The sequence below is a fragment of the Chryseobacterium sp. BIGb0232 genome, from assembly GCF_024810195.1.
Classification (GTDB): Bacteria; Bacteroidota; Bacteroidia; order Flavobacteriales; family Weeksellaceae; genus Chryseobacterium; species Chryseobacterium pennae.
Genome location: NZ_JANUEH010000008.1, coordinates 1 through 115,343, shown reverse-complemented (window position 1 = coordinate 115,343; position 115,343 = coordinate 1). Strand labels below are relative to the sequence as shown.

The following is a 115,343-nucleotide window of genomic DNA, read 5'->3' as shown; positions in this document are numbered from 1 at the left end:
CCCGACTTTATGAAAAATACTATCAGAATTCTCTTTTACCCATCCGACTTCAATAGGGGTATTACTTCCACTATATTTGTAACCTTTTGTTTGTTTTCCTCCTTTGGCAGCATATTCCCATTCTGCTTCGGTTGGCAACCTCCCACCAGTCCACTTTGCAAAACTATTTGCTTCATCTCAGGCTACCAGTATAGGATTTTCGTCGATCCATTTATAATGCACTTTTTTCCATAAGCATTTTCAATTGGCGGGCTTGGCATTTCTCTACCGGTCTCTTTACAAAATTCCTTAAACTGCTTAACTGTTATTTCAAATTTACTAATGTAAAAACCATCAAGCTCAACGACACGATTTGGACTTGTAAAGTTTTTTATTGTGTCACCTTTGGGACTGATAATTATCTGATTTTTTCCTTCCTCAAAATTACCGCCTTCTACATAAACCCAATCAATTTTGTTTTTATGCTTTTCACAGGAAATGAGAATTAGAATCCCTAGAAGAATTACAAGCTTATATTCCTGTGACAGGAATAGTCGTTTTACAGAACTTTAATAAACATATTCTATGGCTGACCAAATAGGAAAACGACTTTAGCCGCATCATCAACGAAAGGTGTTCATCGCTAAAAATGGTTCTTAAATAATGATATTGGGTTTTTTACTATTTTAGAATATATGTTTCTAAATAATTCAGCCAGTTTTCCTTGTAGCTAATTCCAATGGGGATTTCAACAGAGTTTATTTCAATTTCGTTTTTAGTGTAAGCGGTTATTTTTTTTGTATGAATAATAAAAGAGCGATGAACTCGGATAAATTCAGAATTCAATACCTTTTCAAAAACCGAGATATTCTGTTTTACATGATGTGATTTTCCATTTTCCAAATGAATAGTGATGTAATCTTTCAGGCTTTCGATGTACAAAATTTCATCAAAGATAATTTTTATATTTTTGCTTCCACTTGTTATAAAAACATTACTTGTGCATGCTGTATAACTTTCTCTCTCGGAAGGTTGAAATTGTTTAAATTTTTCTATTGAAACAAAAAAACGGTCGAAAGTAATTGGCTTCAGAAGATAGTCAATCACATTAAGCTCATAACCTTCAATCGCATATTCTCTGTAAGCCGTTGTAAAAATTACTTTAGGTGGGTTTTTTAGCTTTTTCAAAAAATCATTTCCTTTCATTAGTGGCATTTCAATATCCAAAAAGATGAGGTCAACAGAAGTATGCTCTAAAAAAGAATATGCTTTTAATGCGTTTTCAAAAGAATTTACCACCTCAAAATTATCAAAATTGGCCAAATGAGAAGCAATTAATTCTCTTGCAAAAGGTTCGTCGTCAACAATAATACACCTATGTTTCATTTGAAATAAGTAGTTTGGAATTTTAAAAGCTAATTTAATGGTTTTGAATGGTCTATTTGTCGTCCTATAAAAGTTCTTTTCTGTTTTGATTGTTCAAATAAAGTTTAACTCTATAAAATAGCTGCGTTTCTTCAATTTCTAGCTGATGTTTTTTGGGATATAATAAATCCAATTGTTTCTGGACGTTTTCTAAGCCAATTTTAGATTTGTTGGTCATTTGAGTTAATTCATTCTGAGGCTTTGTGTTATCAATGCTAAAAATAATCTGTTCTTTTTTGCTTTCTAAACTCAATCTGATTGTTGCTTTTTCAGTCTCATTAATGACACCATGTTTGAAAGCGTTTTCAATAAAAGTCAATAAAATCAAAGGTGAAATTCTATTGTTTTCCTGGATATTTTTTGTAAATAAAATATCCAATCTGTTTTCGCTATATCGTAATTTTTCCAAAACAATATAATTTTCAATCAGCGTTATTTCTTTTTCAATAGAAACATAATCTTCATTGCAGCGGTATAAAACAAAGTCTAGGATCTCAGATAATTTAGCAATTATTTCAGGTGCTCTATCATCTTTTTTTAGGGCTAGAACATATAGATTATTTAAAGTGTTGAACAGGAAATGAGGATTCAGTTGATTTTTCAAGACCTTTAATTCAATTGATTTTTTTTCTTCTTCCAATTTAAAAAGCCTCTGTTGTTTGCGATTAAAACTGATAAATCCTAAAATAATAACAGGATATGTGATAAAAGAAATCTCTCTTATGATCAGACTGCCTGAAGTAAGACGTTCAGTAACTGTCATTTTGCGTCCAATCCAATCATGGAAGAATGTTGGAAATCTGGGTTCGAGATAACAAAATTTTAAAATCATTAAAAAAGCAAAAACAATATATATCCAGCTTAAGGCAAAAATTACAAACAGTAAATATCTTTTTTTGTTTAATGTTTCCGGGATAATCCAATAGATTAAGCCATAAGCTGCTGCTGCTTGTGCTAAAATTTTACAGGAATAAATAAAAATGAATTCATAAGAGTCTTCATGGTCAGATTTGTTTGAAAAAAAAAATAGCAAAAATAAAAACCAGTATAGGCAGTGGAGTGCTATTCTTTTTAAGCCAATTCTATTGATAAAACTCATATCCTATTTTAATTGACAACAAAGTAACAAATTATAGGAATAAAGTTCATCAATTAATATGAATAGTCTGTTTTGGCTTCTAAAAACCACGTTTCAGCATACGAATCCGATAAAATGTAAGAATCTATTATTTGAATGCGTAAATGGGTTCTTCATCTGTGCACAAAACAAGATCATAATGACTTGATTATATTCGTTTAAAATAACGAAATGATCATATTTATTATGCTATTGGCAGCTTTGTTAGGTAATATCTGAAAGTGAAAATCCAACTTTAAAATAAATAATTAACCCAAAAAAGAAATGAAAAAAGTACTTGGTATCCTGATGTTGATAAATACTTTAAACTTGTTTTCGCAAGTGAGCAAACAAGAAATAGTATACAGCGAATCTTCTAAACTCATAAAGCCAACTTTGTTTGCTGACCTGGGAGAAACCTGTCAAACACCGGACGGAATGGCTTTAGATAAAAAAGGAAATTTATTTTTATCGATCACAAACCCCATTTCATTTGATCAATATGGCAGCAAAATTCTAACTTTTGATAAAAATGATAAACCTGTAGTTTGGTTTGACAAACTCCCATTGCATCCTGTTACTAAAAAAGTACATCCAATGGGAATGGAGTTTGGTCCTGATGGAAATTTATATTTCATGGATAATCAGTTTTTTACTGGAAAAGAAAATTTTTCAAGATTGATCAGGATTATTGTAAAAGACGGGAAACCTTTACATGCTGAAGTTTTGGTTGAAGGATTTAATTTTGGAGAAGCTATAAGGTGGTATAAGGACAGGGTTTATATAACAGATGCTTTATTTGAAAACAGAAGAGAAAGCGGAATTTACAGTTTCTCATTGAAGCAATTAAATGCTAAAAAAATCATCTTAGATTCAGTGAGCAAGAAAAACTATCTTATTGCAACTTTTACCTTAAAACCAGAGGTTACGAAAAAAACGATAGGGATTGACGGGATTGCTTTTGATAAAAAGGGAAATTTGTACGCAGGAAATTTTGGAGATGGCGTTATTAATAAACTGGAATTTGATAGGGATGGAAAACTAAAATCGAATAAAATAGTTTTTGATTCAGACCAGTTAAAATGCTGTGACGGATTTTTTTATGATGAGAAAAGAAATTCAATTTTTATTGCCAATTATGATAATAACAGCGTACATCAACTCAACTTAGATACCAATACAATTTCATTGATTTGGGAAAATGATAATGCAGACGGTTCTGATGGAAAACTGGATAATCCTTGTGAAACTATTATTTATAAAGGAAAATTATTAGTGGTTAATTATGATACTTTTCCAGGCGAAAAAAATACAGAAATAGATGCCTTTCATACAATATCAAGCTTTGATCTTGAAAATTAAATAAATAAAGCCACTGGAATATAGTGGCTTTACTTAATTACTCACTTTCGTGTTGTATTTTAATGCTAAAATCAAAAATTTCAGAATGCAGCTTAGAGGGGTAAAGGATAGAACATTTTTTCTCTTTAGATTAACCAAACTTTTTGCTTAGTCCACAACTTTTGCGTTTGATCCGATATTGTAGTATAATCACCTAAAAATGAGGGATAAAGGACTTGTTATATACGAAAAAAAAGAGGATCTTTTATTAAAAGACCCTCTCAGCGGAGAGTGAGGGATTCGAACCCCCGGACCTGTTACAGTCAACAGTTTTCAAGACTGCCGCAATCGACCACTCTGCCAACTCTCCCTAAACTCCGATTGTATCGTTGTTTTCAGTGGTGCAAATATATAACGTTTTTAGTTACCAACAAAATATTTTTAAATAAAATTTTATATTTTTTGTATCCTGCAGCAGAAGGGGCTTTCGTCAGGATTTAGTTTAAAAATGGGAGTGGATTTAAAGCAATTGAATATCATTGTTTTGAGTGTAATGGATACAGAGGACAAAGGGAATTTGGATTTGGAGAAAAACAGAAACTAGGAAGATGATGATAGTGACTGAATGAAAAAATAGAATAGTATTTTGCTTTTATATGAAAGCAGTTATATAATTTGAAAAATATATTGATGACAATGGATTATAAAATTAGATTTACAGAATGCTGGTTATAAAAAACATATATTATGTAAAGTATCCATTGAGTCAATGTTGTTTGTAGTAAAATAATACATAAATTTGGATTTTACAGGTAATTAATGTGAAATATGAAAGAAATAATATCAACTTTAACCAAAGAGGAAGTAGAAAACAATTTTAATGTCTTAACTGATGAATTTGTGGAAGAATTAGTTGTTTTACTTTATAATTCTGATGTCATTCTGGGTGAGAAAATATATGCAGAAATGCAATCTAAATTAGATGAAGAAGAGCTGATTTCTGATCTAATTGCCTGTTTAAATAAAATTAAAAATATAGCCCCATTCAAAGAGTACTTAAAATCCTACACAGAGGACATTGTTGATATGGATGAAGTCGAAACATTATTTTGGCTATTTTGTGAAAGAGGAGACAAAGATGAAGCAACATATTGGTTGGACCAAATTGAAGAAGGCCAGGATTTTAACAAAGCAAAACAATATTATGAAGCTTTCTTTTCTATTGAAGAATTGTGCAAAAAAATAATAACTGGAGAAGAGAAACTTTATTTTTCGTATTCTCACGATGTTATTAATAAGGTCATAATGTATGACAATGAAGTAGTTGATATCATATTGAAACAATTAGAATCTTCAGATGTTGATTCAGAAAAACAGACCATTACATATAGTTTGTTACATTTTGCTGATAATAATACTGGTTCAGAAGCTGAAAAGATATTGAAAGAATTATCTACGCAAAAGCTCTCTATTTCCAATAAATTATTTTTAATAAATATCCTTCTAAAGAATGGTAAAACAGGCGAGGCGCTGGATTTATATCATAATGAATTTCAAACTTGTATTAATGAGATAATAGACCATAAAAAAGGGTTACATGAAATTGGAGAAACACACATGCTCTTAAATGAGAAAGATGCATTATTGGAAACTCATTCTCATGATTATATAAGGCTTATAAACTCTTATGAAGGAGCAGATTTCAGTAGTTTTGTATCTCCTTTATATAGTCTTACCGGTATTCAGGAATATCTTCAGAAACAAAATAGGAATGATAATATTTCAGCCAATAATTATGCTGTGATTTTGGCACGAAATGGGCATATTAAAGAAGCTTCAGCTGTTCTGGAAAAAGGAAAAGATGAATATTCTCATAAAATATGGCGTTTAATATGCCTCATGTGTATGGATAATAAACAGTTATTTCTTGAGTGTCTGGAAAATGATTTATGCAATATCACTACTAAAGCCGAATTACTTTTAAAAATGGCTGATTATTATCTAACGAAGGATATTGATCTATCTAAAGACTGTATCAAAAAAGCTGAAAAATTAATTCCTGAATTATATATATATCACCAAAATATTTATAAAAAGGAAATGGCATTACTGTATTATAAAATTGGAGATACAGCCAGCTTTAAAGAAACTTATAGAAGTATTGATTCATTACTTGCAAAAATTGAGCTTTTAAATGCAGTATAAAATACTATATAAAAATTCAGCAGTATAAATTTTTAACAGCATTTTTATGTATTGAAATACAGTATGTTACTTGTTTGAGGCAAAAGCTCCGAAGTCAGAAGGCTTCGGAGAGCAGGGCCGATGATATAGACCTTTTTTTTCATTTAAATATTCAAATTACTTTCCTTTTTTTCGCTGAAAGACAACATATACAATTATTACTCCTATCATCATTAAAACAGATGCCAGGAAAAATGGCGCTCCTGAAAAGCTGAATGGTGCATCATCATGCGTGAAATAATAAAATAAATTTGTCATAATCGGAGGACCTATGATTGAAGTTGCGCTCACTAAACTGGTTAATGCTCCCTGCAGTTCACCCTGCTCATTGGAAGTAATATTTTTAGTAATTACCGATTGTAGGGCAGGACCACAGATCCCGCCCAGGCTGTATGGAATAAGGAAAATAAACATCATCCATCCCTGAGTGGCAAAGGCGAATAAGAATAATCCTATCGCATAGCAAATCAACCCGTAATAGATACTTTTGTGCTCTCCCAATTTAGGTGTTGTCCAACGTATAAGAACGCCTTGTACCAAACCTAATAATAAACCGAGTACTCCAAGAGAAACCCCAACCATACGCTCGGTCCAGCCGAATTTATACATGGTAAAGAAATGCCAGTTGCTTTGTACAGCATGAATCCCGATGTAAATGAGGATCAGAGCGAAGACCAGGCCGGAAACTTCAGGATGTTTTCCTAAAAACTTCAGGGATCCGATTGGGTTGGCGCGCTTCCAGTCAAATGGTCTGCGTTTACTTTTATCCAGACTTTCCGGAAGAATAAAATATCCATAAAGAAAATTTAAAAGACACAGTCCGGCAGCGGCATAGAACGGAACTCTTGCTCCATAATGTCCCAGTAATCCGCCAATGACAGGTCCGATAATAAATCCAAGCCCTAAGGCAGCTCCTATCATTCCGAAATTTTTAGCCCTGTCTTCATCCGTTGATATATCAGCGATATAAGCACTTGCAGTCGATATGCTGGCTCCCGTTAGTCCGGCAATAATTCTTCCTAAAAACAGCCAGCCGATAGAAGGGGCAAGAGCCAGAAAAATATAATCTACAGCAAACCCAAAAAGAGAAATTAAAATAACAGGACGTCTTCCAAAACGGTCGCTAAGGTTTCCGATCAAAGGTGAAAATATAAATTGGGTAAAAGCATAGGCAAAACCCAGCCATCCTCCATATTTTGCTGCTTCACTGATATCGCTGTGAATAAGTGCTTTAATCAGTTTGGGGACTACCGGGAGAATGATTCCCCAGCCTGTAATGTCGATCAGCAGGGTTATAAATATGAACCCGATCGCTGCTTTTTTTTTAGAACTTTTCATGGTGTAAAAGTAAAACGGGGCAGGGTGTATTTCCTTTACACTTTTATGGGTTTTATATACACTTTGTAAGCTTTTTGTAGGCTTATTAATATTTCCGGCAATTTAAATATGTCTTTTTCTAAGATATTGCTTGAGATTTTAACAGAGTGTAATTAATGAATAGTGTGACTTATCCGTTTCTGAAAGCCTTTGGTGAAACTCCGGTAATCCTTTTGAAAGATCTGCAGAATACGCTTGAATCTTCAAAATTTAATTCATGGCTGATCTGTTTGATAGATAAGTGGGTGGATTTGAGTAATGTTTTAGCATGTAAGATCATAGTATGGTCAATCCATTGTAATACAGACTTTCCTGTTTTCTGCTTTAGAAATGTAGACAGGTATTGCGGAGTTAAATGTAGCTTTTCTGCATAAAACTTTACACTCCGTTGTTGAGGTGCATATTTTGAGATCAATAGATAAAAATTGTCAATAATTTCATGGGTACGGCTCTTGGTAAAGCTGTCTTGATCTTTCAGTTCCGAATAAGCTTCAGAAATCATGCACATGAGTGCAATGACAAGATAACGAAGCATTTCAGTTTTCCTTGGGCTCGGATTTTTATGATAGAAATTTTGGATCAGGGTTACCAATTCTTTCTGCAATCCAATTTCTTCAGGCTGAAGTTTTACAACGGGCTGCCATCGTACTTTGTCGTTGATCACAAACTCACGCAGGATCGGAAAGGCTGCTATAAAATCTAAAGAAAGCCCGATTGTAACTATTTCTGCATTTTCACTCAGTGATTTTGTATCAATCATTAATTGCGGCTGGAGAACAGCAATGTCACCTGCATTCAGTTCATATTCAAGAAAATGAATCTGAGCCTTCATAGTTCCCTGTATCATGAAACCCAGCAGTAATCCGTCAAATATACGGGTATGTGCTGTATATTCTTTTCCGGGATGGTTTTGCTGATGGAGAATAACAATACCTTCCATCTTTTTTGAAGGATCAATATTGTACAACTTATAGACATTGTCATGAGTTAAGAATAAAGCCATGTTCAAATTTCGGAAAAAATGCACAGTAATGATGGTATTTGAAAGACAATGTTGGATGAAATCTTACAAATTGTTTGTGCTGTCCATTGAAATGTAAATATTTAACGGAAGGACAGCAGTCTTTTAATATGATCCCATTTTTTCACCACAAAAAAACTAAAGAATTCTAATTTTACGTTTTCATAAAGACCTTCTACAGGGAGATCCAAGATTTCAAAATAAGTAAGACTAACTGAAGAACCTTCTTTAATTCTTTTATAATCCTCTTTGGGTATGTATATGCCTTTTAGTTGCTGGTTTTCCCCTAATAAGTAAAGCCTGAAATAATGACTGTTTGGTCTTTAGCTTTAAAATTAATCTTTTTATGACAAACACAGCCATGATTTTAAGATGATCGCTGATATTTAATTATTTTTGTAAAAAGCATCAATAAAGATAATTATGAGAGCAAAGGAGTTGATCGCCAAAGAAATTGATACCCTGAATGACTTGATCCATAAAGGAATCGATAAGGAATCTAATATTCAGTTGAAGAAAGACTTATCAGACAGTATTCATTTACTGGATATGTTTGACCGTTATGAGATCAATAAAAGAACAGTTGGTGATATCTGGAGTCTGCCGGATTTCAATACCGGATATTCTGATTACCGGATAATAAACGACTGTGAATCAGATGATCCTGCTCAATGGATTGAGTTGAGTATCAATAATGAAAAGATCAGATTATCGGAAGGAGATATTATCATCAGAAAAAAATAATGACCGGAAGCAGGAAGTATAAGACGAGTGGTTCTCTTCAGGAACTACATCACTTCCGGCCTATATTATTAATCTACTAAGTTTTTACGGTTGTTATCAAAAATATCAGGCAGGTTGCCTTCTATTAACAAGTCAAAAAATTTACCGTAACCGTTTTCTATTTTGTATTCCAGTTCATTTTTATAGAGAGGGAACAGGCTGTACAGGTTGATGATCCTGTCGTCGCAGCTGATCTGCATAAAATCGTCCTCAAAAGTTGCGGAAGGTAATAAAATACAGCTTGTAAACTGGGTATTTTCATCATAAGGCTCTGCAATATCGCTCCATGCCTGTAAACTATGGCCCTCAGTGAGGAAAGTGTTCATATGATGCGGGAATCTGGCCATTTCTTTTATCATACTTATGATCCAGTCATTTTTTCCTTCACTTGGAAAGACTTTTTCAAACTTCAGATCTTTAGGAAGTAGAATTAAAAGCTCTGCAAAAGCATAATCTTCCTTATTTTCGATGCTGTCAGGAACATTCATTTCCAGCAGGCTCATTCCGGAAGTAATCAGCATATTGAAATCCTCGTCTTCGGGCTGAATAAAATAAACATCAAGGTGAAAATCCAGTGACAGCATTTCATGAAAAACAGTCATTTCTTCACTTTTAAAATGTTGATCAAGGTGTTTTTCCAAAGCTTCAATATTCTCGTAATAATGTTTTTTATCCTGTATTTTTTTGATCAGTTCCTTATCCATATTTTTTATTAAAATGTAAATGAGTGCTTTATATTTGTTTATCTTTTCTTAGTGATGCGTTTAAAAATTCTTTGGTCAGAACTCCCTTTATTGCCGGTTGTATTCCCTTGTTTATCCCACAGTACCTGCCTTGTTCTGAGATAGAGTTTTCCTTTGATAACCTCGGCCTCTACATAGTCGTTCTGGTGTTGTTGGGCTGGAATAATTAACAGGTTCCCTTTTACAGTGGCCTTAAGTGTTTTTGGCGGAGCTTCACCGGTTCCAATATCTGTAAAAGTCGCAAAATTTTTCCCTTTTTCAAATCGGATATCTATAGAATTGGTAAAGTACTCAGTTTTATACATCCAGACTCCCTCAAAGTCAGATTGAATGTTTTGAGGGATTTCATGATCCTGCGCATTACATATTCCTGATACTAGAAATAGTAAAATAAAAGTCAGTAGCTTCATTGATTTTCTTTTGGATTGAATAGCCTAGGCTATATCTTTTAAATATACTATTAATTTTTGGATTTTTATACAGATCATTATCATGAAGATGATGGTAGAATCACATAGTCTGGGGGCAAAGAATAAAACTTTGAAGATAAAGAATCTGAAAATTTTTTCAAGCTTAATCTCATTTCAGTTGGGTTTAAATTTTTCTGCTTGTTAAAACGAAATAAAATGAATCCGATGACTGTATTCAATTTTTTGATAATGTTTAAAAAATTAAAAAAATCAGAATCAACAACAGCGAAGGTAGCCATTGGTGGGAGTAGCAGTACAAATATGACTCCAGGAATTTTGGTACTGGCTGATATCATAAAGCGATGATTCTTCCCAAAATGAAAAGTCCTCATTTAAACATTATAAATCCTGCTGCAGGAATATTAGCTTATGACATACTCAATCATCAGCTTGCCGTTTTTAATGGAACGGTCTGATCTTTCTGGAAACCTTAAGAAAAGAAGATAAGGCTGAAAATAGCCTTTTGAATATTCTGATGTTAATTTGATGAAGATATTTTGAATTAAATTAAAAAAAATAAGATCAGTTATTAGGATGTAGCAGGTTTATATTAAATTTATGGGCATCATATAATTTGAGATGAATACCGGATCATGAAACAATTTACATTCAAATACCAGAACAATAAAGGAGGTTTATATTTTTTGCTGGCTTTTTTCGGTATTCCTCTGATTGTAATTTTACTGAGTACGGTTCTTTTGGATACCATTCCGTGGGGGTTATGGATCGTCATTCCCCTCGGAATCGGAGCTGTAATTTATTGTATGGCCCGGTTTATCAAAATATCTGCAGAAACGGATACGCTTGTAGTAGATCATGAAGGTTTTACTTCAGAAAGACATGGCCGTATTCGTTATGAAGATATCCACAGTATTCCGCCTTATAATTTTTTGCAGGCTCCACCACCTTCTATGCGGATAAAACTGAATAATGGTAAAAAGCTGGTGTGGCAATTTAATCCCCGGAATCAAAAATCAGTGGATGATATTGCAGCATTCATTGCATTCAGGGATGAACTTTTTCGGAATCTGGAAGAGAGGGCACTACAGCCTTTGCAAACTCATGACGAAAATATTGAGAAAAATAAATTACAGGAAAAAGCAGCCCGTCTTGTAGAACAATTACAGGTTTCTAAGAAACGAAACTATAAATATATTGTCATTCCTTTGTCAATTCTCTCTGCTGTGTTGATATTGGCACGTACCTGTGGTACAGAGATCATCCAAAACAAAAGAAAAGAAGAAGCAAGATCGCTCACCAGATCAATGTTTCAGATAGAATCTGATTATGAGAAGAACTTCCAGCAGGCGCAGAAAGTTGCAGCAGATTATTCTCTGAAGTTTGGTCCTATAACTCTTTTTACCAATGATCGGGGAGCTTCTGTAGAATTTGTTCCGGAGATAGGTGGAGATCCCTATATACCGAGAATAGAGATTATGGGCTTACGGCGTATAGAAGACAATGAAATTCTTGAAAAGTACATCAAACATCCTGACAGTGTTGCCTATCATCTGGCAGTGATCAATAAACCTGGAAAATTTTTTGCTATAATGAATAAGAGTATATTCAATCAGGATGATGGGAATGGTGCTTCTGTTTATCTCACTGTTTATAATCCGCATGAGTCATTTCCTCCTTCCAATGTTCAAACATCAAAAGATGCCACATTCAAACCGATTGAGTTCAGTTCTTCCATTAATTTGCCTCTAAAAGGTGATTTTACAGATAAAATCCTTGAAAATATGGACTATGCAGCCGTTCGTTCGGTTCTACAGAAATATAAGGGTACATTTTTTTATATGGTGGCAAAAGAACTGGATGGAGTCTCTGCCGAGAGATTTCAGAAACTGAAAGAAATGATTATTTCTGACTTTGAAAAACACGGGATTTCAACCGAGACTTTTCTTGAACAAAGTTTCAATACCAATGCTGCGCATTAGGAATTCAAAATATTGAACCCAATACGATTGACGTATTTGTGTAAATTTATGGAAAAGGAATTAGAACTCTTATTGTCAGAAATTTCAAAAATCTGAAACAAAATATTTATACTATGGAATTTTCACCATTCAATACTGTTGTTAAGCTCTGTATTCAGGGAATGAGTATGGAAGAACAAAATAAACCTGCAGAAGCAGAAAAATTATTTATGCAAGGCTGGAATGAAGCAACAAACGATGTTGAGAAATTTCTTTCTGCATATTATATAGCACGACAGCAAAAAACACCATCTGATCAGTTGAAATGGCTCGAAACAGCGCTACAGTATGCTTTAAAAGCAAATGATGACACTGCCGGGAGCTCTTTTTACACCCTTTATGTAAAGATGGCTAAATGCTATGAAGAACTTTCAGATCCGGAAAAATCAAAAGAGTATAATGAGTTGGCGATATCAGTAAAAGATAAAATTTTTGATAAAGGTCCTTTTTATCATGGAACCAGAGCTGACCTGCAAATAGGAGATCTGCTAACGGCAGGTGGGCATTCTAATTATAAGTCAGAATTCATAATGAATCATATTTATTTTACAGCATTGGTAAATGGTGCAGGACTTGCGGCTGCATTAGCAAAGGGAATTGGATCTGAGCGGGTATATATTGTGGAACCAACAGGGCATTTTGAAAATGACCCGAATCTGACTGATAAAAAATTTCCAGGGAATCCAACCCGTTCTTACCGTTCAGAAGCCCCATTGAAAATTATTGGGGAAGTGACTGACTGGACTAAGCCCAATCCTGAAGATCTTCATAAATTCCGTGAAAAACTGGAAAACAATAAAGAAGATATAATCAATTAATCGAAGGGGAAATCCATCCGTATCAATAAAAAAGCGATGAAACATAAGTTTCATCGCTTTCTGTTACTAAGGTAAATTAATTCTTTTACCTTGTTCAGGGAAAATATATTTTACCTTTAAAGGATTGTTTTTCAATAACTCTTTTTTTATGATCTCAGGATTATCACCGGTAGGCTTTCTATGGGTCACTACAATTGTAAGACCTTCCAGATCTTTCTGTCCTGTTTTTTCTTTTAGCTTTTTGAGTTCTTCCACCAATAGATTAGGGGTAAGATGGCCAAACAGTAAATTTTCAGGCTGGCTGTTCGGGAAAGAAACTTCAATCAATATAGTGTTCAGTTGTTTCTTCTTTATCAATGGAGCTACATTTTTCCAAAGGTTGTCCATGCGGTCAGACTTTTCGATTCTGTCGGCACCGGTATCACCAAGATAAAGCAGATAATGATCATTGTTTCTTACAAGTGCAGCACTGCTTTTATACGGATTTACGTGGCTTAGCTCATATCCTGTTAAGAAAAAAGATGTCTTTTGTGTCGGGATTTCCACTCCCTCCTGAAGCTCATTATAATGGTACTTTCCAAGGATGGGTTTCTGTCCCTGATCTGCAAAATTGATCCAGGTATCTGTGATAAAATAATGATTCTGCAGGATTTGAACCACTGATGGGATAGCAAAAATATCTTTTTTGGCATCAGCTGGAGAATTGATAATAAGCCCTGCCAGATGATCCAGATGGCCGTGGGAAATGAAGTATCCTTTGATCTGATCTTTAAGAACCGTTTCTTCCGGACCGGTAAGACTTTTCTCTTCAACTGCTTTTCGGATTCCGGTATTTACAGTTCCGGCATCAAGGCAAAGAAATGTATTGTCTTGGGTGGCTCCGACTAAATAAGCGGATAAATTGTCCTCCTGTTCTCCCCCATAAATGCCCAATGGAATAACGTCAAAATTTTGTGCCTGGCAGGCCAGATGTAAAACAAGTGCCAGTAAAGAAAATGCTGCTTTTTTCATTCTATTAAAAACTAAAAACCTGACCTTTGCGCCAGGGTAGTGCAAATTTACATTATTTTTCTCCGGTTCTGCTGATCAAAAGACTGTCATTGTTGAAGAAAAAAGGGATCAGGCGCAAAAGTCTGAAGCTAAAGACTTATCAGGACTAAGGAAAAATATATTAAAATAGGATAAACAATAGCATTGATTTCTTTAAAAGATAATAGTTTAAATTCATTGTCTGTCAGTAATTGTCTGCCAAATGGCAACTTCCATCATCCATCCTCCAGTTTCCTGACCATTTCCCCTAATTTTATTATCTTTAAAGCTGAAAAACCACCAAAAACAGTCAATATGAAGATACAACCGTCCACTTTAGCTCTGGCAATACTTTTTCAGTTCTTGAGTATAACTGCATTTTCTCAAAAAACGGCAGCTTTGAACTCCTTACTGGATAAAAATACTGAATTTATTTTTCCGCAGACACCGGATAAAATCTCGAAGGCATTACATACGGGAACTGTTTTTTATGAAGATGCCAACGAGGAAAAATATGCCAAATGGATTACAGAATCAGGATTGGAGCTATATTCTAGCCTTGGAAAAAATAATGCTATTAATGAAATGTTCTTTGAAATCCCTGATGATAAAATATTGATCGTAGATGGATTACCTTATAATCTTACTCTAAATAAAACAACACTGGAGGAAGCTAAAGTTAAATTCAAAAAATATGGTGCAAAAGCTAAGAAACTGAGCGCTGACAGTGAATTTCCAGAAGGGTCAGAGCTGATTTTTAAAAGTGGGAAACACTATTCAACATTGTTTTTTAATGATAAAAATCTTTTAAAATCTTTAAGAATTACAACAGAACTTATTGATCCTGCAGCCAATTAAACAGACTGAAAATTTTCTATTACTAAAAGGAGAAAATTTATAAGTTAATAGGGTATTCATATTAAAAAACTATAACCATGAACGAAAAAAAAATAAGTGAATTAACTGATCAGGAGCTTTTAGAGAAAAAGAAGAAATCTAAATCTGGGAAAATAATAAATGCTGCTCTTATAGGGGCTTTCATTGGTATTGCAGTATACAGCAGTGTAAAAAACGGATTTGGATTTTTTACACTTTTTCCGCTATTTTTTGCAGGTCTTCTGGGAGTTCAGTATACCAGACGAGATCAGGCATTGGAACAGGAGCTGGAATCCAGAAACCTGAAATAGAATCAATGTTCAGGTATTAATGTTTGCCATTATCTGGAATTGAAAGAAACGCTTCAGAATCTTGATGAAAAATATTCTTCCCAGGCTATATTGAACAAAGCCGGAAAGAAGATCAAAGTCATGAATTGAGGTATGATCTTACTTTGATCATAGAAGGAACTGATGTTTTTAATCCGATGGCCTTTGCTCAATAATACTTTTATAGGTGAAAATCCTGTCTCCTTCGTTGAACATATTCGATAATAATACCAGATCAGGAGTTCCGTATTGCAATGCTTTTGCTTTCAATTTTGAATGGATGGTTTCCGGAGTGCCTATGACGACTTTATCAAGCAGAGCGTTGAACAATTCTTCGTCTTCACTGTTGTTAATAAGTGTTTCTACCTCTTCAGAAGGTTTCAATGCCTTAGGGGCTAAAATTTTTCTGGATTCTACGAACTGATACACCATTCCATATGCATTCCGGCGTGCCTGTTCAAGACTTTCGGCAACAGAAACAGAGAGAGCTACCTGAAAAGAAGGGAGATTATTGTATCCTGTAGGATTAAATTCTTCCAGATACATTTTCTGGATTTCGGTATTTGATCCTTCTGCAATGAAATCAGCCATAGAGTAGGAGATACCAAATTTTGCAGCTTCTTTAGCGGAACTTTCTCCGGAACCTAGCCAAGTGACCTCTGGCAATGTTGAGATATGTGTCGGCTGAGCGAATAGCTCAGCACCCTTATAGCTTTGTTCTTTGAGGTAAGCAATGATTTCTTCCAGTTTTTCATTCACATTATTCAGAATAGGAAGTTTATGACCATTTAAAGAGAGCACTGCATCTTTCAGACCTCCCGGAGCTTTTCCCAAACCAAGTATAAAACGGTCGGGATAGAGTAGCGCGAGCATTTTTGCCCATTCTGCAATTTTAAAAGCGGAATAGTTACGAAGCATAATTCCTCCGGTGCCTACTTTGATTTTTTTTGTATTGGCAAGAACCGTTGCTGCCAGGATTTCCGGACTGGAACTTCCATAGGCTTCCACACCATGGTGCTCTGCGTACAAAATGCTGTGATAGCCCAGCTCATCAGCCATATTGGCTAGGTTCAAACTGTTTTTGAGCGCAGTAGCAGCATTACCGCCTTTAATAACTGGAGTCTGGTCCAGGATGCTTAATTTCAGTTTCATTGTATTGATTTATGGGGCTATTAATGTAAGACAAAAAAAGGGAGACCTTCAAAAGATCTCCTGCTTTTTATTATTAATTTTTATGCTTAATTTAGTTGATCTCAACAAACAATTCTTCCTTCGATCTTCTTACTCTGTCCAGTTTTCCCCACCAGTCGGTCTCTTCATCTTTATAACCAAGAGCCATTAAAACAGTACTTTTTAAGCCTTGTTCAGGTAAATTCAGTAATTCATCCACTGCTTCATTGTTGAATCCTTCTATAGGAGTCGCATCCACTCTAAGGTCCGCAGCTGCCAAGAGCCCAAATCCTAAAGCAATGTAGGCTTGTTTGGAAGCGTTGTTAAAATGCTGTTCTCTGGTTTGTTTTTCCAGCATGCCCAATAGGTTCAAACGATAATCATCTGTTGCACTGTTAGGAAGATTTCTTACCTGATTGCTGAATTCAAAAAATGAATCAACTCTTTCTGTGGTATATTCATCCCATGCAGCAAAGACCAAAATGTGAGAAGCCCTTACAATCTGATCCTGATTACAGGAAATGGGCTGTAGTTTTTCTCTTAGCTCTCTGTTTTTGATAACTAAAACTTTAAATGGCTGTAATCCTGAACTTGATGGAGCAAGACGAATAGCTTCAAGTATCTGCTCCAGCTTTTCATTCTCAATGGGTTTTCCGTTATAGCCTTTGGTTGCAGATCTCCAGTTTAGTGTTTGCTGTAGTGACATAATTGTATTATTTACTTGTTGATTGATGATGCAAAGTTACGCCATAAGCAGTTGCTATTATATACCTGTTACCCTTAGGTAACCGGTTACCTAAGGGTAACCAAGTTTCGTTGATGTGGGATAATTATCTAATTTTGTAGTCTAATTATTCAATATGAAAAAAGAAAGATTGGAACTGGGGCCGGAGTGTAAAAATCATATCAGAGGAGTAAAAGACACGGTCTATTTATTGGAAGGAAAATGGAAAACCATAATCATCAGTCACTTGTATTTTGGGGGTAAAATGCGTTTTATGGACCTGAAAAGACAGCTTGAAGGCATTGCAGCCAAAACACTTTCAAAGGAACTTAAAGATTTGGAAATGAATAATCTGGTGAGCAGGACCCAAAATAATACAATGCCCGTTACAGTAGATTATGAACTTACAGACTTTGGAAAAAGCCTGCATGATATTATTGATACAATGGCAAAATGGGGAATAGAATACAGAGAGCAGCTGCTTACAAACTAAAAAAACAATATACATTAAAATCTATGCTGCTTAAAACAGAAATTTTAGCGGTATAAAATTCTTTTTATTCAATTTTTTAATTCAGAAACTATCTGTTTTGTGAATCGGTTAAAAGTAGCCTCTTTTTTCTATATACATCATGTTTTCTCGATAAAAATCTATAAAAATTTACTTTTTTCATTGTTTTATTAATGATATTTTTGCGCTTGTCTTGTTTGGCGGTGTATATTGTTTCTTAATATTAAATATTTGATGAAAAATTTCCCTATTCTTATTCTGTTGTTTTATTGCCTGTTTATACAGGGGCAAACCCGCATGGAGAAACAAATAGACAGCCTTTTGGATAAGTCTTTTACGGAATTTTCTGAAGTTCAATTGATTCCTTCTCTTAGGACAGCTAATGAAGCTTTAAAAAAATCAGATACATATAATTATTCAAAAGGAAAAACCCTGTCAAATATATACATTGCCAAAGTATTGGCGGAAACAGGAGGATACAATGAGGCGTTGGGTTATCTTAAAAAAGCAGAGCGTGAACCTTATTTCACATCTGTTATTGATACACAGGTTGAAGTTTACAGATTGAGAGGAAGAACGTACGGACTTCTTAACATGAATAAACTTGCTATTCAGGAATTTAATAAACAATTGAAATTTTCTCAGAAGATAAAAGATCCTTACAGAAAAGATATGTCTGCCTATTGGGCCCATGAGAATCTTTCAGAAGTTTTCACCCAGCTGCGCCAATATGATTCAACCTGGGTGCATTTACAACAGCAGGAAGATATTTTAAAAAAGCTGAAAGAAGAACAGGTTTTTTTCGATCTCAGTGGAACTTATGCTAAAAAGGGGCAGATGTACACGATCCAAAAAGAATATGTAAAAGCTCAGGAATATCTGGATAAATCATTGTTTTTGCTTGAAAAATACAAGGTGCCTTATTTATACTTTGCTTTGAGAAAGTATGGAGATTTGGAAGCTGCCAGAGGAAATCAGGAACTGGCAATCAGCTATTACCGTAAAGCGCTTCAGAATGCTAAAGAATTAGATGCTACAGATGCTGTGCAGCAGCTATACAGCGTACTTGGAGATTACTTTATGAAAAATAATCTTGATCCCAGGGAAGCCAACAGCTATCTTTATCAATATCAGAAACTCACTGATTCCCTTGATGTAGCAAATAAACAGGTGGTAGAGCAGGCATTAAGTCAGATCCTGGATCAGAAAGAACATGAAAACAACATGAAAAGCAGGAAATATGTATATCTTATTGTGTTGGCAGTTCTTGTATTGCTTATTGTTGCTTTATTTTGGTACAGATGGCATATAAAAAATAAAAAGCTTATCTATAAAAATAAAAAAACTCTCACTGAAATGAGTCAGGCAACCGTAGTACTCGAAAGGAAGATTGAGGAGAATAAATTCAATGATCTTATTACTTTGGCAAAAAGTAATAATCCTGAATTTCTGACCCTTTTTTCAGAATTATACCCGGGTTTTATTCAGAAATTAAAAGCAATTGATCCGAAGGTCAGGAGTAGTGAGCTTACTTTTTGCGCAATGGCTTACCTTAATTTTTCCGCTAAAGATATTGCAACCTATACGTATGTAACCCTGGGAGCCGTTGAAATGCGACGAAGCAGACTCCGTAAGAAATATAGTATCCCTTCAGATATAGACTTCAACAACTGGATGAGAAGAGATTATTAACATCTTGAACCTCCTGTATTATTTAGATAACAGTAACCATTGGCAGATATGTCAATGGTTTTTTATTGTATACCGGAGATGATTAGGAAGCTTGATTTTGATAATAAGCAGGAGATACTATTCATAAGATATGAGGATGTGATTGGATTTCTATACCGAAATAACATTTAAGATCAACTTTGCTTTCCGGTGTACGAAAAAATCTCCATAATAATCAGAAGTTTTACTTTTGAATGAGATCCCGCAATCTTAGATCTGTATTTGAAGCAGAGGATAAGGAGAAGCATGAAATTGTAAATGTTCAGTTTTATTCTTAATCCATTAAAGGGATTTTCATTAAAATGAACAAGATTTTACTTCTGAATTGTTACAATAAATACTAATTTTTCGTGTAAAAACTGACGAAAAGTTATACTCGTTTTTCAGGATGAAATCTTTTCGTTTTTTTAATGGAATCTGTTTATTGCTAAATGTAGAATAATTAGATTTGGCTTGTTTTTATATTATTGAAAATCAATAACTTGTAACTGTGTATAGCTTTTGTAGGGGGTGTGTAATTTGCTATTAAACACTAAAATAATGAATATTTGCCCATTCAAATTGATGAAGAATACAGAACTGAAAAACACAAATAATTCACAAAATGAATGACAATAATAATTAAACTGTAAAAGACGATTGTTTATCTATTTATTTTCTGATCTAAACACTAAGACTATTTCGAACCATGACAATACAAATAATAACATTCAAAAAAGAAAATCTCCATTTTATAGGGAGATTGTTTTTGCTGGACTGTTTTGTGATCATCAGCTTTTTGTATGCTCAGGTATGCATTGGGAATAAAGAAACTGGTATGGCCGGATTTTCTTCCTTAGAGAATAAAGGCTGTACTCATTTATATTTTTTAAATAGAGATAAACCATTTGAAATTGTCACTGTAAAACATCCTCTGTTTTTATTAAGATCACCTTCTTCCGGATAAATTCATATCCGTTGAAATAACATTTAGTTTTTATCCTATAATAAAATGGGAGAGTGCCCAATTTCATTACATCAAAAGTGTAATGCAGGTATTGAACTGCATATGATGAAAAAAAACAAATAAAAAATATAACCTAACAACAATGAAGAAAAATTTAATTTTTGCAGCGACACTCTTAACCGGGGTCTCTGCTTTCGGACAGATAGGTATCAGTACACCCGATCCCAAGGCAACACTGGATATTGTAGCTTCCCCTGCAGATTATACCAAAACTGACGGACTTATTGCCCCAAGACTGAAAGGCGCAGAACTTAAAGCCAAAGATTCTAATTACACAAATGATCAGACGGGAGCCATTGTATATGTAACGGAAGGATTAGATGAAGCCGATACAACAGACAAAACAAAAAATATCACCAAGGTTGGCTATTATCACTTTGATGGTTCAGTCTGGCAAAAACTGGGACATAACATCTACAATACAGATGATGTTTTTACCAGTGACAGATCTGCATACCTCAAGAAAGATAAGTATTTGCTCTTTGATGGTCCCGGATATGTTGGGATAGGAGATGTAGATCCTCTTGCAAAGCTATATGTGGATGGTTTTATACAGTTTAGTTCAGATTCTGATTATGGAGTAGGAAGGGTTTTTAATGATAGTACTGGTGAAAAATATGGAATGACCCAAAGTTCATATTTCCCAAAAACCGGAGATGCAGACTCACCGGGAACCAGACTTTATACCTCTGGAGGTGTTAAAGGACATATTTCATTTGGTCAGTATACAAGTCCTACCGCCTATAGTGAATGGGCTCGTTTTGCACATAATACGGGAAATCTGGGGATCAATACAATCAATGAAACCCAGAATAACCCCACTGAAAAACTGGATGTTAACGGAAATGTAAGAATCCGTACTTTACCTCTTAATGGTTCCGCAGATGTACTGTTTACCAATCCTGATGGAACAAGAAATGAAAGTAAGAGCCAACCTTTTTTTGCAACAAAAACTGTAGTGGCTGACAATAACGGGATATTGGGAGCATTAAAGGGAGTGCCTGCTGTAACCACAATGTATGCCGGTGGAGATAATAATGATGCTCTTGGAGAGACTATTACCACTATAGGAGCCCATAATTATAAAGAAGCAAAGGCAGACTTAACCAAAAGGACATTTACTTTAACTAAGAAATCAATCGTAACATTTTCACATTCAACAAGTGCTTCCCATTTTGCAAAAGATGCCGGGCAGTATGCCGGATATGGTTTGGAAGACGTATATGCCAAGTTAATCCAGGTGAATGTGAGACTATATTCAGGATCCACAACTGATACTCCTTATTTTTCTAAGGCTATGATATTACGTTCCAGCATGTCTTATACCAATGGAAAACTGGGTGGAGTCTGGGGAACATTTTATATTGACGGTACCAGAAGCGTTGTATTAGAGCCTGGAATCTATACTGCTGTATTGGAAGGTTATGTATATGCCGCAGATGAAGATGGGATAAGAGTTGATTTCGGTGGCTTTAATGATTGTGCACCGAGTCCTTCCTCAGGATGTGAAAAAACCTACGGAGATAACCGCTTTGATATTGTAGGAACTACAATTAATTAGATTCTAACTACACAAATGATTCCGCAGATTTATATAAAATCTGTATTCTCAAAATAACACACAAGGATAAATAAATATACAACACATGAAAAAAAACATCATTCTTTCAGGAGTACTCCTGATCTCCGGCTTTGCATTTTCACAGGTAGGAGTGAATACAGCAACTCCCCAGGCAACCTTTGATATCGTGGGGATGTCAACAGATAGTACTAAAACAGATGGACTGATCGCACCGAGATTAAAAGGCTCAGAACTGAAAACCAAAGATGGATTATATTCCGCAGCCCAGACAGGAGCCATTGTCTACGTTACTGAGGCTTTAACCTCTACCGGAACGACTGCAAAAACGGCTAATGTAACAACAGCAGGATATTTCTATTTTGATGGAACATTATGGCAGAAGTTAGCATATGGAACTTTTACAGAAACAGACGGAGTTATTGGTAATGAGGTGCTTAATGCAACTACTAATGGCGGATTAGTCAGAGCCGGAGCCGGAACGGCAGCCAGTCCTTATACATTGGGACTTACCTCTGGAACTGCCAATGGACAGATCATGACATGGAACGGTACAACATGGAGTCCTGCTGCTGTTAATCTTACTGAAGTAGACGGAGTTATTGGTAATGAGGTACTTAACGGAACAACTAACGGTGGATTAACCAGAGCAGGAGCCGGAACAGCAGCAAGTCCTTATACATTGGGCCTTACCTCTGGAACAGCCAATGGACAGGTCATGACATGGAACGGTACAACATGGAGTCCTGCAGCTGTTAAGTTTACTGAGGTAGACGGAGTGGTTGGTAATGAGGTACTTAATGCAACTACTAATGGTGGGTTAACCAGAGCTGGATCCGGTACATCTGCAAGTCCTTATACATTGGGTCTTACTTCAGGATCTGCAAACGGGCAGGTCATGACATGGAACGGAACAGCATGGGGTTCTGCAAACGCTTTGAATATTTACAATGCTAATGGAACTCTTACAGAACCAAGAACTTTAACCCAAAATGGAAATAGTCTTACTTTTCAAAGGACTCAAAAAACTCAATTTGAAAATTCTGCAGGAGTAGGACTAGTGCAAGATTCTGGTAGTGGAACAAGATCTTCTATAGGACTTTCCAATGGAGGAAACTATCAGCTTTGGCTATATACTGATACAAATGATGCTGCGCAAATTAGTGCTACCGGTAAAAGTACTTCTCTATCTATAGGAACTGGCAGTACGATTAATCCTTCAGGAATTGATTTTCATACAAGTTTAGGAGGAGGAGACACAGGGACTCAAAGAGCACAAATTGATCCGAATGGAAAATTCAATATCAATAATACCTTAAGTGTGGGCTATACCAGCCAGCAAACCTTTGCCAGCAATCAGAAGCTGAAAGTAAACGGAAGTATTGTTACCGCAGGCAGCAGCTATCCTGATTATGTTTTTGAAGAGTATTATGATAAAAGTTCGGAGATAAAACCTGCTTATAAGTTCACTTCTTTATATGATACCGAAAAATTCATTAAAGAAAACAGACATCTTCCCGGTGTAACTTCTATTAAAGAGCTGGAGAAAACTGCGGAGGGATATTCTTTCAATATTTCAGACCTGTCTGTACAGTCATTAGAGAAAATTGAAGAGCTGTATCTACACACCATAGAACAGCAGAAGCAGATTGATGAACAAAAAAACAACATCGTTTCATTACTGAAAATTACAGAGAAGCTGCAGGCGGAGATAGACGTTTTGAAAAAGCAATAAAATAGTAAATAATGTGATTACAGTGTTTCGGTACAAAGGGGGCAGAAACTGTCCCCGGAGTACTGATTGAATGGACGTTGATGAATAAAATTTTATTTGAAGATGATAAAACACAATGTATTGATAGATTTTAAAGAAATTCATATGGGAAACCTGATTAAGATCCGGGTTCGGGAGAAAAAGATGGGCTTGCTCAGGATATGTGGTTTTCTTAAATGTACAGCAGAAGAAATTGAAAAAATGTACATCTCCAGCAGTATTGATTCTGACATGCTTTTAAAATGGAGTAAACTTTTAGAATACGACTTCTTCCGAATTTATTCTCAGCATATCATTCTGTATGCTCCCTGTAGTTCGGATCAGGAAAAAGAACAGTCTAAAGAAGATTCTGGATTGCCCAACTTCAGAAAAAGTCTTTATACAAGGGAAATTATTGATTTTATGCTGAATCAGTATAATTCCGGAAATATGTCCAGACAGGAAATTTATCAAAGATATAATATTCCGAAATCAACCTTTCACAAATGGCTGAATAAATATAATAGTGAACTTAAAGAATCTGAATAATAGCATTCTGTACTCTTTTCATACCGTAAATTAAACTGTGACATGAAAATGAACCGCCCCAATTATAAAATTATTTATCAGGATATGCTCCAAAGTGAGCACCCCAATAAAATAAATGAATGCAAAGAATTATTAAAAAAGAAAGATCTGGATACGGCAGATATTCTGGAGCTTAACCGGAGAATCTTTCCTCAGATTTATAAAAACAAAGAAAAATGTTCCCAAAGGCATCGTGCCTACAACGAATCTGATATTTTGAGGGTATTGGAGTTTCAGAAAAAGAACAGTCTGAACAATTCTCAGCTGGCCAGCCATTTTAAAATGAGCAGAAATACCATTACCAAATGGAGAAAGCTGGAAAAGCTTGTGAAATAAAATAGAAGTGAAATCCTGCAGCTCATAGAACTGCAGGGTTTTATATGAATATAATAGTTTATCAATTAATCAGATAAAGCTTTATTGATTACTTTTCTCAATCCTGATGGACTCACTTGGGTCAGTTGTAGTGATTCGCAGCCGTTAAAGGATGCAAAACGCTTTACAGCATCAGCAAATGATGGTATCCAAAGTTCCGGAGGAAGGTCTGTATTCTCAATATGTAGGGAAATCAGCTCAAGTTTTTTATCTTTCCTGTGTGCTTTACAATCCACTCTTCCGATAAATGTATTCCCAAATAAGATAGGTAGACAGAAATAACCATACTGCCTTTTTTCCTTAGGAACATAGCACTCAAGACGGAAATCAAAATCGAAAATTTGTTTCACACGGTCACGGTGAATAATAGAATTGTCAAATGGAGACAGCAATCTGATACCTGAAACCGCTATATTATCAGACCTTTCAAGCAAATCACTCTGAATAAAAACAGAAGAAAGCCCTTCAACGGAAACCTTCTGTATTTCCCCCTTTTCAAGCAAAGACTGTAAGACCAGATTCACATTTTTTTTCAGGGTATCACCTTTCCTGAGATGGGTGATTTGTTTTAAAGTAGTAAAACCATAGGCATGGAGAGTTGTTTTTACCAGATATTCTGCTAGTTCAAGTGGAGTAGGTGGTGTGGTATTAATGGATGAAGGCAATACCCTTTCTGTAAGGTCATAGGTTTTCTGCATACCACTTCGGCCACTTATCATAAGGTCGCCCTGCATAAAAAGCCGTTCAAGAGCCAGTTTAGCAGGTTTCCAGTTCCACCAGCTTCCTTCTTTATTCTTTTTACTCTCAAAATCCCTTGCCATTTTAGGACCTTCTGTCCGGATGGTGTCTATCACATATTTCATGACCTTTTTGTCCGCATTATAATAATGGGAGTCACTTTGCTTTACATGGAGCATTTGTGGCAATGCATACCGGAAATCCTGCATCGGAAGGTAAGAGGCGGCATGAAACCAGTATTCAAATATTTTACGTTCTTCCACCAGTTCGTCCAGATAATGGGGTTTAAAATCAGGAATTCTTGTCCATAAAGTATGATGATGAGCCCTCTCTATCACAGACAACGTATCAATCTGTAGATATGCAAGACGTTCCAGAGTAGTAAGCACAGCCTCTTTTCCGGTTCCGAACGGTGTGGTCTGTGTTAATCCCTGACGCTCTAATGTAATAAGCTGTAGTGTTTGTAATGCAGGTATCTTTGTCATAGCAATAGGATACAAATGTATTGAATTAAATCAGTCACAGATCGGATATATTGATAGAACAGGAAAAAAGGTCATTGATTTTAAGTTTTATGAAGCTTGGGATTTTTCTGAAGGATTGGCGGTAGCGACCATTGAAAAAGAATAAAACGGATCTCAGAGAAAACTGACCGGTTATATTGATAAAAAGGGAGATTGGATATTTAAGCCTACTTTTTCTGAAGTCAATAAATTTAGTGATGGTAAAGGCCTTGTTCTTGGAATGTATAATAACCATCTGCGCTGGAGTTTTATTTCCAGACCATAAGCACGATCTTATTTAATAATCTGATAAAAGCAATTATTTTGATAAATGATAATCCAATATAGTTGCTTATAAAGCATATGATTAGTATTTTTATGGAATCTAATAATCCTACAAAAACTAATTAATCTACCATGAATACAATGACGCTGAGTTTTAATGAGAAAATAATGCTTGACAGTTTACTTTATGAAGCCTCAAAATCAGATGAAGTAAAACAGTCGAAAAAGGTAAGTGGCTATGTTTTTGCCGGAATGATTGCGGTAATCGGCCTGTTGATGATGTTTTTTGAACCCATATTAGGCATAGCGATACTTATTGTGGGCGGTCTTTTTTATCTGATTTATCCCAAATTTGCCAGCCGATACTATAAACGGTACTATACAACTATTGCTTTAGGAGATCAGTATAAAAGCAGTGAAGCCAACACCTTCAACGTAGAATTCAATAAAGAATATATCCTGATAAAAAATACTCAGCTTGAAGCCAAACATTCAATAACCCATTTTGAATGGATCTCAGAAACTGGTGAAAACTTCTTTATTAAAATGAATGCCGGAAATTATCTGATTTTTCCAAAAGCACAGGTTTCCGATCCTGTCTGGTTAAAGAACTACTTTCATTCCATATGTGCAGAACAGAACATTCCTTATCATGAAGAATTAACCTGGAAATGGGAGTAGTAAAAAAATGATCATTTGATGTCTTAATGACTAAAACAAATCTTGATTACTTTGAAAGAATAGGATATTAAAACTAAAATTCTTCTACAGTTTTCAAATAAATATTTTCTCTATTTTAAAATAGTATAATACTTCTCTTAATCCTAAATAAGATTTTCCCTAGAAGATTTTCTTTTTATAAAATATATGGAATAAAATGCTCTATGAAATAAGTTTCATGGAGCATTTTATTTAATTCAAAATTTAAATACTCTGAATTTTTGAAAAATCCACGTGTTTTATTTTAGTTGTCTCATTATTAGTGTGTTGTTGTTTGTTTTGTGATGCCGAGCGTATCTGTGACGTACCTGATTATAAGTTTGTAGTGTATCTGTAGCGTATAGATTTTCTTGGGTTTTGGGCAGAATAACTCTAATCTTGCATTGAAATTTTAATCGATCAAAAGGTATTTAGAAAAAGCAGTTTAGAGTTATGAAAATAGAGCTCAGTATGTTCTAGGTAACAGAAAACTTCTTTAGCTAAAACCATTTTAACACTCAATTTAAATACAATAAACACAGAATGAAAAAGTATCTTCTACCATTAGTGATAATGGTTTCCTCGATGAGTTATTCACAGGTTGGCATCAATACTCCTAATCCTCAGGGAATTTTTAATATTGATGGAAAAAAAGACAATAATGCAACAGGAAGCCCTACGGCATTACAGCAGGCCAATGACTTTGTAGTAACAGCTGACGGAAGTGTAGGGGTGGGAACTACATCCCCTGACCTGTCTGCAATTTTAGAGCTCAATGTCAGTCAGTTAGTCTCAGGAAAGCAGAAAGGTTTTCTGGGACCAAGAGTAGCTCTGGCGGCTTACAACGACTCTTCTACAATTCCTAATCCAGCTACCGGACTGTTGGTTTATAATCTGGGGACACAATCCACATTTACTTATGCCGGATATGTATACTGGGATGGTGCTCAATGGAGACCTTTGGACGGACGTTTACTACAACAGGGTACCGTAGGAGCCTTGAGATGTACTGATGTTAATCTTGATCCGCTGACATATACTGCAGGAACTCCTTTTCAGGGAACAATGACTGTTCCTTATACCGGAGGAAACGGCGGAATATATGCAGCTCAGGCATTAGGGCCCGTAAACGGACTTACCGCAACCATTACACAAGGGAATTTTGTACAGGGAGCAGGAACTTTAATTTATACTGTTTCCGGAACTCCCACAGTATCCAGCCCTAATACAACGGTATTCCCTGTTTCTATTGGCGGGCAGACATGTAATGCAGAAGTAGGCGGAGGTAAAAAGCTCAGTCCGGGAGAATATCAGTTCTTCACATACGAAGTTCCTGCAACTACAACAGGTTTGTTAAGTACGATGATTCCGAATCCACCTATTTTAGGAGGAAAAGTTAGACTGGATCTTAGCTTTTGGTCCAGCTCCAATACAGGATCGGGTGGGGTGACTTACAATCCCCGATTAGTGAATGTATCTTCCAGTAATGTTAAAATGTGGTATGCTGCATTATCCAGTGTAGACCGCTTCCGCCGTGCTAATATTTTAGTTGCTCCGGGAGGATATGTAGAAACAGATAATGGAATTTACCTTAACTGGGGAGATAATATGAACAGCAGCTCCACACCTATAAATTCTACAAACAGTTCCGATGATTCTCAGGAAATAGAAACTATAGATCTGGCTGTTGATGGAGTTTGGTATCGCTTGACCATTTTTGTTTATGTAGATAACTTAAATGATACAATCCCTGCCAATAACATCAGACGTATTCATATTACAGCACAAAGAATGTCTTCTTAATATTGGATTCCGGCGGGGCGGAGCCCCGCCGGAACCTTTAAAATATTCAGCCTGATAAAATAAAAGAGCCTCAAGACATCCTTTGACGGAATTGATTGAACATTTGAAATAAAAAGCAGTATGAATTATAAAAACATTCATATAGGAAATCTGATCGAGAATGCTGTTTCCGAAAGCAATATAGAATTATCCCGTATCTGTAATTTTCTTCACTGTACAGAAAAAGAGGTCGGTAAAATGTATACCTGCAGCAGTCTGGATACCGAAATTGTATTGAAATGGAGCAAGCTTCTGGAATATGATTTTTTCAGAATCTATACTCAACATTTAATTCTTTATGCTCCGGCTTCACCTAAAATAAAGACTATACCATCGGAAGAGAGAAAAACAGTATTGCCCCGGTTTCGAAAAAATATTTATACCCGGGAAGTCATAGATTTTATTCTTGAACAGATAAAAAATGGTGAAATGACGAAGGAAGAAATTATTATACGATATAAAATTCCTAAAACAACTCTTCATAAATGGATTGGGAAATACAGCCGGTAAATTGTTATAAGATTTTGTTGGCAGGGAAATCATGGAACTCATTTTAATAACTTAAAAGAGACTTTGATGCTTTTACCGAAAGAGTAATCCGTCAATATATTGCAACACAATATGGAAAAATATAAACAACCTGACTTTAAACAGATCTACAAAGACATCATTACACGTAAATATCCGGACAAATATGATCTGTGTAAATATTTACTCTCGAAAAATGAACTTTTAGCTTTAGACATTCTGAAGATTAATACTATTATTTTTGGAACCTCTGAAAAATACAGTAGCCAATACCGTTCTTATAAAAAAACTGATATTCTGAAGATTCTGGATTATCAGAAAGAAAATATGCTCAACAATACTCAGTTGGCCCTTCATTTTAAACTAAGCCGCAATACCATTGCAAAATGGAGAAAAATCTTTTTGATGTAAATAGATATTTCTATAACACTCAGAAGTTTTTATATATAAATAAGGAAAGTTGGAGGAGCGTGATAGATATTACCAACAGAGAATATTTGAAAATGTATTTTTAATCAAAATTGATTATTTAAATAAAATATAAAAGCATTTTATTTATTTTTGTATTGAATTTTATGTTTTTGCTAAATATTTATAAATTATGTTTCGTAAAATCTGGGATTATATAGCGAATAGGCATATTGCTCCCAATACAGGTCCGCTTGAGCTTATTGAAGCACAGAGAATGAATTTATTTGCATTTTCCATTGGAGCAGTTCTGATATTTAACGGATGTAGAGACCTTTTGTTTGGTTTAAAGGTCAATTTTTTTGTCTTATCAGCATTGGGAATCTTTTATCTTTTCCTTTTTTTCTTTACAAAAGTACGTTACAATCATTTTGTGACATTGTTTAGTCTGGAGCTTTTTTTATTTCTGATCTTCTTTTTTTCATCTACCACAGGCTTTGAAAATGGCCTGTCATTATATTATTTTGTCATTATGCTGGCTTCACTGTTTATTTTTAATTCCCAAAAAACAGTCTGGTATAATTTGATCGTTTATCTTACGGCACTTATTCTTTTCAGCATCAGTCATTACTATGATTTCAGGATATTTACCATTGAAGGAGCAGATAATGTACTGTTTTCAGAAAATCAGAGACTGATTACTTTTCTGCAGGTGTTTTTAGGAGTGAGTATTTTGGGATATTTTATACTTTCAAAACAATTCAAAATTGTGAAATTATATCAGCAGGCTATGAGAAGTGAGAAGATTATTACTGATATGAGAGCTAAACTCAACAACAAAGATGAAATAGATTTGGAAAGTATTGTAAAGCTGGCCATGAATGATGATATTGCCTTTATTCCGAAAGTAAAGCAGATGTTTCCCAGTCTGTATGACAACCTGATGGAACTTAACCCTGATATGAGTACCGATGAATTTAAGCTTTGCGCCTTGATTAAACTTGGTTTCACAACAAAAGATATTGCAGAATACAATCACCTTGCGGTTCGAACCATTCAGACCAGAAAAAGCAGACTCAGAAAATCGTTTGGGATTTCTGCTGATATTGATCTCTATAAGTGGATTGATACGGTATAAATAGGATAATACTACTAATAAAATCTTAATTGCTTTTTTTACTGAACGAAATGATTTTGCTTGCAAAAATAAAAAATTTCAATCATTCTCCTGCAAACCTGGTGTTTAAGTCTCCATCAAATAAGAATCATTGTTCAAAGATCAAAACCACCGTTCCAATAATAATCAGTAAAGTTCCGATAGCTGTTTTTAAAGTAAGAGATTCCCCAAGAAATATAACAGAAAGAACAATTGTTAAAGCAACGCTTAATTTATCTAGAGGAGCCACCTGGGTAACTTTACCCACCTGCAAAGCCTTAAAATAAAAGATCCATGATAAACCCGTAGCAAGACCGGAAACGACAAGGTAAATGAGATTATGGCGGGAAAGGGCTGGGATACCTTTATATTCACTTCGTGCCAGAACAATACCCCATGCTACCAGTAAGATAATGACACTTCTGATAGCCGTAGCCAGGTTCGAATTCACTCCTGTGATACCAACTTTGGCAAAAATGGCTGTCAGCGAAGCAAAAAATGCTGAAAGAATTGCGTATACCCACCACATATGTATAGTTTTAAATGATTGGTTAAAATAACAGCACTCCCAAATATCTTAATCTAATCTACAAAATAATATTGAGTTTTTCCTTGATCTTAAAGTTTAATCTTAACCTAAAATATCTCATTTATTAATCTTCCTCTTCATACTCTCCGTCCATATCTTCATAGGAAATATACGACCAGTCAATACCGGAAATATCCAGTATTCTTTCAAACCTTTCTTCTATAGAGGTACCTACGAAGATAGCAGTACATTGATCCGCTTCATCAAATGAAAGACTGATGACCTCAAAATAGTCATCTGTATAAATCTTTTGCCTTTCCCAGGAAATTTCAGGAATTTCAGACCAGCTTTGCTGTATAAGTTTCACTGTTTCTATATCTACTGGTGAAAAAGAATTGGCATTATAAAAAAGTCCGCCAAGAGTTCCGTTGTATACAGACATAGATAGAAAAAAATCTTCCAGTGTTTTTGTTTCCTGCTGCCAGTCGGATTCGTACACCGTATCATAATTTCCCCATACCGAAGGATTTTCAAGAGAAAGATCTGCTTCTTTAATTCCCCATTGTACAACTCCTTGATTCTCTTCATAGAAAATAAGATGTCGGTCCTCTGTAAAATAAATGGCATTGGGACTCAGAAGCCTGTTGTGAGAATGATTAATTGCTTCGTTTTTACCTATGCTCAGATAATATTCACGAAGAACTGCCGGAAATTTAAAGTCCAGAGCTTGTTCTGCTTCTGTAATTTCTGTTTCAGAAAAACCAGAATGATCCTCGTTAGATAATTGATATAAACGTTTTATTTTTTCGAGATAATTCATGTCCATGGTAAATGTTTTTGTTGAATAGAAGCAAATTTGCAGTTTTTTATTTGATCAGAGATACCTTTCTCTGTTTTTATACTAAATAATCATCGTATTTTAAACTTTATAGAACTTATCATTATTAATAAATTAACGCAAAGATTTTATTTATAAAGTTTAATATTTTAAGTGAGCAAAGATTTCGACTAGATCTTGACTTAAGCTAATGGTAATATGCTTCATCAATCGATTGAAAATCGATTAATCTCTTAGCTCACTTAAATTTTAGCATAATTAAAAATCAACTTTGCGTCTATGAGAATAAGATGATAATGCAAGTTTTTGTCAAGAAAAAAAATATTAATAAAACGCTTAAATAGTTAAATATTTTCAATCTTTTAATGGGGTCAGAACGATAACAGAGTCATAAAATTTGTCTAAAGTTTATTTTTTATATATTTGGAGCATTACTGTATTTCTAATTTTCTGTGGAGCCATTATTTGAAAAAATATATGATGAATACAAGCATCAGGTCTTTTTTTTCGTGAAAAAATATATTCATGGAAGAGAAGATATTGAAGATGTTGTGCAGGATATTTTTGTCCATTTATGGAAGTACCGGGATGTTTTGGAGAAAAACAGGGAAGCCATCATCTTTAAAACAGCCAAGCAGGAAATTTCGAACTTCTACAGAAAAAATAAACTCGCTTTTTCGGATCTTCAGGAAGAAAATCATCTGAAAGTGGTAAAAGAGGAGGAAGACGAAGAAGACTACCAACAACATACGGAACAGATCGAAAAATTACTCCATCAAATGCCTGAAAAAAGCAAGGCATTCTTTCTCAAGCATAAAGTAGAAGGACAAAGCTATTCGCAGATAGCCAAGGAACACAGTATTTCTAAAAACGCCGTGGCTAAACATGTTAATAAGGTATTAAGTCTTCTGAAAACCCATCTCAATCTGTTTTTTTCACTCTTAATTTTTATAAAAAGCTTTTTTTAGGGTTGACGATTTCACTACTCTTGCGTAATAGTAAGTATGATTATGCAAAATCATATTTTCAGTTTCGTTTGCTGAAGCTGAATTTCAACCGACTAAAAAGAGTTTACTATGAAAAAGACAACATTACTGCTTGTATTGGTATCAGCATTTTTCTCAACCCAAGCCCAGACAACGAAAGAAGAAATTTTTTCGGATATCAAAACTACCGGCGGAGTATATTATGCTTATCCAACACCATCCCATAAACAAACACCGGCTCCGGCAGGATATGAATCATTCTACATCAGTCATTACGGAAGACATGGCTCAAGATGGCTGATCAATGATAAAGATTTTTCCGGAGTGATGGGAGTATTACAAAAAGCAGCCGATAATAATGCATTAACCGAACAGGGGAAATCTGCTTTGGATAGGTTGAAAAGAATATGGATTCAGGCGGAAGGCCACAACGGAGATCTTACAGAACTGGGAGCATTACAGCACAAACAGATCTCACAAAGAATGTTTAAGAACAATCCTAAAGCATTTGAAAAAAATGCTGTAGTTACTGCAAAATCAACAGTAGTCCCAAGATGTATTCTGAGTATGGCCAACTTTACGAATGAGCTGATAGCCAACAATCCTAAACTTCAGGTCAGTATGGAATCTTCGGATAAATATATGAAGTATCTGAATCATCATACCAAAGAATCTATTGATTTCCGTGCAGCAGATAACTTTTGGCAGGAGGAAAAAAGAAAGTTCAGAACAGAGAATATGAAGTCTGACAGATTTATCAAAAACCTTTTCAATAATGACGAATATATCTATAAAAACATCAATCCCGAAAGAGTTATAGAAGCCTTCTACTGGATTGCCAGCGATATGCAGAACCTTGAAACGGATATTTCCTTCTATGATTTATTTACAAAAGACGAATTATTCAATATTTATCAGGCCATCAATTATCAGACTTATGTGAATGATGGTCCGTCACCGTTGAGTAAAGGATTAGTGAAGAATAATTCTATTCCATTGGTGAAAAACATGTTGGATGAAGCAGAAGATTATATTAAAAATAATAAAAACGGAGCTTCTTTAAGGTTCGGACATGATGGGAATATTACGCCTTTACTGGCCCTTCTGAATATTGAAGGAATGAATAAAGAAGAAACCGATCCAAAAGAAGTCTATAAAGTCTGGAACACCTTCCAGGCAGCACCTATGGCAGCTAATTTACAATTGATCTTCTATAAAAACAAAAAGAATGATATTCTGGTTAAGTTTCTTCATAATGAAAATGAAGTTCATATTCCTTTACAAACCGACAGTTTCCCATACTATCGATGGACAGAGGTTAAACCGTATTTAGAGAATATTGTAGGAACTCATTAAAATGCTTAATCTTTTGTGGTTTCAAAAAAAGTCATTTATCATTCTGAATGAAACGGACTGAAGAATCTCTCAACGAAATGACGGTAAGAAGATCCTACTCCCGTTCAAAACATAAAAATGTATAAAATTTTAAAAATATTTTCTAAAAAAGGTTGACGATTTAATTTTTCTGCGTAATACTAAATATGAACAACATGGAAGACGAAGATTTCAAAAAAAGCTGGGAAGAAACCTACAGGGAAAACCAGCAAATGGATCAGCTTACTGATGCACGGATTAAGTCTGGAATTGAACGTAAGATCAAGACCGGAAGAAACCTGAAAAATATCTTTTGGGCTGCTTCTGCAGCAGCTGTAGTGGGGATTGGTCTGTTTTTCTACAATCCATCTGAGTCTTCTTCTGTGGCAGAACAGGGTACAGTTCAGACTTATGCCAGTTCAGATTTTACAAAGCGTATTGATCTCCCTGATGGAAGTCATATTGTTCTGGAACCGCACAGTACACTTGTATTGTCTTCCGATTTTGGGAAATCAGACAGAAAAATTACATTCACTGGTAAGGCAACCTTTGATATTGCAAAAGATAAGACCCGTCCATTCAGAATCAATGCAAAAGATTTTACAGTACAGGTACTGGGAACAAAATTTTTCCTGGATCAGACCAATGGAAAGGAAAAGGTAGAACTTTTTGAGGGAAAAGTAAAGGTAGATCATCAGGGGAAGATCACCTATTTATTACCTAACCAGTCCTGGAATAAAAATATTGAAAAGCCTGCCCGTTTTTATTATGCTGTTGATGCAAAAAGAGAATTTTCATTTGAGGATGAAACACTTAAAAATATTGTAACAGGGCTGGAACAGGTGTATAATATTAAAATAGAATACCCAAAAGAATATGGAGAAAAGAGAATCAAAGGATCTTTCTCAGGGAATCTGAACGAGGTTTTATCTGCCATCTGCTATCCGTTTAATCTTAAAACAGAAAAAAAATCCGATAAAGAGATACAACTAAAATAAAAAAGCACCAATAATGAGGGTTATTGATGCCGATTAACTATTTAACTCGCTAAAGTCTAATAAAGTTATTCCCAAATTTATGAAAAAAACAATAATTTCCGTGACATTTCTGGTTGCGATGGGACTTCCAGTGGCTTATGGCCAAACTACACAACAGCCTCCGGCTACACAGGCAAAACAAAAAAAGGTGTCCATTGCTAAGGTTTTTGATAAGCTCAGTAAATCTTCTAAAGTGCCTTTTTTCTACTCCAGCACAGATTTTAAAGATATTCTTGTGGATGAGAGTGGAGTAAATTATTCATCACTGGATGCTTCATTGAAATACCTTAAAACATATTATCCTGTAGAATATGAGATCAGGAACAATACTGTAATGTTGAGGAAAACCTCTATAAAAGCCGTTGTTCCGAGTAAAGCTATTTCCATGGCAAAAGATACCGTTACGGTGAAGGAAAATAAGATTGATGAAGTTGTTGTGATCGGCTATGGAAAAGTTAAGAAATCCGATGCTACAGGATCTCTTACTACGGTAAAAATGGATGCTGAAAATAACGGAAACCCGGTTTCCGCGCAGGATGCATTAACGGGAAAAGCCGCTGGTGTTAATATTATTTCTCCCGGAGGAGCACCAGGAGCCGGTTCTGCAATCAGGATCAGAGGGGGATCTTCATTGTCAGCAAGTAATGATCCACTTATCGTTATTGATGGGATTGCGATAGATAATTCTTCCACTTCAGGATCAGGCAATATCCTGGGAATGATTAATCCCAATGATATAGAAAGCTATACCGTTCTGAAAGATGCCTCTTCTACAGCGATTTATGGATCAAGGGCATCCAACGGGGTAATTATTATTACCACCAAGAAAGGCAGTAAGAAAACGCGTTATCAATACTCATCCAATACCAAGGTGAGCTACAATCCCAAAATGTTGGATGTATTGAATGGTGATGAATACAGGAGTTTTATAAAAAATCAATATGCAGGAAATGCTGCCGTGATTAATGGTCTGGGAATTAATGACACCAACTGGCAGAAAGAAATATACCGTACAGCTGTAAGCAACGATCAGAACTTCAGTATGACAGGTTCTGTAAAGGATATTCCATATCGTTTATCATTAGGATATACCAATCAGGAAGGGATCATCAGAAAAAATGCTTACGAAAGAATGAACCTGAGTTTAGCTTTGAATCCTTCGTTTTTTGATAAACACTTAAATGTAAACCTAAACTATAAACCAAGCATAGAAAATAACGACTTTATTTCCAACCCTGCCAGTGGAGCGGTATCGTTTGATCCTACACGTCCGGTTTTTGATCATTCAACGCCATATGGACTGGGGTATTTTATCTGGACGGATGCTTCCGGAAGACCTATTACTCAGGCCGGGGCAAATCCTGTATCAATGCTTGATCTGAGAACAGATCAGTCAAAAGTAATCAGACATATCGGAAACATACAGCTGGACTATAAAATTCATGGGTTTGAAGACCTGAAATTAAATCTTAATACAGGGTTTGATATTTTAAAAAGCGAAGGTAATATCTTCGTCCCGGACAATGCACCGCTTGCCTGGACTTCTATCGGAAATGACGGTCAGGGACTTATGGAGAATTATACCCAGAAGAAAAGCAATCTGCAGTTTGATGCTTATGCCAATTATTCCAAGACATTAGGCAGACATAAATTTGATGTGATGGGCGGATATTCCTGGCAAAGGTTCTGGAAAAGTTATAATGATTACCAGACCAATATTACAGGAAACAAAATCTATAAAAGTATTCTTCCGAAATCTGAATATATTCTTGTTTCATTTTATGGACGTTTAAACTACAGTTTCAATGACCGTTATCTTTTTACCGCTACTCTTAGAAATGACGGTTCATCCCGTTTTGCTAAGGATAATCATTGGGGACTATTTCCTTCTGCAGCTTTTGCCTGGAAGATCAAGGAAGAAGATTTTCTTAAAGACAGTAATTTTTTTTCCGATCTGAAATTAAGACTGAGTTATGGTAAAACAGGGCAGCAGGATATTGGTGGAGATTATGAATGGATGCAGACTTATACCTACAGTGATTCCCAGGCTTTATATCAGTTTGGAGATCAATTCTATCAAACGATTCGTCCCAATGGATATGATCCTAATCTGAAATGGGAAACCACTTCTACTTATAACCTGGGATTAGATTTCGGAATTCTAAAAAACAGAATTTCAGGGTCTGTGGAGGTTTATAAAAGAACTACTGATGATCTTTTGAATAAAATATCGGTTGCAGCAGGTTCTAATCTTACCAATATGATCTTCACCAATATCGGTTCCATGGAAAACAAAGGGCTGGAGCTTACATTGAATACCATTCCTGTTAAAAAAGGAAACTGGCAATGGAATCTGGATATGAACCTTACCTTCAATACATCGGAAATTACAAAGCTTACCCTTGTTGATAATCCGAATTACGGGGTGAACATCGGAAATGTTTCAGGCTCTACGGCCGGAACCATTCAGGTTCATTCTGTAGGCTTTTCTCCTTATACTTTTTATCTGTATGAACAGGAGTATGATGCTAACGGAAAACCTATTGAAGGAAAATATAAAGGCGGTCTCGTAAAAGATAAAAGCCCAATGCCGAAATCCTATTTAGGAATCTCTTCTAAACTAAGCTATAAAGACTGGTATTTCGGATTCAACGGGCATGCTAATTTTGGAAATTATGTGTATAACAATATCAAGTCCAAGGATTATAAAACTAAAACCTATTCCGGAAACGGAACCTATTCCAATATTTTAAGCTATACCGCAGAGCAGGGCTTTGAAAATCTACAGCTTTACTCTGATTTCTTCCTTGAAAATGCATCGTTCTTCAGAATGGATAATATGACATTAGGGCGTACATTTAAGAATATCAGTGATAAATTTGATCTGGGAGTCAGCTTTTCTGTTCAGAATGCTTTTGTGATTACAAAGTATAGCGGTCTGGATCCTGAAGTGTATTTGGGAATTGATAATAATATGTATTCCAGACCCCGTTCATTCCTTTTTGGGTTAAATGTTAATTTTAAATAATTTGAATATGAAACGTTTATATATAATACCTCTTATACTATTACTTTTTACGGTGAGTTCATGTGTTGGAGATCTGGATACAGAGCCCATTGATCCGAATATCGTGACCACAGAACAGGTATATTCCAATCCTGATAACTATAAAGGAGTTTTAGCCAAATGTTATGCTGCTTTATGTCTTAGTGGACAGCAGGGGCCTACAGGAGATCCGGATATGGGAAATTTTGATGAAGGCTACAGCTCATTTATCCGTTTGGCTTTCTATGTTCAGGTTCTGACAACGGATGAAGCTATTATGGGTTCACAAACCAATGGATTAAGACAAATGGCAACCAACAGCTGGGATTCTAATACTGCAATTCTGAATGGATACTATGCGAGATTGTACCAGATTATTGGATATACCAATGAGTTTTTAAGACAGACTACAGATGAAAAACTACAGGGAAGAGGACACACCGACCCCAAATTTAAACAGGAAGTCGCCTATTTCAGAGGAGAAGCCCGTTTTCTGAGAGCTTATTCCTATTGGGTATTATTAGACACATTTGGAAAAGTTCCGTTTGTAACAGATGCAGACAAGCAGGATCCTCAGTTTTTACCTAAACAGATCATGCCTGGTGACTTGTATGCTTATATAGAAAAAGAATTGAAAGAGATTGAAACAATTCTCCCGGTAACCAATGAATATGGAAGAGTAGATAAAACAGCTGCTGATTTTCTATTATCAAGACTATATCTGAATGCAGAAGTCTACATAAAATCGGCGCAATGGACTAAAGCTGCAGAATATGCTGAAAAAGTGATCCAAAGTCACTACAGTTTATCTCCCAAATACCTTTATAACTTCCTTGCAGACAACAATACCTCTCCGGAAATTATCTGGTCTTTGAATATGGATGGGGTAAAATCCAAAACCTATGGCGGAACTACCTTTTATGTATTGGCACAAACCGGGGGTACCATGCTGAATTACCTGAATATGGGAATTTCAGGAGGCTGGGGGAATATTCGTTTGCGTCCGGAGTTTGTGAATAAATTCCAGACTGCAGATCAAAATTTCAATACTTCAGATCCTAATGCATTTACAAAAGGGGATACCAGAGCATTGATCTTTAATGTGGGACATAAAAAAGAAATTGCAGCTCTTCCGGGAACTTTCCAGGACGGATATGCCTTTACCAAATGGAGAAATGTAGACAAAACCGGAAAAGCAGGATCAGACGCAGCCTATGTAGATACAGATTTTCCAATGTTCCGTCTTTCAGAAGCTTATTTAACAGCTGCTGAAGCGTATTTCAGAGTAGGGAATAATTCATCTGCGCTTAGTAATATTAATGTAGTCAGAAATAGGGCTTACAGCAACGGAGCCGGAGCGATTTCTTCTTCCGATCTGAATCTGAATTTTATTTTAGATGAAAGATCAAGAGAGCTTTCCTGGGAATTAACCAGAAGAACCGATCTGATCCGTTTCAACAAATTCACATCCGGAGATTATGTATGGAGCTGGAAAGGAAATACCAAAGACGGCAAAGCGGTGGATTCAAAATTCAATATTTTCCCAATTCCATCTGCAGATATTACAGCCAATCCTAATTTAACCCAGAATGCCGGTTATTAATTAATTTAAAAATAAAGCGGGAAAGTTTCAAAAACCTTTAAGCTCAGAAGTTTTTGAATTATCAAGCCTAAGTTTGAAGAGTGGTGGTTCTCTCTTTTTCCCGCTACGGGTCTTCATAATGAAGGCCCTTTTTTTGTTTCTAATACCTTCAGAATTGATAGAAAAAGTGAGATTTTATAAACATTAAAAATTGTTTTCTAACCATAGCCTATGTAATAAAAAAACAAACTAAATATTAGCCATTAAAATATTTAATTCGTGCATCTGTGGCCATCAAAACATTATTCAGAATCCACGTAATCAGCAAAATATGCGCGAGAATATCTCTCCACATTCAATTTTGTCGGAGATAAAACCCTTGCGCCTTAAAAACATACAGTATATAAAAAATTAGCGCCTTTGAGTTTCCAACAAAACAGCCCTTTTGAAATTGGAAATAATAAAATTATATTATTTATAGAAAAAATACGTTTAAAGCAAAAAAATAATTACTTTTATCCTAACCAAGTAAACAATTCGTTTTGAGAACTACTCTTAAACCTGTTATCGCTTAAAATTAGCCTTCAGAAACCGCAGGCTAATTATTCTTTCGTTTGGGTAACTCTACCCGAACAGGTTTTCATTTAATCCTATCATTTACTGTATTGCCAATGAAGGCAACTGTATCTCTGTTTCTATTCTTTACAGGCAACTGTTCAGAAGAAAATAGGAGAGGGTATTTTCTATTCAATAGCTGTACTGATTTTGTAATGCGTGAATAATAGGTAAAAAATTACTGAAGAATATTAAGCACAAATTATAATGAGTATAGAGTATACGTGGGTAATCAAAGCGAAAAATACACCCCTTTTTAAAAAGAAATGCAACCATTGTGACAGCGAAAGGTTTCATTGCAGTGATAAATTCAGGCTGAATGCCCAAAAAAAGAACATCGATATCTGGTTAATCTACAGATGTGTAAAATGCCACCACCGATACAATATGACAGTATTTTCCAGAATCAGAACGGAATCTATCAGTAAGGAAAAATTTAATCAACTTTCTGAGAATGATGTTAATTTAGTCTGGGAATATGCTTTTTCCCACGAAACAAGACGAAAAAATAATGCCGAAGCAGACCTGTACAGTGTGGAATACGAAATTCAGTTTGATGAGGTTTCGGTAGAAGAGATAACTTCTTGTGAGGATGAAATGCTGAGTTTTACCATCAAATATCCTTTTGAATTTAATCTCAGATTATCGACGGTGATCAGAACCTGTTTGAACCTTTCATCAGGTAAGCTAAATCAATTGATTGATGCAGAAGCTATTCTCGTTCATGAAAGACCTTTACAAAAAAAACATAAAGTTAAGAATGGAGATGTTATCAGGATTCATAAGGATAAACTGAAGACGATCTTATGGAAGGAAGAGCTATATGATGAAGTTGCTGTAAAATAGCCTTAATCAAAAGGATCGCTTCATCTGAGGCGATCCTTTTATTTTATTATTCAGAAGAAATGATTCTATGAAGAAAACTCATCCAGCATATCTGCTGAAGGAACAAAAAATAAAGTTCCTGTCTGGGCGGTACTGAAATCCAGGATTCTGTCGTAATTCCCTTCAGGATCACCAATGAACATATTCGTCAGCATTTTTTCTACTGTACTGAATGTGCTTGCATAACAGATAAAATAAGTACCCATTTCATTCGTAGAAACATTTCCAAAAGGCATATTATCTCTCACTACCTTAAAATCATCACCTACATTGGCCAATGCAATATGGGAGTTTTTAGGCTTTACTTCATCATCCATTTCAATATCCTGTTCCTTTGATCTTCCGATCACTTTTTCCTGATCTTCCACAGAAAGAGATTTCCAGGCATTCATATTATGGATATATTTCTGGACAAAAAGATAACTTCCGCCTTCGTATTCAGGATCTGCATCTCCAATAACAGCAAAATAATCACGGTCTTTACCATGCGGATTTTCTGTGCCATCTACAAAACCTAAAATAGATCTGCTGTCCCAATAACGGAACCCTTGAACCTCAACTACACAATCAGAAATTTCTGTCATAAAATCCGAAATCGTGGAAGCCATATCATACGCCAGACTTTTTTCATCAGAACGAATGTGAAAATGAATATCTCCTCTCGTACTTACTGCTGTATGTTTACTGCCTCTTATTTCTTCAAATTTTTTAAACTCTTTGGGTAACGGATTGGGTAAGTCAAGCTGTAACCAGGCTTCATAGCCAATTCCCAGAACACAGCTTGCTTTAGAATTGGGAAAACGGTCAAGTGCCGAATTATTAAGGTTAGTGACTAATGCACAGACTCTCTGGAATACCGATTTAACTTTTGAAGGATCTGCATCCTGTTTGAAATTCCATACCAGAAAATAAGTATTGTTGTTAGGATAGTCGGTGACATTTTGAGAATTCATGTTTTTTTGTGTTTCGTTTGCAGGCATTTTTACTGTTTCTAATGAATCAAATTTAATAAATGATAATGGTACCTCATCACTTTATTCTTGAGATAAACAATTTATGACAATTTTTTCACAAATTACCGTAGAGACTTTTATATTTTCTGACAGTATACAAGCCGTAAAATGAGTATTATTGTAATAAAATTAACCTTCAATACATAATATGGGGCATTGGGAGATTTTTCTGTTATTTTTGATAATTGCTTTTGTCTATTCCTCGGTAGGATTTGGTGGTGGTTCCAGTTATTTGGCAGTATTGGCAATGTATAGCCTGCCATATCAGGAAATCCGTTTAACAGCGTTGATCTGTAATGTGATTGTTGTAGTGGGAGGCGTATATATTTACATTAAGAACAAGCAGATCGATTGGAAAAAAGTATTGCCCATAACGTTGGTGAGTGTTCCTATGGCCTATTTGGGAGCCATACTGAAAATAAGTCAGGAAACTTTCTTCCTGATCTTAGGAATCACACTCATCATAGCTGCCGTCTTATTATGGATTAAAACGGAAACCAAAAACATAGAGAAATTGCAACAGGATTCAAAATCAGCAGTCTTTGGGAACAGTCTTTTGGGAGGCGGAATCGGGTTTTTATCAGGACTGGTAGGAATAGGAGGCGGAATTTTTCTTTCCCCTTTACTGAATCTGATGAAATGGGATACACCAAGGAAAATAGCAGCCACTTCCAGTGTGTTTATACTGGTGAACTCTGTATCAGGCATTTTCGGACAATTATCAAAACTTTCTATAGATATGGATTATTTCAGGATCTTAAGTTTATGTCTTGCCGTTTTTATAGGCGGACAGATCGGATCCAGAATGTCTCTGAAATGGAATCCCTTAGTTATAAAAAGAATGACTGCCATTCTTGTATTGGTGGCAGGAGTAAATATTCTCATGAAATATTGGTAAAAATTTAGTTTAAAAATAAAATGAAACTTAAAATATTGGCTTTTGGAATAACGAAAGATATTTTCGGAGCATCAGAAAAAGAACTGGAAGTTGAGGTTGGTCTGAATGTCAGGCAATTAAAAGAAAATTTAGAAAAAGATTTTCCTCAACTTATAAAACTGAAATCCTATTTCATTGCTGTGAATGAAGAATATGCTGAAGACGCTCAGATCCTTATAAACACAGACGAAATAGCCATCATTCCTCCTGTAAGTGGAGGTTAAAACTTAAGCATTCAGAAATAATTCATGCATTCGTGGCATTATTTACCACAAACACAGGAACAAAAATACTGTGTAGAATCAAAGTTAAAAATGTAAAGAAATGATTGATATCAGAATAACAGAAGACGCATTAAATATCACCGAATGTCTTGATCTGGCCCAGGATCTGAGCAGTGGTGGGATTGCAACTTTTATAGGAACTGTTCGTAACATTACTCAAAATAAGTCTGTTGTCCGTTTGGAATATGAATGTTATCAATCTATGGCCACAAAAGAAATTAAAAAGGTAGCAGATCAGGCCACGACCCTGTTTTCTGTACGAAATATTGTTGTTCATCATCGTACCGGAATTTTGTTTCCAGGTGATGCTGCTGTAATCATTGTGGTAAGTGATGGGCATCGGGATGCTGTTTTCGATGCATGCCGTTACGTTATAGATACCATAAAGAAAACGGTTCCTATATGGAAAAAAGAGATTTTTGAAGATGGGGAAGAATGGGTTTCGGCTCATCCGTAATTGAAGACCGGAAATTCGTATATTTACTATAACAGATTATTCAGATATGAAAACCAATACATTAGAAAATAAATCTGTACAGAAAATAGAGATTGTCAAAGTAAAAGAAGACAAAAGTTTTCCTTATACAGACGATATTTCTGTAGAAGAACCGCTGGAGATCCGGATTTCTTATGGCTCAAAAGGTCAGAGGGAGAGTAAAAATATATCTGTAACCATGAGAACTCCCGGTAATGATGCAGAATTGGCTGCAGGATTTCTATTTACAGAAGGAATTATTTCAGATGGAAATCAAATTCAAAATATAGATCATCTACAGGCAGAATGTTCCAGGAACCGGGAAAACATTATTGTAGTGGAGCTGGCTGAAGATTTTGTTCCTCATCTAAAAAATGTTGATAGAAATTTTTATACCACCTCCAGTTGTGGAGTATGTGGGAAAGGCTCTATAGAATCAATAAAAACCGTAAGCACTTTTCAACATATCGAAAGAGAACAACATATCTTATTATTTGAGGTGTTGTATAAGTTATCCGATAATTTACAGTCCTTTCAGAATAATTTTAGTGCTACAGGCGGAATCCATGCCTCAGGGATTTTTGATTTTGAAGGACAGCTGATGGCTCTAAGGGAAGATGTAGGAAGACATAATGCATTGGATAAACTGATCGGACATGCATTATTTACCGGGCAACTTCCATTGAAGGACAAAATCTTAGTGCTCAGTGGCAGGGCTAGTTTTGAGCTTATTCAAAAAGCAGCTATGGCAGGAATTTCTTTGGTGGCAGCAATAGGAGCTCCATCCAGCCTGGCGGTAGATGTAGCAAAAGAATTTGATATGACATTAGTGGGATTCCTTCGTGATAACCGTTTTAATATTTATAACGAGAGCAGTTTCCACAAAATTGTTGAAAAATAGATTATAAATGCCACGAATGCACGAATAAGATTAGTGGATAATAATAATGAAGTATCCTAAAAGATGTAAAATAAATATAGATAAGTAGCTATGAGCACAAAAACCATTCGTGCATTCGTGGCGAAAAAAATAAGAGATTTAATAATCCATGATCTATGAATCCGTGGTAAAAACAGAAATAAACAAATGAAAATAAGAATAAAAGACAACTCCATCAGATTCCGTTTAACCCAATCTGAAGTCTCAGAACTGGGAAGAAACGGAATGGTTTCAAGCTTTACAGAATTTGTAGACAGACCTTTCATTTACACTATAGAGAAAACAAATGATACTACATTATCAGCAGCATTTATTGAAAATAAAATCGTGATGAAAATGCCGGAAGCTATGGTTGAAGAATGGATATCTACAGATATTGTAGGATTTGATGGGCAGGCTGGCCTGGTAAAACTTTTGGTAGAAAAAGACTTTGTCTGCATAGACAATACGATGGAAGATCAAAGCGATAATTACCCGAATCCCAGTCTTAAATGTTAATCACTTTACAAAATAAAAGGGTATGGAAGAAAATAATAAAAAGAAAGTAGAAGAAGAAATTGGCAGAGAACCCAATGCCGAGAATCCATTCACTTTACTTGACCTTAAGTTGACCCATGTGGAAAAAGCAGCCGCAGGAGTTCCTGCTGTGATGGCTGCTTTTAGTGATTTATTTGAAGAAAAAGCACCTATCCGTGGAATGAGAGCGCTGTTCAAAATGAATCAGATGGGAGGTTTTGACTGTCCAAGCTGTGCCTGGCCGGACCCTGATGATGAGCGTTCCGTTCTGGGAGAATATTGCGAAAATGGAGCAAAAGCCCTGGCAGAAGAGGCTACTACTAAAAAAGTGACACCTGAGTTTTTCAAACAGAACTCTGTGTACGATCTGGCAAAATTAGATGATTATCAGATCGGGAAAATGGGCAGACTTACCGATCCTATGTATCTGGCTCCCGGAGCAACTCATTATGAACCTATCAGTTGGGATCATGCCTTTAAAAAAATAGCAGAACATTTCAATGCGCTGGAATCTCCGCATGAAGCTGCTTTTTATACTTCCGGCAGAACAAGTAATGAAGCATCCTTTGTTTATCAGTTATTTGCAAAGGAGTTTGGAACGAATAATATGCCCGACTGTTCCAATATGTGTCACGAAACTTCAGGTTCTGCACTCCGTCCAACCATTGGAATTGGGAAAGGAACCGTAACATTGGAAGATTTTTACGATGCTGAAGTCATTGTGATCATTGGACAAAATCCAGGAACCAATGCCCCAAGAATGATGAGTGCGCTGGCAAAAGGAAAGAAAAATGGAGCTAAAATTATAGCGGTCAATCCATTACCGGAAGCTGGATTAATGGGCTTTATTAACCCTCAGAGTGTCAGGGAAGTTCTTGTTGGCGGGGTGCAGTTGGCAGACCTTTATTTACCTGTAAAGATCAATGGAGATATGGCTTTATTGAAAGCATTGGAACTTCTTTTAATCGAATTTGAGAAACAAAACCCGGGTCAGGTTTTTGATGAAGACTTCATTAAAAATAAAACAGTAGGGTACGAGGACTTCATGAAGCAGTTTGATCAGTATAAACTGGATGAATTGGCTAAACTTTCAGGAGTACCGAAGGATGCTATCCGTCAGGCCGCAGAAATGATGGCTTTCAAAAAGAAAATTATCGTCAGTTGGGGAATGGGGCTCACTCAGCAACCTAACGGAGTAGATATGATCCGCGAAATACTGAATATTCTTTTGCTGAAAGGAAGTATCGGTAAACCGGGAGCTGGTGTTTGTCCGGTTCGTGGTCACAGTAATGTTCAGGGAAACAGAACGATGATGATTGATGAAAAACCTACGGAAGAACAGCTTGACCGTCTGGAGAATTTCTATGGTTTCAAAGTTCCCCGTAAACATGGATATGATGTAGTGCGGGCCATAAAAGCCATTCACGAAGAAAAAATAAAGATGATGTTCTGTATGGGTGGGAATTTTCTTTCTGCCACTCCGGATACCACATATACGGCCAATGCTTTGAGAAAACTTAATTTGTTGGTATGTGTTTCCACTAAGCTGAATAGAGGACACCTTGTTCATGGTAAAGAAGCTTTAATTCTTCCTACTTATGGGAGAAGTGATAAAGATATTGTCAATGGTGAAGTCCAGATTATTACAACAGAAAACTCTATGGGTGTTGTTCAGAGTTCAAAAGGAATGTTGGATGCTATATCAGATAACCTCATCAATGAAACTCAGATCGTATGCCGCATGGCAATGGCTACATTAGGAAACCGTTCCGTAGTAAATTGGCAGCGTTATCATGACAGTTACGATGCAGTAAGAGATGATATTGAACAATGTATTCCCGGTTTTACAGATTATAACGTCCGTGTCAGACAAAAAGGAGGATTTTATCTTCCCAATGCGGCAAGAGACGAACAAAGCTTTTCGAAGGAACTTGGCGGACGTGCTCCATTTACACTAACAGAAGTACCGGATAATAAGCTGGCTTCTGATGAATATATGATGGCTACAACCCGGACTCATGACCAATTTAATACGACTATTTATGGGCTAGATGACCGTTATCGGGGAATTAAAAATGAACGCCGTGTGATCTTCATGAACCAAAAAGATATTGATAAAGCAGGATTTAAAGCAGGAGATAAAGTAGATCTTTTCAACTATGATGACGGGATAGAAAGAGTAGCTCCTTTATTCATTATTGTATCCTATCAGATTCCTGAAAAGAATACGGTCACTTATTTCCCGGAAACCAATGTGTTGGTCTCTGTCAATAATGTGGTGAAGGAAAGTAATATGCCTGCATCCAAGTATGTGAAAATCAAGATTAAAAAACATGATCCTGAAGTGTATAAAAAAGTAGATGAAATGCTGTATCAGGGAGCCATCCAAAGACCATAATTATTCTTATATTGTTGTATGAAAAAATACTGCCTGTAGCGATGTTGTTACTCTCTGGCTGGGCATTCTGTCAATCCGGATTCAAACTTAAAGTGAGTGGGGAAATTCCTGCACCTTTAGAATTGAGTCTTGCGGATTTATCAAAGATGCCAAGAAAAGAAGCTTCACTTAAGGACAAAGATGGGAGCGTTCACATATATTCCGGAGTTGCTGTTCAGGATATTCTCGCAAAAGCGGGAGCTCCTTCAGGAAAGGAACTTCATGGCGAAAATATATCAAAATATGTATTGGCAAAATGTGCAGATGGCTATCAGGTTTTATTTTCATTAGCTGAGCTGGATGCTTCTATTGCAGATAAAAACGTGATTGTTGCAGACACCATTGACGGAAAACCTTTGGCAGAGTCAAAAGGTCCGCTTCGCATTGTTGCAGAAGGTGAAAAAAAACCTGCACGCAGCTCTTATCAGCTACAGTCTTTAGTGATAGGTCAGATTAAGAAATAAATTTTAAGATAAAAGCTTTACAAGAAACAGTATGATTATAAGGAAGAAGGAACATTGGTTTAAAATGCTTTTTGTATGGCATGGTTCAGTATTACCAGGACTGTTGCCACGGCTTTTTTTGCTTTTTATTTTATCGTTGGGTGTAGTGTATCTGCGTGGGGTTATCTTTTCCTTTAAAATACCGCTTAATCCGGCACCATTAACGTTATTTGGTTTTGTATTGGCTTTATTTTTAGGATTTAAGAATAATGCCAGCTATGACAGATTCTGGGAAGGGCGTAAATTATGGGGTGCTTTATTGAATACAGCCCGATCATTAACCAGACAGGCTTTAACTTTAAAAAATACAAAAGAAAGCAAAGTTTCTGCCTCGGAATTTATCAAGCTGTTAGGCGCTTTTATTTTTGCTTTGAAACATCAGTTGAGAGGAACCGATGCTCATGAAGATTTAAAAGACAGATTGAATGAAGATCAGTTAAAAATAGTTTCTTCGGCTAAGTATAAACCTGCTGTCATTATGAGATTATTGGCAGAATGGGTTCAGCAGGCAAAAGAAGAAGGAAGTATAGATACCATTCAGCAAGCCCGTTTTGATGAAAATTTTGATAAACTTTCTGATATTGTAGGCGGGTGCGAAAGAATTGTTTCCACTCCGCTTCCTTACAGTTACCGTGTTTTATTGCACCGTACCGTATATATTTACTGTTTTCTTTTACCCTTCGGACTGGTTGATTCATTGAGATGGTTTACACCGCTTATTGTGGTGTTTGTTGCTTATACATTTGTTGCATTTGAAGCCATTGCAGATGAAATTGAAGAACCATTTGGTACGGAAGCTAATGACTTGGCTCTGAACAGTATGTCTGTAATGATTGAGGAAACGATTCATGAAATGGCAGGAGAGGAGATTACCACTTCCAGGAAAGAGAAACAAACGATCATAGACTGATTTGGCAGATTGTAAACTTATGGAATCTTTGGAAAAACCGGTTATTTACACCATCGGGCACTCTACTCGCCCTTTGGAGGAATTTTTAAAAATGTTGAAATCATTCAATATTGAAGTTCTTGCTGATGTACGGAGATTTGCAGGTTCAAAGAGATATCCGTGGTTCAGCAAAGAAAATCTTGAGAAGGTATTGCCTGAAAATAATATTGAATATATTCATTTTGGAGCATTGGGAGGCAGGAGAAAAGTTCAGCCTGATTCAGTCAATAGCCGTTGGAGAAACGAATCTTTCCGTGGATATGCTGATTATATGGAGACTGAAGAGTTTACCAAAGCGATTGGAAAACTGGAAACCATAGCAAGGACAAAAACAACTGCTTTTATGTGCTCAGAAGCCGTATGGTGGAGCTGCCACAGATCTATGATCTCAGATTACCTCAAAGCAAAAGGTTGGGATGTGGAGCATATCATGAATATTGAAAAAACAGAAGAACATCCTTACACCGCCCCTGCAAGAATCAGCAATGGCAAAGTCTTCTATTCGGATGCAAGTTTATTTGATTAAATAGATACTTTATGTCATTGCGAGCAAAGTGAAGCAATCTTACTTACTGGAAATTATTAGTTTTTAGCTTCCTGTTTGTTATTCCGTAGGAATCTATACTATAATAGTCTAAAAACAAAGTTGAGTTTCTTACGGAATGACAAAGCACTGTGTTGATTTTCATGTATGTAAAAAAAGATCTTATTCAACTAAAAATTATTCGTGCATTCGTGGCTAATAAACATTTTGTCCCTTTTGGCTTTATTGAACCTTCTATTTGCAATTAAGAAACTAGCGTGGTATTTCATTAATACCATTTTTCAAAGAAAACACTTCCTTTTCAGGAAATTCTTTTTTAATTTTCCTCACAGCTTCCATACTTCGTTTACCAGACTGGCAATAAATAACAATAGGATTTGAAATTGAAGAAATAAAGGAGAAATGTCCTTCCAATTCATCCAACGGAATGTTTTTTCCGCCAATATTAAAATTCTGATGCTCTTCTTTTGTACGAACATCTATACTTTCAAAGTTTTTCTGATGCTGCATAAACTCTTCACAACTCATGAGTTGGACACTTTGAGTCAGGGCTGTAATCTGAGCAGAAGTCTTTCTTAACTTAATAATTTGCGTTCTGCCATTCATCACATTCATCATCCATAGTTTTCCTGCTAAGGTTTCTTCAGATCGGATGAGGTATTTTATGGCTTCATTAGCTTGCATACAGCCTATCATTCCGGCTAAAGGAGGAATGACACCGCCTTCTCTGCAGTTAGGAACCTGAGACTCTTCTGCGTTAGGAAAAACATCCCGGTAATTGGGAGAATAGGTACCGTCCTTTTGCAAAACATTCCAGATGCTTACCTGACCCTCATGTTGATAAATAGCTCCATATACTAGAGGTTTTCCAGATAAAACACAAGCATCATTCAATAAACATTTGGTTTCAAAATTATCGGTTCCTTCAATGATGAGGTCAAACTCCGAAATCAGTTCCATCACATTGGAAGAAGTAATTCGCAGTCTATAAGGAATAATGGAAACAGAAGGGTTTTGTAGTTGTAATCTTTTGGCTGCAACATCTACTTTATAAGTTCCTACATCCTCAGGTGTATATAAGATCTGACGATGGAGGTTGCTTAAAGAAACAAGATCATCATCCACAATACCAATGGTCCCTATGCCGGAAGAAGCCAGATATTGAGCAGAGGGACATCCTAAACCTCCCATTCCTACAATAAGAACTCTTGCATTTTTCAGCAGTTCCTGAGATTCAATACCAAACCCTGGTAAAGCTATCTGACACTGATATCTTTCAAATGATGTACTCATAATCTGTTTTTTTTCTTTTAGCCACGAATGCACGAATTTTTAATGTTTACTATTCAGTTTATTCCTTTTAACTTATTTCTAAGAATCCTTAATTATAGATTCTAATTATTACATCTGAGAATCTTATTCGTGCATTCGTGGCGTATATTTTTCACAATCATCTGCTTAATTAGCGTAATCTGCGAGACATAAATTATATCCACAAGCTATTACAGCATTCAATTTTATCGCAGATAAAATCCTTGCGCCTTAAAAGTATAAGCAGACCATCAATTTGCGCCTTCGCGTTTCCAAAAAAGTTTCCAATAAAATTAACTTTTCAGGATTCGTTGCGCCTTTTCAGCATCTTCAGGTGTATTCACATTCATTAAAGCATCCGGATTACCCGGTTTTAAAATAAGCGTATCACTATTGATTAAAACCTTTCGCGGACAGGTATTTCCCATTCCCAGAAAATTAAGTAACAAAGGATAGCTTTTAGGCTCCCAAATCGTAATTAAGGGTTCAGGTAATCCATCAAAAGGACTTTCATAAGTAGTAGCTGCCTTTTCAGGATTTCTTGATTGTATTAGATGTTCCAAAGATTTTGGATCCAATAAGGGCAGATCACAGGCTACAACCAACCATGCTTTATCTCTCTGAGCCCGCAATGCTGAAAGAATTCCGCCAAAAGGTCCCATATTCAGGAAAGTATCGGTAAGAGCTTTATAATCCCGATCAAAGTTTTCCAGCTGATCCTGTCGGCAGGAAATAAAAACCTCATCACAAAACGGCGCCAGAAGATCAGCTGCAAAATAACGCTGTTCCTTTCCATGCCATTGAAGGAGATCTTTAGCTGTTCCCATTCTTACGCTTTTTCCACCAGCGAGAACAAGGCCGTTGATTTTTGGAATTGTATTATGCTCTTCTGAAATCATTTTTTCCACCTGATTTTTCTATTAATTTAATTTCTTTGATGACAATATCATGGCTCAATGCTTTACACATATCATAAATAGTAAGGGCTGCAACAGATGCTCCGGTCAATGCTTCCATTTCCACACCGGTCTTAGCCTTTATACTGGCTGTACATTGGATAACAATATCGTTTTGATTGTTCAGCTCTATCTGTAAATTACAGTTGTCAAGTCCGATAGGATGACAAAGAGGAATGAGTTCACTCGTCTTTTTAGCCCCCATAATTCCTGCAATAATGGCGATCTGGAATACGGAGCCTTTTTTTGTTTGGAAATCGTCTTTTTGCAAAGCCTCCAACACATTGTTGGGTAAAGAAATAATGGCTTGTGCAACGGCTTTTCTCTTGGTAACATTTTTTCCGCCAATATCTACAATGGCAGGTTCTCCGTTTTTATTAAGATGGGTAAATTCTGACATATATTCTTTTTTAAAACACTGATGGGAATTTTTTTGCAACGAATGCACGAATTTTTTTATTGCGCTTTCCTAATTAAACTGTACTGTTGAGTAATTTAATAATAATTCACAATAATCAAAATATTCTCAGCATTGTATTCGTGCATTCGTGGCATCTTTACAAGTTATTTTAATCATTATACTTCCATACCCGATATACTTCTCCCTTTTTAAAACTATTCTGCTCCAAAGGAAGTTCCATAAAAGCGTTTGTGTCCGCAAGATGAGAGAAATCCCCTGAACCATTTGTATTCACCGACTCAGCAGTGAGCTGCCCCAATTGATTCGTACCAAGTTTCACCTGAACAAAATATTGCAGGGAAAAGGGAACTTCGATATCGTTTTGTAACACTGCGAACCCAGGAGAGCATCCGGATATTTCCAAAGACTTTTCCAACCAGGGAATAAAATACCGATGTAAGCACATGAATACAGAAACAGGATTTCCCGGAAATGCAAAAACAAGTTTCTGAGTATTACTTGTACCAAACCAAAATGGTTTTCCCGGTCTTTGTTTTATTTTGTGAAAAAGCTTTTTTATCCCAAGTTCCTCGCAAGCCTGGGGTAAATAGTCGAATTTTCCCATAGATACGCCGCCACTCATAAGGAGAACATCATATTTATTAATACAACGGGAAAGTTCTTTTTTTATCTCTTCATAATCATCATTGAGATGAAGGGTATCTGCTTCAATATGATATTTTTTCAAAACAGACTGTATGGTGATTCCGTTGGAGCGTCTTAATTGATAAGGAGAAGGGATAGATTCCGGACTTACCATTTCATCTCCCGTAGAAATAATGATAATCTTAGGGAGTTTTTTTACTGCTATAGAAGTTTTTCCAATAGAAGAAGCGATCCCAATGATGGCAGGAGTAATTACCTGATGGGCTTTTACCAATATTTCGCCCCCTTTTTTATCTTTCCCTTTCAGATGGATATTTTGCCCTTTTTTAATCTCAATACTAAGGTTTGCAATTCCATTATAGATTGCTATATCCTCATATCGGATCACAGTATCCACTGAATTATCCAAAGCAGCGCCGGTCATGATTTCTATACATTCTGCTTCTGAATCAATAGACACAGAAGGCTCTCCTGCAGACTGTATAGCTTTGATAGGGAAGGATCGTATTCCTTTTTCATAAGCCGTATAGCGGATGGCAATTCCATCTACGGTAGGGCGGTTAAAAGGAGGTAAATCCCTGTCCGCAGTAAGATCTTCAGCCAGGACTCTTCCTAATGCCTGGTCGTAAGCAATATATTCAATTCCAAAATCATTCTTCTGGGAAAGTATAATATCTTCTGCCTGTTGTACGGTGATCATTTCCATAGTTATCCTCCTATTGTAGCCATAGACTGATGAATGAATGAAGCGTTCAGACTTTGTTGTTCCGCTTCCCATCCGTCTTTGGGTTTATGATGTATACTGTTGATAATTATATTTTTTAATTCGTCATCGGTTACACCTGAACGAATCATATCTTTTAAATTGATCCCACCGCCTTCGTACAGGCAGGTTCTCAAAATACCGGAAGGTGTAATCCGTATTCTGTTGCAATCTCCACAGAAAGAACGTGTATACGCTGCAATAATGCCTATATTTCCTATAAAACCTGGTATTTTGTAATGATAAGATGTGGAACTTTTAGGATCTTCCAATTTTTCAATTCCGGGAAAATGAGCTCTGATGTGATTATAAATTTGCGGATAAGTCCATTTCGGGGTTATATCACTGTTATTATTTCCATTGAATGGCATTTCCTCAATAAAACGTACATCTACCGGAAGTTCTTTTGTAAGCTGAACCAGAGGAATAATATCTTCTATGTTCTGATGATCCATAACTACCGTATTAATCTTTACCTTGATGTGATGTTTCAATAAACCATCCAAGGTTTTCATCACCTTATCGAAGCTTTTGCGGCGCGTAATTTTGAAAAAACGATCTTCATCCAATGTATCAAGACTGAGATTGACAGATTTTATTCCAAATGCTTTAAGCTGTGGAATGTATTGTTCAGTGAGAAGCCCGTTTGTAGTTAAACTGAGATCCGTAAGTCCTTTAAGCTCCAAGATTTTTTCGATAAGACTGACGCAGCTTTTTCTGACAAAAGGTTCTCCACCCGTAATTCTGATCTTATCTACACCAAGATCCGTAAACACAGCACATATGCTGAGCATTTCCTCATCTGTCATCAGGTCATTCTGCTTTATCCATGCAAGCCCATTTTCCGGCATACAGTAAGTACATCGGAGGTTGCACCTGTCCACAACAGCCAGCCTTAAATAATTGATATGTCTTCCGAATTTGTCTGTTAACATAGAAGTAAAGCAAAAAGAACTTACACAAATATACTTATTGTTTTAACGAAAAACTAAAAATATAAATTTTGAAAACGATGTGTGGAAAAATAGAATTGAAGGTCTTAAAAGCAAGATATATAAGGAAATAGAACCTGGTCTTATGGGGTTTTAATATTCTTATTGACAGCAAACAATATGAATATACGATATTCTTATCACGGTTTCTGATATTTCCAGACGAAGAAGAAGAATGTATCTTTGCACGCTGCTAAAAACAACAGGAAATAGAAATATATCATAATGGTCATTGATGATATATGAGGTATTTTCATAAATTAGTATTGAAAAGGGTTATATGATAATAGATAAAGAGTTGATTAATAAAAATTCAGTAGAAGAGGTATTTAAAAAAGGAATTGACGTTGTTTTTCAGGATGAGATCAGTGGTGATTCACTCAACTTTTTTCCTGAAAACTGTTTTACCATTATCTTACTGGACCAATGTGAGGGAGGGAAATGTACAACCGGTCTTAATCAATATGGGTTGAAAGCTCAGCAACTATTCATACATCTTCCCAAAAGAGAGTACAAATGGGAACTGGCTCCTCATACTGTCGGAAGAAGGCTTATTATTAATGATGCTATTCTTAAGACATTTTCTCCAACGCTTAAATTTACTTTTTCTTCTTACAGTAAATACGAAATGATAGAGCCTGATGATGAAACCTATCACAGATTCAGTCTTGAATTTAATGCCATCAGGAAAGAAATTGCTGCTGATGTTGTTTTTCCGGAACTTATCAATGCAAGGGTACGTCTGTTAGCACTTATTATCAATCTTTGGGTAGAACATGCTTATGGAAATAAGGCGCTGAGTACGCCGGATAATCTGGCTTTTCGTTTTCATATGTTGGTGGATAAATATTATAAAACGCAAAAGAATGTAGCTTTTTATGCTGACGAGCTATGCATTACTCCTAATTATTTGGGAGTGATCTGTAGAAAACAATATACAGTTTCACCTCTTGAGTTTATTAAAGAAAGAATTATTCTTGAAGCTAAAAACTTGCTTCACAGTTCAGACAAATCCATTAAAGAAATAGCTTTTGAGCTCGGTTTTCAGAATTTTTCTCACTTTTCTTATTTATTCAGAATAAAAAGCGGATCCACTCCGAAAAACTACAGGAAAAAGCTGGAAGAGACCAAATTGGATTCAGAATAAATCTCAGACAGACGGAATACATTTCTAAATTTTATCTTAGATAAAATTCTTGCACCTTAAAAACGTATTGAAAAGAAAAAAATAGACCTCTGCGTTTTCCAACATGAATACTTAAGTTTATTAATAACAGGATAATCAGGTGCAATAAATGATCTTCAGGATATTTAGCCACGAATGCACGAATAAGATCATTCGTGCATCCGTGGCAAAAAATAAGCGTTTCAAAATTTTATCGGAGATAAAATCCTTGCGCCTCAAAAACGTGTTAAAAGGAAAAAAATAGCGCCTTTGCGTTTTCCAACTAATCCCACTTATTAGCAACTGAAACCGCATATTTTCCTGCTCCGGTAAAGAAGAAGCTTATTCCTACTAACATATAGATCACCAATAACTCCAAAGCCCATCCACCAAAATCATTAAGTTTGAAAATATTAGCTGTCTGAGCAAGAATTGTTGCAGTAAAGCAGTTTATAGCGAAAATTAAGCCTGCCAGACGCGTTCTGAAACCTATCATCAGCATAACCGGAGCTATAAGTTCTCCCGCAAATACTCCGTAAGCGAAGAATGAAGGAAGGCCGTGCATCGTGAGCATATCCTCAATAAATCCGATTCCGTGAATCAATTTGTTAACTCCATAAACTGACATGGGAAATCCGATAGCTATTCTGCTGATTAATAGTCCTAAATCAATGTTTTTTTTCATTTTATTATTATTTAAAAGTTATATTTTACAAATGCCCCTACATTTTCAAGGGTCTTTTTTGCGTTGTTGAACTGGTCGAAATTGGAGGCCACTCCATACATTATTTTGTCCTGTTTTACCCCCAGACGGATAAACTGTAACCCTCTCGGATAACCATCGTTATCCAGATTTCCAATGGCTAGCACACTGAAGTACCCCTGAAGGTTTTCTTTCAGATAAGGAGTGTATTCAAATGATACCGACTGTTCAAGAGAAAATCCTTTCTGATAGGTTGTTCCGATGGAGTAGGAAAGGGAATAGGTGGGCTTGGCAATCCGGTATTGTACATAAGCGCTGAAGAATGCACCCGGATTTTTGATACCGAATGCTGCATTTACGCTGAATCTTTTGGTAAAACTGTAAGCAAGAGTATTTCGGATGAAGAATATATTCTCTTTGTCTTTGGTATATTCTGTATCAAATAGAGTGAGATTATTGAGCTTAAGCCGATCATTGAAATAATAATTGACATTATGCATATAGGTATAGGAGCGGTGTCCTAAAACAAGGTCCGGAGTAAAGTTTAGTTTCTGTGCATTCAGGCTTAGAGAGACTGATGCAAGAGCTGTTATGGCGATAATTTTTGCCTTCATATTGCACTCATTAAATTTCTGAGAGCAAAATTATTCAGGCAGGGACGGAATAAACTTAAGATATCTTAAGAAACGTCAGACAGGTGTTTTTTCCTTAAATAACTGAGATATTCTACAGTGATTCCAAGATAGGATGCAATCATGTACTGTGGAAAACGCTGTTCAATATTACGATAGGAAGTAACGAAATTTCTGTACTTGGTATAAGCATCTACTCTTGAATGTTCAAACGTTCTTTCCTGCAATGTAACATAGGCAGACTGCATTTTCAGGCGCCAGAATTCCGAGATGGCAGGAATTTCTCTGTATAATAATTCAAGGTTGGTTTTACTGATCTGAACGATGGTAGCCTCTTCATTAGCCTGAATAAACATTCTTGAAGGAAGCTCACTCAGATAGCTGTACAGATCATTGATCCACCAGTTTTCAATACCGAGCTGAGTAATATTTTCTTTGCCTTTTTCATCAATATGATAAGCATACAGGCTTCCCTGGGCAATAAAACGCATATGTCTTGAAATTTGTCCTTCACGAAGCAGATACTCTTTCTTTTTTAGCTGAATAAATTCCAGTTTTTGAATCACAAGAGCAATTTCTTCCTCTTTTAAAGGGACTATTTCCTGGAAATGTTCTGTAAGCTGCGAAATAATAATATCTGTATCCATAATGAAGTTTCAATATCGTCTGTCTTGCTTATTAACAGACAGATTAGGGCCAAATTTACGTAAATATTATGGCTAATGTCAAGAATGATTAATAGTAAGATTAAATGCTCAAATAGACTGAAGATTGGATGGTTAAATTTTACTATCTTAACTGATGTAATTGTAAACCATCAGAATATGAGTCATTTTGATAACGAATTTCAAAAATATCTTGCAGAACTGGTTGAAACAGGTTTTGAATTTGTCAGTAGTAATTCAGAAGAAGTAGATGCTGTTTATATTATCGGATTGATAGAATCTGGTTATTTTTATAAAGTATTTTATGAAATCAATGGTTATCTGGTAAAATCCCATAAAGTGAATGAGGTATCAGATATGCAGTATGACATCAGTAACGAGAAGGCTTTTGGAATGCTGAATAAAGGAAATCGGATATTGAAGAATATTGAAGACCTTTTCAAAAATGATGGGCGGGAAGTTCCGGTGATGTTTAAGTTATCCTATCATCCTAAAACAGATAAATTCAATAGTGATTTTAGTTATCCTAAAATGTTTACAGGCCATACAACAAAAACAGCACAGGATGTATATGAAGAATGGTTTGTCCAGATGGAGAGTTTGAAAGGATAATATTTTAATTTTGTAGACAATTAAAAGATGGGTATGGCATTCATAAACGATATAGGTAAAATTATATTTTTTCTGTTTCTGTTGTTGAGTTTTTTCCTGATTACAGCAAAATCGGAAAGAAAGTTGCCTCATTATCTGTTCGCTGCATTTCTTTTGGTTTCTGTAATAGATCTGTCCGGTTTTTTTCTGCCGGCTCCTCATAACAGGATTATTCAGGGATTGAAAGTATCCAGTATTTTATTGCAGATGCCGCTGTATTATCTGTATGTAAACTCTGCATGTTATTATAATTTTAAGCTTCAAAGAAAGCATTTGCTGCATGGCCTGCCGTTTATATTCTTTTCATGCTTATTCAGTATTTCCGGAATTTCGGAACAGGCAGATCAAATGTTTGATATCGTTTCAACCCTTCAGTATTACTGTTATATCATTGCTGTATTCTGGGTATTGAGGTTTTTCAGAAAAGTGTATCAGGAGAATTATTCAGACAATCATCATTTTACTTATAAGTGGCTGTTTCAAACGACTGTCATTTTTTTGATTGGTAACATTTTTGTGCTGTTGAGAGGTTTTTTAAAGGATAATAATACTGTTTTTATAGGATTATATACCTTTTCTTCAGTATTTGTTTTATTCGTGATCAGCTGGTTGGTATTGAATGCCTTATATCGTCCCAGTCTATTTGCAGGAATCGATAAAAACCTGACTCCTGTAAAACCTGTAAAAGAAATCAAAGAGGAGCCGGAACAACTGAAAATACTTATAAGTTTTATGAAAACGGAAAAGCCTTATCGGGATGATAAGCTTACCTTACAGAAACTGGCAGAGCAGATGAACATGTCTGAAAAACAGCTTTCCCAGCTCATTAATCAACATACGGGTAAACATTTTTTTGACTTTACAAATGAGTTCAGAATCAATGATGCAAAGGTTCTTTTAAAAGAGAATCTTCAACTTACAGTACTGGAGATTCTGTACGAAGTAGGATTTAATTCCAAATCATCTTTTTACACAGCCTTTAAAAAAGAAACCAATCAAACACCTACAGATTACAGAAAATCAGTGAGTTTGTCGATGTCGGGCTTTAAATCAGACTGATTTTCCTCTATAAAAAAGTCCGATTTCAATTATCAGATATTTAAATTGATACAAAATTTCTGATTTGCTTCATCATTTAAAACCAAATATAATGAAGCTATCAATTCAATTTATTTTATTCCTTTTTAAATTTTGGAATATGGTCCGGACAGTCTTAGGGAGAAAAAAATGATACTTTTTTTAGATATCCACTTGGACAAATGGGAAATGGTTTCTCAAATATTTTCACTTAAATGATCTCTTTTTAATCATAAATCATCCTTTTTCATAGGGAAAAGAATCCTTTGTTTTGGAAATGGAATACTATTTGTAATTCAATACCGAAACATGAAATGGATAGAATTTATTAGCAATCAGATATTTATGTTGAACCTATAAATGATTTAAAATTTAACAATTATTACCTTTAAATAATAAAAAAATGTTCCCTCCTCAATTAAACAGAATATTTTATTCATATAATCTCCTCTTTTTTCTCCTGTTGTGCTACACCGGATCTGCTTATGGTCAGGGTGTATTTTCACATCAAAGGTTCGATAGTATTCTGTTGAAGAAAACAGAATCACTCCGGATTCAGGGAGATTATGAAAATCTTGTGCGCCTTAATAAAGATTATCTGAATCTGGCAGAAGAAAAAAACTATAAGGAAGGAATTATTCTTTGTTATATCAATATTTCCAATATTTCAGCCACCATCGGAAATTATAAAAGAGGGCTGTCTTATCTTTCCCTTGCTGAAAAGGAACTTAAAAAGATCAATAATCCGGTTTTAAAAGCAAGACTTTATCAGGAGCATGGCCAGCTGAATGGAGTCATAGGACTCTATAAAAGTGCTCTTGATCTGAATGCGAAAGGCTTATATTATTTAAAAAATATTACGGATAAGGAGAAAAGAAAATTTTACCTATACAGGCTTTATGCCAATAGGGCAGACTTTCTATATAAAGCCAATAAAGCAGACTCAGCGTACATTTATTTACAGAAAGGAAAAAGGATTGACGGACAGGGAGTTCTGCTGAATACACTTTTGGCCAAACACCATTTAATGTATACTAAAAGAAAAGATTCTGCTCTGATCTATCTTCAGAAAGCTTCAGATAAGATTGTAAATACCGGTAAAGTGAATGTTCAGAGTGGGTTTGTATATTTAACCTATGGAGATTATTATTTTGCGCTGGAGGATTATAAAATGGCACTGGAGTATTACACTAAAGCTTTGGATTACTACAGTAAGACGAACAGAATGTATAATATTCCGGGAGTTTATGAATCCATAGCTAAAACGTATAAGATGCTGAATGATCCTCAGAAGGAAGAAGAAGCCATGCAAAAATATACAGATGAAAAAACGGAATTGGAAAATATTCAGAATGAAGCGATCAATATTTCAATAGATCATATGCTGAATGATAAAGAGGAAGAGTCTAACGGCTTTCAGCAGAAAATTTATCTTTATATTGGCTTTATTGTTATTTTGTTATTGGTTGTATTTATCTTACTCTACAAGCATAACCGGGCATTAAGACAAAAGAAAAATCAATTTAAAAGTGAAGCTCTTTCGCTGAAAAACAGGATCAATGATTCGTTTGATGAATTAGTAGTCCTTGTCAAGAAGAATGACTCTACATTTTTAACAAGGTTTCAGGAAGTCTATCCTGAATTTTGCCCGAAACTTCTGGAGATCAATTCAAGGCTTGGCGCTTCTGAACTGGCATTCTGTGCGATGATAAAGCTTAATTTTACGTCAAAGGAAATTGCAGAATATACCTTTATTCAACACAAGTCTGTACAGCAGAAAAAACACCGTTTAAGGAAAAAACTGAACGTTCCTACCGAACAGGAGCTGTTTATTTTCTTTGATTCTTTATAAATACAACATTAAAATAGAAAGAACTTCTTCCAAAAAGAAGAACACCTTTACTGCTCTGGATTTTTAAATAACTGCAAGCAATGTAGTATATGTGTGGTAGCTGAAGATTCTGAATATTCATGTATTGTTTCTGATTAATATAGGACAGGTATTATGTGGTAAATACTTAAAAAGGAAAAAATAATTTCCAGACTTTTCCTTACCCTTGTGTTAAAATGAGAGAGTCTTCATTTTCGTGGACCAGATTCAACGTGTTTTTTATAGATTTTTATCGATAAATGGCCTTATTTAGGGGTGCGACAGCAAATGTGGTATAAATGTAGTATGATAAAATTGTGGTTTTTTTTAATAAGTTTTTAAAATTTGCAAAACCAAAAGAGGGGCAAAAATAAATATATTAAAAAATAATAAAGATTCTAAAAACACAAAGCGAAGCCCCTCTTTATGATGAATGGAATTAATGAAAAAATAGGGTTGGAAAATTATAAGATAAATTTTAATGGACCAATAGAACTACATCTAAGGAAAAATAAGTAAATTAATTCGATTAAATTAAACATATATGAAAAACGTAAAACGATTTATTACAGCAATGACAGTTGTTATGTTTGCTTCAGTAGCTTCGGCACAACTTAGTCCCAAAGGTGCAGACAAGGATAAACATGGTTGTAAAGGATCTGCAGGATATACATTTTCAGTGATAAAAAATGACTGTGTAAGAATCTTTGAAGAAAAAATACAGCTGAAAGAAGTAGATAATAAAAAATCTTACATCTCTAATGCTGCTGTAATTCTTAGCGAAGATGGAAAAAAAGCAGAAATATTTCTGCCTTCATCCGATGGAAGTTTGGTACTTGATAAATTAGCTTCTAAAAAAGCCGTAGTGTACAAAAAAGGACAGTATATTTTGACAAAAAACAAAAATGCTTATACATTAAAACTAGCGAACAAAGTAGTTTTTAAAAGCTAAAAATAATCTTCATTAGTATTAAAGCACAACGATTTTAGATAAAGTGCTTAAAGGCTGTCTCAAAATGAGGCAGCCTTTTATGTTTTTGAAAATCACCCTTTATTTATCCTGTCCGATATCCAGGCGGTCAAACTTTCCTTCCGTATTTTTATGAAATCTGAAGAATACCGGAAATGTTCCCCATTGTCCGGCTTTAAAATTACCATAAATATCCTTGCCATCATTTTCTACACGGTCTATACTGAGAAAGACTTCTTTACCCAGTGCATTGGCAAAAAAAGATTTAAAATCTACCTTATTGCCATCATCAGTCATGGCCGGGTTTTCAATGAAGAAGCTATACCAGCTTTTATCTCCCGTCTGAAGAGCTTCTATTGCCTGTTTTACCTGTGAGTCTGTTATTTTTGATACATCCATTGTCTGTTGTTTTTTTGAAGTTGGTGTTGAGATTTGTTTTTCTTTAATGGTATTCTGACCACAGGCTGTATATGAAAGTCCTATAGCCAATAGTATTGCAAAATTGGAATATTTCATATTGAAGTTAATTTTTAAGAGGATGCTGCAGATAGATAATCAGGAGATTGAGGAAAAGAAAGGGAAGTTCTATCAGTACTCCTTTGAAATCTTTATCCAAAAGATGGAAGCAGATGATCAGTAAAATTCCTGCAGCCATCAGAAAGTTTCCCCAGACAAATGTTTTGGGAAAGAGAATCAGCACGGCAGCAAGGATGGTGATGGCACCATTAATCATCAGTCCGGTTTTATCAAATCCCCATTTTCCAAACATAGTGGTCATTTCAGGTTTTCCTGAAAACATAGCAATTCCCTGTTTAATCCCCATAAAAACAGCAGTAAGAATAAGGATGGAATTAATAATTTTTAAAATCATGTCGAGTGTTTTTTGTATTAATGGAATAATAGATTAATACAAATATGCGCGAAATGAATGAAGTACGCATGGTGAGTTTTTCGGATTTTTTTTAATTTGTAGATGACAGCATAGATGTTTTGAAAAAAACTTTTAATTTAACCTCAGAGTATTGATTATTCATTTCTTATTCTAAAAAGAAAACCACAGTTTATGATACTAAACTGTGGTTTTCGATAACTAAGAACTATTTAACTACGATTCTGTCTTCAGATAGCCAAAATGCAATGCCGGTTCTTTCCCGAATAAACATGAGAAAATGTTCTGGAACTCATGGATATATTTACATTTGATGGCATTCCCGTAAATTTTCAATCCTTCCAGCATCTTTCTGGAACTCAGATCGATATCATATTTTATAAAAGTTTCCGGTCTTTCGTATCTGATGCTCTGATCCGAACTGAACGTTTTTGAAAATCCCAGCTTTTCAAGCCATTCCTCAGTTATCTTGATAGGCTTGATAGAATCTGCCGGAACTGAAATACTTTGAATATCATTTTCAATTTTAACAAAATATGCCGGTTCTATACTCTGAAAAATTTCAGTGATCGTATAAATCTGATTTTTGTACTCGACTAAGTTTTTGATTTTAAGATCTGCTACATTCATAATATTTTGAATTTTAATGGATGATATGGTGACATATAAATAGCAAATATTATGCCTTGCATTATAATGTAAAGCCGTGTTTTCGTGAATATTAGGTTAAATTTTCAATAAGAAAAATTAAGAGTATGTTAAAACAATAAGATTATAGCCATTTGGAATGAATTTCCAATAAAATAAAATGTGGTATGGATGTGGTATCAGTTTTTTTTATCTTTCGGAGATTGATTTGCTGTTGCCAGAATAAGTGCAATTACCACAGAAACAATAAGAAAAGCAATAAAGACATTCCAGGAGTAAGAATGAAGGAGATAACCTGTACCGCTTCCCAGAATACTTGATCCAAAATAATAAAACAGCCAGTAAATAGACGTAGCCGAAGACTTTCCCCGTTTGGCATAAAGGGCAGTCATCTGGCTAGCCATGGTATGAGCTGCGAAAAAAGAAAAAGTAAATAATCCAAGGCCAAAAATAAGAATATATAGATTTTCAGACAACAGTAATAAAGCTCCGACCAGCATACTTAGAATAGAGCACCTCAGAATACTATTTGAAGAAAACCTTTTGGAAAGCCGGCCAACGGTCATGGTTCCGAAAACTCCAAAGATATACATCAGGAAGATAAAAGCGATGATAAAATGACTTAGCGAGAATGGCTGAGCCTCCAGTCTGAAGGTCAGATAATTGTAAACACTCACAAAAACTCCCATAACAAGGGCTGCTATAAGATATAAGCGAAGCATATAAGGATTGGTGAGGAAAAATTTCATCTGCTTTACCTTAAGATGATAATCTGTTTTCTGTGGATTGAAAAACTTTGATTCAGGGAATAATTTCCAGAATATAGCTCCCAAAACCAGGCTTTCTATACCAATCACCAACACTGCATTCCGCCATCCAAATTCTCCGGCTAAAATGGTTGCCAGTATTCTTCCGCTCATTCCACCAATCGTATTTCCACTAAGATACATACTGATGGCAGCACCAATTACCGCGGCACTTACTTCTTCGGTAAGATAGGCCAGGGCGACGGCTGAAACACCGGAAACTACAAATCCTTTAAAAATTCCGATAGCAATCAGAAGGCTGAGGCTGGGAATCCATGTTGAAATAATAGTGAGCAGAGCGGAGGAGACCAATGAAAAAGTCATCAGTCCTTTTCTGGAATAACTATCCGCCTTAAAGGCAAAAAACAGCAGTCCCAGAGCCATTCCGATAGTGGACGATGAAACAAGAAGAGAAGTGTCTCCAACAGATACATTGAAATGCTCCGCAGCCATGGGCAGCATTGGCTGAAAAAGATAAAGCTGTGCAAATACCGACAGTCCGGAAAAGAAAATACAAAGTTTTATATATCGGAAACGTTGGCTTCCCTGATCTGCTTTTTCCAATAGATTTTTGATTTTGCAGTTAAAATGCAGTGTTTCTTAGAAAATATGGTTCTGTAAATTTCCTGATTATTTTTTAATTGTAAAAATCATTATCTCAATCATGGTGATAGGAATTGGTGATGAGGCAGGATACTGGAATAGAGAACAAAATCAATAATTTTCCAATTAATAAAATGAGATTACATTGATTCTGAAGGCTTGATAACCTCTCTCTTCCAGTTTCCTGTCTTCCAACTGTCAGTGCATCATTTCATACACCTTGATAAGCTCAGCAATATTGGCTACATCAAGTTTCTGGAAAATTCTTTTTTTATAGGTGCTTACTGTTGACATCTGGATATTGAGCCTGTTGGCAATTTCAAGGTTTCCGTTTCCATCTGCTAAAAGTTTAAAAATTTCATATTCCCGGGATGAAAGTTTCTCAGCGGGATTGCTTTTTTTATTCTGAATGATAAGTCCTATCAGCTCTGCAGGGTAGAAATAGCCTTTTTCAATCACTGTGCGTACTGCATTTTTAATTTCCTCCTCACTGCTTTGCTTGTTCAGGTAGCCCTCAGCACCTTCCCGGATGTATTGGATGGCTACATCTTTATCATATCCTGAAAATACAAGGATTTTTATATTAGCCTGTATGGCTTTAAGCTCAGAAATCATCTTTTTATATTGTGTACCCGGCATATCGATATCCAAAATAATAAGACTGTAATCCTGAGATTCCAGCATTTTCTTTACCTGCCCGTAGTTTTCCGCAAAATCTATTTTCAGTTCCGGAAATCCGGATTCAAGAACCAAAGCGGTTCCTGCTCTGACTACATAGTGATCATCAGCGATTAAGATTCTTTCATTCATAATAAGTTAGTTTTTATTGAGCATTAATTCTACAATCGTTCCCTGAGGCTGGTTGTGTCTGAAACTGATTTCTGCATTTATTTTTTTGACCAGGTGAATTACCATATGCAATCCTAATCCTTTTCCTTTAAAGCTTGGAGTTTCCAGTTTAGGGTTCCTGAACAGACTCATATACATATTGATCTGTTCATCAGGCATTCCTGTTCCCGTATCAGAAATTGTTATGGTAATATTTTGATTATTTTCTGCTGTATTAAGGTGTATCTCCCCATCAAACGTATTTTTCACAGCATTATCCAGAATATTATGAATAATAGCTGTTAGAATACTTTCGTTCACCTGGGAGTAAACATTACTTTCTGCTGCATTGATGATTGTAGTACCTCTTTCTTTTGCAATTTCACAGAATAGTTTTTTCTTGATCTCCAGGATCCTGTTGATCAGATATTTTTCTTCTTCAAAAATATTCTCAGCCTTATAAAGTTCAGTGTATTCTTTTAAATTAAGCGTAAACTGATATAGCTGCTCTGAAGACTTATAAATACTGTCGAAATATTTTTTCTGAAGTTCCAGATCATCAGATTCATGAAGTTTCTGTGAAAGCATGGCAATAAACCTGATAGGAGTAGTAATATCATGACTGATCGTCTCCACCAGCTTTTTCTGGTATTCCGTTTCTTTTCGCAGATCACTTTTTACCACTTCAAGGTTAAGTGAGGTTTCTTTCAGTTCAGAATTTTTATTGTGGACAATCTGTTTCAGTACCCTATTCTTGATTCTTAAAAAATTGGTCATTAGCTGAACAATCACAATGATGATGACAAGAATAATAATTGAAGCCGAAACCCGGAACACTAATGTCTGATAAAAGAGTGGTTTTATTTTGAACTTAATAGATTTTTGTTCAAATTTTCCATCCGGAGAAAGCAGTATTCTTACACTTAGGGTATACTCTCCAGGATCAAGATTACTGATCGTATATTTAAGTTCTTTTCCCGTAGTGACAGGCTCCCATTCAGAGTTTTCTTTTCCTGCTATCTTAGCTTCTAAATAAAGATTTTCCAGGTTAGAATAATAAGGAATGTCAATAAATATCTCTGCCGTTTTATAATTGTTTTCCAGATCCAATCTGTCATGAAAATATTCTGTTTCAGAATTTCCAATCTTTACCCGTTCTATGAATATTTTATCTTTGTCTGGGTAAAAGGTTCTGACATGGTCCGGATTGAAAAACACAAATCCATCCATGGAAGGAAATACAAAATCTCCATTTTCCAGTGCATAGGCATTAGGCTGCGAACTGCCGTTGAACTCATTGGTCAGAAATCCGTCTCTTTTCGTAAAACGATAATAATAGACAGGGTTTTTCCTATTTTGTGCATACTGCAGCAGCTGTTTCTTTGGAACTTTGAAAAGTCCGTTATTGGAAGATATCCAGTAGAAACCATTCCTGTCCTCCAAAATATAATGGGCAGTCATCAGATGGTTATTCCTGTCGGTAGGCATTTTAATGAGTTTTCTGTCTCTGAGAAGATAGAAGCCACTTTTATTGGTCATTACCCAGATCAGATTGTCCTTTGTCCTGATAATGCTTTTAACATGGATGTTTTTGTGAATGGGAGTAACTGTTTTACTTCCCAAGACTGCAGAATACAGGCCGTCACTGTTGCCCACTAAGATCTCATTTTCGCGGTATTGAAAGAAAGTGTTAACGAAACTGTCAAATTCGTAAGTATAATCAGGTTTTGAGAAAGTATCTTCTTTAAAAATCTGAAGCTGACTTTTTGAAGAATCTGAAAATGAAGCTCCATAAAGACTTCCACTCTGTAAGAAAGCCTGAAATCCATGTTTTATAAAAGTAGAATCCTTCCTTTTGTAACCAGAATCTTTGTAAAACTTAATGACGCTGCTTCTTTTCCGGATCAGTATATTTCCGGCTTTGTCATACATCATAAGATAGTTGTCATTATTACCCAAAGGATATTTCTTCACAATTCCATCTCTTCCGAATTCCGTTCCGTCTTCCGCAATGATAGTCTTCTTACTCATGGGTAGAGAAGCATAGTAAACATTATTGGAGAAGTCTTCTTTTTTCTTGGCTACATAGAAGTCGGAGAGCTTCAGTACATTTAAACCATTGTTCAGGGTTCCGAGATAAAGTTTGTTGAATTTCCATCCATAAAACATAGAACAATAGGAGTGACTTCCTATTTCATCATATTCTACAAGGAATTTCAGATCAAGTTTTTTCTCATTACCTACTACAATATAGATATTATTGTGATTGATGACAAAGGTTTGATTGGTAATCTGCTGCCAATACACTCTGGTATTTGGGTCATTAAAAAGACTTGGACCTTCATAAACAGACACCTTTCCATTATCAATAGAGTAGGTTTTTCTGTTCTTCATATCATTAATGAAAAGAACTTCATTAAATACGAACATATTGTTCAAATCTTTATTGGAAAAAGGGATGGAGATTTTGGTTTCTCTTCCTTTATGGTCTTTGTAGACAATACTGTTCTTTTCAGTAAAACTGTAAGTTGAATTTTTGAGTCTTACAAAATACTGAACGTCATTATAAAAATTACAGGCCAGGATATTATTGGCAACCCGGTGCAAAAATTCATTCCCCGTTGTGAAAGTTATTTTATCACTGCTGTGAAGTTTTGTCAGTTTAGGAAACCTGTTTTTAATAATGACTTTGTTCTCCTGGAAATCATTAAGGACGGTAATACTGTCCTGAGAAGGATCACCAATGAATTCACCAAAGTGAAGATTGTTTATTTTAAAACTGTTGAAAGTAATAAAGGAACTTCCGTCATACCGTACAATTCCGTTTTCTGTAGCGATCCAGATAAAGCCATACTTATCCTTAACAATGGCCTTTGCACTGCTTTGTGGAAGTCCGTTGTCAATATTATACCAGGTAGATGTATAGCGTTGTCCGTATATGTTGAAATATAAGCAAGTGAAAAACAATGCCCAAACTCTCATGCAAAACTGATCTTTATCTCTTGCCCTAAAGCAAAAAACGGTTAATAATAGTTTTTGTACAAGTCGAAGTTTTTTTAAAAGATAGGAACGATTGGAAATAAATTTTTGTCATTAATTCTTTGCCTCTGTGTTTTTAAGAGTTAAATAGTTTTGTTTGATGCTGTAAAAATAATGAAATTATATAGATAAATCAGTATGTTTTGATTTGTTTTATTATAAGTTTTGTCTGTATTTATTGACAATAGCACTGATATTAGTCGGCTTTTTTGTAGTAATATTTCTACATGATGGGACAATTTATTTTGCTGAATCTGTTTTTAGGAGAATTCTTAGCCTGCAGGTTTATTTCTGAAATTCTTGTTTTATATAAAAACTGAAACATTTTCATACAGCGCAGGGCAGGTTTTGGAGATGGCTTTTTATTGTTTTTTAGTTTAATTAATTATAATTCAGTAATCTAAAGCCTGAAGGTGGTCTGCCTGTCTGTTATGAAATTTACGTTGATAGTTTTCATTGATTACTATTGTTTTGTAGTAAAAATTTTACAAAAAAGTTGTGATTATTCTACATTCTTTTTTTGACTGGATTCAGAAAGGTCCATACTTTTGCAAACAGATCCTATAGCGGTATAAAAGAGTTTTTATTATGCTGATGATTCTGAAAGCACAAATGATTTCCCTCCAAAAAAAGGTCTCTTCAGGAGATCTTTTGCTTTTTAATAAAATGAAATTTGAGTAACCTGGGATCCGACAGATTTTTTAATTTTAAAAGCAGGAAAACCTTATTCTTTCTTATAGTAACCCGAAAAGTTCACCATGTTGTTTTTAATTCGTATTTTTAGATTTATAGTTTTAATTAATTATAACAAAAAAACACATGAAAAGAAGCGAAGAAATTACGACTCAATATTTTGACTTTTTGATAAACCATATCCGGCAGGTGGTTTCAGGAGAAGTTCCTGAATTTATGGAAGTAAACGAGATTGCAGGGGAACTCGCAGTATCCCACAAGCATCTTACAGATACCATTAAAAAGAAGACCGGACAGCATCCCTGCTACTTTTATGACGAAGAAATTATCCGGCAAGCCAAACAAATGTTAGTTGATTCAGATAAATCTGTTGCAGAAATTGCCCGTATTCTTACTTATGATCCTTCAAATTTTTCAAAGTTCTTTAAAAAAGTGACAGGTAAGACACCTGGTGATTTTAGAAGTTCTTCCAGTAGATGAAATTTAATTTGTTATCAAAAAACCTTATTATAGTATGGTTTTATATAATTTATTTCTTTATTTTGTGATAAATTTAGAAGGAGTATTGGTTGGTATGTTCTTGTAGCAGCAATCATGTTAATTAAATTGTATGATAATAAAAAATAATCTTTTATAAATGAGGTAGTTGTGTTGTATATGGGAATTTTTTTATGGTTTCTTTATTAATATTGCTTTATGGATTTCTTTTTTTTGTTAAATTTAAATCTAGAAAATTAATTAAATCAAAAATTAAAGAAACTACTGATATATAAATTATTTGACTTCAGAAAATATGCTTTTAATAATTTTTTAATTTCATTAAACTTTTGAAGCCTCTTGAATAGTCATATATTTGTTACATGAACCCCACTAAATAACTTAGGATGAGTATTGATTTTGCAACAGCAACATTTAAAGATTTTGAGAATATCCCAGACTACGATATTGCTCAAAGAGCAGATTATTTTTATGAGTTTCTAGATACTATGAAATCTAGAGGGCACATGAATTACAGACTGAAAAATACTTCAGGAACCGACGCAATATTAAATATTGATATTGCAGACCAGAATAAACAGTATGTAAGCTTTGTGACCAGTGATTATCTTGGATTAACACAGCACCCCAAAGTAAAACAGGCTGCTATTGATGGAATAGAAAAATATGGAACAGGTACAGGAGCATCACCTCTTATCGGGGGATACTTTGATTACCATAGTGATATAGAAAAAAAAATTGCCAATTTCTTTGGAAGAAATGAAGATGAAGTAGTGTTGTTTACTTCCGGATATACGGCTAATAGTGCCACTTTGCAGATTTTAATGCAGAAAGAGGATATTGCGATTTTAGATATGGGGGTGCATGCCAGTGTGCATGAAGGATGTGCTTTTACCAATAAAAAAACATTTCCTCATAATAATTTGGAGGCTTTGGAACATATTTTGAAGGTATGTGAAAATACGTACCGTACAAAGCTTGTTATCGTAGATGGAGTATACTCTCAGGAAGGAGATGTTTCACGCGCTAAGGAAATTTGTGATCTTGTTAAAAAATATAATGCTTATCTTCTGGTAGATGATGCACATGGAGTAGGGGTTTTAGGAGAAACCGGGAGAGGAGCTTTAGAAGATGATGCATTATTTGATAAAATAGACTTTATAACAGGAACATTTAGCAAGACTTTCGGTAATCTGGGAGGATATGTGATCGCAAACAAGAAAATTGCATCATTTCTTAAATTCCAGTCGAGACAACATATTTTCTCAGTGACGCCTCCACCTTCTTCCTTTGGAATATTGAAAGCAATTGATTTGATTGATGAAGAGCCTTTCTGGCAACAGAAACTATGGGATAACATCAATTACTTTAAAAAAGGACTTAATGATTTAGGTTTGGATACCGGGATTACCTGTTCTGCAATTATTCCGGTGAAGATCGGTGATCAGAATAAGATGTGGGATATAGGACGCATATTACTGGAAAATGGTGTTTATACCAATCCGATTATGTATCCGGCCGTAGCCAGAAAAGATGCCCGAATCAGGATGAGCGTAACAGCAAGACACGAGAAGGAGCATCTCGACAAAACTCTTAATGTCTTTGATGATATTAATAAAAAAATGCATATTGCAAAAAAATAATAAATTATGCCTAGAAAAGTAGTGCAGGGCCCTATTAGGGACAAAGAAAAAACAAAACAAAAACTGCTTGCTGCAGTTGGTAAAATTTTGAGAGTAAAAGGTTATTCCGGTCTGAAAGTAAGTAAGATCGCCGCAGTGGCCGGATTCGATAAAAAGCTTATCTATGAGTACTTTGGAAGTACAGATAAACTGATTGATGAATACATTAAATCTCAGGATTATTGGAGTAAATTCAGCCCGGATATTGAAGAAGAAATACATGTTGGAAAAGGCCAGGAGGCTTTAACCCAGGGAATTCTTGCACAATTCGAGAACCTGAAGAAAAACAAAGAGCTTCAAAAAATTATTCTTTGGGAACTTTCTGAAAGTAAGCCAATCCTTAAAAATATTCTTAAGCAAAGAGAAGAAGTAGCTGCTAATCTTTTTGAAAATGTAACAGATCCTTATTTTGGAGAAGATGCTACAAAAATCAGAGCAATGTTAGCTTTAATTGCAGCAGGAGTTTACTATCTGAATTTATTCCCTGCATACAACGGGACAGAGTTTTGTGGTATTGATATGAGAACAGACGAAGGAAGAGATGAAGTGAAAAAAGTAATTGTAGAGATTATCAACCATTACTATACTACAAAAAAATGATAGTTAAAAGTTTTCTAATTGAAACAGAATAATAATTCTTGTGGATAATTTGAAAACTTTTAATTTTCAAATTAAAACTATATTTCTTATTTTTGACCAATGGAAAATTTTATAGTATCTGCAAGAAAATATCGTCCTCAGGAATTTGACACTGTAGTAGGACAATCCCATATTACGGATACTTTAGAACATGCAATTGAAGAGAGCCAGCTAGCTCAGGCATTACTTTTCTGTGGTCCTCGTGGTGTAGGTAAAACTACCTGTGCCAGAATTCTGGCTAGAAAAATTAACGAGAAAGACGGCTCTGTTTCAGAAGATGGCTTTGCTTATAATATCTATGAACTGGATGCTGCATCCAATAACTCTGTAGATGATATCAGAGAACTGATAGATCAGGTACGCTTTGCACCTCAGGTAGGTAAATATAAAGTATATATCATTGACGAGGTTCATATGCTGTCTTCTGCCGCTTTCAATGCTTTCCTTAAAACCCTGGAAGAACCGCCGGCTCATGCCATTTTTATTTTGGCTACTACAGAAAAGCATAAAATTATTCCAACCATTTTATCCCGTTGTCAGATTTATGATTTTAAAAGAATCATGATTGAAGATATTCAGGGACATCTCAGAAATATTGCTCAGAAAGAAAATATCCAATACGAAGATGATGCCTTGTATCTGATCGCTCAGAAGGCTGATGGTGCATTAAGAGATGCACTTTCTATCTTCGACAGGCTTTCCACGTTCTCTCAGAGGAATATTACCCTGGCAAAAGCCGCCGAAGTACTGAATATTCTGGATTACGATCAGTATCTGAATATTGTGGATCTTGCCAAAGAAAATAAAATTCCTGAAGTACTTTCTGCTTTTAATGAGATTGTTAAAAAAGGTTTCGATCCCCATATTTTTATTGCTGGACTTGGAAATCATTTCCGTGATTTAATGATGGCTCAGAATACGTCTACCATAGACCTGATCGAAGTGGGTGAGAAAACAAAATCTAAGTTTGTGGAGCAAGGTCAGAAATGGTCCGCACAACTGCTGATTGATGGTATTGAGATTTGCAACCACGCAGATATTAATTATAAAAATTCCAAGAATCCAAGACTTACTGTTGAGATTGCTTTAATGCAATTGGCTTCGCTGACTGCTAATTCAGACGTTACTAAAAAAAAAAATTCCTGATACTGGCTCCGTTTCTCAGTGAGAAACAGGAAGTGAAAATTCCTGAAAAAGCTCCGGAGAAAAAAGAACCCGCTAAGACAGAACAGACCGTGCAAGTAGATAATGTACAGGCTGTTATCAGTAAAACTACAAAACCTTTATCCAGACCTGGAGCTTCCTCCGGCTTCAGTATCAATTCCTTTTTGAATAAAGAAGAGAAAGTGGTTACTGAAGAAGATGCAGTAGTGAGAACTGATCATCTTCCCAAAAACCATTTTACAGATACAGATTTGCAGATGGAATGGAAAATCATGCTTAAGCAGCTGCAGGTAAAAAATAATTTCGTTTTTAATGCCGTAAAAACCTTTAAGCTAGAGAAAAAAGAAGAGGATAAAATCAAAGTTTTGTTCCCTTCCGACTCTGCAAAAGTAGAATTTGATAAAATAAGTGGAGAATTTTTTAATCATTTCAGAAGAAAAGTTCAGAACTATTCAATTGAGGTAGAATACGTGAGGGACGTTGAAAATCTGAAGATTGAGGTAGTGACCAAAAGGAAAATATTCGAAAAATTTATTGAAAAAAATCCACTTTTGAAAGATCTTGATGATTTAATGAAGTTTGATTTGACATAATTTTTATATATTTGTCAAAGTTTTCTGCGAGAAATAACTTTTCGACAAAGACAAATTATAGTAAGAAACGCTAAAACAAAGACATTTCCAGAACAAAATGGAAAAATTATCTAATACATATCTGTCTTTCTTTGCACCCGCTAATTATTTTAGCGGTTATTTTAGCTTTTCTGCTTCTTATTTTAGAAATTTTAGAACGTATTACCGATTTTATTGGTACTGTTAATAAAATTTCTTTCCAAAAAATACAGGAGAAGTAGAGCCCTTTCATTTTCCTGATTCCTTTAAATAATTTTGAACGGCATTTTTTGAAAAGAATTATAAATTAAATTTTATGATCAAAAGGGCTATTGCTGTAGACTTAACAAAAAATATAAAAACAATAAAATTTAGAATATGAATTTAAAAGACTTAAAAAACGAGTGGATTAGTGGGCTTACACAGCCGTTAATGATTGCAGGACCTTGCAGTGCTGAAAGTGAAGCTCAGATGCTTGAAACAGCCAGAAGAATTAAAGAATCCAATGCTCAGGTATCGGTTTTCCGTGCAGGAATCTGGAAGCCTAGGACTAAACCTAATGGGTTTGAAGGAGTTGGAGTAATCGGTTTGAACTGGCTGAAAAAAGTAAAAGAAGAGTATGGTTTCAAAACAGCGACTGAAGTTGCTAATGCTCACCATGTATTTGCTGCGTTGGAGGCAGATGTAGATGTTCTTTGGATTGGTGCACGTTCTACAGTAAACCCTTTCACGGTACAGGAAATTGCAATGGCCTTAAGAGGAACAGACAAGCCGGTATTCGTTAAAAATCCTGTAAATCCGGATCTTGCTTTATGGGCTGGAGCATTAGAAAGACTTTTGGGTCAGGATATTAAAAATCTGGGAGTTATCCACAGAGGATTCTCAACATACCAAAAAACAAAATACAGAAATAACCCTAACTGGCAGATTGCTCTTGATTTCAAAAGCCAGTTCCCGAATATTCCAATGCTGATTGACCCGTCTCACATTTGCGGAAACAGAACAGGTTTGGCAGATATTACTCAGGAAGCACTTAACGTAGGTTACCAAGGAGCAATTATTGAAACCCATTCCAATCCTGATGAAGCATGGAGTGATGCAGCACAGCAGATCACCCCTGAAGTTTTGGCTGATTTGATCGGTAATTTAAAAGTAAGAAGTACAAATCTTGCAGGTTTCGAAGGTGAAATGGGAAGACACAGAACCCTGATCTCTGACCTTGATTTTCAATTAATTGAACTTCTTTCTCAAAGGATGAAAATCTCAGAAAAAATCGGGAAACTTAAAAAGGAAAACGATATTGCAATCTTCCAGCCCGAACGTTGGAAAGTGATTACAGAATACGCAACCCAAAAAGCAAAAGAAACAGGAATGTCTCAGGACTTTATTGAGAAAGTATTCAAAGCAATTCACGAAGAATCTATTGAAGTACAGAACAGTATTATGATCGATAAGAAATAAACTGTCGACAAAGGATAACAAAGAATAGGGCTTAGGGAATAGAATTTAGGAAATCGGAACATTTGTTTTCACCTATATTCGAAACCCTAAGCCCTAATTCCTTATATTTGCACCATATTATTTATGAAAGGAAAAATCATTAAATCTACAGGCAGCTGGTACCAGGTTTTGGAATTGGAAACAAATAAAATTTTCGAGGCCAGGATCAGGGGGAAATTCAAACTCATCAAAACAAGACTTACCAACCCGCTTGCTGTAGGAGATTTTGTGGAATTCCAGCTGGAACAGGATGATATTGCATGGATTACAAAGATTGAGTCCCGCAGAAATTACCTGATCAGGAAATCCGTAAACCTTTCAAAGGAAGCTCATATTATCGCTTCCAATATTGATCTGGCTTGCTTTATTTTTACTTTAAAGCACCCGGAAACGTCATTAGGTTTTCTGGATCGGTTTCTGGCATGCTGTGAAGCTTATAACATTAGGCCGCTAATTCTTTTCAATAAGATTGATGTTTTACATGAAGAGGAGATTGAAATTGTAAAAGATGTTGAATCTGATTATCAGGGAATAGGGTATGATACATTAGAGATTTCATCATATTCAGGATTGAATCTCGATCAGCTTCAGGATCTTCTGAAAGATAAAACCTCTGTTTTTTTCGGACATTCAGGATGCGGAAAATCTACATTGGTAAATGCTTTACAACCTGGATTAAATCTGAAAACTTCTGAAATTTCGGATACGCATTTGAAAGGTAAACATACAACGACCTTTGCGCAGATGCATTTCTGGCATTTCGGGGGAAATGTTATTGATACTCCAGGAGTCCGTGAATTTGCAATGATTGATATTGAAAAGGAAGAAGTACAGCATTATTTCCCTGAAATATTCAAAAAAAGAGAAGAATGTAAGTTCCATAATTGTCTTCACGTCAATGAGCCGAAATGCGCCGTAATTGATGCTCTTGAAACCGGAGAGATCCAGCATTCCCGTTACGCAACTTATATAAAGTTGATGGATGAAGCTGAAGAAGCTACCCAAAAATAATTATAAAATATTTCTACCAATATGCCTCCATATAATAAGTATGGAGGTTTTTTTTATCTGAACCTAACAAATTTTAAAAACCTATTAAGTTTTCTTTGTCCTGTTTTAGCAAATAAATTTTCTTATTTCATTTATAATCTTGGAAATAATTTTTAAAAAACTGTAATAAAAATAATTTCAGGAACTTATTTTTGTTTTTTGGAGATAAAAAAATAAAAGATTTTAAAATAACTCTACTTTTTGTCATGGGAATTTATAGTATAACTCCACTTTTTGATGTCAGAATTTCCTACCATGAAAAAAAAGTGAAAAATATCAATTATTTCATTGATTGAAATGGAAGCAATACTATATTAATATAGTTTTATATGTATTTTAGTTTTGTCAAATTGATAATAAAATACATGTTTTTTTACAAATAAAAAACCCAGCCGAAGCTGGGTAAAAACTAATAACCATGAAAACTCAAATTAAACATGAGAATCGTAATAGAATTAACAATTACTGTGCCAAAGTTTGGTTCATGATTTCTTAATAAAAGTTATTTTTATGTTAAAAAAAAATTAAAATAAAAATCAAAGATATTTTTTGTAATTTTGCGGCATTAAAAAAATATACATTTATGTCTAACATTACATTCACTATGATTAAGCCAGATGCAGTAGCTGACGGACATATCGGTGCAATATTGGGTAAGATTGCTGAAGGTGGTTTTAAAATCAAAGCTTTAAAATTAACTCAGCTTACAGTTGCTGATGCAAAAAAATTCTATGAAGTACATGCTGAAAGACCATTTTATGGTGAATTGGTAGAGTTCATGAGTTCTGGTCCTATCGTAGCTGCAGTTTTAGAAAAAGACAATGCAGTTGAAGATTTCAGAACATTGATCGGTTCTACTAATCCTGCAGAAGCAGCAGAAGGTACAATCAGAAAAATGTTTGCTAGAAGCATCGGAGAAAATGCAGTTCACGGTTCAGATTCTGACGAGAATGCATTAATCGAAGCTCAGTTCCATTTTTCAGGAAGAGAGATTTTCTAAGAAAATTACTTTACAAAATAAAAGATCCGGAGAATTTTTTCTCCGGATTTTGTTTTTATGAACTCCTGTTTCAAAATTGATTAAAGGTTGTTTTCGATAGCTCCTACACTTTCTCTGTACAGTTCAATAGGTTTATTAAGTAAAACGGCGATCACAGTCATCTGTTGATCCAGTCTTTCTTTTGGGATATCAATGTAAATAATTCCCGGACGGTCACTCCAGTAAAGTTTATTGTAAATAGTATGGGTAAGCATACTGCCGTCACCTACGATTCTTATCCTGGATATATCATTTTTTATTCCTTTTAGAGCAATAGGGCCGGTAGGGATTCCTTCCACAAAAAGATAAAGAGTCTGTTTGTCTCTTGATAAAGCACTCATTCCAGGAAAATGCCCCTCTGGAAGTCCTTTGCCTGTTTCAAATAAGGCCTCTGCATGTTTGCTTATCCATTGTACGGTCTTTGGGTTTGCCTTAGATGTTTTTTTAATTTTCATGTCAAGGCCATCATTAGTCAGTCCATCAAGTGTTACTAGATTATTATCGTAGTTCAGAGCACTGGTGATATCGTAAACTGCTTCCTGAGTGTTTTTCATTTCCAGTATTTCGGAAAGCGGACGTTCTTCCTTCTTAAAATCTTTAATAAATAAAGGTGGATGGTCAAAAGTAACTTCTGCTACGGTAACATCTTTGTCAAACTTTACATTGGAGAAGTTCAAGGTGAGTGTTTTTTCAGCATTATAATCTGTTTTAACAACAGCCGATGGATCTCCAACGATTTTTACTGAAATTGGCTTTGTTGCCAATCCATAGATCTTTGTAAAGTTTTTGGCTTCATCAAGATAAAGAAATAAAGATTTTTTAGAGACTGACAAAGCCGATTTCCCTTTGTAATTGTCGAAAGGAATCCCTTGAGTCGTTTCATAGATGGCATGCTGATGTTTGGATGTCCAGCGCCCAAGGTTTTTAAGAATTTCAATCTGTTCTTCCGGGATGGTACCGTCTGGCTTCGGACCGATATCAAGTAAAAGATTTCCTCCCATACTGATTACATCTGTGAGAGTTCTTACAATCATATTAGGGGTCTTGTAATTTTTGTCATAAGGCTGATATCCCCAGGAATCATTCATGGTATAGCAAAGCTCCCAATATGGGTTTTTTGGTGGAACTACAGGAATGCCCTGTTCAGGAGTGTCATAATCCCCATGATTGTTGAGTCTGGAGTTGATGATAATATTAGGATTGTATTTCTTGAGTAAATCTAGAGTCTGAGAAGCTTTCCACTCCTCAGAAGTGTGTTCCCAGTCTCCATCAAACCAAAGAAGATCTGGAGAATATTGAGTGGAAAGTTCATTAAGCTGACTTTGATAATAACTGATGAAATTATTCCAGCGTGTTGGCTCGTCTTTTATTTCATAACGTTTTTTTGTCCTGGTATTGATATCATAATATGGATGGCTCCAATCCGGTAAAGAGAAATAAAGCCCTGTTTTTAAGCCCGATGTTTTCAGAGCAGAAACAAAAGGGCTTAAAATATCCTTTTTTGCCAGAGAGTTTTGAGGAATACTTGTCGCTTTTTCGGCCTTTGAGTTCCACAAGGAAACTCCATCGTGATGTTTTGTGGTAATGACAGCATATTTTGCTCCAGATTCCTTAATAAGATTTACCCATTGTTCTGGTTGATATTTTGAAGCTGAAAAACCATTCAGCTGTTTCATATAGTTTTCGTGATTAATGTAATTGTTGAAGAATGACCAGGATTCAGAGATCCCGTTAACGGAATAGATTCCCCAATGAATAAAAATACCCAGTTTTGCATTTTTGAACCACTCCATTTTTTTGCTGTTGTCCACTGTTTGGGTTTGTGCATCAATACTATTCGCAGATAATATTAATCCAAGGAAAACAGCTTTAATCAGACTGATTTGCATATTATATTATTTAACATTAAATATAAATAAAGAAAACCTTACAGTATAAAATAGTTTTTAATATTTGATAATAATTGTTGTTAAAACGTTTCTTATTGTTGTATTTTTAAAAATGGAACGTTTATTGTAAATTTTTAAAAAAAGAGATTATGAAAATTCCAACGTTATTAATGGCGAGTTTATTGGCAGCAGGAGTTTCTGCACAAACTACAAAACCTGTTTCAAAAACTAAAAAGCCAGTGAAGAAAGTTAGAAAAGTAGCACCGGCTTCTGAAAGTCCGGAAAAACCTAATCCGACTACTCCTAAAGCCATTGTTAAAAAAGATACCATTAAACTTAACGGGTTTTCTTGCCCGGCTTGTGGAATGGGATAGGTTATGGGAAAACCTCTGTTAGGGCTGTCTATGATGGCAGAAGCAGAATTTCTGTCTGCTGTTCTGCCTTTATTACAAAGCAATTCTATTGAAGTGCTTGAATGGTCATTTGATACATTCTACAATACAGAAGAACCGGATTGGTTGAGTGATCTGCTTAATTTTTACTCAGAAAATAATCGTCTGATCGGTCATGGAGTGTATTACTCTCTATTTGATGCCCGATGGACCGAAAGGCAGGAACTTTGGCTGCAAAAACTAAAAGAAGAGTTTCGTAAAAGAAAATACAACCATATTACGGAACATTTCGGTTTCATGAATACCGAAAACTTTCATCAGGGAGTACCGCTGCCTGTCTCTTTGCATTCAAAAACACTAGCGATAGGTAAAGACAGGCTTTACAGATTACAGGATGCTGTACAGGTTCCGGTAGGAATAGAAAACCTTGCATTCTCATTCTCATTGGATGATGTATTGGAGCAGGGTGTATTTCTTGACAAGCTGACAGATGATACTGATGGGTTCCTGATTCTTGATCTTCACAATATCTATTGTCAGTCCTGTAATTTTAAAGTAGAGATGCAGGATATTATTAAACTATACCCACTCGATAAGGTTAAAGAGATTCATCTTTCAGGAGGAAGCTGGCAGGAAAGTGCCTATGGAAAAAAGCGGGTACGGAGAGATTCCCATGATGATGTAATTCCTGAAGATATTTTGTCCGTATTGCCTTCAGTCTTATCTCAATGCAGAAATCTGGAATATATAATTATTGAACGGCTCGGTCATACAATCAATACGGAAGAAAAAAAGAAAAGTTTTCTGGATGATTTTGCAAAGGTCAAAATGCTGATCGATTCATCAGATTGGCAGACCCAAAATAAGGAGAACCGAAACAGGAAAGAAATACAATTCCCGGAACATCCTTTGGAAGATAGGATTCTACACGAAGAGCAGACGTTACTCACAAAATTACTGTTTGATAATGTTGAACCTGAATCTTTTAATCATCATGCATTTCAATATTTCAAAACAGAAAAATGGGACCCGGAAATGATTATTACGGCCCGGAATATCATTAAAAAATGGAATCCCTATTAATCCCCTGATAAGAAGCTAATAATCACAAACCAAATTATATGAAAATGACCATAGTATTGTTAATCTTCACAGCTGTGCTTATGGCTCTCATTGCCGGACTTTTCTACGCTTACTCCTGTTCTGTAGTCCTGGGACTGGGAAAATTGTCTGATGTGGAATATCTGAAGGCTATGCAGAGCATCAACCGTGAAATTCTTAATCCGGTATTTTTCCTTAGCTTTATGGGAACGGCTATTCTTCTTCCTGTGTCTACCTTTTTTCTGCGTGGGGAACAACCTGTTTTTATTTTTCTTTTATTGGCTACATTGGCTTATCTGATAGGTGTTTTCGGAGTTACGGTAGTTGGGAATGTTCCTATGAACGATCAGCTTGATCAATTTGATATTTCAGGTTCTACTGTTGAAGCTATTAAACAAATGCGTGAAAATTTTGAAGCCAGATGGAACTTCTTGAATAACGTACGAACTGTTTTTTCTGTGGTAAGTATCGTTTTGGTAGTTTGTGCCTGTGTATGACATAAAGATGTATAGAAAATCTTGTAATAAGTGGAAACACTCAAGTATAAATTCCGTATTTCTACGGATTGACCGATGTCTATTTTATGTTGATCTTTGTGTTGTTAGTAAGAAGGAATTTAAACATTAAAAGAATTTTGAAAAAAAATTAATAACCAGGACGACTCAATTTCAAACTGAAAAAGGCAGCTCCATTAGAACTGCCTTTTGTCTATATAAAACTTATATCTTTTATTAGATTTTCAAAAGTTCAATGGTTCTCTCCGGACTCTCAGCAGAGAATACTGCATTTCCGGCAACCAAAACATCAGCTCCTGCTTCAAAAAGCTTAGAAGCATTATCAAGATTTACTCCACCATCTACCTGAATAAGTGCTGTAGAGTTGTTGCTCAGGATAAGATCTTTTGTTTCAGCAATCTTTTTGTAGGTGTTCTCAATGAATTTCTGTCCTCCAAATCCTGGATTTACACTCATTAATAATACAAGATCCACATCAGCAATAATGTCTTCAAGCATTAAAACGGGAGTGGAGGGGTTCAAAACAACACCTGCTTTAGCTCCTTTGCTTTGAATGTGGTGAATAGTTCTGTGAAGATGAGTACATGCTTCATAATGAACAGAAACAAGGTCAGCGCCATGGTTGATAAATTCATCAACATATTTTTCAGGTTCCACGATCATCAGGTGAACATCCACGAATTTTTTAGCATGTTGCTGAACGGTTTTCATCACCGGGAAACCAAATGAAATGTTAGGTACAAATCTACCATCCATAACGTCAATATGGAACCAGTCGGCCTGAGAGTTGTTCAGCATTTCAATATCTCTTTGCAGGTTCCCAAAGTCTGCAGATAAAAGGGATGGAGCAATAAGCTTCGTTTTCATTTTTACTTTTTATACTTTTACTTAGATTTCAGATATTAGACATCAGATATCAGATTTAGAGTACTGTTGTTATGTCTAGTGTCTGATATCTGTTATCTAATGTCTTTAATGATACTTCAGCTTCATTTCCGGTTTAATCTTCAGAATTGTTTCGTAGATCAGCTTAATAACATTTCCTACGTCTTCTTTAGATACCATTTCTACCGTTGTATGCATATAACGCAAAGGTAAGGAAATTAAAGCACTTGGTACACCGCCGTTGGAATGTGCAAAAGCATCAGTATCTGTCCCTGTAGCTCTGCTGGCTGCTGCTCTCTGATAAGGAATTTTCTTTGTTTTTGCTGTGTCAATAATCAGTTCTCTGATGGTATGGTGAACACTTGGAGCAAAGAATACTACCGGTCCTGCACCACATTTCTGATCTCCTTCTTTTTTCTTTTCGATCATTGGAGTAGTGGTATCGTGCGTTACATCAGTTACAATGGCAATATTAGGTTTAATGGTGTCTGCAATCATATCTGCTCCATATAAACCTACTTCTTCCTGTACTGAGTTGGTGATATAAAGACCGAATGGAATAGATTTTTTGTTTTCCTTTAGAAGCCTTGCCACTTCAGCGATCATGAAACCTCCGATTCTGTTGTCAAGAGCTCTGCAGACAAAATACCTGTCATTCATTTCGAAGAATTCATCGGGGTAGGTAATCATGCATCCTACAAAAATTCCCATGTCTTCCACTTCCTTTTTAGAAGTAGCTCCACAGTCGATGAAGATATTTTCAATTTTTGGAGTTGGTTCATTCTGGTTTGTTCTCGTATGGATAGCCGGCCATCCGAAAACTCCCTTTACAATCCCGTTTTCTCCGTGAATGTGTACTACTTTTGATGGAGCAATCGTCTGATCTGAGCCTCCGTTTCTGATTACATAAATCAGTCCGTCATCTGTGATATAATTAACATACCATGAGATTTCATCCGCATGAGCTTCAATCACTACTTTAAATTCAGCCTCAGGATTAATGATTCCATAGCATGTTCCATAATGATCCACTTCAATCTTGTCTACATAAGGTCTGATGTAGTCCATCCAAACCTCTTGTCCTTTGTGTTCGTAACCTGTTGGAGATGAAGTGTTTAAATATTTCTCTAAAAATTTTAAAGATTTCTTTTCAAATTTCATAAAAAGGAATGATTTTTGCGTTTAATTTTTGTTCTTATAAGTGTAAAAATAATGAATTTTAGTAAGATTGTCTGTCTTTTTATGTTCTTTTTTGGAGTCAGTGTTTTTGGACAGAACGATACTGTGGTGGCAAAACCACTGAATCAATACCCCGCTGAATCTTTGAAAGTAGATGAATTTGGCAATAAATATTATTACGACGAGCAGCAGAAAGTCAAGATCTATGAAGTGAACGGAGAGCCTGTGGTAGTAATGGATGAATTGGTTTTGGTTAATAAGCCGAGGTTTAATAATCAGTTGGATAAGAATTACTACTATTTCTTAAATAAGAAGTTATACAGGGTATATCCGCTATTTGTAACCGCTTTGCAGCAGTACAGAGACATTCAGGTAGACATGAATGACATGGATAATAAAGCCAAGAGAAAGTTTGTAAGAGAAAGACAAAATATGCTTGCCGATCAATATGAAAAACAGTTGAGAGATCTTACCACTACCGAAGGGCAGGTTTTTGCGAAGTTGATGAATAGAGCAACCGGTAAAAATGTATACGAAATCATTAAAGAGATGCGAGGCGGGTTTAGTGCCTTTTGGTGGAACCTGAAAGGGAAAATGGCTGATATTGATTTAAAAGAGCGATATGATCCCCATAAAAACAGAACAGACGAATTTGTAGAGTCATTACTGCAGTCTAACTGGAATTCAGGATATCTGAAACCTTATCCGGGCGCAACGGATTTTAAAGTAAAGAAATAATAATATAAAAAAATTCCTGTAAGTGAGCTTACAGGAATTTTTCTTTTAATTTATCAAATACGATTTTATCAATAGGAAGGGGGAAAGGATTATCAGGCCTGTCAATATCCATCCATTCCGTTTTTTCAATGCAAGGATCCATAATAAGGAATTCGTTCTCGTCCACAATGTTTACAATATAATATATGGTAAGAAGCTGTTCGTTTTCTCTGAAACGGGAAACAAGAAAGTTTTCCTGAGTATAGAAGTGTTCTACAATATCTACTTTCACATTCAGTTCTTCATCAAATTCACGATGGAGACATTCTAATGTTCCTTCACCATATTCCAATCCGCCACCCGGAAATTTCACTAAAGGTTCGCCGGCATATTCTTCAAATAAAGTGAGTACTTTCTTATCTTTTACTGCACAGCCATACACTCTAATGTTGATCTTGTCTATCATATATATAATGTATAATATTTTGTATAGCTAAGGTAAGGAATTTTTATGAGGCATATATTGATGAAAGGATGAAAATGTAATTTCACTGGTATGCATTTTTACTTGATTAAAGCTTGATTGCATTAATCATTTCCCTTTTCCCTGGAGGTCCTTGTTTCTTCTCGACCTGAAAGTTCAGCTCCTGAAGGATTCGCCTCACACTTCCTTTAGAAGAGTAGGTTGTTAATAATCCGTTAATGGCCATTTTGTCAGCTACTAACTCGAAAAGTGGTTTTTCCCAAAGATCCGGCTGTACTCTTGCTCCGAAACAGTCGAAATAAACAAGGTTGATTTCAGGCAGATTAATGTTCTTCAAATCAAAAAAGTCACATTCTATCTTTTTAAGGTTGAATCCACTAATGATTTCTACTGACTTTTCCCAATCTGCCAGATGAATTTTCTGATAAATATTTTTAAACTCAGGGTTATCAAAAAGTTCAAAGTAGGCTAAATCATTAACTTCAGATTCATTTATGGGGTATTTTTCGAGCGAAAAATAATTAATGACATGATTTTTGTCAGTTTTTAAATATTCATTAATTGTCACTAAAACATTCAAACCTGTTCCAAAACCTAGTTCTAAAATATTAATTTCATAATTATTTATTAAATTTAATCCATTTTTAATAAACACATGTTCTGCTTCCTGAAGAGCACCATGATGAGAATGATAATTTTCATTTAAATCATTAATAAACAGTGTTTTGCTTCCGTCGTTTGTAGTCTTAATTTCTCTTTTCAAGCTAATTTTTTGTCAAATTTACTCTAAAATTTTTATATTTAGAAAATTATGTTAAATTTGTAGAACATCGTAAAAATTTTAAAAAATGATAATTCAAAAAACTGAAAACTCCAGAATTTCTACATTTGACCCTAACAATTTTTCATTTGGTGGTACCTTTATAGATCATATGATTATATGTGAGTATGAAAATGGAAAATGGGGTGATGTGAAACTAGTTCCTTACGGTCCAATACCATTTACACCTGCCATGATGGGGGTAAACTATGGACAAGCTTGTTTTGAAGGTATGAAAGCCTATAAAGACAAAGATGGGCAGGTTTTCCTTTTCAGGCCTGAAAAGAATTTTGAACGTATCAACAAGTCAGCGAAGCGTCTTGCTATGCCTGAGGTGACTGAGGAAATGTTTTTAGACGGATTAAAAGCATTAGTAGATATCGACAGAGACTGGATCCCTCAGGGAGAAGGTATGTCTTTATATATCAGACCATTGATTTTCGCAACAGAGGAAGCTTTGAAAGCAAGAGTTTCTGAAAAATATATGTTTGCTATCGTAGCAACACCAGCAAAGAGCTATTATTCAGAACCGGTTTCTGTAAAAATTTCTGATCACTATTCAAGAGCAGCAAACGGTGGAGTAGGTTCTGCTAAAGCAGCGGGGAACTATGCCGCTTCTTTCTATCCAACTCAATTAGCTATTGAAGAAGGTTATGAGCAAATCATCTGGACTGATGATGCAACGCATGAGTATTTCGAAGAAAGTGGTACTATGAATGTATTTGTTAGAATCAACGATACAATCTATACACCACCTACATCTGAGAAAATCCTTGACGGAGTTACAAGAGACAGCTTCCTTCAATTAGCTAAGAAAAGAGGAATCGAAGTTAAAGTTGAGCCAATCCCGGTAAAAACCGTCATTGAAGCTTTGAAAAACGGAGATCTTAAAGAAGTATGGGGAGTAGGTACAGCAGTGGTAACCACTCAATTCCAGGCTTTAGGATATGAGGGTGAAAAATTAGCACTTCCAAGATTATCAGATGAAGAAAGCTATGCAGCGATCCTTAAGAAAGATTTAGTAGACCTTCAAAATAATCTTGCTGAAGATCCATTCGGATGGAGAGTGGTTGTAGACCATGCTCTTGAAACAGTTTAAAAGTATTTAAATACATTATAATAAGCCGGGAATCACCCGGCTTTTTTTATTATTCTATAGATTTAAATTCACACAAATTAAGAAACTGGAGTATATGTAGGTAGATTTTAACCACAGATGACGCAGATTTGCACAGATGTTTGTATGTAATCACTGTTCATAAATTGAGTGAGATCTGGCCCAACCAAAAAAATCTTTCATTTTTTAAACTTAAGTGCTCTTGCCAACGTTATACTTTTAATTTATAAGACTTAAGTGTCTAAAAACTTTTGTATCTTTTGTGATTGGATTTTAATCATAAATAGGAATGGAGGTTTTTATATAATTTACATTAATGGTTTAAAGCTTTTGTAATTGATTCACAAAATGTGTATTTTCGCAAAAGTTTATGAAAAAAATACTCTTCATATCAGCCATAAGCCTGTTGAGCTGTAATAGAAATGTACAGACGGCACATCCTCCAGTAGGAGGTGTTTTGAGCCAGAAAGATCTGGATGTTTCTAAGAACAGAATGAAAAATCTGAATACCATTGAAAGGGGGCAGATTCAGGATTGGATTAGTGGACAAACGATAAAATTTTATCCTACACAGCTTAATTATTGGGTAACGGTTGATGGTTTTGATTATAGAGAAAGAAGAGCAGATAATACTCTGATTTCCTATTCTTATGAACTGTATGATTTTGATGAGACCAAAATTTATGATCAGCCTTTTGAAAGAAGAGATGCCAAGTTCGGGCATTTTGATGAACTGAAAGCAGTGGAAAATGCTTTGCGTTTTATACATGATGGAGAGGAAGTGACGCTTTTGGTGCCGTCTTCTTTGGCTTATGGAACTTTTGGAGACGAAAAGAAAATAGACAACGATATACCATTAATCATAAAATTAAAAGCTTTATAATACATGAAATTGTTTAACAAGAATATAATTCTGGCAGCGGCAAGTGTTTCGCTGATGAGTTGTACCCCAATTTATAAAAAAATGAACGTAGACAAAGAAACTTACGAAGGTCTTAATGACGGGCTTTATGCCAATCTTCAAACTACAAAAGGTAACCTGATTGTGAAGTTTGAGGACAAGAAAGCACCAGTAACTGTAGCCAACTTTATCGGTCTTGCAGAAGGGAAAATCGACAACAAAGCTAAGGCTAAGGGAGTTCCTTATTATGACGGAACTATTTTCCACAGAGTAATCAAAGATTTCATGATCCAGGGAGGTGATCCTCAGGGAACAGGGATGGGAGATCCTGGATATAAATTTGAAGATGAAAGAAACGATCTTAAACATACAGGAAAAGGTATTCTTTCTATGGCGAACTCAGGGCCAAATACAAACGGTTCTCAGTTTTTCATCACTGAAGTAGCTACTCCTTGGTTAGACGGAAGACACACGATCTTCGGAAAAGTGGTAAAAGGTAATGATGTAATTGACACTATTGCTAATGTTGAAAAAGGAGCTCAGGATAAACCTAAAACAGATATCGTTTTAGAAAAAGTTTCTATCTTCGGTAAAGGTGACGAGTATAAAAACTACGATGCAGCTAAAACTTTCAACGAAGGAAAGGCTAAAATCGCAGAAAATAACAAAGCTTTCATTGCTAAAGAAGAAGCGGAAAAAAAGAAAAAAGAAGAAGAGTTCAAAGCAAACCAGGAAAAATTAGTTGAAAACCTAAAAGCCGGAATGCAAAAAACTGAATCAGGTCTTTACTATAAAATCACTAAAACTGCCGATGGTAAAGCACCAAAGGTAGGTGATAACGTTTCTGTACACTATGCAGGAAAATTAGTAGACGGAACTGAATTCGATTCTTCATTTAAGAGAAACGAACCTATTGATATTCCAATCGGAATGGGGAGAGTAATCAAAGGATGGGATGAAGGAATCCTATTATTGAAAGAAGGTGAAACTGCTACTTTATTGATCCCGCCAGCAATGGCTTATGGAGAAAGAGGAGCAGGAGGAGTTATTCCGCCAAACTCTTGGTTAGTTTTCGATGTTGAGCTTGTAAAAGTAAAATAATTGAATCTTTAAAGATATGAGAGCTGCCCCGAAAAGGGCGGCTTTTTTGTTTGTATTAATGAGATGGTTTTGTCTGTACTCTGAAAATGACTACTTTAGTAAAAACTGTTTCATGAAAAAAATCTTCTATACTCTTTTTATGTTTTCCAATCTTAGTCTTATTGCCCAAGGGAAGAAGTTCTTTGAAAACGGAGATGTTCAGCTAAAGTCGACAGTCGAAAAAATCAATTTAAAATATTCCACAGACTTACCTTTTGTAAAAGTAAGTATTAATGGAAAAATATATAATTTTCTTTTAGATACCGGAGCTCCAACTGTTATTTCTACGGCAGTTTATACAGATCTGGGTCTTGAGAAGAAATATAAAAGCAGTGTGAAAGATTCGCAGAAAAATAAGCAGGATCAGATATTTACGGTATTACCTGAAATGATTGTAGATCAGCTGGTTTTTAAAAATATTGGAGTCATGGTAATGGATCTTAAGGCAACTGAATTCGAATGCTTTAAAGTGGATGGAATTCTTGGTTCTAATCAGATGGCTAAACTTTTCTGGAGGATAAACTATGATGAAAATTCATTGGAAGCAACTCGGGATCTTTCAAGATTTGATCTTACAGGTTATGATATTATAATTCCTTTTGATGTAAAAGATCAGAAAACACCTATTATAAAAGCCAGTATTCTTGATCAGAAAATAAATTTCACATTTGATACTGGATCTTCAGGAAATATAAAAATTACCAATAATAACTACAATTCCAAAAAAGTAACAGAGAAAATAGATGTTTACGGAAACAGTTCTGTAGGGGCTTTTGGGGCCGGAAATCCTGTGTCCGGATATATTTTTAAGGCTTCTAATATCGCTGTGGGAAATAAAACGTTTAACAAGGCAATGGTAGCAACAGGAAGTTCAAACTTAATAGGAAATGATTTTTTGAAAAACTTTGTATTTGTTCTGGATTGGGAAGGCCGTAAGATTTATATGAAGCAAATTAAGGAAACTTCTTACAAATTGGAATCCTTTGGTTTTGGGTATCGTTTTATAGATTCTAAACCTACTGTTGCCTATGTATTTCAGGAAGAAAATTTCCCTTTAATGGTGGGAGATTCTATCATTAGTATTAATAATATAAACCTTGATAATCTTGACAAAGAAGGCGTTTGTCATTATTTTCTGAACAGGGTAGAAAAGGATGTTGCTGCTATTGATATGAAAATAAAGAGAGGCGGAGTTGTAATGAGTGTGAACCTTAAAAAGAAAATGTATTTAAAGGCTGATTCCTAGATCTGTATGAAATGAAATACTGTGGAAATACGGGTTTTCTATGAAAGTAAATTATTCCTATCTTTATCCCTCACCAATGAATAAAAATAAAAAATATGTTTGATCTTAATTACGATTTAATAAAACAGGAAATAGAGGCTGAAGTTTGTAAAGAACATAACTTACATCCGGAATTTGTAAAAACAGATGACGGATTTGGAATCAAGGCATGCTGCCAGCCCTTTCATGCAGAATTAGTAGCAAAATCTGAAAAAATGGTTGAAGAGGAAACGACTCAGTTCCTTGAGAAGATGATGAAAGATATCTTTAAAGAATAACTTATAAAACTGTATAGAAAAAACCGCCCCAGAAGGGCGGTTTTTCAGTAAAAGAGTGAAATAAAAGTTATATGTTTCTACCGGATCTTTTATTCATTCCTGTCCCCGCAAGGGAACTGATGAATACAAGACCAAAGCCGATATAAGCGGCAAAGGCGGTCAGATATACTATTAAGCTGTTTAAACTTGGTTTTGAACTGTATACCAGTACAGAAAAGGCAGCAAAACTTAAAACCAATAACAGGCTCCAGATATGCATTTTTGCAGCGTCTTCATTTCTCTTAAAAATCATTTCAAAAAAGGCTCTCATCATTACTAACATTTTAAGGGTTATACTTTAATTAATTGAGAATAAATCAGGTATAAATCATCACGGTAAAAAGAAAGGCATATTTCTTTACTGGGCTAAGGTTCGCGATGACTTTGCCGTTTTATTCAATATTATGATACCGGGCTTTAAAGTCCGGGTTTAATAATCATTTTTGAATCAATAAATGACTCACGGGTTTATTGTTGATACCAGTTAGATACGGCGCATAAGTCTGCTGTGAAAAATCGGCCAGAGGGCTAATTCATCACGTTCCCGTATCTTTTACGGCATCGTAGAAAAAAAAAGGATTCATATACGAGATATGAACTTTGAATCAGTGGAAAACTGAAAATCCACAGAAAACCTTTTTTCTCATCCTTAGTGTTTTTTTAATTTTTTCTCACAAAAGGACATGCCAATTTCATGCCAAAGTGATAATTCTACGATTAACAGTTGGAATTATTTTGTTTTATTTTATTGTTCTTCAATGTTTTATATTGTTTATTTCCTTAAACAAAGAAAAAATAGATTTTGAATGTAAAATTCTTAGATCTAGGTTTTAGCTAAAGTCAATGAAATTTAATGTATAATATGAACGGATTAAAATCCGTTTCTATTGAATTTTTAGAGCACAGTTTTTAGGCCTCCTCACTGGGATAATTATAAAAAAGTTTAATTTTGGAAAAGTGAACAAAGATAGCTTAAAAGATAATATTGAGATTTGTATTGTTAATCTTCAACGATTGGCAAAGATGAATTGTTGGAATAAGATATCTCCTGATTTTGTTTTTATAGTGTCTGATTTCAATGAGTTTGAAAGGCTAAATTTTTTTGAACAAAGGAAAGCCCGGAATAAAATAAATAAACATAAAGATGTACTAGGATTAGATTCAGTAATTGAAATTTTAAGCAAGGAGTATCATGATCTTTATGATATTACATTATATATCTTCAAAGCGGGCCGAAAAGAAACTATAATTGAAATTCAATATTACAGGAAATCGAATTTTGAACCTGATTATTTTGCTATAGTGAAAAAAGAACCACCTATGTTTCATTCAAAAATTTCGCTTCCTAATTATGTAGTAAAAGGAAGAAAGTTTGATGTCAATTGGGAATTAGGTGGAGTAAGAGATTCCTGGAATTATTTTCTACATCGAATTAAGCACAAAATAAATACTTTCTGTTGCTAGACCCTTACATTAAATAATATTTAGTTTGTCATCCTGTAAAAATCCAGACCATAATTTTTAAAATCTTTATTTGGATTTCTAAGGAATAACAAAACACCGTTAGATTTTTAAAGCGAAAACTTTCTAAAATCCATTCAGTGTCCTCACCTTACATAATCATTTCTGAGATTTATGTTTTTAAAGTAATAAAAGAAAACCCCATCAAATCTTATAGAATTTAATGGGGTTAATTTATATCAAGCTAGTATTTCATTACCAGTTCTTATCAATCATATAAATAATATGGGTCATAGCTACAGCGCCTAATAAAAGCTCTCTTCTATTAACTTTTTCAAAAGTGTCTTCTTCTGTGTGGTGAATATCAAAGTAACGCTGAGAATCGGGCATCAGCTCAGCTGCAGGAATTCCCATATCATGAAGCGGGTAGAGGTCTGTTCCGGAAAACTTTTCTTCGAAGTTATACACTCCATAAGGCAGGAATAGTTTGGACCAGCCTTGGATCTGTTTTCTTTTGGTGTCATCCATATCCAGTGCGATCCCTCTCGGAGCAAAACCTCCGGCATCGGATTCTATGGCAAAAAGATGTTTTTCATTCTTTTCTTTTACTGTTTTTCCATATTGAATACCACCTTTTACCCCATTTTCTTCATTGGCAAAGCAAACAACTCTGATCGTATGGTTATTCTGTATTCCCAATTTTTTGAATGTTCTCAGAACTTCAATGCTCTGAACAATTCCGGCTCCATCATCATGAGCGCCTTCTCCTACATCCCAGGAATCAAGATGACCACCTACTACAATTACACTTTGGTCTTTTTTACCTGTAATTTCACCAATCACGGAGTGGGAGAGTTTCTCACCTTTCATTCCACAATTGGAGTTCAGTTTTGCTGTAATTTTCTGACTCTTTAATAAAGTTTCCAACTCGTCTGCAGTAGTACTTCCGACAGCTACAGCGGGTATTTTAGAAACGTTTTCTTCATAACGCATGGCTCCTGTATGAGGAACATCGTCGAAAGCTGAGGAAAGAGAACGGATAATAGCAAATTTTCCTCCTTTTTTAGCGGTTAAAGATGCTGCTGTTGTTCTGTACTTGGCTGCATCACCATAACCTTTAAAAGTTTCTATGAATGATTGTTTGAAAGCGTAATTGAAGAACAGTATTTTATCTTTTACCTGTTCTGGTGTAAGATTATTGTATTCATCCATAGATTTCACCATGATAATTTCTCCTGAAATATCTTTTCCGCCTGTTCCTTCGGAGTTCCCGAGAGAAAGCATTTTAAGACTTTTCCAGCCTCCGCCGGAGGTTTTAATGTGTAGGGATTCTTTTCCTCTCACCCAAACCGGGATCATCACTTCCTGAAGCCATACTTTATCTGCTCCTGCTTCACGAAGTTTTTGTGCAGCCCATTGTACAGATTTTTCATAAGCTTCAGATCCGCTTAAACGGTGGCCAATATTTTTAGTGAGTTCGCGAAGATCACTGTATCCTTTTCCGTTATTTAAAACTTCAAGGGAGATCTTGCTAAATTGTATTGAGTCTTCTCTGGCCTGGCCAAAAACGGCCAATCCTAAAAACAATAATGAGGTTCCTAATATCTTTTTCATTGTTACCAATTTTTATCAATCATATAAATAAGTTGTGTCATCACCGTTGAACCGAGAAGTAATTCTCTGCGGTTGACTTTTTCAAAAGTATCTTCTGCTGTATGGTGAATATCAAAATACCTTTGTGGCTCCGGAACGAGTTCTGCTGTAGGAACACCCATCTCATGGAGAGGAGCGATATCTGAACCTGAATATTTTCCTTCGAAATTATAAACGCCATAAGGTAAAAACAGATTTACCCAGCTTTTGATCTGATTTCTTTTCGCGTCATCCATTTCCAGAGAAATTCCGCGGGGAGAAAAGCCTCCTGCATCAGATTCTATGGCAAAGAGATGCTTTTCATGGTTATCCTTTGCTGTTTTTCCGTATTGCTTTCCGCCTTTGGTTCCGTTTTCTTCGTTAGCAAAACAGACTGCTCTGATGGTATGGTTATTCTGTATTCCTAATTTTTTGAATGTTCTCAAGACTTCAATGCTCTGAACAATTCCGGAGCCATCATCATGGGCGCCTTCGCCTACATCCCAGGAATCAAGATGCCCACCTACTACGATTACATTTTGATCTTTTTTACCCGTAATTTCACCGATAACTGAATGGGATAGCTTTTCCTCCTTCATACCACAATTGGAATTGAGTTTTGCCGTGACGTTCTGATTTTTTAATAAAGCCTCGAGTTCATCTGCTGTCGTATTTCCGATAGTAACAGCCGGAATTTTGACAATATTCTCTTCATATCGCATGTTTCCTGTATGCGGAATATCGTTAAAAGCTGAAGAAAGAGATCTGATGATTGCAAATTTTCCACCTTTCTTTGCGGTTAAAGAAGCTGCGGTGCGTCTGTAGGCTCCTGACTCTCTATAGGAAATAAAAGTCTGTACATTTCCCTGATTAAAAGGGTAATTAAAGAAAACAATCTTATCTTTTACCTTTTCAGCAGGGAGTTTATCATATTCTTCCAGGGATTTAACCATGATGATATCCCCTGAAACATCTTTTCCGGCTGTTCCTTCGGAGTTCCCGAGAGAAAGCATTTTAAGACTTTTCCAGCTTCCGCCGGAGGTTTTGATGTATAGAGATTCTTTTCCTCTTACCCAAACCGGGATCATTACTTCCTGAAGCCATACTTTATCTGCTCCGGCATCACGAAGTTTTTGTGCTGCCCATTGCACAGATTTTTCATAGGCTTCTGAACCACTTAACCGGTGACCGATATTTTTAGTGAGTTCCCGAAGTTCTTCATATCCTTTTCCGTTATTTAAAATTTCGGTGGAAATTTTATTGAATTGTATAGAATCTTCTTTAGCCTGGGCTGATATGAAGGCTGCTCCTAAAGTTAATAATGAGATTGTGATTGTCTTTTTCATATTACCAGTTTTTATCAACCATAAAAATCATTTGTGTTATGGCAGCCGCTCCGAGAAGAAGTTCCCTTTTGTTTACTTTATCAAAAGTATCCTGTTCGGAATGATGATAATCGAAATATCTTTGGGTGTCTACCACAAGTTCTGCTAAAGGAATGTCCAGCTTTTTTAAAGGAGAAATGTCCTGAATAGCATCTGTTTGGTCGAAATCATAAATGCCATAAGGAAGAAAATATTCTTTCCAGGGAGAAACTAATCTTCTTCTCTGGGGAGACATATCCAAAGAAAATCCTCGCGGAGAATAGCCTCCTGCATCTGTCCCCAGTGCAAAGATGTGTTTTTCATCTTTCTTTTTCACATAAGCTGCATACATTTCGCGGCCTTGCCCTCCGTTTTCACTGTTGGCATACAGGACTACGCGAATGGTGTGATTATTTTCATATCCGAGTGCCTTCAGTGTTCTTAATACTTCGATACATTGAGCGACTCCTGTTCCATCATCAATTGCTCCTTCTCCAATATCCCATGAATCAAGCTGTGCTCCCAGAACAATTACTTTGGAATCTTTATTGCCTTGAATTTCAGCTATAATATTAGGATTGGTTGTATTGCCTTTTGATTCGGCAGTCATGTTGATTTTAGCCGTTACTTTTTGCTTTTTTAATGTTTTTTCCAGTTCATCTGCTGATCTTACGCCTATTGATAAAGCTGGAATTTTAACTTTATCATCTGGTTCGTAGTAAATCATTTTGGCATGCGGCGTATCATCGCTAGCTGTTGTTAGTGATCTTATGATTAAAGCTTTTGCACCGGTTTTAGCAATAACGGAAGCAGAAATTAATTTTGATTTAGCGGTCTGTAAATAAGAATCACTGGTGTTGATGATTTTCGGGTCCATAGGAACATTTACGAAGACTATTTTGTCTTTTAGCTGGCCTATTGACATTGCATTAAGCTCTGAAGTGGAATTGATTAAAACAATTTCACCTGTCAGATCTTTTCCTCCGGTTCCTTCAGAGTTTCCGAAAGAAAGCATTCTGAGGCTTTTCCATTCACCATTTTCTGCTTTTATCTGTAAAGACTCTTTCCCTCTGATCCAGATTGGAGCTTTGGCTTCCTGTCTCCAGATCATATTAATGCCAATTTCCTTGAACTTTTTTTCAGCCCATTCTACTGCTTTTGTGTAACCGGGGGTTGCACTGAAACGTGGCCCTATACCTTTTGTGAGTTCTCCAAGATTTTCATAAGCTCTGCCGTTGGTCATGATCTCATCTGAGATCTTTTTGAATTCATCATGGTAATTTAATTTTACAGGAATTGCTGTTCTGCCGGCAGGCTTTTTCTGGACTTTTTTTTGAGAAAATAAAAATCCACTCAAAAAGAGTGGAAGTATAATGAATATTTTTTTCATTTTTTATTTACCTTTCTTTTTCCAATGATAAAAGTAGGAAAAAAATAGGAATTTATTAAGGTTTCATATCGTACATTAACAGTGCTGTAATCAATTTTGGCTCAATGAATGTACATTTTGGAGGCATACTTAATTTTAAGTCTGAAATTTTAATCATGTCATTAAAACTTACAGGATAAATACCGAAGCCTGCAACTCCTTCTTTTTCATCTATCTTTTCTTTTAAGATATTGATTCCATTGATGTTGGATGTTCCTTTTACATAAGAGATCAAATCAGAACTGTCCGGATCTTCTATTTTTAGAATACCTTTGAAAATGTATTTGTCCAACAAGTGGTGGTCAAGGTTTTCCAGAGACATTTCCTTGGAACGAAGGTCGTGTTTCACATGAAGGGAGTAAAATTTACCATCCAGATACATGGAGATGTGGAATTTCTGAGAAGGGAAATAAGGGGTCTGACCTTTTTCATGAATCAGGAAATACTGATCAAGTTCTTTTAAGAACTGTTCGCTGGAAAGGCCGTTCAGATCATGAAGAATTCTGTTGTAATCATGAATCTTAATTGATTGGTTGGAAACGATAAAGCTATACACAAAGTTATAAAGCTCTGTACCGTTGTGCCTTTTGTTTTTCTCCTTATGTTTCTTTGCATTTAATGCAGTAGAACCAATTCTGTGGTGTCCGTCAGCAATATAGAAGGAATCAATCTGGTCGATTACTTCTTTAAACTGCTGAAGCTTCAGACGGTTATCTATTCTCCAGATCTTATGTCTGATTCCAATGGTATCTACATGATTGAAAATCGGAACATTCTTTTCCTCATGATTCATCAGCAACTCAATTTTCGAGTTGGCAGGGTAGGTAAGAAGTACCGGTTCAGCCTGAAGATTTACTTTTTCAAGGTAATGAGCCAGTTTTTCTTTTTTCTGGGGAATGGTACTTTCGTGCCTTTTGATTTTTCCGTTCCAGAAATCTTCAATACTTGCCAGACCTAGAAGCCCTCTAAAAATTTGCTTGTTAGGATATATTTGTTCGTAAAGATAATAGGCAGAATTATCCTGAACGAGTTTCTTTTCGTCCAGAAGTTCTTCGAATGTGGAACGGATCTTTCTCAGGTTCCGGTCAACATCTTTAGATTTACTTACAACATATGGTTTTATCATGTTGATGTAAGTATTTTCAACTTGTGCTTTTTCTGCTATTTCTTCCTGGGTAAAATTATCCAGTGGATGGGTAGGGAAAGTATCCTCAAAATCTCTGTGAGGTCTTATTCCACGGAAAGGTTTAAAAACAGGCATATTTATCTTATAGTTTCTTTTTGTAGCTTAATAATTTGTTCTGCAAGTTCGATACCGATTTTCTCTTGCGCATCTACCGTATTTCCACCTACATGAGGAGAAAGTGATAATGCCGGATTCATCAGTAAAGGAAGTTCAGGATTGGGTTCGCTTTCAAATACATCCAATGCTGCTCCCGCTACTTTTCCGGAATCAATAAAATCAATCAGTGTTACTTCATTCATTACACCGCCTCTTGCAGTATTTACAATATAGACGCCATCCTTCATTTTCTCAAACTGTGGAGTGTCTATAATGTATTCATTCGTTCTCGGAGTATTGATACTGATGAAATCTGCTTCTTTAAGGAAAGCGTCCATGTCATTGGTGGAAGTGATTTCAAAATTCACCGACTGTCCGTCAAAGAAGTTCAGGGTCAGGACTTCTGTTTTCGGGCTTCTTGTCAGCACCTGTATTTTCATTCCTAAGGCAATTCCTATTTTTACAACTTCCTGGCCAATGCTTCCAAAGCCAATTACTCCTAATGTTTTTCCTGAAAGTTCATACGCATTACTGAATGACTTTTTCATGGCGTTGAAATGAGTTTCCCCTTCCAAAGGCATTAGTCTGTTTGATTCGTGAAGGAATCTTGCCAATGAAATAAAGTGCCCGAAAACCAGTTCCGCAACGGATTTTGAAGATGCTGTTGGGGTATTGATGATTTTAATTCCCTTACTTTTTGCATATTCAACGTCTATGTTATCCATTCCGATACCGCCTCTGCCTATAACTTTAAGCCCCGGGCAGGCATCAATCAGATCCTGTCTTACTTTTGTTGCACTCCTTACAAGAAGAACATCTACATTATTATCGTTGATAAAATTAATAACGTGATCCTGAGCCACTCTATTGTCCAGAATATTAATTCCGGCGTCTTTTAAAGCCCGTTCTCCTGCTTTTGAGATTCCATCGTTTGCTAAAACTTTCATGTGTTATTGGATTTAAAGATTGAAAAATTTAGATTTTTCAAAATTTTAAAACTAGGCGCAAATTAAGAAATTTAAATTTGTCGCTTCTAAATCTTTCAATCTTTGAATTTCTTTATGCTTAAATTATTTGATAGATTTCATTACATCCACCAATACCTGTACGCTTTCAATAGGTAAGGCATTGTATAAGCTGGCTCTGTATCCGCCAAGGCTTCTGTGTCCGTTTAATCCACTGATTCCTGCTGCTTTCCATGCATTGTCAAATTCTTCTTTCTTGCTTTCATCTGTAAGCTTGAAAGAAACATTCATTAACGAACGGTCTTCTTTTACGCAGAACGTTTCAAATAATGGGTTGCTGTCGATTTCATCATATAAAAGCTTTGCTTTAGCTTCGTTTCTTTGTTCTGCAGCAGCAATTCCGCCATTATTTTCAAGATACTGAAGCGTAAGTAAAGAAGCGTAGATAGGGAATACCGGTGGAGTATTATACATAGATTCTTTGGAGATATGCTGAGAATAGTCCAGCATAGACAGCATATTTTCTCTTCCTGTTTTGCCAAGAATTTCTTTTTTGATCACTACTAAAGTAACACCTGCAGGTCCCATATTTTTCTGAGCCCCCGCATAGATTAAATCAAATTTAGAAAAATCCAGCTGTCTTGAGAAAATATCAGAACTCATATCGCATACCATCAGAGTGTCTACTTCAGGGAAAGATTTCATCTGAGTTCCGTAAATAGTGTTATTGGAAGTACAGTGGAAATAGTCGTATTCTGAACCTACTGTATAACCTTTAGGAATAAAAGAATAGTTTTCTTCTTTTGAAGAACCCAATACATCTACTGTTCCTAATTTTTTGGCTTCTTTGATGGCTCCGGCTGCCCATGTTCCTGTGTCCAGGTAAGCCGCTTTTCCGTCTGCTTTCATCAGGTTATAAGGAACCATGGCAAACTGCATGCTTGCGCCGCTTCCTAAATAAAGAACCTCATAATCGTCACCAAGGTTCATTAATCTTTTTACAATTGCACGTGCTTCGTCCATTACAGCAACGAAATCCTTGCTTCTGTGCGATATTTCAAGAAGAGATAATCCAATACCGTTAAAATCTAAGATTGCCTGTGCCGATTTTTCGAACACTTCCTGTGGTAAGATACATGGCCCTGCGCTGAAGTTGTGCTTTTTGTTCATATTTTTATTTTTTGGTTGCTTCAGGAAATGGAGTCCTTTAGCTGAATTTTTGGTTTTATTGGATTTAGGTTAAAAAAAGCCGCCTCACACATGATGAGACGGAATTTTTTTTATTCGCCGTGTAAGAAAGCTTTCTTATTAAGCAAAGTTTCTTCAGATTCTACATGATCTTCATCCGGAACACAGCAGTCTACCGGACATACCGCAGCACATTGTGGCTCCTCATGGAATCCTTTACATTCCGTACATTTATCTGTAACAATGAAATAAACATCATCACTTACAGGTTCCTGTGGTGCATCAGCATCTACAGTAAGTCCTGAAGGCATTGTAATAGTCCCCTGAAGACTGGTTCCTTCAGAAGCTTTCCAATCTACAGCTCCTTCATATATTGCATTGTTTGGACATTCCGGTTCACAAGCCCCACAATTAATGCATTCATCAGTTATTTTAATAGCCATCGCTAATTTTTTTTAAATTTGCACAAAATTACAAAATATTCCCCAATTTTAAAGTAATTATGAATATCGAAAATCAAGTTTTAGGACTTATTAAATTAAGTGATTATATAAAAGCGTTTTTAGCGAAAAAACCAGAAGATCACAATGAAGATGATGTAAATATTGAGTTATTGTTAAAAAAATCTCAAATAGAAAATCCGTGGTTTGTAGTTGATAATCAGAAATTTGCTTTACAGCAATGGGCAGATCTTCTTACTGAGGTAAGTATTAAAAACTGGCTTAAAAATTATTCAATCTCTGCAACTTCAAAGAGAGTGGGGTTGATTTTAGCCGGAAATATTCCTTTGGTAGGGTTTCATGACGTGATTTCTGTAGTACTCAGCAATCACATCCCTGTAATTAAGTTATCTTCTAAAGACAGGTATTTGATCCCGTTCCTATTAAAAAAATGGAATGAGTTTTCAGATGGCCAGGTGCAGTTTGAATTTGTAGAAAAATTAGCGAATTTTGATGCAGTTATTGCTACCGGAAGCAATAATACAGCAAGATACCTTGAGTATTATTTTAAAAACCATTTAAGTATTATCCGTAAAAACAGAACTTCCATCGCTGTTTTAAAGGGTGATGAAACCAATGAGGAACTGCAGCTTTTGGCGAATGATATTTTTCAATACTTCGGTTTAGGGTGCAGAAATGTGACAAGAATTTTTATTCCTCAGGATTTTGTTATTGATCGCTTATTTGAAAGCTTTATAGGATTCCAGGATATTATCAATCATAATAAATATGCTAATAATTATGATTACAACAGAGCGGTTTATCTTTTGAATCAGGATAAATTCTGGGATAATAATTTTGTGATGCTGAAAGAAGATGATAAATTGTTCAGTCCGCTTTCTGTAATTAATTTCAGCCGATATGAATCGTTGGAGGAGGTTAAAGGCTTTATTGCTGAAAACGAGGAGGATATCCAGTGTATAGTAGCGAAAGATGAGTTGGAATTAAATTCGATTTCTTTTGGTGAAGCGCAGAATCCGGGTCTTGATACCTATGCAGATAATGTGGATACAATGAAATTTTTGGAAGTGGTCTGATTTTCGTATCTTCCATGACCTATTTCACTAATAACAAAATGAATAATATGAAAAAAATATTTTTAGGTCTGGCGATTGTTGGTGCGCAGTTGACGTTTGCTCAGAAAGTAGCGGGGTTGAAGGTTGAGAACAGCCAAAAGAAAGAGCAGCCTGCTACTATAAGTAAGGATAAAGTGAATGTTTATAATGATAATTTTCAGAAATTTATCAAAGCTTTGCATTCTTCGGATTATAAAATTGCAAAGGAGCTGCTTTCTGATAAAGTAAAAGAAATTGTTACTGAGAATGTTCTTAACAAGGTAAAGGACGGAATTGATGCCAACAAAAAACTGGAACCTCTGAAAGTAGGCTATTATGTTAACATGGATGGTGTGAATCATCCTAACATTAAATATAAATATGCCGGAGATTCTGAATCAAAAGAAGTGATAAGCGCTGTATTTGAAGATGATGGAAAGATTCTCGGAGTATTGCCTGCCGGAGTGGAAAAATAAATTTCTATTAATCAAAAAAAATATAACTATGATGACAGATGTTTTAGTCGCTCATTCTACAGACGTAGAGAAAGCGAATTTTTACAAGAAGACGTATTTGCATGTTGCATTATCTATTCTTGCATTTATTGGAGTTGAGACTATTTTGTTGAAAACTGTACCCGTAGAGATTATTGCGATGATGTTTAGCGGAAGATTTACCTGGTTATTAATTATCGGGGTTTTCTGGCTGGCTTCTATTTTAGCTTCTAAATGGTCGCTTTCACAAAGTCAATCCACTCAGTACCTTGGTTTAGGATTCTATATCGTATTGGAGGCGGTGATTTTTTTACCATTGCTTTATATAGCTACTAATGTTGCAGGTGGTGCTAATATCATCTTCCAGGCAGCTACTTTAACAGTGGCTATGTTTGCGGGGATTTCTGCAGTTGCTTTTACTTCCAAAAGAGATTTTTCCTTTTTAAGAAATATCATCATTATTGGTGGATTTATTTCTATCGGATTGATTATCGGAGGAATGGCATTCGGTTTTAATCTTGGATTATGGTTCTCTGTAGGAATGGTAATTCTTGCTTCTGCAACGATTTTATATCAGACAAGTAAACTGAAGGATGCTTATGCTACCAATCAGTATGTAGGAGCGGCGTTACAGCTTTTTGCCTCTATTATGCTTTTATTCTGGTATATCCTGAATATTCTGATGAGCAGAAGAAGCTAATTGAATATCTATTTAACATTAAATAATTGTCCTGGTGAGTTTTCATCAGGATTTTTTATTTGTATGGATCTGTTTTTTTTGTCTCGCAGATTTACGGATTCAACAGATGTTTTTTACTGCAAATGGCACTTTTTGCGTCATGGTACTTGTGCTGTTAGTACAAAATCAGTGGGAAATTAATGTTTGATGGGTAAGAGCCCAAAAAATCCTGATGACATTTCATCGGGATTTTAATTGGATATTCTTTAACGGGCTCAATGCTAAACCCTGCTTCAGTAGGATTTGAAAAGCCTCTGAAGTTCTGTTTCAGTGATAAAAGTAGAAGGGCTGTTAAAGAATAGGGAAGTATAGAGTTGAGGAAAACCTCGGTTGTTTTGTGTTTGAATGGAGAATGATAAAGACTATTTATCAATCGATCCTAAAACCTTTTGGGCAAAAGAATTTAAGGCATCTTTTTCGCTCATTCCATTTTGTACATTAGCATGAACTTCTAAAGCTCCACAAATGTTCGTAATAAGCTCTCCTGCAACATTTAAATCCTCTTCACTTGTTCCTCTGAATTCGCAGAAGCTTTCTAATACTTCTAGTGTTTTTTCTAGGTTCTCAGGGGTTTGATTCTGATAGAACTGTCTGATTACGGGTAATTTCATTATGCTAATTCGTTAAAAAGGTTAATTAAACTTTCAGTCTGGTTAGATTGAACCTGGTTTACCAATTCGCCATTTTTAAAGATAGCGAATGTAGGTAAGTTGTCTACTTTTGCTAATTTTCTGCTTTCAGGAAGTTTTTCAGCATCTACATATAAGAAAGGAATAGATTCGTTCTCAGAAGCTAATTTTTTGAATTTAGGCTTCATGATTCTGCAGTTTCCGCACCATGTTGCGCCATATTGAACAACTACTTTTTCGTTGTCGTTTACTATATTCTGTAATGTATCTTCGGTTAATTCTGTGTACATAATAGGTTAAATTTTAAGAATTAAAATTTAACAATGTAACAATTGAATAGTATATCAATGTACCAATAAAAAAACTATTGTTACAATGACGTATTGTTACATTGTTAAATTAGTAGATTGTTAAATTGAATTAGTTCTTCGCTAAGTATTCTGCAGTAGAAGTTCTGTCAGCTTTCATAGCATCTTTACCTTCTTCCCAGTTTGCAGGACATACTTCACCATGTTTTTGAACGTGAGTGTAAGCGTCGATTAATCTTAAGAATTCTTTTACGTTTCTACCTAGAGGCATATCGTTTACCGCTTCGTGGAAAATTTTTCCAGTTTCGTCGATAAGGTAAGTTGCTCTGTAGGTTACGTTAGAACCGGTGAAGATTTCTTCTCCATCTTCGTTATATTCGAAATCCTGATCTACGATACCTAAAGTGTTAGCCAATTGTCTGTGAGTATCAGCTAAAAGCGGGTAAGTTACTCCTTCAATACCTCCGTTATCTTTTGGAGTGTTCAGCCATGCGAAATGTACTTCGTTAGTATCACAAGATGCACCGATTACTTTAGTGTTTCTTTTTTCGAATTCACCTAAAGCCTCCTGAAAAGCGTGAAGCTCAGTAGGACATACGAAAGTGAAATCTTTAGGGTACCAGAACAAAAGAACTTTTTGTTGGTTTTTTGTAGCTTCTTCAAGGATGTTGATTCTTAAATCATCACCCATTTCAGACATTGCATCGATTGTTAAATTCGGGAATTTTTTTCCTACTAATGACATAATTTTCTGTTTTATATTTAAATTTCTGTTGCAAATATAGAAAAGTTTCATCTATCGAACAAATGAATTTCGATAAATAAAATCTATAATTGTTTTTGATGTGTTATTAAATAAAAGGCCCTGAATTCAGGGCTTTTCATTATTTTATATATGTTAATTGAGATTTTATTGCAAGGGTTATCCGAACTTTTCCAACAGTTCTTTAATTCTCCTCATGGCTTCTCTTAATTCCTCTTCAGAAGCGGCGTAAGAGAATCTGATACATTCCGGACTTCCGAAAGAGAAACCTCCGACACAACCTACATGTGCATTTTCTAACAGGAACATTGCAAAGTCATCAGAATTTTTAATTTCTGTTCCGTTAAGTGTTTTTCCAATATAATATGAAATATCCGGGAAGAAATAGAAGGCTGCCTTTGGAAGCAGAACTTTAAATCCTGGAATCTCCTGAATCAGTTCATATACAAGATCTCTTCTCTTTTTAAAAGCATCAACCATATATCGGTATTCAGATGGATCTGCTTTTAAAGCGGTGATAGAAGCTCTCTGGGCAACGGTATTAGCACCACTTGTCATTTGTCCCTGTACTTTTTCACAGGCTTTAGCCAGCCACTCCGGGCATGCCGAATATCCGATTCTCCATCCGGTCATTGCAAAAGCTTTAGACATTCCGTTGATTACAGCGGTCTGCTCGTAGACTTCCGGAAACTGAGCGATAGAAGTTGTTTTTGTTTCATAATTGATAAATTCGTAGATCTCATCTGAAATAATAGTTACCTGAGGATACTTGGCAACCACTTTAGCAATGGATTTTAATTCATCATAGGTATAATATCCTCCTGATGGGTTACATGGTGAACTGAAAAGAATAGCCTTTGTTTTGTCAGTAATTGCTTCTTCAAGCTGTTCAGCAGTTACTTTGAAATCGTTAACGTAAGATGTTGGAAGGATTACAGAAGTTCCGTCCATCATTCTTACCATTTCGTCATAGCTTACCCAATAAGGAGCAGGAAGTAAAACTTCATCACCATGATTGATGATGGCGGCCAAAACATTTAAAATCGCTTGTTTAGCGCCATTGGAAACACAAATCTGGGTTGGTTTGTATTCTATGTTATTGTCTCTTTTTAATTTATATGCAATCGCCTCACGCAGTTCAAGGAATCCCGGAACAGGAGAGTAGTGGCTATAATTTTGATTGATGGCATCAAACGCTGCCTGTTTGATATTGTCCGGAACATCAAAATCCGGTTCACCAAGGGTTAAGCTGATTACATCAATTCCATTCGCCTTCATCTCCCTTGCTTTATTAGACATTACAAAGGTCTGTGAGTATCCTAGTCTTTTTACTCTATCTGATAGTTTATCCATGTTTTTTTTGAATTTTAACAAATATATAATAAAACGTTTTGCGGGAGAAATAAAAAGGGAACAGGTTTAAAGATTTTTATCAGGTTTAGAAGGTTTCACTATATTTGTAGTTAAGGTGTTTTTTTTGATATAATTTGTATTGGAAAAATTTATTTCCTTAAAAACTTAATTCCATGAAAAAAATATATAAACTTTTACTTTTGGCATTAGCCTGTACAGTATCTGCCCAAAACTATCGTTTTGTGTATGAGTACAAAATGAAATCTGATATTGATCATAAAGACTCCTTGGTTACAGATTATATGAATCTGGATTCCGATGGGAAGAAATCTTATTTTTATAATGCAGTGAAATATGAAAGAGATTCTGTTTACCAGGCAGATAAAAACCTTAAAGTTCTTTTTAAGAGTAAAAACTATGACAGAAGCTTAAGTTATATCATTGAAAAGGACTACTCGAAAAGAGAGGCCAATTTATATGATAAATACAAAACGGCCAATCTTGTGATTACAGATTCTGAAGTCCCAAAATGGTCTGTAGAGAAAGAATTTTTAAATATCAATGGAATGAATTGCCAGAAAGCGGTTGCCCGATATAAGGGCAGAGAATGGGAAGCATGGTTCTCCAAAGATTATCCTATCAGCGATGGTCCTTACAAATTCAATGGTCTTCCAGGGATTGTAGTAAGGATTAAAGATATCGATAATGAGCATGTTTTTAATATGATTCAGGTGAAAAAAGTAAACTCCATATTTAGCTTTGTTCCTAAAAACAATAAGAAAATGTCTGACAAGGAATATAGAAAACTTCTGAAAGATGATATTTTCAGCCCCGAAGATATTGAGAGTATCAATATAGACGGACAGACAGGGAAGATGGGAGTGCAATTGAAAGATGGATATGCTACTCAATTGGATATGAGTCTGATTAAAAAAGCCGGTAAGGGAAATGAAGATGCAGAATTGGGAAGACTGCTTAAGAAAAGTAATAATCCTATTGAAAAAGAAACAGCAGATTAAAAAGAAACTTGTATTATTTTTTGAGATACTCTTTCTGAAAATTTGAATAAAGCCAATAAAAACTTATTTTTGCGGATTATAATAATTCACATGTCTACATCGTTACTATTAAAATATTTTCCGGATCTTACCGAAACTCAGTTGGAACAGTTTGCAAAACTGGAAACCCTGTACAATGAATGGAATGAAAAGATCAACGTAATTTCCAGAAAAGATATGGAATCGTTGTATGAAAAACATATCCTTCACTCGTTGGGAATAGCAAAAGTAATGGAATTTGCACCTGGAACCAAAGTTCTGGATATCGGAACCGGAGGTGGTTTTCCTGGAATTCCTTTGGCTATCCTTTTCCCTGAAGCGGAATTTACCCTGATCGACTCCATTGGTAAAAAAATCAGCGTGGTCAATGCTGTAGCAGAAGGAGTAGGGTTGAAAAATGTTACGGCTATCCACGGAAGAGCAGAAAAATTAAAAGAGAAATTCCACTTTGTAGTCAGTAGAGCAGTAACCCAGATGCCGGAATTTTTAAGATGGCTGAAAGGGAAATTTGAAAAAGAACAGTTTAATCCTAAACATAACGGAATTTTATATTTAAAAGGAGGAGATCTTGCAGAAGAACTTGCCGGAATTAAATGCGAAATTTTCAACCTGAAACAATATTTTGAAGGAGAATTTTTTGATACTAAAAAAGTGGTTTACTTATCAAAAGGTAATTTTAATTCCTGATTTCACTTAAAATAGGAATAATTTTTGCTAAATATAAATTAATAATCAGGAAATTGAAAAAATATGAAAAAGCTTCTAAATATTGGATTTTCCGCATTATTGTTTGGTTTAGTATTGGTTTCGTGTAATGACGATGATGATTATCAAACCATTGAATCTATTGGCAAAATCAAGATAGACAGCGTGAAAATCACCAGAGATACCATGGATGTTTTAGCCATACAGCAGATAAAGACTTATTCTGCTTATCCATCTAAGTGCCAGGGGTTTTATGGGTATGATTACATCTATAGTGGTGAACTTGAAAGATCAGTGACGGCTTACAAATATGTAACCAATGGTCCCTGTTCTCAAAATATGTATACCGCTGCAAATCAGATTAACTTTAATCCTCAGAAAAAAGGAAAATACAGCTTTAAATTCTGGAATGGCGGAGATAACTGGATTACAAAAACGATTGTGGTGAAATAATGAGATTGATGTTTGTGTTTTGTCTGTTATCTGCCCATTGGGTATATGGACAGAAAATTATCTGGCAGGAAGGGCAGAAACTGGTATGGGATAATTTTAAAAGCCCGGTCAATAGAAGGAACAATCCTGATGTTGCAGCGTACACCAATTGCGGCTGGGAATATTCCGTAGTAAAATCCAGTAATCCGAAGTCGCCGGTAAAAATTGAAATAAAAACGATTTTCAACGAAGATAAATCCTGGAAGGATATCAAAAAGATTAACGATTATATTCTACTGCATGAGCAGAAACATTTTGATATCGCAGAACTTTTTGTAAGGAAATTCAGAAGATCTGTTGCTGAGAACATCAGGAACTCCGGTGATTATGATAGGTTATTTAAATCTATTTATAGCCAGATATCCAATGAATATAAGAGTTTTCAGATAGCCTATGACCGGGATACACGTCATGGAATGAATGAAAACAAACAAGCAGAATACAATGTTGCTATTTCCAAAGAATTAGAAAACCTTAAAAGCTACCAAGCCCCTTGAAATTCCTCAATAAGATCATTCACGAACTGTTGGCACAAAACCCGGATCTTTCGGCGTTCAATATCATTCTGCCGGGAAAACGTCCGATTGTATTTATCAGACAAATTCTGGAGGAGAATAATTATTCAGGATTTCTCCCTAATTTTTTTACAATTGAGGAGCTGATCAATACTATTGCCGACAGGCAGGTCATTCAGGGTATTCCACTCTGGCTTTTTTCATTTAATGTTTACAGAAGCTTAAACCTGATTCCAAGAGATGATTTTTCGGACTTTCTGAAGTGGTTTCCAACCCTGCAGAAGGATTGGGACGATATTCTGAAATTTTCAGACAGTGATGAAGCTGTTTTGCAATACATGTTTGATGAGGAAAGGATCAAGGAATGGGCTCAGAACCTGGGTGAGGATGATGATGTACCGAGAAGGAAATTCCTTAATTTCTGGCAGAATATGAATATTTTCCTTCCTGAATTAAAAAGCAGGCTGCAGGAAAAAAACTGGGCGACCTCAGGAATGATTCACGAGGCTGCTAAGGCCAGTATTCTGGATTTTGCGAAGAATACCCAGGAACATTTCGTATTCTGCGGATTTAATGCCTTTACGCCGGTTGAAGAAAAACTCGTAAGAAGTCTTTTGAAGTGGAATAAAGCTCAATGCTTTTTCCAGGCAGACCAGTATTACTTTAATGATGAGAGACAGGAGGCAGGGAAATTCCTCAGAAATCATAAAACATGGAAAGAATTTGATGATAACAGGGCTTTTCAGTGGATAGAAGATGATTTTAGCCAACCTAAAAAGATCAAAGTCTATGAAGTATCCGGAAATGTCACCCAGACGAAAGTACTGCCGGAGATCTTTAAGGAAATCAATAATAAGACCTATTCCAATACAGCAGTAGTGCTGCTGGATGAGAACCTTCTTCCTGCCAGTCTGGACGTTATGCATGGAGTAGATAATCTGAATATTACAATGGGGTTTCCATTGAAGAACCTTTCTTTTTCCAATGCGGTAAAACGACTTTTTTATCTGCAGAAACAACTGGAGAAGAACAAAACATCATATTATTACAGAGATGTATTTCCCATACTGGAAGAACTTCCGAAATCTGCTAAAGATGGATTAATCATCAATGATTTTAAGACGAAAATAGAAGAAAGAAATATTGTTTATATTTCTCAAAAACTGCTGAACGAACTTTTAGGAGAGTTGTCTTATTTTGGACTTCTTCAGAAAGCAGCAGGAACGCATGCTTATCTGGATATTCTTATTTCATTCTGTCATCAGGTAAAATGGTTGGAAATAGATGATATTCAATATGAAAACGTTTCTCACTTTGAGAATGCCTTTAGGGTCATCAAGAACCAGCTGACTCCTTACAATATTGAGATCAAAATGGAAACCCTGGAGATTTTGATCAACCAGCATATCAACTCTGAAAGTATAGATTTTCAAGGGGAACCTTTACGTGGCCTGCAGATCATGGGATTACTGGAAACACGTCTGCTGAATTTTGAAAATGTGATTTTGCTTTCAGTAAATGAAGGAAAGCTTCCGTTGGGGAACTCACAGAATACCTATATTCCTTTCGATATCCGAAGATTTTTTGATCTTCATACGTTTTTGGAAAATGACAGTATTTACGCTTATCACTTTTACAGACTTATTCAGGATGCTCAAAATGTCCATTTGTTGTATAATGCTTTGAGTTCAGGAGTGAATACCGGAGAAAAAAGCCGTTTCATTACACAGATCGAAATGGAAAGCTCTCATCAGATCGAGCATCTGATTATTGAGAATGCTTCAGACCCCATCGTCACCAAACCTATAGAAATTTCCAAGACGGAAATTGTAAGGGAAAGACTTCAGAAGTGGAAAGAAAAAGTGTCAGCTTCCCACCTTACAAGTTATCTTTATAATCCTATTGATTTCTATCTGTCCAAGATTCTGAACACTTCGGAATCGGATGAAATTGAAGAAGAACTTTCAGTAAAGAATTACGGAAATTTAGTGCATTATTCACTTCAAGAAGTCTATGAGGGATTGAAAGGTAAGATTTTAAAAGAAAGTGATTTACAAAAATCAATTAAAGCGATAGATCAATTTATAAATATTGCTATTGAGAAGCTTAAACACCAGCAGGAGTTCTATGAAAAAGGGATGAATTATATTCACAAAGCCATTGCAAAAAAGGTGATTGAAAATATACTGAATTATGATCTTGATCTACTCAGACAGGGAAATAAATTAGAGATCATTGATATTGAAAGGAGGTTTGAAAATGTAGAGTTTTATCTTGACGGAAATGATAAAATTTCGTTCTTAGGATTTATTGACCGGATCGATAAGCTGAACGGTACCTTAAGGATCATTGATTATAAAACGGCTAAAATTAAAAACCTCCATGTAAAAATTGATGCGGATAATGTAGAAGAGTATTTCCATAACAGTGACAGAAAACAGGCATTACAGCTCTGTATCTATCATTATGTAGTGCAGCATCTTCCTGAGTTCTGGGGTTTCCCGATTGAAACCGGGATCTGGAGCTTTGCTGAAGCCAAAAAAGGAATGGTTCCGCTGGTATTTGACAAAGGAGATATTGATGATGCCATGAGATCTGTTAAAAGTCTTATTCTGGAAATCCTGAATCCTGATATCAACTTTGTGGAAAGTATAAAATCTTACTAAGCTTAGAATTTTCTTCACGGATAATTGGTCTATGGATACCTTTATGAGAGTTCATTTATTTTTCCCGTAGATTAACTTAATACACAGGTTTTTAAGTAATATCTGTCCTCTTTGTCTTTCCATTAGAAATTCAGCCTCAGGTTATTTTTAGTTTCTCACAGATCAGGTTGTGAATCTGAATGATTACAAAAGCAAATATATTTTGAGGTTTTATTTTAGTGAACAAAGATGTAGCCTTCTGTAATGCTCAAAAAGAATAAAATGATTTTTGACTGGCTTTTATGGTATAATTGTATATTTACTCTAAAATTTTCTTATACATAAAAACAGGCTGTCTCATGAAAAAACTCCTGGTTTTGGGAACCATAATTCTTTCCCTTTTTCTTAAATCACAGCAGATCAACGATTCCCTGAATATCAGATTGCAAAATGTAACGAAGGATACAAAATTTGGCTTAGCTCTGAGTGGAGGAGGCGCAAAAGGATTTGCTCACATTGGTATCCTAAAGATGATAGATTCCCTTGGAATAAAGGTGGATTATATTACAGGAACCAGCATGGGAGGAATTCTGGGTGGTTTATATGCAATGGGATATAATGCTGATGAATTAAAGAAAACCATTTATAAAGTTGACTGGAACAGAATTTTAAGCAATAAAATCCCTTACAGCAAGGTGAATATCAGTGAAAAGGATGAATATGACAAATATATTCTGGAGTTTCCTGTAGTCAAAGGATTTCCCACCCTTCCCAGCTCTTATATTGAAGGGCAGTATATGGGAGAGGTCTTGAATACGCTCACGTTTAATGCAAAACATATCAATGATTTCAGTAAACTGAGAATTCCTGTAGAGCTTACTTCTTCAGATATTGAAAACGGAGGGCTGATCATGCAGAAAAAAGGATCCCTGCCACTGGCTATTCGTTCTACATTGGCTATTCCTGCTGCTTTTGCTCCAGTTTATATTGACGGAAAATTATTGGTAGATGGTGGTTTGGATCGAAATTATCCGGCTAATGAAGTTCGCCAGATGGGAGCCGATTTTGTCATCGGTGGGTATACAGGTTTCAGACTTTTTACCAAAAAAGAAATTGAAAATCCCATGAAAATGATCTACCAGACACATGCGATCCGTTCTGTGGAAGATTTTAAACATCAGAAGGCCTTATCCAATATTCTGGTAGACTTTGTAGATCCTTTGGGAGATATTACTACAAAAGACTTTGCGAGGTTCAGAAAGATCATTAAAATAGGAGAAGTAGAAGCCAGAAAGCATCTTCCTGAGTTTGTAGCCTTGGCAGAAGTTCAGAAAAAATTGGGAATCAGGTATGAACATGAAAAAATTGAGGAAGTAAAGCTTCCCACAACAAAATTCACGTTTAACGAAGAAAACGGAACTTCACTTACTGATGAAGTCGAAATTGCCGTTATTAAAAAAGAACTTGGGCTTACGGAAGGGAAGTATTATGATGTGAAAACCGTCAATGAAGCAATAGACAGGGTGTTTGGAATGCGTCAATACGAAAAAGTATACTATACCTATACCCATGAAGGAGATGGCCTTACCATGAATATTTTCGTTAAAAAAGCAAAGAAAGGAGCCTTTAAACTTGCGCTTCACTACGATACGGAACAGTCGGTGGGTATTATTGTAAATTATACTTACAGAAATATCCTGGCAAACAGATCCAGATTTCTTGCTACTATTGATATTTCGGAACGTTTTAAGGCACGTCTGGCTTATCAGTGTTTCCTGGGGAGCGGTGACCGTTGGTGGATAGATCTTGAAGCGAAAATGGTTCATCTTAAAAGTAATGATTTAATTTTTAGGACATTTGGATATGATGATTACACTACAAAGTTCCCTAACCACATGTACCGGAATATTACTGGAAAAGTAGCGTTAAATTACAATATTACACCTAATGCTTTTATCTCTGTGGGAACAGAATTCAGTACTGAAAGGATGTATACATTGCTGGATAAAATAGATCAGGCAAAGGCCGATAATTTTAGCAAAAAGCTTTATAATCACAGCAATTTTAATGCGTTTCTGAAGTTTGAACAGAATAATCTGAATAAGAGATACTTTTCTACCAGAGGGAATCATCTTCAGATAAGTACAAGACTGTATTTTGGAGAGCAGTATAATTTATATGATCTGCAAGTGGTACAGCCTCAGTTATATCCGATTTTAAACCCTAAGACTCCTGGTTATCTTGTTCCTGAAAATTTGGTATCTTTTACCCTGAACGAAAATTTTGCCTATCCTATTACAAGAAGACTGGCTGCAAAGGTTAATCTGTTCCTGGGAACAAGCTTTGGTGCATACAGAGAAGACACAGTACCTTACTTTTTCCTGAATCAAAAATATAATTTAGGGGGGAGTGAGTATAATTATGATATATTAAATCCTGAGTTTAACGGACTTCGTCAGAAAGAATTGCCAATGAATTCTGTAGCAAAGGCAGGTATATCACTTCAGTACAGAATTATGAAAAGATTATACTTAACGCCTTCATTCAGCTACGGAAAGGTGAGTGAAGAGTTTTCGCCTTTCAATGATAGTTTTGAAATGTTTGGATATGGGGTGAACTTGGGATATGAATCTCTCATAGGGCCAATTAATATTAATATTTCCAGAAATAATCAGCTTGATTTTTCAAGAATATATTTCAGTGTTGGGTTTAAGTTTTAAGGAAGTAAGGAAGTTGGAAGCAGGGAGAGGGAAGAGCTCGGGATTAAGGCTATAGCTGTACCTCAGTTTTATCAGTTCAAGAAAGTTTTAAGGAAGTAAGGAAGTTGGAAGCAGGGAGAGGGAAGAGCTCGGGATTAAGGCTATAGCTGTACCTCAGTTTTATCAGTTCAAGAAAGT

At 35.5% G+C, this 115,343-nt stretch carries 112 protein-coding genes, 1 tRNA gene and 2 pseudogenes (1 of these 115 running past the window's edge); 68 read left to right on the top strand and 47 right to left on the bottom strand.

Annotated features, from left to right (window positions below):
- The 4 genes and pseudogenes from M2372_RS17415 to M2372_RS17405 all read right to left on the bottom strand — a co-directional run.
- Positions 1–162, bottom strand: a pseudogene (locus M2372_RS17415) (formylglycine-generating enzyme family protein); its annotated part reaches 288 nt to the left of the window's first position; the annotation flags it as partial.
- A gap of 20 nt (positions 163–182) precedes the next feature.
- Complete coding sequence (locus M2372_RS25670) at positions 183–452, bottom strand: SUMF1/EgtB/PvdO family nonheme iron enzyme (RefSeq protein ID WP_409013145.1); 270 nt, start codon at positions 450–452, stop codon at positions 183–185.
- 208 nt (positions 453–660) lie between these two features.
- On the bottom strand, positions 661–1,365 hold the full coding sequence (locus M2372_RS17410) for a LytTR family DNA-binding domain-containing protein (RefSeq protein WP_123319477.1): 705 nt from the start codon (positions 1,363–1,365) through the stop codon (positions 661–663).
- Between the two features lie 64 nt (positions 1,366–1,429).
- Positions 1,430–2,503 (bottom strand): sensor histidine kinase, encoded by a 1,074-nt coding sequence (locus M2372_RS17405; RefSeq protein WP_123319476.1) that lies wholly within the window; start codon positions 2,501–2,503, stop codon positions 1,430–1,432.
- A 303-nt stretch (positions 2,504–2,806) separates the two neighbouring features.
- Between M2372_RS17405 and M2372_RS17400 the strand changes: the two genes are divergently transcribed.
- Positions 2,807–3,883 carry a hypothetical protein gene (locus M2372_RS17400; protein ID WP_123319475.1) on the top strand — a complete coding sequence of 359 codons (1,077 nt, stop codon included), beginning with the start codon at positions 2,807–2,809 and terminating at the stop codon, positions 3,881–3,883.
- A 58-nt stretch (positions 3,884–3,941) separates the two neighbouring features.
- A pseudogene (locus M2372_RS17395) lies at positions 3,942–4,034 on the top strand (transposase); the annotation flags it as partial.
- 113 nt (positions 4,035–4,147) lie between these two features.
- On the opposite strand, the gene M2372_RS17390 reads toward M2372_RS17395, so the two are convergent.
- Positions 4,148–4,232, bottom strand: a tRNA-Ser gene (locus M2372_RS17390).
- Positions 4,233–4,690: 458 nt separating this feature from the next.
- Between M2372_RS17390 and M2372_RS17385 the strand changes: the two genes are divergently transcribed.
- Positions 4,691–6,067, top strand: coding sequence for a hypothetical protein (locus tag M2372_RS17385; RefSeq protein WP_123319474.1), 1,377 nt, complete (start codon positions 4,691–4,693; stop codon positions 6,065–6,067).
- 156 nt (positions 6,068–6,223) lie between these two features.
- Here M2372_RS17385 and M2372_RS17380 read toward each other — a convergent pair whose 3' ends face one another.
- Together M2372_RS17380 and M2372_RS17375 are read right to left on the bottom strand one after the other, a co-directional pair.
- Entirely contained in the window at positions 6,224–7,444 is a 1,221-nt protein-coding gene (locus M2372_RS17380; RefSeq protein ID WP_123319473.1) for a TCR/Tet family MFS transporter, read from the bottom strand.
- A gap of 169 nt (positions 7,445–7,613) precedes the next feature.
- Positions 7,614–8,486, bottom strand: a complete 873-nt coding sequence (locus M2372_RS17375) for a helix-turn-helix transcriptional regulator (protein WP_123319472.1) — start codon at positions 8,484–8,486, stop codon at positions 7,614–7,616.
- A 441-nt stretch (positions 8,487–8,927) separates the two neighbouring features.
- Here M2372_RS17375 and M2372_RS17370 point away from each other — a divergent pair, with 441 nt between their 5' ends.
- The gene (locus M2372_RS17370) at positions 8,928–9,248 is read left to right on the top strand and encodes a hypothetical protein (RefSeq protein ID WP_123319471.1); all 321 of its coding nucleotides are present in this window, start codon (positions 8,928–8,930) and stop codon (positions 9,246–9,248) included.
- Positions 9,249–9,316: 68 nt separating this feature from the next.
- On the opposite strand, the gene M2372_RS17365 is transcribed toward M2372_RS17370, so the two are convergent.
- On the bottom strand, positions 9,317–9,991 hold the full coding sequence (locus M2372_RS17365; RefSeq protein WP_123319470.1) for a suppressor of fused domain protein: 675 nt from the start codon (positions 9,989–9,991) through the stop codon (positions 9,317–9,319).
- A 38-nt stretch (positions 9,992–10,029) separates the two neighbouring features.
- A complete protein-coding gene (locus M2372_RS17360) occupies positions 10,030–10,440 on the bottom strand; it encodes a DUF6705 family protein (protein WP_123947274.1) in 411 nt (136 codons plus the stop codon).
- 653 nt (positions 10,441–11,093) lie between these two features.
- On the opposite strand from M2372_RS17360, the gene M2372_RS17355 reads away from it, so the two are divergent.
- Positions 11,094–12,440, top strand: coding sequence for a hypothetical protein (locus M2372_RS17355; RefSeq protein ID WP_123319468.1), 1,347 nt, complete (start codon positions 11,094–11,096; stop codon positions 12,438–12,440).
- Positions 12,441–12,883: 443 nt separating this feature from the next.
- Entirely contained in the window at positions 12,884–13,297 is a 414-nt protein-coding gene (arr, locus tag M2372_RS25545) for an NAD(+)--rifampin ADP-ribosyltransferase (RefSeq protein ID WP_409013144.1), read from the top strand.
- 66 nt (positions 13,298–13,363) lie between these two features.
- Here arr and M2372_RS17345 read toward each other — a convergent pair whose 3' ends face one another.
- A complete protein-coding gene (locus tag M2372_RS17345; protein WP_123319466.1) occupies positions 13,364–14,308 on the bottom strand; it encodes an MBL fold metallo-hydrolase in 945 nt (314 codons plus the stop codon).
- Between the two features lie 333 nt (positions 14,309–14,641).
- Here M2372_RS17345 and M2372_RS17340 point away from each other — a divergent pair, with 333 nt between their 5' ends.
- Together M2372_RS17340 and M2372_RS17335 are read left to right on the top strand one after the other, a co-directional pair.
- Positions 14,642–15,184, top strand: a complete 543-nt coding sequence (locus tag M2372_RS17340; RefSeq protein ID WP_123319465.1) for a hypothetical protein — start codon at positions 14,642–14,644, stop codon at positions 15,182–15,184.
- Between the two features lie 77 nt (positions 15,185–15,261).
- On the top strand, positions 15,262–15,513 hold the full coding sequence (locus M2372_RS17335; RefSeq protein WP_123319464.1) for a hypothetical protein: 252 nt from the start codon (positions 15,262–15,264) through the stop codon (positions 15,511–15,513).
- A gap of 168 nt (positions 15,514–15,681) precedes the next feature.
- Here the strand turns inward: M2372_RS17335 and M2372_RS17330 are convergent, their stop codons facing one another.
- Entirely contained in the window at positions 15,682–16,683 is a 1,002-nt protein-coding gene (locus tag M2372_RS17330) for an MsnO8 family LLM class oxidoreductase (protein WP_123319463.1), read from the bottom strand.
- Positions 16,684–16,774: 91 nt separating this feature from the next.
- Positions 16,775–17,407 carry an NAD(P)H-dependent oxidoreductase gene (locus M2372_RS17325; RefSeq protein WP_123319462.1) on the bottom strand — a complete coding sequence of 211 codons (633 nt, stop codon included), beginning with the start codon at positions 17,405–17,407 and terminating at the stop codon, positions 16,775–16,777.
- A 154-nt stretch (positions 17,408–17,561) separates the two neighbouring features.
- Between M2372_RS17325 and M2372_RS17320 the strand changes: the two genes are divergently transcribed.
- From M2372_RS17320 to M2372_RS17295, 6 genes are all read left to right on the top strand, one after another.
- On the top strand, positions 17,562–17,918 hold the full coding sequence (locus M2372_RS17320) for a helix-turn-helix domain-containing protein (protein WP_123319461.1): 357 nt from the start codon (positions 17,562–17,564) through the stop codon (positions 17,916–17,918).
- A gap of 315 nt (positions 17,919–18,233) precedes the next feature.
- Positions 18,234–19,628 carry a tetratricopeptide repeat protein gene (locus tag M2372_RS17315; protein WP_123319460.1) on the top strand — a complete coding sequence of 465 codons (1,395 nt, stop codon included), beginning with the start codon at positions 18,234–18,236 and terminating at the stop codon, positions 19,626–19,628.
- 1,127 nt (positions 19,629–20,755) lie between these two features.
- The gene (locus M2372_RS17310) at positions 20,756–22,234 is read left to right on the top strand and encodes a hypothetical protein (protein ID WP_123319458.1); all 1,479 of its coding nucleotides are present in this window, start codon (positions 20,756–20,758) and stop codon (positions 22,232–22,234) included.
- An 85-nt stretch (positions 22,235–22,319) separates the two neighbouring features.
- Complete coding sequence (locus tag M2372_RS17305; protein WP_123319457.1) at positions 22,320–23,987, top strand: hypothetical protein; 1,668 nt, start codon at positions 22,320–22,322, stop codon at positions 23,985–23,987.
- Between the two features lie 102 nt (positions 23,988–24,089).
- The gene (locus tag M2372_RS17300; RefSeq protein ID WP_228455710.1) at positions 24,090–24,554 is read left to right on the top strand and encodes a transposase; all 465 of its coding nucleotides are present in this window, start codon (positions 24,090–24,092) and stop codon (positions 24,552–24,554) included.
- A gap of 42 nt (positions 24,555–24,596) precedes the next feature.
- Complete coding sequence (locus M2372_RS17295; protein WP_123319456.1) at positions 24,597–24,929, top strand: helix-turn-helix domain-containing protein; 333 nt, start codon at positions 24,597–24,599, stop codon at positions 24,927–24,929.
- 65 nt (positions 24,930–24,994) lie between these two features.
- Here the strand turns inward: M2372_RS17295 and M2372_RS17290 are convergent, their stop codons facing one another.
- Complete coding sequence (locus M2372_RS17290; protein WP_123319455.1) at positions 24,995–26,191, bottom strand: winged helix-turn-helix domain-containing protein; 1,197 nt, start codon at positions 26,189–26,191, stop codon at positions 24,995–24,997.
- Between M2372_RS17290 and M2372_RS25665 the strand changes: the two genes are divergently transcribed.
- The 7 genes from M2372_RS25665 (at position 26,154) to M2372_RS17265 (ending at position 31,109) form a co-directional block, all read left to right on the top strand.
- Entirely contained in the window at positions 26,154–26,336 is a 183-nt protein-coding gene (locus tag M2372_RS25665) for a WG repeat-containing protein (RefSeq protein WP_123320097.1), read from the top strand. The two genes, M2372_RS17290 and M2372_RS25665, sit on opposite strands and share 38 nt — an antisense overlap.
- An 18-nt stretch (positions 26,337–26,354) precedes the next feature.
- Positions 26,355–26,495 carry a WG repeat-containing protein gene (locus tag M2372_RS25660; RefSeq protein WP_123320096.1) on the top strand — a complete coding sequence of 47 codons (141 nt, stop codon included), beginning with the start codon at positions 26,355–26,357 and terminating at the stop codon, positions 26,493–26,495.
- A 131-nt stretch (positions 26,496–26,626) separates the two neighbouring features.
- On the top strand, positions 26,627–27,175 hold the full coding sequence (locus M2372_RS17285) for a hypothetical protein (RefSeq protein WP_148060755.1): 549 nt from the start codon (positions 26,627–26,629) through the stop codon (positions 27,173–27,175).
- Positions 27,176–27,736: 561 nt separating this feature from the next.
- The gene (locus tag M2372_RS17280; protein ID WP_148060754.1) at positions 27,737–28,996 is read left to right on the top strand and encodes a hypothetical protein; all 1,260 of its coding nucleotides are present in this window, start codon (positions 27,737–27,739) and stop codon (positions 28,994–28,996) included.
- 120 nt (positions 28,997–29,116) lie between these two features.
- Complete coding sequence (locus tag M2372_RS17275; protein ID WP_123319452.1) at positions 29,117–29,545, top strand: transposase; 429 nt, start codon at positions 29,117–29,119, stop codon at positions 29,543–29,545.
- Between the two features lie 111 nt (positions 29,546–29,656).
- The gene (locus M2372_RS17270; protein ID WP_123319451.1) at positions 29,657–29,974 is read left to right on the top strand and encodes a helix-turn-helix domain-containing protein; all 318 of its coding nucleotides are present in this window, start codon (positions 29,657–29,659) and stop codon (positions 29,972–29,974) included.
- 190 nt (positions 29,975–30,164) lie between these two features.
- Positions 30,165–31,109 carry a diguanylate cyclase gene (locus M2372_RS17265; protein ID WP_228455709.1) on the top strand — a complete coding sequence of 315 codons (945 nt, stop codon included), beginning with the start codon at positions 30,165–30,167 and terminating at the stop codon, positions 31,107–31,109.
- Between the two features lie 127 nt (positions 31,110–31,236).
- Here M2372_RS17265 and M2372_RS17260 read toward each other — a convergent pair whose 3' ends face one another.
- Both M2372_RS17260 and M2372_RS17255 read right to left on the bottom strand, forming a co-directional pair.
- Complete coding sequence (locus M2372_RS17260; RefSeq protein WP_123319450.1) at positions 31,237–31,656, bottom strand: EamA family transporter; 420 nt, start codon at positions 31,654–31,656, stop codon at positions 31,237–31,239.
- Between the two features lie 124 nt (positions 31,657–31,780).
- Positions 31,781–32,482 (bottom strand): SMI1/KNR4 family protein, encoded by a 702-nt coding sequence (locus M2372_RS17255; RefSeq protein WP_259081107.1) that lies wholly within the window; start codon positions 32,480–32,482, stop codon positions 31,781–31,783.
- A 464-nt stretch (positions 32,483–32,946) separates the two neighbouring features.
- Between M2372_RS17255 and M2372_RS17250 the strand changes: the two genes are divergently transcribed.
- The 6 genes from M2372_RS17250 (at position 32,947) to M2372_RS17225 (ending at position 41,980) form a co-directional block, all read left to right on the top strand.
- Positions 32,947–33,462 carry an RNA polymerase sigma factor gene (locus M2372_RS17250; protein ID WP_123319449.1) on the top strand — a complete coding sequence of 172 codons (516 nt, stop codon included), beginning with the start codon at positions 32,947–32,949 and terminating at the stop codon, positions 33,460–33,462.
- 108 nt (positions 33,463–33,570) lie between these two features.
- Entirely contained in the window at positions 33,571–34,836 is a 1,266-nt protein-coding gene (locus tag M2372_RS17245; protein WP_123319448.1) for a histidine-type phosphatase, read from the top strand.
- Positions 34,837–35,030: 194 nt separating this feature from the next.
- Entirely contained in the window at positions 35,031–35,852 is an 822-nt protein-coding gene (locus M2372_RS17240) for a FecR family protein (RefSeq protein WP_185018802.1), read from the top strand.
- 79 nt (positions 35,853–35,931) lie between these two features.
- Positions 35,932–38,919, top strand: coding sequence for a SusC/RagA family TonB-linked outer membrane protein (locus tag M2372_RS17235; RefSeq protein ID WP_123319446.1), 2,988 nt, complete (start codon positions 35,932–35,934; stop codon positions 38,917–38,919).
- 7 nt (positions 38,920–38,926) lie between these two features.
- Complete coding sequence (locus tag M2372_RS17230; RefSeq protein WP_123320093.1) at positions 38,927–40,540, top strand: RagB/SusD family nutrient uptake outer membrane protein; 1,614 nt, start codon at positions 38,927–38,929, stop codon at positions 40,538–40,540.
- An 801-nt stretch (positions 40,541–41,341) separates the two neighbouring features.
- Entirely contained in the window at positions 41,342–41,980 is a 639-nt protein-coding gene (locus M2372_RS17225; RefSeq protein WP_123319445.1) for a DUF1062 domain-containing protein, read from the top strand.
- Positions 41,981–42,045: 65 nt separating this feature from the next.
- On the opposite strand, the gene M2372_RS17220 is transcribed toward M2372_RS17225, so the two are convergent.
- Positions 42,046–42,972 carry a Dyp-type peroxidase gene (locus tag M2372_RS17220; RefSeq protein ID WP_123320092.1) on the bottom strand — a complete coding sequence of 309 codons (927 nt, stop codon included), beginning with the start codon at positions 42,970–42,972 and terminating at the stop codon, positions 42,046–42,048.
- A 208-nt stretch (positions 42,973–43,180) separates the two neighbouring features.
- Between M2372_RS17220 and M2372_RS17215 the strand changes: the two genes are divergently transcribed.
- The 9 genes from M2372_RS17215 (at position 43,181) to M2372_RS17175 (ending at position 50,599) form a co-directional block, all read left to right on the top strand.
- Complete coding sequence (locus tag M2372_RS17215) at positions 43,181–43,930, top strand: sulfite exporter TauE/SafE family protein (RefSeq protein WP_123319444.1); 750 nt, start codon at positions 43,181–43,183, stop codon at positions 43,928–43,930.
- Between the two features lie 20 nt (positions 43,931–43,950).
- Entirely contained in the window at positions 43,951–44,193 is a 243-nt protein-coding gene (locus tag M2372_RS17210; protein ID WP_123319443.1) for a MoaD/ThiS family protein, read from the top strand.
- A gap of 100 nt (positions 44,194–44,293) precedes the next feature.
- Entirely contained in the window at positions 44,294–44,710 is a 417-nt protein-coding gene (locus M2372_RS17205) for a molybdenum cofactor biosynthesis protein MoaE (RefSeq protein WP_123319442.1), read from the top strand.
- Between the two features lie 46 nt (positions 44,711–44,756).
- Entirely contained in the window at positions 44,757–45,629 is an 873-nt protein-coding gene (gene fdhD / locus M2372_RS17200; RefSeq protein WP_123319441.1) for a formate dehydrogenase accessory sulfurtransferase FdhD, read from the top strand.
- Positions 45,630–45,815: 186 nt separating this feature from the next.
- On the top strand, positions 45,816–46,166 hold the full coding sequence (locus M2372_RS17195; protein ID WP_123319440.1) for a DUF7009 family protein: 351 nt from the start codon (positions 45,816–45,818) through the stop codon (positions 46,164–46,166).
- A 22-nt stretch (positions 46,167–46,188) separates the two neighbouring features.
- The gene (locus M2372_RS17190; protein WP_123319439.1) at positions 46,189–48,582 is read left to right on the top strand and encodes an FdhF/YdeP family oxidoreductase; all 2,394 of its coding nucleotides are present in this window, start codon (positions 46,189–46,191) and stop codon (positions 48,580–48,582) included.
- Between the two features lie 41 nt (positions 48,583–48,623).
- Positions 48,624–49,085 (top strand): molybdopterin-dependent oxidoreductase, encoded by a 462-nt coding sequence (locus M2372_RS17185; RefSeq protein WP_123319438.1) that lies wholly within the window; start codon positions 48,624–48,626, stop codon positions 49,083–49,085.
- 31 nt (positions 49,086–49,116) lie between these two features.
- On the top strand, positions 49,117–50,034 hold the full coding sequence (locus M2372_RS17180; RefSeq protein ID WP_123319437.1) for a bestrophin family protein: 918 nt from the start codon (positions 49,117–49,119) through the stop codon (positions 50,032–50,034).
- A 19-nt stretch (positions 50,035–50,053) separates the two neighbouring features.
- Positions 50,054–50,599 (top strand): DUF488 family protein, encoded by a 546-nt coding sequence (locus tag M2372_RS17175; protein WP_123319436.1) that lies wholly within the window; start codon positions 50,054–50,056, stop codon positions 50,597–50,599.
- A gap of 270 nt (positions 50,600–50,869) precedes the next feature.
- Here the strand turns inward: M2372_RS17175 and M2372_RS17170 are convergent, their stop codons facing one another.
- From M2372_RS17170 to moaA, 5 genes are all read right to left on the bottom strand, one after another.
- Positions 50,870–51,910, bottom strand: coding sequence for a HesA/MoeB/ThiF family protein (locus tag M2372_RS17170; RefSeq protein ID WP_123319435.1), 1,041 nt, complete (start codon positions 51,908–51,910; stop codon positions 50,870–50,872).
- Between the two features lie 311 nt (positions 51,911–52,221).
- A complete protein-coding gene (locus M2372_RS17165; protein WP_123319434.1) occupies positions 52,222–52,827 on the bottom strand; it encodes an NTP transferase domain-containing protein in 606 nt (201 codons plus the stop codon).
- Complete coding sequence (moaC, locus tag M2372_RS17160) at positions 52,808–53,284, bottom strand: cyclic pyranopterin monophosphate synthase MoaC (protein WP_123319433.1); 477 nt, start codon at positions 53,282–53,284, stop codon at positions 52,808–52,810. The genes M2372_RS17165 and moaC overlap by 20 nt, the downstream gene beginning before the upstream one ends.
- Positions 53,285–53,453: 169 nt before the next feature.
- The gene (locus M2372_RS17155) at positions 53,454–54,728 is read right to left on the bottom strand and encodes a molybdopterin molybdotransferase MoeA (RefSeq protein WP_228455708.1); all 1,275 of its coding nucleotides are present in this window, start codon (positions 54,726–54,728) and stop codon (positions 53,454–53,456) included.
- Positions 54,659–55,648: a GTP 3',8-cyclase MoaA gene (moaA, locus tag M2372_RS17150; RefSeq protein WP_123319431.1), complete on the bottom strand. Its 990-nt coding sequence runs from the start codon at positions 55,646–55,648 to the stop codon at positions 54,659–54,661. The genes M2372_RS17155 and moaA overlap by 70 nt, the downstream gene beginning before the upstream one ends.
- Positions 55,649–55,985: 337 nt before the next feature.
- Here moaA and M2372_RS17145 point away from each other — a divergent pair, with 337 nt between their 5' ends.
- Complete coding sequence (locus tag M2372_RS17145) at positions 55,986–56,852, top strand: AraC family transcriptional regulator (RefSeq protein ID WP_123319430.1); 867 nt, start codon at positions 55,986–55,988, stop codon at positions 56,850–56,852.
- 301 nt (positions 56,853–57,153) lie between these two features.
- Here M2372_RS17145 and M2372_RS17140 read toward each other — a convergent pair whose 3' ends face one another.
- The 3 genes from M2372_RS17140 to M2372_RS17130 all read right to left on the bottom strand — a co-directional run bounded on the left by M2372_RS17140 (position 57,154) and on the right by M2372_RS17130 (position 58,852).
- Positions 57,154–57,555, bottom strand: coding sequence for a DoxX family protein (locus M2372_RS17140; protein WP_123319429.1), 402 nt, complete (start codon positions 57,553–57,555; stop codon positions 57,154–57,156).
- An 11-nt stretch (positions 57,556–57,566) separates the two neighbouring features.
- Positions 57,567–58,187, bottom strand: coding sequence for a hypothetical protein (locus tag M2372_RS17135; protein WP_123319428.1), 621 nt, complete (start codon positions 58,185–58,187; stop codon positions 57,567–57,569).
- Positions 58,188–58,252: 65 nt separating this feature from the next.
- Positions 58,253–58,852: a Crp/Fnr family transcriptional regulator gene (locus M2372_RS17130; protein WP_115969046.1), complete on the bottom strand. Its 600-nt coding sequence runs from the start codon at positions 58,850–58,852 to the stop codon at positions 58,253–58,255.
- 177 nt (positions 58,853–59,029) lie between these two features.
- Here M2372_RS17130 and M2372_RS17125 point away from each other — a divergent pair, with 177 nt between their 5' ends.
- From M2372_RS17125 to M2372_RS17110, 4 genes are all read left to right on the top strand, one after another.
- Positions 59,030–59,482 carry a hypothetical protein gene (locus M2372_RS17125; protein ID WP_148060753.1) on the top strand — a complete coding sequence of 151 codons (453 nt, stop codon included), beginning with the start codon at positions 59,030–59,032 and terminating at the stop codon, positions 59,480–59,482.
- Positions 59,483–59,515: 33 nt separating this feature from the next.
- Positions 59,516–60,580 carry an AraC family transcriptional regulator gene (locus M2372_RS17120; protein WP_185018800.1) on the top strand — a complete coding sequence of 355 codons (1,065 nt, stop codon included), beginning with the start codon at positions 59,516–59,518 and terminating at the stop codon, positions 60,578–60,580.
- Between the two features lie 421 nt (positions 60,581–61,001).
- Positions 61,002–62,450 carry a hypothetical protein gene (locus M2372_RS17115; RefSeq protein WP_123319425.1) on the top strand — a complete coding sequence of 483 codons (1,449 nt, stop codon included), beginning with the start codon at positions 61,002–61,004 and terminating at the stop codon, positions 62,448–62,450.
- 562 nt (positions 62,451–63,012) lie between these two features.
- Entirely contained in the window at positions 63,013–63,420 is a 408-nt protein-coding gene (locus M2372_RS17110; RefSeq protein WP_228455706.1) for a hypothetical protein, read from the top strand.
- Between the two features lie 99 nt (positions 63,421–63,519).
- On the opposite strand, the gene M2372_RS17105 is transcribed toward M2372_RS17110, so the two are convergent.
- The 6 genes from M2372_RS17105 to M2372_RS17080 all read right to left on the bottom strand — a co-directional run bounded on the left by M2372_RS17105 (position 63,520) and on the right by M2372_RS17080 (position 70,194).
- Entirely contained in the window at positions 63,520–63,954 is a 435-nt protein-coding gene (locus M2372_RS17105; RefSeq protein ID WP_228438509.1) for a hypothetical protein, read from the bottom strand.
- Between the two features lie 7 nt (positions 63,955–63,961).
- Entirely contained in the window at positions 63,962–64,309 is a 348-nt protein-coding gene (locus M2372_RS17100) for a DoxX family protein (RefSeq protein ID WP_115969035.1), read from the bottom strand.
- A gap of 234 nt (positions 64,310–64,543) precedes the next feature.
- Positions 64,544–64,957 carry a hypothetical protein gene (locus tag M2372_RS17095; protein ID WP_115969033.1) on the bottom strand — a complete coding sequence of 138 codons (414 nt, stop codon included), beginning with the start codon at positions 64,955–64,957 and terminating at the stop codon, positions 64,544–64,546.
- A 197-nt stretch (positions 64,958–65,154) separates the two neighbouring features.
- A complete protein-coding gene (locus M2372_RS17090; protein WP_228455705.1) occupies positions 65,155–66,345 on the bottom strand; it encodes an MFS transporter in 1,191 nt (396 codons plus the stop codon).
- Between the two features lie 237 nt (positions 66,346–66,582).
- Positions 66,583–67,194, bottom strand: a complete 612-nt coding sequence (locus tag M2372_RS17085; RefSeq protein ID WP_123319422.1) for a response regulator transcription factor — start codon at positions 67,192–67,194, stop codon at positions 66,583–66,585.
- A gap of 6 nt (positions 67,195–67,200) precedes the next feature.
- On the bottom strand, positions 67,201–70,194 hold the full coding sequence (locus M2372_RS17080; RefSeq protein WP_123319421.1) for a HAMP domain-containing sensor histidine kinase: 2,994 nt from the start codon (positions 70,192–70,194) through the stop codon (positions 67,201–67,203).
- An 876-nt stretch (positions 70,195–71,070) separates the two neighbouring features.
- On the opposite strand from M2372_RS17080, the gene M2372_RS17075 reads away from it, so the two are divergent.
- The 8 genes from M2372_RS17075 (at position 71,071) to M2372_RS17040 (ending at position 79,088) form a co-directional block, all read left to right on the top strand.
- The gene (locus tag M2372_RS17075) at positions 71,071–71,424 is read left to right on the top strand and encodes an AraC family transcriptional regulator (RefSeq protein WP_115969022.1); all 354 of its coding nucleotides are present in this window, start codon (positions 71,071–71,073) and stop codon (positions 71,422–71,424) included.
- A 404-nt stretch (positions 71,425–71,828) separates the two neighbouring features.
- Positions 71,829–73,085 (top strand): aminotransferase class I/II-fold pyridoxal phosphate-dependent enzyme, encoded by a 1,257-nt coding sequence (locus M2372_RS17070; RefSeq protein ID WP_115969019.1) that lies wholly within the window; start codon positions 71,829–71,831, stop codon positions 73,083–73,085.
- A gap of 6 nt (positions 73,086–73,091) precedes the next feature.
- Entirely contained in the window at positions 73,092–73,724 is a 633-nt protein-coding gene (locus tag M2372_RS17065) for a TetR/AcrR family transcriptional regulator (RefSeq protein WP_115969016.1), read from the top strand.
- A gap of 99 nt (positions 73,725–73,823) precedes the next feature.
- Complete coding sequence (gene dnaX, locus M2372_RS17060) at positions 73,824–74,909, top strand: DNA polymerase III subunit gamma/tau (RefSeq protein ID WP_123319420.1); 1,086 nt, start codon at positions 73,824–73,826, stop codon at positions 74,907–74,909.
- A gap of 32 nt (positions 74,910–74,941) precedes the next feature.
- Positions 74,942–75,520: a hypothetical protein gene (locus M2372_RS17055; RefSeq protein ID WP_228455704.1), complete on the top strand. Its 579-nt coding sequence runs from the start codon at positions 74,942–74,944 to the stop codon at positions 75,518–75,520.
- A 396-nt stretch (positions 75,521–75,916) separates the two neighbouring features.
- Positions 75,917–76,999 carry a chorismate mutase gene (locus M2372_RS17050; RefSeq protein ID WP_115969011.1) on the top strand — a complete coding sequence of 361 codons (1,083 nt, stop codon included), beginning with the start codon at positions 75,917–75,919 and terminating at the stop codon, positions 76,997–76,999.
- A gap of 123 nt (positions 77,000–77,122) precedes the next feature.
- Complete coding sequence (gene rsgA, locus M2372_RS17045; protein ID WP_115969009.1) at positions 77,123–78,049, top strand: ribosome small subunit-dependent GTPase A; 927 nt, start codon at positions 77,123–77,125, stop codon at positions 78,047–78,049.
- A 622-nt stretch (positions 78,050–78,671) separates the two neighbouring features.
- Entirely contained in the window at positions 78,672–79,088 is a 417-nt protein-coding gene (locus M2372_RS17040; protein ID WP_034722935.1) for a nucleoside-diphosphate kinase, read from the top strand.
- Between the two features lie 80 nt (positions 79,089–79,168).
- On the opposite strand, the gene M2372_RS17035 is transcribed toward M2372_RS17040, so the two are convergent.
- Positions 79,169–81,016, bottom strand: coding sequence for an alpha-L-fucosidase (locus M2372_RS17035; RefSeq protein ID WP_123319419.1), 1,848 nt, complete (start codon positions 81,014–81,016; stop codon positions 79,169–79,171).
- A 149-nt stretch (positions 81,017–81,165) separates the two neighbouring features.
- Between M2372_RS17035 and M2372_RS17030 the strand changes: the two genes are divergently transcribed.
- Genes M2372_RS17030 through M2372_RS17020 form a run of 3 tightly spaced genes read left to right on the top strand, consistent with a single transcriptional unit; the run spans position 81,166 to position 83,006 of the window.
- Entirely contained in the window at positions 81,166–81,390 is a 225-nt protein-coding gene (locus M2372_RS17030) for a hypothetical protein (RefSeq protein ID WP_123947269.1), read from the top strand.
- Between the two features lie 3 nt (positions 81,391–81,393).
- Positions 81,394–82,491: a DUF692 family multinuclear iron-containing protein gene (locus M2372_RS17025; protein WP_123319418.1), complete on the top strand. Its 1,098-nt coding sequence runs from the start codon at positions 81,394–81,396 to the stop codon at positions 82,489–82,491.
- Between the two features lie 38 nt (positions 82,492–82,529).
- Positions 82,530–83,006: a DUF1772 domain-containing protein gene (locus M2372_RS17020; protein WP_123319417.1), complete on the top strand. Its 477-nt coding sequence runs from the start codon at positions 82,530–82,532 to the stop codon at positions 83,004–83,006.
- Between the two features lie 234 nt (positions 83,007–83,240).
- Here M2372_RS17020 and rpe read toward each other — a convergent pair whose 3' ends face one another.
- Complete coding sequence (rpe, locus tag M2372_RS17015; RefSeq protein ID WP_123319416.1) at positions 83,241–83,891, bottom strand: ribulose-phosphate 3-epimerase; 651 nt, start codon at positions 83,889–83,891, stop codon at positions 83,241–83,243.
- Between the two features lie 105 nt (positions 83,892–83,996).
- A complete protein-coding gene (locus M2372_RS17010; protein ID WP_123319415.1) occupies positions 83,997–85,070 on the bottom strand; it encodes a M28 family peptidase in 1,074 nt (357 codons plus the stop codon).
- 51 nt (positions 85,071–85,121) lie between these two features.
- On the opposite strand from M2372_RS17010, the gene M2372_RS17005 reads away from it, so the two are divergent.
- Entirely contained in the window at positions 85,122–85,826 is a 705-nt protein-coding gene (locus M2372_RS17005; protein WP_115968992.1) for a DUF4294 domain-containing protein, read from the top strand.
- Between the two features lie 28 nt (positions 85,827–85,854).
- Here M2372_RS17005 and M2372_RS17000 read toward each other — a convergent pair whose 3' ends face one another.
- Positions 85,855–86,271 (bottom strand): NUDIX domain-containing protein, encoded by a 417-nt coding sequence (locus tag M2372_RS17000; RefSeq protein WP_115968990.1) that lies wholly within the window; start codon positions 86,269–86,271, stop codon positions 85,855–85,857.
- 106 nt (positions 86,272–86,377) lie between these two features.
- The gene (gene mnmD / locus M2372_RS16995) at positions 86,378–87,052 is read right to left on the bottom strand and encodes a tRNA (5-methylaminomethyl-2-thiouridine)(34)-methyltransferase MnmD (RefSeq protein ID WP_123319414.1); all 675 of its coding nucleotides are present in this window, start codon (positions 87,050–87,052) and stop codon (positions 86,378–86,380) included.
- An 85-nt stretch (positions 87,053–87,137) separates the two neighbouring features.
- Between mnmD and M2372_RS16990 the strand changes: the two genes are divergently transcribed.
- The 5 genes from M2372_RS16990 to M2372_RS16970 all read left to right on the top strand — a co-directional run bounded on the left by M2372_RS16990 (position 87,138) and on the right by M2372_RS16970 (position 91,830).
- Positions 87,138–88,208 carry a branched-chain amino acid aminotransferase gene (locus tag M2372_RS16990; protein WP_123319413.1) on the top strand — a complete coding sequence of 357 codons (1,071 nt, stop codon included), beginning with the start codon at positions 87,138–87,140 and terminating at the stop codon, positions 88,206–88,208.
- A 388-nt stretch (positions 88,209–88,596) separates the two neighbouring features.
- Entirely contained in the window at positions 88,597–89,109 is a 513-nt protein-coding gene (locus M2372_RS16985) for an FKBP-type peptidyl-prolyl cis-trans isomerase (protein ID WP_123319412.1), read from the top strand.
- Between the two features lie 81 nt (positions 89,110–89,190).
- Positions 89,191–90,228, top strand: a complete 1,038-nt coding sequence (locus M2372_RS16980; protein WP_228438523.1) for a peptidylprolyl isomerase — start codon at positions 89,191–89,193, stop codon at positions 90,226–90,228.
- A gap of 112 nt (positions 90,229–90,340) precedes the next feature.
- The gene (locus tag M2372_RS16975; RefSeq protein ID WP_185018798.1) at positions 90,341–91,513 is read left to right on the top strand and encodes an aspartyl protease family protein; all 1,173 of its coding nucleotides are present in this window, start codon (positions 90,341–90,343) and stop codon (positions 91,511–91,513) included.
- A 95-nt stretch (positions 91,514–91,608) separates the two neighbouring features.
- Positions 91,609–91,830, top strand: coding sequence for a hypothetical protein (locus M2372_RS16970; RefSeq protein ID WP_045496073.1), 222 nt, complete (start codon positions 91,609–91,611; stop codon positions 91,828–91,830).
- A 67-nt stretch (positions 91,831–91,897) separates the two neighbouring features.
- Here M2372_RS16970 and M2372_RS16965 read toward each other — a convergent pair whose 3' ends face one another.
- A complete protein-coding gene (locus tag M2372_RS16965; RefSeq protein ID WP_123947268.1) occupies positions 91,898–92,143 on the bottom strand; it encodes a hypothetical protein in 246 nt (81 codons plus the stop codon).
- Positions 92,144–92,826: 683 nt separating this feature from the next.
- Here M2372_RS16965 and M2372_RS16960 point away from each other — a divergent pair.
- Positions 92,827–93,333: a hypothetical protein gene (locus M2372_RS16960; protein ID WP_148060752.1), complete on the top strand. Its 507-nt coding sequence runs from the start codon at positions 92,827–92,829 to the stop codon at positions 93,331–93,333.
- Between the two features lie 252 nt (positions 93,334–93,585).
- Here M2372_RS16960 and M2372_RS16955 read toward each other — a convergent pair whose 3' ends face one another.
- The 7 genes from M2372_RS16955 to M2372_RS16925 all read right to left on the bottom strand — a co-directional run bounded on the left by M2372_RS16955 (position 93,586) and on the right by M2372_RS16925 (position 101,633).
- The gene (locus M2372_RS16955; protein ID WP_123319409.1) at positions 93,586–94,944 is read right to left on the bottom strand and encodes a M20/M25/M40 family metallo-hydrolase; all 1,359 of its coding nucleotides are present in this window, start codon (positions 94,942–94,944) and stop codon (positions 93,586–93,588) included.
- Between the two features lie 2 nt (positions 94,945–94,946).
- On the bottom strand, positions 94,947–96,308 hold the full coding sequence (locus M2372_RS16950) for a M28 family peptidase (protein WP_123319408.1): 1,362 nt from the start codon (positions 96,306–96,308) through the stop codon (positions 94,947–94,949).
- Position 96,309: 1 nt separating this feature from the next.
- The gene (locus M2372_RS16945) at positions 96,310–97,716 is read right to left on the bottom strand and encodes a M28 family peptidase (protein ID WP_123319407.1); all 1,407 of its coding nucleotides are present in this window, start codon (positions 97,714–97,716) and stop codon (positions 96,310–96,312) included.
- A 55-nt stretch (positions 97,717–97,771) separates the two neighbouring features.
- Complete coding sequence (locus M2372_RS16940) at positions 97,772–99,016, bottom strand: DUF1015 domain-containing protein (protein WP_115968972.1); 1,245 nt, start codon at positions 99,014–99,016, stop codon at positions 97,772–97,774.
- Between the two features lie 2 nt (positions 99,017–99,018).
- On the bottom strand, positions 99,019–99,984 hold the full coding sequence (locus M2372_RS16935) for a D-2-hydroxyacid dehydrogenase (protein WP_115968970.1): 966 nt from the start codon (positions 99,982–99,984) through the stop codon (positions 99,019–99,021).
- Between the two features lie 123 nt (positions 99,985–100,107).
- Positions 100,108–101,172, bottom strand: coding sequence for a 3-phosphoserine/phosphohydroxythreonine transaminase (serC, locus tag M2372_RS16930; protein ID WP_115968968.1), 1,065 nt, complete (start codon positions 101,170–101,172; stop codon positions 100,108–100,110).
- A 110-nt stretch (positions 101,173–101,282) separates the two neighbouring features.
- Positions 101,283–101,633: a 4Fe-4S binding protein gene (locus M2372_RS16925; RefSeq protein WP_115968966.1), complete on the bottom strand. Its 351-nt coding sequence runs from the start codon at positions 101,631–101,633 to the stop codon at positions 101,283–101,285.
- Between the two features lie 59 nt (positions 101,634–101,692).
- Between M2372_RS16925 and M2372_RS16920 the strand changes: the two genes are divergently transcribed.
- Genes M2372_RS16920 through M2372_RS16910 form a run of 3 tightly spaced genes read left to right on the top strand, consistent with a single transcriptional unit; the run spans position 101,693 to position 103,939 of the window.
- Positions 101,693–102,727: an acyl-CoA reductase gene (locus M2372_RS16920; RefSeq protein ID WP_123319406.1), complete on the top strand. Its 1,035-nt coding sequence runs from the start codon at positions 101,693–101,695 to the stop codon at positions 102,725–102,727.
- 47 nt (positions 102,728–102,774) lie between these two features.
- Complete coding sequence (locus tag M2372_RS16915; RefSeq protein WP_228455703.1) at positions 102,775–103,221, top strand: peptidylprolyl isomerase; 447 nt, start codon at positions 102,775–102,777, stop codon at positions 103,219–103,221.
- 28 nt (positions 103,222–103,249) lie between these two features.
- Positions 103,250–103,939: a Bax inhibitor-1 family protein gene (locus M2372_RS16910; protein ID WP_115969189.1), complete on the top strand. Its 690-nt coding sequence runs from the start codon at positions 103,250–103,252 to the stop codon at positions 103,937–103,939.
- A gap of 401 nt (positions 103,940–104,340) precedes the next feature.
- On the opposite strand, the gene M2372_RS16905 is transcribed toward M2372_RS16910, so the two are convergent.
- The 4 genes from M2372_RS16905 to M2372_RS16890 form a co-directional block, all read right to left on the bottom strand.
- A complete protein-coding gene (locus M2372_RS16905; protein ID WP_002980002.1) occupies positions 104,341–104,589 on the bottom strand; it encodes a DUF6952 family protein in 249 nt (82 codons plus the stop codon).
- Positions 104,589–104,897 (bottom strand): co-chaperone YbbN, encoded by a 309-nt coding sequence (locus M2372_RS16900; RefSeq protein WP_115968961.1) that lies wholly within the window; start codon positions 104,895–104,897, stop codon positions 104,589–104,591. Before M2372_RS16900 ends, M2372_RS16905 begins: the two co-directional genes overlap by 1 nt.
- A 130-nt stretch (positions 104,898–105,027) precedes the next feature.
- Positions 105,028–105,660, bottom strand: a complete 633-nt coding sequence (locus M2372_RS16895) for a peroxiredoxin (RefSeq protein WP_115969187.1) — start codon at positions 105,658–105,660, stop codon at positions 105,028–105,030.
- A 177-nt stretch (positions 105,661–105,837) separates the two neighbouring features.
- Positions 105,838–107,031: a pyridoxal phosphate-dependent aminotransferase gene (locus M2372_RS16890; RefSeq protein ID WP_123319405.1), complete on the bottom strand. Its 1,194-nt coding sequence runs from the start codon at positions 107,029–107,031 to the stop codon at positions 105,838–105,840.
- A gap of 173 nt (positions 107,032–107,204) precedes the next feature.
- On the opposite strand from M2372_RS16890, the gene M2372_RS16885 reads away from it, so the two are divergent.
- The 6 genes from M2372_RS16885 to M2372_RS16860 all read left to right on the top strand — a co-directional run bounded on the left by M2372_RS16885 (position 107,205) and on the right by M2372_RS16860 (position 115,166).
- Positions 107,205–108,050 (top strand): GLPGLI family protein, encoded by an 846-nt coding sequence (locus tag M2372_RS16885; protein ID WP_123319404.1) that lies wholly within the window; start codon positions 107,205–107,207, stop codon positions 108,048–108,050.
- Positions 108,051–108,140: 90 nt separating this feature from the next.
- Positions 108,141–108,776: a 16S rRNA (guanine(527)-N(7))-methyltransferase RsmG gene (rsmG, locus tag M2372_RS16880; RefSeq protein WP_123319403.1), complete on the top strand. Its 636-nt coding sequence runs from the start codon at positions 108,141–108,143 to the stop codon at positions 108,774–108,776.
- Between the two features lie 63 nt (positions 108,777–108,839).
- Positions 108,840–109,247 (top strand): hypothetical protein, encoded by a 408-nt coding sequence (locus M2372_RS16875; RefSeq protein ID WP_123319402.1) that lies wholly within the window; start codon positions 108,840–108,842, stop codon positions 109,245–109,247.
- Between the two features lie 8 nt (positions 109,248–109,255).
- The gene (locus M2372_RS16870) at positions 109,256–109,783 is read left to right on the top strand and encodes a DUF922 domain-containing protein (protein ID WP_228455702.1); all 528 of its coding nucleotides are present in this window, start codon (positions 109,256–109,258) and stop codon (positions 109,781–109,783) included.
- Positions 109,780–112,467, top strand: a complete 2,688-nt coding sequence (locus tag M2372_RS16865) for a PD-(D/E)XK nuclease family protein (protein ID WP_123319400.1) — start codon at positions 109,780–109,782, stop codon at positions 112,465–112,467. Before M2372_RS16870 ends, M2372_RS16865 begins: the two co-directional genes overlap by 4 nt.
- Before the next feature lie 338 nt (positions 112,468–112,805).
- Positions 112,806–115,166, top strand: a complete 2,361-nt coding sequence (locus M2372_RS16860; protein ID WP_123319399.1) for a patatin-like phospholipase family protein — start codon at positions 112,806–112,808, stop codon at positions 115,164–115,166.
- The last annotated feature ends 177 nt before the right edge of the window (positions 115,167–115,343 follow it).

What these genes read in the sequence shown, in the direction of transcription:
- M2372_RS17410 (WP_123319477.1), bottom strand. Translation starts at nt 1,365, where the DNA reads ATGAAACATAGGTGTATTATTGTTGACGACGAACCTTTTGCAAGAGAA.
- M2372_RS17405 (WP_123319476.1), bottom strand. Translation starts at nt 2,503, where the DNA reads ATGAGTTTTATCAATAGAATTGGCTTAAAAAGAATAGCACTCCACTGC.
- M2372_RS17400 (WP_123319475.1), top strand. Translation starts at nt 2,807, where the DNA reads ATGAAAAAAGTACTTGGTATCCTGATGTTGATAAATACTTTAAACTTG.
- M2372_RS17385 (WP_123319474.1), top strand. Translation starts at nt 4,691, where the DNA reads ATGAAAGAAATAATATCAACTTTAACCAAAGAGGAAGTAGAAAACAAT.
- M2372_RS17380 (WP_123319473.1), bottom strand. Translation starts at nt 7,444, where the DNA reads ATGAAAAGTTCTAAAAAAAAAGCAGCGATCGGGTTCATATTTATAACC.
- M2372_RS17375 (WP_123319472.1), bottom strand. Translation starts at nt 8,486, where the DNA reads ATGGCTTTATTCTTAACTCATGACAATGTCTATAAGTTGTACAATATT.
- M2372_RS17370 (WP_123319471.1), top strand. Translation starts at nt 8,928, where the DNA reads ATGAGAGCAAAGGAGTTGATCGCCAAAGAAATTGATACCCTGAATGAC.
- M2372_RS17365 (WP_123319470.1), bottom strand. Translation starts at nt 9,991, where the DNA reads ATGGATAAGGAACTGATCAAAAAAATACAGGATAAAAAACATTATTAC.
- M2372_RS17360 (WP_123947274.1), bottom strand. Translation starts at nt 10,440, where the DNA reads ATGAAGCTACTGACTTTTATTTTACTATTTCTAGTATCAGGAATATGT.
- M2372_RS17355 (WP_123319468.1), top strand. Translation starts at nt 11,094, where the DNA reads ATGAAACAATTTACATTCAAATACCAGAACAATAAAGGAGGTTTATAT.
- M2372_RS17345 (WP_123319466.1), bottom strand. Translation starts at nt 14,308, where the DNA reads ATGAAAAAAGCAGCATTTTCTTTACTGGCACTTGTTTTACATCTGGCC.
- M2372_RS17340 (WP_123319465.1), top strand. Translation starts at nt 14,642, where the DNA reads ATGAAGATACAACCGTCCACTTTAGCTCTGGCAATACTTTTTCAGTTC.
- M2372_RS17335 (WP_123319464.1), top strand. Translation starts at nt 15,262, where the DNA reads ATGAACGAAAAAAAAATAAGTGAATTAACTGATCAGGAGCTTTTAGAG.
- M2372_RS17330 (WP_123319463.1), bottom strand. Translation starts at nt 16,683, where the DNA reads ATGAAACTGAAATTAAGCATCCTGGACCAGACTCCAGTTATTAAAGGC.
- M2372_RS17325 (WP_123319462.1), bottom strand. Translation starts at nt 17,407, where the DNA reads ATGTCACTACAGCAAACACTAAACTGGAGATCTGCAACCAAAGGCTAT.
- M2372_RS17320 (WP_123319461.1), top strand. Translation starts at nt 17,562, where the DNA reads ATGAAAAAAGAAAGATTGGAACTGGGGCCGGAGTGTAAAAATCATATC.
- M2372_RS17315 (WP_123319460.1), top strand. Translation starts at nt 18,234, where the DNA reads ATGGAGAAACAAATAGACAGCCTTTTGGATAAGTCTTTTACGGAATTT.
- M2372_RS17310 (WP_123319458.1), top strand. Translation starts at nt 20,756, where the DNA reads ATGAAGAAAAATTTAATTTTTGCAGCGACACTCTTAACCGGGGTCTCT.
- M2372_RS17305 (WP_123319457.1), top strand. Translation starts at nt 22,320, where the DNA reads ATGAAAAAAAACATCATTCTTTCAGGAGTACTCCTGATCTCCGGCTTT.
- M2372_RS17300 (WP_228455710.1), top strand. Translation starts at nt 24,090, where the DNA reads ATGATAAAACACAATGTATTGATAGATTTTAAAGAAATTCATATGGGA.
- M2372_RS17295 (WP_123319456.1), top strand. Translation starts at nt 24,597, where the DNA reads ATGAAAATGAACCGCCCCAATTATAAAATTATTTATCAGGATATGCTC.
- M2372_RS17290 (WP_123319455.1), bottom strand. Translation starts at nt 26,191, where the DNA reads ATGACAAAGATACCTGCATTACAAACACTACAGCTTATTACATTAGAG.
- M2372_RS17285 (WP_148060755.1), top strand. Translation starts at nt 26,627, where the DNA reads ATGAATACAATGACGCTGAGTTTTAATGAGAAAATAATGCTTGACAGT.
- M2372_RS17280 (WP_148060754.1), top strand. Translation starts at nt 27,737, where the DNA reads ATGAAAAAGTATCTTCTACCATTAGTGATAATGGTTTCCTCGATGAGT.
- M2372_RS17275 (WP_123319452.1), top strand. Translation starts at nt 29,117, where the DNA reads ATGAATTATAAAAACATTCATATAGGAAATCTGATCGAGAATGCTGTT.
- M2372_RS17270 (WP_123319451.1), top strand. Translation starts at nt 29,657, where the DNA reads ATGGAAAAATATAAACAACCTGACTTTAAACAGATCTACAAAGACATC.
- M2372_RS17265 (WP_228455709.1), top strand. Translation starts at nt 30,165, where the DNA reads ATGTTTCGTAAAATCTGGGATTATATAGCGAATAGGCATATTGCTCCC.
- M2372_RS17260 (WP_123319450.1), bottom strand. Translation starts at nt 31,656, where the DNA reads ATGTGGTGGGTATACGCAATTCTTTCAGCATTTTTTGCTTCGCTGACA.
- M2372_RS17255 (WP_259081107.1), bottom strand. Translation starts at nt 32,482, where the DNA reads ATGGACATGAATTATCTCGAAAAAATAAAACGTTTATATCAATTATCT.
- M2372_RS17245 (WP_123319448.1), top strand. Translation starts at nt 33,571, where the DNA reads ATGAAAAAGACAACATTACTGCTTGTATTGGTATCAGCATTTTTCTCA.
- M2372_RS17240 (WP_185018802.1), top strand. Translation starts at nt 35,031, where the DNA reads ATGGAAGACGAAGATTTCAAAAAAAGCTGGGAAGAAACCTACAGGGAA.
- M2372_RS17235 (WP_123319446.1), top strand. Translation starts at nt 35,932, where the DNA reads ATGAAAAAAACAATAATTTCCGTGACATTTCTGGTTGCGATGGGACTT.
- M2372_RS17230 (WP_123320093.1), top strand. Translation starts at nt 38,927, where the DNA reads ATGAAACGTTTATATATAATACCTCTTATACTATTACTTTTTACGGTG.
- M2372_RS17225 (WP_123319445.1), top strand. Translation starts at nt 41,342, where the DNA reads ATGAGTATAGAGTATACGTGGGTAATCAAAGCGAAAAATACACCCCTT.
- M2372_RS17220 (WP_123320092.1), bottom strand. Translation starts at nt 42,972, where the DNA reads ATGAATTCTCAAAATGTCACCGACTATCCTAACAACAATACTTATTTT.
- M2372_RS17215 (WP_123319444.1), top strand. Translation starts at nt 43,181, where the DNA reads ATGGGGCATTGGGAGATTTTTCTGTTATTTTTGATAATTGCTTTTGTC.
- M2372_RS17210 (WP_123319443.1), top strand. Translation starts at nt 43,951, where the DNA reads ATGAAACTTAAAATATTGGCTTTTGGAATAACGAAAGATATTTTCGGA.
- M2372_RS17205 (WP_123319442.1), top strand. Translation starts at nt 44,294, where the DNA reads ATGATTGATATCAGAATAACAGAAGACGCATTAAATATCACCGAATGT.
- fdhD (WP_123319441.1), top strand. Translation starts at nt 44,757, where the DNA reads ATGAAAACCAATACATTAGAAAATAAATCTGTACAGAAAATAGAGATT.
- M2372_RS17195 (WP_123319440.1), top strand. Translation starts at nt 45,816, where the DNA reads ATGAAAATAAGAATAAAAGACAACTCCATCAGATTCCGTTTAACCCAA.
- M2372_RS17190 (WP_123319439.1), top strand. Translation starts at nt 46,189, where the DNA reads ATGGAAGAAAATAATAAAAAGAAAGTAGAAGAAGAAATTGGCAGAGAA.
- M2372_RS17185 (WP_123319438.1), top strand. Translation starts at nt 48,624, where the DNA reads ATGTTGTTACTCTCTGGCTGGGCATTCTGTCAATCCGGATTCAAACTT.
- M2372_RS17180 (WP_123319437.1), top strand. Translation starts at nt 49,117, where the DNA reads ATGATTATAAGGAAGAAGGAACATTGGTTTAAAATGCTTTTTGTATGG.
- M2372_RS17175 (WP_123319436.1), top strand. Translation starts at nt 50,054, where the DNA reads ATGGAATCTTTGGAAAAACCGGTTATTTACACCATCGGGCACTCTACT.
- M2372_RS17170 (WP_123319435.1), bottom strand. Translation starts at nt 51,910, where the DNA reads ATGAGTACATCATTTGAAAGATATCAGTGTCAGATAGCTTTACCAGGG.
- M2372_RS17165 (WP_123319434.1), bottom strand. Translation starts at nt 52,827, where the DNA reads ATGATTTCAGAAGAGCATAATACAATTCCAAAAATCAACGGCCTTGTT.
- moaC (WP_123319433.1), bottom strand. Translation starts at nt 53,284, where the DNA reads ATGTCAGAATTTACCCATCTTAATAAAAACGGAGAACCTGCCATTGTA.
- M2372_RS17155 (WP_228455708.1), bottom strand. Translation starts at nt 54,728, where the DNA reads ATGGGAAGCGGAACAACAAAGTCTGAACGCTTCATTCATTCATCAGTC.
- moaA (WP_123319431.1), bottom strand. Translation starts at nt 55,648, where the DNA reads ATGTTAACAGACAAATTCGGAAGACATATCAATTATTTAAGGCTGGCT.
- M2372_RS17145 (WP_123319430.1), top strand. Translation starts at nt 55,986, where the DNA reads ATGATAATAGATAAAGAGTTGATTAATAAAAATTCAGTAGAAGAGGTA.
- M2372_RS17140 (WP_123319429.1), bottom strand. Translation starts at nt 57,555, where the DNA reads ATGAAAAAAAACATTGATTTAGGACTATTAATCAGCAGAATAGCTATC.
- M2372_RS17135 (WP_123319428.1), bottom strand. Translation starts at nt 58,187, where the DNA reads ATGAAGGCAAAAATTATCGCCATAACAGCTCTTGCATCAGTCTCTCTA.
- M2372_RS17130 (WP_115969046.1), bottom strand. Translation starts at nt 58,852, where the DNA reads ATGGATACAGATATTATTATTTCGCAGCTTACAGAACATTTCCAGGAA.
- M2372_RS17125 (WP_148060753.1), top strand. Translation starts at nt 59,030, where the DNA reads ATGAGTCATTTTGATAACGAATTTCAAAAATATCTTGCAGAACTGGTT.
- M2372_RS17120 (WP_185018800.1), top strand. Translation starts at nt 59,516, where the DNA reads ATGGCATTCATAAACGATATAGGTAAAATTATATTTTTTCTGTTTCTG.
- M2372_RS17115 (WP_123319425.1), top strand. Translation starts at nt 61,002, where the DNA reads ATGTTCCCTCCTCAATTAAACAGAATATTTTATTCATATAATCTCCTC.
- M2372_RS17110 (WP_228455706.1), top strand. Translation starts at nt 63,013, where the DNA reads ATGAAAAACGTAAAACGATTTATTACAGCAATGACAGTTGTTATGTTT.
- M2372_RS17105 (WP_228438509.1), bottom strand. Translation starts at nt 63,954, where the DNA reads ATGAAATATTCCAATTTTGCAATACTATTGGCTATAGGACTTTCATAT.
- M2372_RS17100 (WP_115969035.1), bottom strand. Translation starts at nt 64,309, where the DNA reads ATGATTTTAAAAATTATTAATTCCATCCTTATTCTTACTGCTGTTTTT.
- M2372_RS17095 (WP_115969033.1), bottom strand. Translation starts at nt 64,957, where the DNA reads ATGAATGTAGCAGATCTTAAAATCAAAAACTTAGTCGAGTACAAAAAT.
- M2372_RS17085 (WP_123319422.1), bottom strand. Translation starts at nt 67,194, where the DNA reads ATGAATGAAAGAATCTTAATCGCTGATGATCACTATGTAGTCAGAGCA.
- M2372_RS17080 (WP_123319421.1), bottom strand. Translation starts at nt 70,194, where the DNA reads ATGAGAGTTTGGGCATTGTTTTTCACTTGCTTATATTTCAACATATAC.
- M2372_RS17075 (WP_115969022.1), top strand. Translation starts at nt 71,071, where the DNA reads ATGAAAAGAAGCGAAGAAATTACGACTCAATATTTTGACTTTTTGATA.
- M2372_RS17070 (WP_115969019.1), top strand. Translation starts at nt 71,829, where the DNA reads ATGAGTATTGATTTTGCAACAGCAACATTTAAAGATTTTGAGAATATC.
- M2372_RS17065 (WP_115969016.1), top strand. Translation starts at nt 73,092, where the DNA reads ATGCCTAGAAAAGTAGTGCAGGGCCCTATTAGGGACAAAGAAAAAACA.
- dnaX (WP_123319420.1), top strand. Translation starts at nt 73,824, where the DNA reads ATGGAAAATTTTATAGTATCTGCAAGAAAATATCGTCCTCAGGAATTT.
- M2372_RS17050 (WP_115969011.1), top strand. Translation starts at nt 75,917, where the DNA reads ATGAATTTAAAAGACTTAAAAAACGAGTGGATTAGTGGGCTTACACAG.
- rsgA (WP_115969009.1), top strand. Translation starts at nt 77,123, where the DNA reads ATGAAAGGAAAAATCATTAAATCTACAGGCAGCTGGTACCAGGTTTTG.
- M2372_RS17040 (WP_034722935.1), top strand. Translation starts at nt 78,672, where the DNA reads ATGTCTAACATTACATTCACTATGATTAAGCCAGATGCAGTAGCTGAC.
- M2372_RS17035 (WP_123319419.1), bottom strand. Translation starts at nt 81,016, where the DNA reads ATGCAAATCAGTCTGATTAAAGCTGTTTTCCTTGGATTAATATTATCT.
- M2372_RS17030 (WP_123947269.1), top strand. Translation starts at nt 81,166, where the DNA reads ATGAAAATTCCAACGTTATTAATGGCGAGTTTATTGGCAGCAGGAGTT.
- M2372_RS17025 (WP_123319418.1), top strand. Translation starts at nt 81,394, where the DNA reads ATGGGAAAACCTCTGTTAGGGCTGTCTATGATGGCAGAAGCAGAATTT.
- M2372_RS17020 (WP_123319417.1), top strand. Translation starts at nt 82,530, where the DNA reads ATGAAAATGACCATAGTATTGTTAATCTTCACAGCTGTGCTTATGGCT.
- rpe (WP_123319416.1), bottom strand. Translation starts at nt 83,891, where the DNA reads ATGAAAACGAAGCTTATTGCTCCATCCCTTTTATCTGCAGACTTTGGG.
- M2372_RS17010 (WP_123319415.1), bottom strand. Translation starts at nt 85,070, where the DNA reads ATGAAATTTGAAAAGAAATCTTTAAAATTTTTAGAGAAATATTTAAAC.
- M2372_RS17005 (WP_115968992.1), top strand. Translation starts at nt 85,122, where the DNA reads ATGAATTTTAGTAAGATTGTCTGTCTTTTTATGTTCTTTTTTGGAGTC.
- M2372_RS17000 (WP_115968990.1), bottom strand. Translation starts at nt 86,271, where the DNA reads ATGATAGACAAGATCAACATTAGAGTGTATGGCTGTGCAGTAAAAGAT.
- M2372_RS16990 (WP_123319413.1), top strand. Translation starts at nt 87,138, where the DNA reads ATGATAATTCAAAAAACTGAAAACTCCAGAATTTCTACATTTGACCCT.
- M2372_RS16985 (WP_123319412.1), top strand. Translation starts at nt 88,597, where the DNA reads ATGAAAAAAATACTCTTCATATCAGCCATAAGCCTGTTGAGCTGTAAT.
- M2372_RS16980 (WP_228438523.1), top strand. Translation starts at nt 89,191, where the DNA reads ATGAACGTAGACAAAGAAACTTACGAAGGTCTTAATGACGGGCTTTAT.
- M2372_RS16975 (WP_185018798.1), top strand. Translation starts at nt 90,341, where the DNA reads ATGAAAAAAATCTTCTATACTCTTTTTATGTTTTCCAATCTTAGTCTT.
- M2372_RS16970 (WP_045496073.1), top strand. Translation starts at nt 91,609, where the DNA reads ATGTTTGATCTTAATTACGATTTAATAAAACAGGAAATAGAGGCTGAA.
- M2372_RS16965 (WP_123947268.1), bottom strand. Translation starts at nt 92,143, where the DNA reads ATGATGAGAGCCTTTTTTGAAATGATTTTTAAGAGAAATGAAGACGCT.
- M2372_RS16955 (WP_123319409.1), bottom strand. Translation starts at nt 94,944, where the DNA reads ATGAAAAAGATATTAGGAACCTCATTATTGTTTTTAGGATTGGCCGTT.
- M2372_RS16950 (WP_123319408.1), bottom strand. Translation starts at nt 96,308, where the DNA reads ATGAAAAAGACAATCACAATCTCATTATTAACTTTAGGAGCAGCCTTC.
- M2372_RS16945 (WP_123319407.1), bottom strand. Translation starts at nt 97,716, where the DNA reads ATGAAAAAAATATTCATTATACTTCCACTCTTTTTGAGTGGATTTTTA.
- M2372_RS16940 (WP_115968972.1), bottom strand. Translation starts at nt 99,016, where the DNA reads ATGCCTGTTTTTAAACCTTTCCGTGGAATAAGACCTCACAGAGATTTT.
- M2372_RS16935 (WP_115968970.1), bottom strand. Translation starts at nt 99,984, where the DNA reads ATGAAAGTTTTAGCAAACGATGGAATCTCAAAAGCAGGAGAACGGGCT.
- serC (WP_115968968.1), bottom strand. Translation starts at nt 101,172, where the DNA reads ATGAACAAAAAGCACAACTTCAGCGCAGGGCCATGTATCTTACCACAG.
- M2372_RS16925 (WP_115968966.1), bottom strand. Translation starts at nt 101,633, where the DNA reads ATGGCTATTAAAATAACTGATGAATGCATTAATTGTGGGGCTTGTGAA.
- M2372_RS16920 (WP_123319406.1), top strand. Translation starts at nt 101,693, where the DNA reads ATGAATATCGAAAATCAAGTTTTAGGACTTATTAAATTAAGTGATTAT.
- M2372_RS16915 (WP_228455703.1), top strand. Translation starts at nt 102,775, where the DNA reads ATGAAAAAAATATTTTTAGGTCTGGCGATTGTTGGTGCGCAGTTGACG.
- M2372_RS16910 (WP_115969189.1), top strand. Translation starts at nt 103,250, where the DNA reads ATGATGACAGATGTTTTAGTCGCTCATTCTACAGACGTAGAGAAAGCG.
- M2372_RS16905 (WP_002980002.1), bottom strand. Translation starts at nt 104,589, where the DNA reads ATGAAATTACCCGTAATCAGACAGTTCTATCAGAATCAAACCCCTGAG.
- M2372_RS16900 (WP_115968961.1), bottom strand. Translation starts at nt 104,897, where the DNA reads ATGTACACAGAATTAACCGAAGATACATTACAGAATATAGTAAACGAC.
- M2372_RS16895 (WP_115969187.1), bottom strand. Translation starts at nt 105,660, where the DNA reads ATGTCATTAGTAGGAAAAAAATTCCCGAATTTAACAATCGATGCAATG.
- M2372_RS16890 (WP_123319405.1), bottom strand. Translation starts at nt 107,031, where the DNA reads ATGGATAAACTATCAGATAGAGTAAAAAGACTAGGATACTCACAGACC.
- M2372_RS16885 (WP_123319404.1), top strand. Translation starts at nt 107,205, where the DNA reads ATGAAAAAAATATATAAACTTTTACTTTTGGCATTAGCCTGTACAGTA.
- rsmG (WP_123319403.1), top strand. Translation starts at nt 108,141, where the DNA reads ATGTCTACATCGTTACTATTAAAATATTTTCCGGATCTTACCGAAACT.
- M2372_RS16875 (WP_123319402.1), top strand. Translation starts at nt 108,840, where the DNA reads ATGAAAAAGCTTCTAAATATTGGATTTTCCGCATTATTGTTTGGTTTA.
- M2372_RS16870 (WP_228455702.1), top strand. Translation starts at nt 109,256, where the DNA reads ATGTTTGTGTTTTGTCTGTTATCTGCCCATTGGGTATATGGACAGAAA.
- M2372_RS16860 (WP_123319399.1), top strand. Translation starts at nt 112,806, where the DNA reads ATGAAAAAACTCCTGGTTTTGGGAACCATAATTCTTTCCCTTTTTCTT.